Genomic DNA, 115,343 nt, shown 5'->3' on the forward strand with positions numbered 1-115,343 from the left:
ATTGGCAAACAGATATGCATGATGTGGCCGTGCGGACCCAAATACCTTCACCACGCGAGCAAGGATGGTATCAGCGCCGGCACGCATATCGAGGGGTTCGGTCGCAAGCCAAATGGCGTCGATGCGGATCATCGAAGCACCTCCCGAACCCAAGCTGCGCTGTCACTCAAACAAAGCAGCGGCCACAGCACTGACACGGTTGTGCCATTGCGCTGAATGTCGATACGCACGTTCGCTTGCGCCGCATCGGGCGCTTGTGGTGTCGGCACGGTCATTGGCAACGCGACGAAGGCAGGCTTTACGTCGACAACAACCGATTTGAGTGCAGGCGGCGCAGCGTCGCTGGAAATGGCAGCATCTTTAATCCAACGCCGCAGCACATTGGGGTTCAGGCCATGCGAGATCGCCACGGCGGAACATGAGACGCCAACCTGGCGACATTGTTCGATAAGCTCTGACTTGAACAAGGGGCTGTAGGTGCGCCGTGTGCGCCCGGTCGGAATGTCTTGGGAAATAGTGTGCACGTGTCCGCTTCCTGATCGTGGAAACGTATGCTCTTACGCCAAAGAATAGAAAACCAGATGAGATTGCCGGGTGCTTACAAAGCACGCGCTTCCAGGAACAAATTGTCGTCGGCTGAGAATGGATCCTCGGTGTGATGGGTCATCGCGCTCTCTGGTTTTTATGCTTGTATTTGGTTTTGCCGCTCTCGGCCGGAGGCGGTTAGTTATTTGAAGGTCTCGCATCCTTAATCTCGGCGGATGCTCCGAAAACTTGAGTGTCTCTGAGCTTTGCTTCAAGGATTTCACGGACATTTGCCCAAGCGGCCGATGTTCTTGAGCCAACTAACAGAAAGCCGATGCTCGGCGCTCTCACTCCCGAAATGCAGCCCATATGCACTTATAAAAGCGGCTTGATGCCCATGAGCACGCTGGAGGAGCGCTTACGGCGCGGAGAGGTTGCACCGTGAATCGATCCTGGGAAAATTAGGTGTGCCCGCATACGCGTAGCACGCTAATGAGTAGCGGTAGATTCCGTGAGGTGCAACCGGCTCTGAGAGGTGGCCCCGGGAAACTGGACAGTCGGATAGGTGGAATTGCTGGGTTCTGAGATAGGCATAATGCCTATAAAGGAAATCAGACGATGACGAAGAGAACCCGGCGCACGCACTCAGCGGCGTTTAAGGCGAAGGTGGCATTGGCAGCCGTACGCGGCGAGCGCACGCTGGCAGAGTTGGCGCAGCAGTTTGAGGTTCATCCGAACCAGATCACAGAATGGAAGCGGCAGTTGCAAGAACGAGCGGCCGATGTGTTTGGCGCGGCGGGCGTGCCCGTCAATGAGCCGCCGGTGGATCTGAAGACGCTTCACGCAAAGATCGGCCAATTGGCGCTGGAGAATGATTTTTTGTCCGGCGCGCTCGGCAAGGCAGGCCTGCTGAGCGCAAAAAAATGATTGATCGTGCCCACCCCCTACCGGTTTCCCGGCAGGTCAAGCTGGTCGGCATCAGTCGATCCAGTGCGTACTACGCGCCGAGCCCGGTCAGTGCCGCGGATCTGGCGCTCATGCGCCGCATCGACGAGTTGCATCTGGAGCATCCATTTGCCGGCGCGCGCATGTTGATGCGCCTGCTCAAGCGAGAGGGCATAGTGGTCGGACGCAAGCACATCGGCACGTTGATGCGCAAAATGGGCATCGAAGCGCTGTATCGCAAGCCGAACTTGAGCCGCAAACATTTGGCGCACAAGATCTGGCCGTACCTGCTGCGCGATCGGAAGATCGAGCGCAGCAACCAGGTGTTCGCACTGGACACGACCTACGTGCCTATGGCACAGGGTTTCGTCTATCTGACTGCTGTGATCGATTGGGCTAGCCGTCGTGTTTTAGCGCACCGGGTTGCGATCACGATGGAAGCCGAGCATGCGGTGGCAGCACTTGAAGAAGCATTCACGAAATATGGATTGCCTGAAATCGTCAACACAGATCAAGGCAGCCAATTTACCAGCACAGTCTTTACCGACGCAGTGCTCTCGCGCGGGGTCGCTCTGTCAATGGACGGAAAGGGAAGCTGGCGCGACAACGTTTTTATCGAACGACTGTGGCGTAGCGTGAAGTACGAAGAAGTGTATTTGAAGGCCTATGAGTCCGTCGGCCAGGCGCGGCAGTCGATCGCTAACTACCTGACGTGGTACAACCAGCAAAGGCCTCATTCAAGTCTGTCGGACAAGACCCCGGATGAAGCTTACTTCGCGATGCTGCCCGCGATGAAAACGGCAGCGTGACCGCCCAGCGTTCCACTTAAAAATCTAAAAAACTGTCCGACCGAACGGGGCCACCTCTCTGCGAGATTATTGGCGACACCGTTACCGCTAGATGTCGTCGTGAGTCTACTTCGCACGGGCGCTTGGGAAGATTATGGAACGCGTGCGACTGTAAGGCGTCGGAGAGAATGTTTTAGTCAAACGGGCATGAAAATAGCTCTCACAGTCACCAACCCAAGGAGGCTAAAAATGACGGACTTTCAACGACGGAGATTCGCCCTTAGCGGTGAATCAAACCGCAGCAATGATATATGGGTAGCCCTTAAGTTCGTTGTAGCTGGCATGGTGTTGCCTCTCGCAGCGATTGCGGCATTGGTTATCGGTCGCGTATCTTGAGAGCTATAGGCCAACCTTGCGAAGCTTTAGCGCTGTCAATTTTAGTTTTTAAGGGAGCTGCTTCGCGTATATCTACGAGCGCTGTATCTGGGTCATGAGCTGTTGGGTCTCGTTATGAGTTCGCGGTTAATAGACACCGCGTCACCTGTGCATTTTGCCTTGGCGTCAGACTGACGCAGCACCCGCCTTCAGGCTGGCCAATGCGTGTCTTCACCTTGTTCTCTATTAAGTAACTTGGTAAGTCGTTCAAGATCGGCTGGTTTTGTGAAATGATGATCAAAGCCGGCGGCTTGTGCTTCTCGGCGGTCCTTTTCCTGCCCCCATCCCGTCAGCGCGATCAGACCCACCTGCACTCCCCACGGTTCTTTGCGAATGCGTCGGGCGACCTCGTATCCGTTGGTATCAGGCAGCCCTATATCGAGAATGATGACCTCGGGCTTGTTGTTCTGCGCCGCCTCGAAGCCTGAGGTGCCATCAAATGCGACCAGAACTCGATGTCCTTCCATTTCGAGAACCATGGAAAGACTGATCGCAGCGTCTTCGTTGTCGTCGACTATCAACACGCTTCGCCCTTCGCCGCTGACGGGAGGCAAGCGTCGAGGCCTCAACGCAACGATCATTTCTTCCTCGGAGACGGGCAAACGGATCACGAACTCGCTGCCTTTTCCAATACCGTCGCTGCGCACCTCCACGCTGCCGCCATGAAGCCGTGCGAGCGCTCGCACCAACGCCAGCCCAATGCCGAGACCACCTTGGGTCCGGTCAATTGCATTTTCGAGTTGCGAGAACATCTCGAACACCGTATCCAGGCTGGCTTGCGGAATGCCGATGCCCGAGTCGCGAATCCTTATAGCGACGTCAGTCCCTTCCCGATTCGCGCTGAGCCAGATCTTTCCTCCGGGGGGAGTGAATTTGGCGGCATTGTCCAATAGGTTCTGGATCATCTGTGAAAGGCGCGTCGGGTCCGCATCCAGCATTACGGGCTCGCCCGGAATCGCGATGATGAGTTGATGCGAAGCAGCGAGCACGGAAGGTCTGGAATTCTCGATGGCTCCAGTAAGCACCGTGACCAGATCGATATTCTCCCTGCGTAACTCCAGCTTGCCCTGAGTGATACGGGACATTTCCAGCAGATCGTCGACCAAGCGGGTCATGTGGCGGACCTGGCGCTCGAACACTTCGCGACCCCAGATGATCTGTGGATCAACGAGTTCTTTCAGGCTGAGCATCTCCAGGACGTTACGCATGGGAGCAAGCGGATTTCGAAGCTCGTGCGCCAGCGTGGCAAGAAACTCGTCCTTGCGCCGATTGACCTCGCGAAGGGCAGTTTCCGCCTCACTGCGAGCCTCGAGCGCTTGCTCGGCGTTGCGCCGTGCGCTTAGCAATTCGAGCTCATATTGGTGACGCTCCGCAACGACAAGCACCGCGAACTCATCGAGCTCTTCGCCATCGAATTGCGTGCGCGACACATTGAAGAGAATCGGCACGACAGGACCGGCCCGGCTGACGATGTCCACCTTGACCTCGGCAACCGAATTGCGAAACTGCAGCAAGGGCGCCACGTGCGCCTCGAATAGAAGCCGGCCGCCGACCGTCAGCAGATCCTGAATACGGCGCAGTCCAACGAGTTCCTGTTCCTGATAGCCAATCCAACGGCAAAACGTTTCGTTCGCGCGGACTATGGTCCCGTCGTTGGTCGTCGTGAACAGACCGCACGGCGAGCGATCAAGCGTCTCGCTGATTGTCGGCAACAGTCTCTTTTGATTGGCCATCTGCGAGCGTTGAAAGGGTTTTTATAAAAGCCTCGATTGCATCAATGCATGCACGCGGCGCGCTGATATGAGGACAGTGTCCGGTGCTTTGGACGATGGCAAGGACGCTTTTCTGGATCATCCGATGCATATAATTGCTTACTTCCAACGGCACAAACGGATCGTCGCTTGACTGTACGATCAGGGTTGGCGTGGTGACGCGGGCCAGTTCCGCGCGATGATCCGACAGAAAGGTGACGCGCGCAAAATGTTTTCCAACCTCGGGGTCATTGCGGCAAAAGCTGCTGGCGAATTCGGCGCCAAGCCCGGATTGCGCTTGCATGCCCAAGACTGCCGGAGCGATTGAATTGGACCACCCAAGGTAATTACTCTCCAGCGATCCCAACAGCTCGTCGATATCGACCTGCTCGAAACCCCCGATATAATCACCTTCGTTAATAAGTGAAGGCGTCGGTCCGATCATCACCAGCCCGCTGAAACGCTCGGGCGCCTTGATCGTCGCCAGCATCCCAATTATCGCGCCCACGGAGTGACCCACCAAGACTACCGGCGCATTACCAGCTTGGACGATAATTTCGAGCAGGTCATCCGCGTGTGCGTAGAGCGTGCCGTACTTGGCAGGGTCATAGCTGAAAGTATCGGATTGACCGCTCCCGACTAGGTCCAGTGCAACTAGTCGATACTTAGACACAAGCTCTTTGGCGACATAATGCCAGATGGTCTGGTCAAATCCAAAACCGTGTGCAAAGACTACCGTCGACGGACCGTTTCCGACAACGTGGACGTTATTGCGTTTGTAGGCATCCATTATGCGCATTTGACCGCTTAAGTCCATTCAGGGCAATTTCGCAGCCGCACCCGTGGGCCGAAAAATCCGCTTTTGTGCAAGTGCATATTAATACCCTGAATACTATTTTCATAGTCTTCAGGACGGAGGCGTAATCGCTGGGCGCAATAGTTCGCTTGTTCATCGCCTGGTTAAAATTGACTCAACAGCATTCCCAAACGACAATCGCAATGGCAGACGACGCAACATTGAACCAAAAATCGCATGCCTCACGCTTTTTGGCAGCGCATTCCGGGGGTAATTTAGACACTCGAACTTGAAGTCGGCTAGGGAGACGTATGCAAGGCGCCGGTGCTTCGATAGATGACGTGCGCGTAGTGGTTCAGGCGCTCTATAACTGGTTCGGTCAGATTCGATCGAACGAGGTGCATTTGTTGAAGATTAAGCTCAACGCTGTACTTGATTACGCTACCAGAATGCCCGATAGCGACGAGCTGTTGCGAAACGAACTTTGTATCGCGCGCTCCTTGCTTGCGTTGAACCAGGTTGTTTTTGCACTGCAACGGCTAGAGAAGGCGGTACTTCCGGAAAAACAAATCTGATGCTGCACAGTGTATTCACGCAGAGCCCATGCTGAAATTTCAAACTTGATTGGGTCCACATTTGCCGCACGAAAAGCATGAGCGTACTAAAAAGTGATAAATAACCTTATGTCAAATATAAGAGACAAACTTTTGCGTGTGTGTCCGACGCAGCGCGCGACGCCATACTTTCGAGCCGATGTCTGCACGTATCAGTCAACATGGTCGCCGCATTCGCAGTACTAGAAGTCTCGGGTGGATCTACTTAGACGGCTTTCTAAGCTGGTATTCGCGATTGGGGGTCGCCTATATTTCGATGCAGTTTACCGGGTTAGCGACCTCCAACGTTGGCGCGGGTTTGCGTGGCGGCCCTATTTAAATATCTCAATAAATCAAAGAGTTGCTGTTTGGGTGTTTGCCTTGCTGCGCGCCGACGATTGTCGGTTGCCGCGCCGATTTTGTGCCGCTACGCTAGTCGGCCAATCTCACGCTCGCGGAGAAAACGCCATGGAGCACTGGCAATTAGCGTATCTCGGCATGCGGCAGATCCCGGATGAACTCAACGAGTTCGAGCTTGCCACGTTCTTCACGTTCTCCCGCAAAGAGCGGGGGTTGATCGACGCCCGGCGCACTGATCTTTATCGGCTCGGAGTTGGGCTGCATATCGGCTTTGTACGCATGACGGGCCGCACGCTCGACGCGTACAAACAGATTCCGAAGGCCCTGTGGAGTCACCTTGGCGAACAACTGGGTGTCGATCCGCCGGAGCTCGGTACGCTACGTTCCTTGTACGATGGGCGCACCGACACACTTGTTGACCATCAGATGCTGGCCTACCAGGTACTTGGCTTCCGTCCGATGGCCGAGCATCAACGCCGCTACGTCGTGCGCTGGCTCAAGGAGCGTCTGTCCGGGCGCCCTGAGCGCGGCCAACTGTTGCATGAGTTGAAGCGGTGGCTGTACGAGCACCGCATTCTGATTGCTCATGATCGATTGCTCAAGCGGTTGATCGTACAGGCCGTCCAGGGCGTCGAAGTCGCGCTGACCGATACGCTGGCACGCGCCTTTGGCGCGTCGATGCTGGATGGTTGGGGACACCTCCTTCCGCAGCTCGAAGGAGAGCACGGGAGCCTGCAACACTGGTTGTGGGCCGTTCCTCTACGCAACTCGACTCATCAGATTAGCGAGATCTTCACCAAGATCGATCGACTGTATTCAATCGGCGTTCATTCCCGCTGGCCGGCGAACTGCAATGACGCGTTGGTGCGCCATTACGCGAGACGCTGTGCGAACCGGCCGCCGTCGGTAAGCAACCGGATTGAAATGCAGTCGCGCCGACTGGAAGCCGCATGCTTCATGCGCTATGCGTTGTGTGCCGCATCCGACCAGTTGTTGGGAATGTTGCGCCACTGGATCCAGAAGGCGGTCAACGATGCTACTCGAGACATCGCCGGCGCGCGCCCGGATTTGAAGACACGTATCCATGATTTCGCGGCTGCGGTGAAGGCAGTTGCACTCGACGCAACGCTGTCTCGCGACGAACTCAGTAACAAGGTGTGTGCGCTTGCCGATCAAGCGCTCGATGTGCGCCCGCCGAGTCGCCGGAGCCTCGTCCGTGCGCACCTCATGGCGAAGCGCGGACAAGCGCGCGCGATGCTCGCCAAAATCGTCCGTCTGCCCTTTGAAGCGCAGACCGCTCATCCGGTGACCGAAGCGTTGCAGGTACTGCGTAACCTGTACGCTCGCAAGGCATACACGCTACCGGACCGCGTAACGATTCGACTCGGGCGCGCATGGCGGGAAGCGATCGACGGTTACGACCGGCACAAGGCCCTGTCAGCATTCGAATGGGCGACGCTGTTTGCCCTGAGGGTCGCGTTGCGTAACGGGTCCGTCTTTGTCGACCACAGCTTTGCATTTCGCAGTCAAGCTCGGATGCTGATCCCGCACGACGACTGGAGCGCGAAGCGCAACCACTACTATGGTCATCTGAAACTGCCACAAGACGCGAAGGAATTCCTCGAACCGCTAATCCGGCATCTCGATCATGGGCTTGCGGTGCTGCGCGACGCGACTGTGCGCGGCGACGTGCGAATCGACACCGCCGTGCATCTCGATGCTTTATCGGCACAAGGCAAGGAAGCCGCAGTGGAGCCCTTGCGCCGAGCCATCTTCGCCTCCCATCCCGGTGGCCAACTCCCGGAAATCATTCTCGAGATCGACAGCGTGACACGCTTCAGCTGGTTGCTGCTCGGACGGGAACCGCGTTCACGCAGTGAGCTGCTGCTGGTGTATGCAGCGGTCTTGGCCCATGGCACTTCGTTGTCCGCAGCGGACATCTCGCGGATGGTGCCGGAATTGTCGCCTGTCGCGATCCGACAAATGATGAACCGAATCGCCGATGAACGAAAACTACGTCAAGCTGCCGACGCAGTGCTGGAATTCATGCTTCGCCACCCAATCGCCGCGCACTGGGGTCGTGCCGATCTGGCGTCGTCCGACATGATGTCGCTAGAGACGACGCGCACCGTCTGGCAAGCTCGGGCTGACCCGCGTCGGCGCACGGCGTCCATCGGCATGTACACGCACGTGATGGACCGCTGGGGGATATTCTACGATCAACCCATCATCCTCAACGAGCGGCAAGCAGGCGCAGCGATCGAAGGCGTCATTCGACAAAGCGGCACGAGGGACGTGGCACAACTCGCCGTGGACACCCATGGGTATACGGATTTCGCAATGGGGCTTGCCCGGGCGCTTGGCTTCGACCTGTGCCCACGACTTGCTCATCTGCGCGACCGCCGTTTGCATGTGCCACGGCATCACGCCGTGCCAGCGGAGCTTGTGGCCGTGACCGACTGTGACGTGCGCCTGGACCTCATCGAAAGCATCTGGGACGAATTCGTTCGGGTGGCAGCGTCGATTCAAAGTGGTCGCTGCACTGCGGTCGAGGCGTTGACCCGGTTCGGCGCAGCGGCGCGTGGACAGTCCGTGTACGACGGTGGCGTTCATATCGGGCGACTGTTCCGTACGGTTTTTCTGATCGACTATTTCACCAATCCGATATTCCGCAGCGAGCTTCAGCATGTCCTCAATCGTGGTGAAGCCGTACACACTGTGCAGCGGGCGATACACATCGGCAAGATTCCGTCGGAACTAACGAAGCATCATGAATCACTCGCGGCCGTGTCGTCATCGTTGGCGTTGCTTACCAACGCCGTAATGGCTTGGAACACGATGCATATGCAACGTGCCGTTGGTCAGATCGAGGCGTTGAGTGGGGACGTCCTTCGGGCTGTGGACCTGCGGCGAATCGCGCCCACCTATTTGGAGGGCATTAACTTGCGCGGCACGTTCGATTTTCCGATCGCCCGCTATGCCGACCGTGTCCTGCCTAGCCTAGTGGATGGTCTGAGTGTAAATGAGCTTCGCTCTGCGTGACGCTGGCCGTAGTCCGAATTAAAACTATCACTGTTGCAAAGGTAAAACCGTCAATTCGCTAATGGGTGGCTTATCGGAGGCCCATATCCGATGACTGGCCGCGTTTAACCGGCGATGCGTGACAGCAGCAGTTGCTTTAACTGTGGAACACACACATTGTGCATCTCGTAGTCGTCAACGATACGCCGAAGTGAAACGTGCAAACAGCTCCGTGAAGCGTTCGCTGCCAGGTGAACTGCGCTGAAAAGCTTGAACGGATTTTGTGTTCCGTTACTCTCCATATCCCTAGTTTCGAGTCGTCGCATTAAGGCGTTCCCGCTGCCGGAAACAGACCAGACAGGAAGTACTCGATTTAATGAGATTTTTTAATAGGGCCGTTTCGCAAAGCCGCATGGCGCCTACTCGCTGCTATCCCCGCAAAATGCAACGAAATCAAAGGGACCCCTTTCAGCCTCGCAATGCCACGAAGGCCTTCTACGCAAGCTATTAATACGGAGCAACAGTTAGGGGGTTACGTGAAGGCCGCCGCATATTAACGGGGTGCGAGAAGATACGAACCGATGACCAACCGGACAACAGCGGTAACGAGGTCCGGCACAGCGGCAAGCGGCAGGGAAACATTGATTGATAGAGGACCGGTTGCTCAGTGGGCAAATGCGGGGCACTTGCGTGGCCCCGCCCGTTTCCATCACTCGCTCAAAGTTTCGACGTCGCAGCGACATACAAATCCGCGTAGAAACTCCCGCAAAATCCACTACGTTCGGACGTTAGTCTTGGGCATGTTTAGCTGCTTCTTCTATAACGGCCGCGACCTGTTTCGGACGCGATTCGTAGACCGAGTGGCTCGCGCCCGAAATCACGGTCGTGTGGCTATGCGCACGCGCGTAGTACCAGCGTTCGAGGTCCGGGTTGATGATCTTGTCTGCGCCCGCGACAATGCCCCAGCTCGGCTTGGAGGTCCACGCGGCGACTTTCATCGGCTCGGAGAATACCTTGGCGGCCGTCAGGATCTGCGAGTGCGATTCGAATTGGGCTTGCCTGAGCAGCAGGTCGGCGGCGAAGTCCTTGGGAAAGTCCGCAGGGTTTAGGTAAGTGTAGCCGTCGCCTGTCTTCTTGATGGCGCCCGACTGCTTCGACGTGTAGCTCGGCATGCCCTTGCCCAGATCGCTTTCGTCCTCGCCGACCGCAGGCGCATGCGCTGCGACATACACCAGGCCCACCACGTTCGGATGCACGCCCGCTTCCGTGATGATCGAGCCGCCATAGCTGTGCGCCACGAGGATGGTGGGGCCGTTCTGCAAATCAAGCACACGCTTGGCGGCGGCAACGTCATCGTCGAGGGAACTCAACGGTTCTTGCACCATGCTCACGTGATACCCGTCCTTCGTGAGAATGTCGTACACCGGCTTCCAGCCGGAGCCGTCCACCCAGGCGCCGTGAACAAGGACGATATTCTTGACTGGAACATCTTTTTGTTTTGCATCGTCCGCAAAGGCGCTCGTCGACATGAACAGGCAAGCGGATACTGACAACGCCGAGGTAACGAAGGGCAACAGTTTCATTTGAGACTCCTTGATTTTCGAAATAGAGAAAGAAATGCTTGGCATATGTTTAATACTACTGATCAACGCCCGTCGAGAAGATCGCGAAAAAAGCAGCGCGTTACCCAACTATGCGTTGGCGTTTACAACTTCGCGGCCATCGTTTTTCCTATCGTCAGGACACGCAGGCGTTCGCGTCCTCGCGAAAGACGGGACATCCGTGCCAACAGAAATTTCCAGCGCGAACGCGGCATCGGTGTAGCCCATTTCTTCGAGCCCGATCACCAGCACGACCTCCCGCTGTTCAATGGGAAGCATCTGCAGCGCAACATCGAGGTCGCGCACTTCAAGGCGTTAAGCCTGAAGCCGCCAACTGCCAACTCGGTCTCTGGCATGTCTCCGCCATCCAATTTCACATGGACCGCGTGCATGGATGCATGTCGACGCTGGTTCGCGAATAGGTTGTGCAAAATCGTGAAGAGCCAGGCGCGTAAGTCGGTATCGCGCTCAAACTGTTGAAGGCGTTGTAGCGCGCGTTGGAACGAGTCCTGCACGAGGTCATCGGCGAAGTCATGGTTTCTCACCCGCACGCGTGAGTAGCGGCACAATTTGGGCATATGGTCCTTAAGTTGGTCCCGTACTTCGATAGCAACGCTGTCATTCGCCGCACATCTGGTTCTCTGCGTAATCACGACCTTGGTGTGTAAGCTGAACGGAACCAAAAAAAGAAACGGTTGGGTTCAAGCGAGTGACCTCAATTTAAGGCATGCCCTCCTGTGACGCTAGCCCTACCAAAGGGTGCATCGATCACATAAACCGGTGGGCCTCTAACACCTTCGTATCAAGCTGGCAGGCACACTTGCGGCAACCCCGCTCTGTCATGGAGGTGCTCTTGATACATGATCCGCACGCGCTCATCCGCACGGTTGAGGCACAACCTGGTGCATCCGTGGTGTATTTCGTCGATGATGATGAATCCATGCGCTTTGCCGCTAGAGATCACTTGCGCTCCGTCAGTCTGCGGGTGGACGTTTGCGTCGGCCCAAAAGTTTCTTGAATGCCCGAAGGCAAACGTACCGACCGGCCTGATTCTCATTGTTCGCCGACGGTGAGAGATCGGTCTCGCGCCCCAGGATGATGACGCGAGACGGCCTGCGCATCCCTGTCTCGTTCATCTCGGGTCATGGCCACATCGAAGTGCCAGTGCGAGCGATGATAGCGGGCCCATTGGATTACCTGGCGAAGTGTGTCCGCGATCGGGACATGTTCGATGCCGTCAACAGCGCGCTTGCACGCGGCAGCGAACAGCTCGTGCACGAGCTGTTCAAAGCGGACGTGGCGCGCAGTGTACGTCGCTAAGCCCCGCGAGAAAGCGGTCATGAGACATGTCGTGGCTGAATTGATGAGCAAGCAGATTGCCACTGAAATGAACCTGAGCGTAATCACCATCGAAGCTCATAGCAGTCAACTTACAAACAAGATGAGGGCGATACGTTGCCGATCTAATCTGGAAAGCCGAGGCGCTGGACATCCGCCCGGATGTCGTTCATGAAACGAAACAACGTAGCATCATGCGGTCCGCATTTCCGGCTTAAAAAGCGGCAACACAAAGCGCAGCTCCGCCCCACCCCCTTCCGGCGAATGCGCCGAGATGCGACCGCCATGGTTTTCGATTATTGAGCGACAGATCGATAAACCCATTCCCATTCCATCGGTCTTCGTAGTAAAAAATGGACTGAACAAATGAGCTGAATGGTTATCCGCGATGCCCGTTCCCTGATCCTTCACCATTGTCATGACCTGATCGTCGTCGAGCCGCCGCGTAGTGATCGTAAGCTGCTTCGGGATGCAATTTTGGCTGGACATCGCCTGAACGCCATTCATTATCAGGTTGATCAGTACTTGTTGGATCTGCACCCGGTCCGCGCACACTTTCAGCGCTGCCGGGTCGAACTGCGTCACCAGCGTTGCGCGATGGTTCTGTAGCTCGCGACGCACAAGCTCTATTGATTCGCCGACCAACGCATTGAGGTCGAGCACGCTCTGGCTCGGGCCGCGCTTTTTCGCCATTTCGCGCGTCTGGCGGACGACGTCGCCTGCGCGTTTTGCGTCTCGAATCATTTGCCTGATCGACTGCGCCGCCTCTCCCAGATCCGGCTGCGGCCGGTTGAGCCAGCGCAACGCCGCGTCGCCGCACGTGACAATGGCGGCAATAGGCTGCGTCACCTCATGCGCAATAGATGACGCCAGTTCCCCGAGCGTCGTAACGCGGGACACGTGCGCAAGCTCGGACATGGAACGCGCCAGCGCTTCATGCGTGCGCCTGGCTTCCGTGACGTCGATCAGCGCGCCCACGTACTCCGGCCGTCCTTCGCGCGAGCCGGCTTTGCATGCGAGCGCATGCGCGACAAAATGCACGTGCTTGATGCTGCCGTCCGGCATGCAGAGCCTGTGCTCCACATCGATATTCGGCTCGCCGGCAAGCGCAAGCCGGGAGACGCTCTGCATGATCGGCAGATCTTCCGGCAACGTCCGCGCTTCGATCAATCCCACTGATGGCGTGCAGTCCAACGGGTAATCGTAGATCCGGTACGCCTCCTCCGACCAGCTCATTTCCCCGCGATCCACCCGCATCGCGATGCTGCCAGTTTTGCTTAGACGCTGCGCCTCGGACAGCAGCGCCTCGCTGCGTTCGAGCGCCTCTTCCGCGCGCTTGCGCTCTTCAACATCGGTGTTCACGCCGTACCAGCGCAGCACGTTGTCCTGCGCGTCGCGCATGGGCTCCGCGCCAATGTGCATCCAGCGGAATTCGCCGCTATTACGGCGCACGCGCGCCGAATATTCGAACGACGTACCCGACGCAATCGCGTTGTTCCACGCCCGTTCCATGCCTGACAGGTCGTTGGGATGAACGATCTCCGACCATATGTCGCTGCGTGGCGATGCGTCGGTGCTGCTGCCGCCGAGATCCGCCGCGAAGACACCGACCTCCTGCCATCGGCGATTCACGAATTCAAGTCGGCCATCGTGCGACGACGTCCAGACCATGCCCGGAATGGCATCGATAGCCGCGCGCAGTTCGTCCTGCTTGCGCTGCAGTTCGGCTTCCATGCGCTTTTGCGCGGTGATGTCGTTGTTCGTTGCGAGCACGGCGCGCGGCCGGCCCAGACGGTCACGCCATAAACGCAAGCGACTCGATACCACCACGTGCGTGCCGTCCTGACGCGTGCGTTCAACTTCGCCGTCCCACTGTCCGGTGCTCAATAGTTGCTCGCGAATATGCGGGAGAGGAACGTCCATTTGCGTGCGCGTGAGTTCATGCACGCGCTTGCCGACCGCTTCCGCCGATGTCCATCCGTACAGTTGTTCCGCGCCGTGATTCCAGAAACTGATGACGTCGTTCATGTCGTACACGACGATTGCGTCGTGCGTCATGTCGAGCAACTGCACCTGTTCGACCAGTCGCGCGGTGCTCGCCAGGTTGCGCAGCGCCAGTACCGAAACAATTCCGATTGCCAGCAAGCTGACCGCACAGCGCGCGATGGACGGGTCCGTGTAGTTTGTATCGTGGGAAGACAGGAACGCGCCGAGCGTCGCCAGCACGGAGCACCACGCGACAATCAAGGTAGCGCTTCTGTTGCCGGTGACCGCGACCAGCATCACAACGACCGCATACAGCACCGCGATGGCGATATCGAGCGGCGTGAACGTATCGATCAGGAACACGCTCAGCGCGACCAGCGCCGCGAGTCCCCACAACAGCCGTGAGTCGGGACGTTTCAAGCCAATGACAGGGACGCGAACATTCATGCTTGACTGGCTTCCCGTTAGCGGGTGTTCTGTTGGTTCTGTTGGGCGCTCGCACCATTGTTGCGAAGCTGGTCGAGGCAATGCGCCACCACCGAGCCATCTACCGGCTTGCTCAGGAAACACATGGCGCCTGCGGCCAGCGCTTGCCGGCTCGCGGCATCGGAGCGAAACGCGGAGATGAATATGAACGGAATCGTGTAGCCCTTCGCCGTAAGCCTCGATTGCAGTTCCAGCCCACTCATGCCGGGCATCTGGACGTCGGAGATGATGCATCGAGTCTCGCCGACAACACCGGATCCGAGAAACGACTCTGCCGATTCGTAGAGCCGCGCCTCCCAGCCAAGCGAACGCACCAGGCTGGAGGTTGCGGTCCTCACGGATTCGTCGTCATCGATAATGGAAACAATTAGGTTGGTTGGCAAAACAGTGAATCCTCTGGCCGGTTCGTCGGCTTTAGCAGTCGCCGCATCCTGCGAACCACCGTATGATTCCATCATATTTAGAAAGGCCACGGCGCACCATCATCTGTGTGTATAGGGTCGGCGGGGATCGCCTATCATGCGGCTTAGTCCGATCACTGTCAGTCGGATATCATCTTGTGGCGTGCCGAACCGCCCTAGTTCGCCAGCCGGCGTTCTCTCGCAGTACATCTTCGAATAGGTCGCCCTTCGTGTCGATATCCGCCCTGTCAAAGCGAAAGCCATTCACAAGGTTGTCACCTCGGCGAGCACGGCCGGATCGGCCAAGCACCTTCCATAAAGTCGTGCGCAGCGATTCCGCCCATTTCGGCGAAGAAAAGAATACCTCCTCCGTGGTCCACCTGATCCTCGCATTCCAGCCGCATGACATTCCGACCACCGCACGCATACGGCCTCTTCCGCTTTTACGCGATTTCTCCCACGATTCGGTCACGCTTCGAATCGAAGTACCGGGTGTGGCCATGGTGCAAACAGCGCGTGCGCCACTGTCGTCGCAGCTAGCAGCGCCATGGAGATTTTAGGTCGCACGATCTCCCAAACGCCGGTTTTCCTTTTCAGCTATCTAATGACAGCCTGCAGTGTCGAAACCCATTGCCAGGAAAGCCATCGCGAAATTTTATCCCCTCGCAATGGTCGGCTACGCGACAAGGCGTAGCGACTGACTATGCTGCAGGCATTGAAGATTGCCATGGTGGCAAAAACGAATCGGAATCGGAATCGGTCACAAGCGACGTTCCCGCGAGAGAGTCAGGCACGACGGGACCCGATGAAACCTTGTGCAAAGACCCTTACATGCGAACATCGCCGCTGGCGTTCTCAATAAGGACGCCAGCCAGAGTACGAAATACTGCGTGGTGTCGAGGGCATAATAAAAGCGCAAATAAGCGCCACGATCTCAAACCGTCGACACGATGCCGCGCACGTTGGCTGTACCGCGACTTGCGACAATGCCCCGCGTTGTCATCGAGAACGACTTTTAAGCGGTGTCCAAGCGGGTCTAACTGACGATGTGAGCCGCCAAGTCGGCTAAGGAGTAGATTGCCAAGGCGAAGACCCCGGTAACGGCGAAAGCTAGTACGGGTAAGGCTAATCGCCTCGTCGCGTTATCGATATCCGGATGTTCGGTATCGTCCAAGCCTAAAAACCTCTGAATTAACGATTTTTCTGACATAGTAACCTCTTTAAATGTATGTGGCGTTCGAGATAACTATGCGCTTGCTGGCATCCTCCATTTTTCAGCATTGCACGAAATTTGTTTTGAAAGCACGAACCTAGACATTCATTCTAAAGACGAGCAGTCCTCGTTATTGTTGTCACATATTTCACAGCACTATCAAATGAGTGTAAGCCTCGAATACGTCCAGATCAAACATTACAGTTAGGCGAATGTGCGCATACGACCTAAACATATGTATAGGTCGTATGCGCACATTCGCCCACATCAAACAGCAAGAGCTCCTGTGATGTGAATTACCGCGCTTCTATGCTACTTAGCCGTGCGGCGTACTGTTCACCACGAACCCGAACCAAACCTAAGTATTATGTGCGATCTCAAGCTTTGCATTTAGCATAGTCCCATACCCTTTCTACGTTGAAAAAAGCCTCTCCCAAGTTTGCAAGGTTACAGCCGGAATCGTGATAACGCGTTATGTAAGTGGATTTGGAGAAAAACGCAGATGTTGATCAACGATGCTAACGATCATTGAACGACACGGAGGTCGCAAGAGCAAATCATGGGTTATCGAGCGAAAACAATCTAGATAAGAGGCGGTTTCAAAAAGACCTCTCAGGACTGTTAACTTTATAAACATCCTGTTAACCTAGGCCATCGTGACGACGAGACCAAGGAATGGACAAGCCGATCATTGACGATGAGTTATGGAAACGGATCGAACGCTTACTGCCACAGCCGAAGGCTCGGCGCGAGAAGTATCCCGGTCGCAAGCCGGTACCGGATCGCGCAGCATTGAGCGGCATTGTGTTTGTGTTACGCACAGGGCTGCGGTGGCGAGATCTACCCGCCGAAATGGGTTGCGGCTCTGGCGTGACATGTTGGCGCCGCTTACGCGACTGGCAAGAAGCAGGCGTGTGGGATCGATTGCAGGAACTACTGCTCGCCGAGTTACGCGCAGCGGGCCAGATCGACTTGTCACGCGTGGTTGTCGATTCGTCTTCCGTGCGGGCTATCGGGGCGGGCCAAAAACTGGGCCGAACCCCGTAGACCGTGCGCGACCGGGCTCTAAGCACCATGTTGCGACCGACGCAAATGGGGTGCCGCTTTCGATCATCTTGACCGGTGCGAATCGCCATGACGTCACACAATTGTTGCCTCTCATCGATGCGATTCCAGCCATCCGTGGCATACGCGGTCGCCCCTTGCAAAAGCCTCAAGTGGTCTTCGCAGATCGCGGATACGACTCCGAAGCACATCGACAGAAATTGCGCGATCGAGGTATTAAGCCTGTTCTCGCCAGGCGCCGCACTGAACATGGCAGCGGACTTGGAAAGTATCGATGGGTAGTCGAACGTACTCACGCCTGGTTCCATAATTTTCACCGTCTACGAATCCGCTACGAGCGACTGGCCAAGATCCATGAAGCCTTCTTGAAGTTCGCTGCTTGCCTAATCTGCTGGAATACTCTTCAGCGATCTATTTCGGCTTTTTGAAACCGCCTCTAAGTAAGAACAGTCAATAAAATGAGAACGATATCAGTTACTCGTTTCTATATCAGCAGCTTAACAACGATTGCAGATAAATTTGCATCCGTGGCAATGGAGCCAGATGATGAATATGTTTTTGGTCTTTAGATTCACTTTGATATCGATTGCGACGGCTGCCTGCATGACTCTCGTTATTATTGGGAGTTTTAGCCACGTCAGCTCTGAAACCGCAATGAGGCAACTCGCCTTGGATGCACAATTGCCCATAGAAAAATTGTTGTTCGTGGATAAAGACAAGCAAAACAATGATTTCTTATAGCTGAGATCACATGTTAAGCCGGAACGTCGCGCCGTGTAAAAAACGGTATGCTATTCCAGCACCTGAACGAAATTGTATTATCGCCAAGTCATAATGACGGCCTATTCTGCCGCCAGAGATATGGGTAGTGTTGCTTCATTGAGGGCTGTTTTAGCCACGTTGCCATACGATACTCAACTGTTTTCTTTCAAACGACTATTGGTGCATTTGGGCAGCGCACGCTCCTTGGCATTTGCTTTGTCACGTTGTACGCAATATTTCATCGATCTAACGTTGATCTTATACTGCGGTGGCGTCTGCGCTGCGTTCCGAGACTTGTTGCCTTGCGGTGGGGCAGCCGGCTTGAACTTACTCTACGCGTGATCGCTTCGCGCTCTTCAGCCGTCAATGAACGTGGTGAGCGCATTTCCTGGTAGCCGTGCAATCCCGCCTCGCTTAGCAAGCATCCGATGAACCTCGCCGGCCTAGCGTGCCGTCGTTCACGCAATCTCGCTGGCAGATCCCGCCGATCGCCAGCGTTCGCAATCTCGTCCCTCTGGGCCGCGGTCAGCCATGGTATTGCTTGTCGTTGGATTTACCTTCTCCGCCATTCCCGTACTGGAACGGCGTGTTTGAACGAATGCCACAATCCGCCGCGCACATCGTGAACAGCTGGACGGCCCTTCGCCAATGTTCAGTTTTGGATTGTGTCGTTCGATGATGTCAAGCTCCGGATTGTTTCGCTTTCCTCATCGACGGTATAGCAAGAGTATTTGTTATCGCCCCGGAGACAACGCTGCGCTAGTCCAGGAACCAATGCCTAATCTCGATACTCCGTTGATAGGTGACCCACTCGATCTGCGTAATAAAAGATAGAGCACGTCCACATACCAGCTCGTTCGCTCGCGCTCAACCATCGGTACGATCATCCTAGCAGTTCCAAGCTTGGTTCCGCGTGCCATCTGGCACGCGTAATAGACCGTACAGATCTTGCGTCCTACGCTTATCCTCAGCAGCCATCCGTGCGCGCGGTTGCGTGTCTCGTCAGCGCCACCTGCGAAATCCGTCGGACAACATGGTAGCGAAGTGACGCCGCGTTTAGTCAACTGGCGTTTGAGAAATAAGAAAAAAACCTACAAGGCTGCCAATGCAGTTACGAGCACTTCATCGAGTATCATCGCGCTCGCATTCACTGGTGTAGGCTTGCTTGAGCGCGGCTTGTAGATCGAGTCGCCCGGCTGGATCGCGCGTCCGCTCATGGCGCACACGCCATTCACACGCGAGCGACTCGTGTGCCACACCTGGTCTCCATACGAGCCGGCCGTCGAATCATGCCAGGCAATGGTCGCGGTCGACTGCGACGGGCGGTCAAGAAGGCGAACTCGTGCGGCAAAGGGCTGCCCCAACGTCAGAAGTGCGCACTCCTTGCCGCCCTTGTTCGCGAGCGTTGCAATTAGTTCGGCAACGCCGGTTGCAGCTTCGCCAGATAGTGCCGATAAAAGGCCAAGGGTTTGTATCCAAGGATCAGGGAAAATCGCTTTTGCTAGCATAATCACACTCCTGTCGAAACATCAATTGGATCGTCGAAGCTGCTTTGCCAGATCGAGTTCGCTGCGACCATCAGGTTAGGTTTTGCTCATCAACCAACGACCGCTCTTGCCTTCCAGCAGAAGGGCGTCTCGCCAACTAGTCGCTTAAACACGGTCGTGAAGTGTGCCTGCGATTTAAAACCGCAACCTAGGGCCACGTCCAGCACGCTATGTCTTGACCTAATTAGTAGCTGTTGTGCATGTTCGATACGGCGGCGCAGCAGATATTCGTGCGGACGCAAGCCGGTCGCACGGCGAAACTGAGATGCGAAATGCATCCGCGTTAGACCGGCGCTTGATGCCATGTCTGCTAGGCAAATGGGCTCGGACAAGTGACCGTCGACGTATTCGATTGCCCGACTGAGCCGCCAATTCGGCAGCGCCGAGGGTCCTCGGACTTTTCTGTCGGCGAGCGTAAAGTGGCGCGAGACGATGCGTGAGACGATTGCTAGGCCCACGCTATCGGTGAAGACCTTGGAGAGATTAGCGTCCTCGGACTGCGAAACGGCGAGTGCCTGACCGAGACGCTCGAGCACAGGATCACGCAGGAGCTTTGGGTCATTTATACGTATATCGCCTGCCTGCGGACGGCCAAACAGATCCTTGAAGCACTCGCGTAACACCGACTGGGATACGAACAGGTGCAAAACGTCTGCTGGAGATTGAAACGTAACGCTGCACGGCACCGCAGGTGCGGTGATTTGGACCGTGCCCGCGGGCACTCTCCCTCGAACCAGCGTTGTGCCGCCATGCACGAAAGTCAGTGAGGCCCCTCTTAGAGTCATCGCTATGCAATGGTTCGCAGCGCTGCCTTGATGGACCGCCTCTAGCGGTTCGGTGATGTTGCGTGTCCATCGGGACACAACGATGGTATCCCGGTGCCCTACATCCGCAATCATATCGTTTGGAACTCTCCACTGCTGTTCCACGTTTATCGAAATGATGCGATCGGAAGGCACCGAATCAAGCGGCGCAGCTAGCAACAAACTGGGTCCGCTAGGCGAGATTGCCACGTTGGCCATAATCTAGTCGTCCAATAGAGAAGCGTAAGCTGTTCAGGTCGATGAGCGTCGCAGTGACTCCAAGGTATCGCATGAGAGGTTCTCAACCAATCCCTACGTTTGTTTGGTTTGACCGCCGATAGGTAGGCTAGCCTCATACAAAGGTATAGCGACGACGGGAGGTCCGCTGTCACACTTGACAAGGCCAAAAGTCCTTGGAGCCAAGGGGTGCGCGGAAAACCAGCGACCGTAGGAATGGTTCGCGGACAGAGCGATTTGACTGACTCTAATCGGAACTTGCTAGCAGCAATACGACGAACGTGACACTTATTCAGAGCCCCAAGGCAAGCCCGAGTCGTGACGAACTCGTTGTCCTGACGCGATGGAGGAAGCGCACGCGCGATATTTAGATCGACGTCAGCGATCGTTTGCCATCAATTGTCAAGCTGTATGGATTTGCGAGATACGGATTGGACGGGCGCAGCAATCGGCGGCATGAAAATTTTCGTAACGCCTGGCTGCGCCGGCCGGCGAAGGGTTCCCCAATCGTCGCATCCGTGCAGTTCGTCGAATCGGGTCGAACAACGAAGCGCCGGCGAGTCGTTTGAAGGGATAACGTCAAGCGTGCGGAGAAGTCACTTGAGCGCGACTTCTGTCGAACAGGGCCGAAACGAGAGCAGATTTTCGTTCGATTAGAATCATGAAATCCGCGCATGTGACTCAACCTCGCGTGCGGGTCGATCGCTGTGCTCTGCACCGTTATTCAGCCGAGCACAGCTTTAAGGAAGGCATGTTCCAGTTTCGCGATACGTAATCGCGGCGGTTTTATCGGGCCACACAAGGTTACAAGCCCGTGTTACGAATCAGTGACGTCATTTCGAGATCACAGTCGTCACGAACAGCGTATCTTACAGATCCCGCAGGTTATTCAATATGTCGCACTCGCACGCCCTACCACCATTGATGCGCTTCGGGCGGAAGCCGGGCCGACAGCTGCCGTCCGCGATATCTTCACCGGCACCGACTTATATGAAGGCGTACGGCTTTTCGGATCGAACGCATAAAGTGGAACAAGCGGATTTGCTTCCGGATAGTAAGCGCCACAGCATCCATCGGGCAACGAATATTCAATTACCATGTAGCTACGGATCACCCGTTCAATGCCGTCCGTCGACAATGCGAAGACATCGACGCGTTCGCCGGGATGTAGGTTGCGCCTTTGCAATTCCCTTGGATTCATGAAAATAACATCGCGTTGGCCAAACACCCCGCGGTAGCGGTCCGAATGCGAGTAAAGCGTGGTGTTGTATTGGTCATGGCTGCGCATCGTGGTGAGCCACAAGGCATCAGGATCGTCATGATAGGGATTTTCGTGCAGCCCATCGAACACGAGAAAATTTGCGCGGCCCGTTCGCGTGGCCCATATGCGTTCGCGCGCGCTCGATGCTAAATGAAAACCTCCCGGTTCTCTGATGCGTTTGTTGTAGTCCTGAAAAATTGGATAAACGATTTCGATGGCGTCACGAATTCTGTCATAGCTTGCAATGAGATACTCCCAGTGCACATGCGAGGAGGTTCCAAGCGTCGCACGTGCAATGCCGGCGACGATGGCAGGCTCGCTTTTTAAATATGGTGATGCTGGCGGATTGCGGCCGCCGGATGCATGAACCATCGACATGGAATCCTCAACGGTAATCGATTGAGGGCCATCTTTCTGTACATCGATCTCGGTTCGACCGAGGCAGGGCAAGATCAATGCGGCCTTGCCATGCACTAGATGGCTTCGGTTAAGTTTCGTTGCGATGTGCACGGTCAGATCAAGCTTGCGCATGGCAGCCTGAACGCGAACCCAGTCCGGGACGGCGGCGGCGAAATTGCCACCAAGTGCTACGAAGACGCGCGCGTCACCTCGCATCATCGATTCGATTGCAGCAATGACGTCGTGTCCATGTGATGTCGGAGGCCGGAAGCCGAAAGCGCGTTCAATGCCGTCAATAAGTTGCGGCGACGGCTTTTCCGTAATACCAACGGTACGATTGCCCTGCACGTTCGAATGACCGCGTACAGGGCAGATGCCAGCACCTGGCCGACCGATATTGGCGCGCAGCAGCGCAAGATTCGCGACCTGTTGAACGTTCTGCGTGCCGCGATGATGCTGCGTAAGCCCCATCCCATACACGATGATTGCGTTCTTCGCTTTTATGTAGACGCTAGCGGCGTTCTCAATATCACTACGTGTAAGGCCAGCTTGACGCTCGATCGCGTCCCAACTCGTGGAACGAAGATCCGTTAATAGCGCCTCGATACCATGTGTATGATCGCGAATAAATTCTATGTCCAAAACGCGCGGCGTGTTGGCGGACAGCGCCGCGTCATCGGCTGCAACGACTGCCTTCATTATGCCCTTGAGGACTGCGACATCACCGCCGACCCGAACTTGATAGAGGAAGGAACTGATCTGCGTAGAACCGAGCGTCGCCATTTCCACTGGATTCTGAGGCGACGCGAACCGTTCTAGCGCACGCTCGCGAAATGGGTTGAACGACACAATTTTCGCACCCCGCCGCGCGGCGCCATGCAAGTCGCTCATCATGCGCGGGCTGTTAGTGCCGGGGTTTTGCCCAAAGATGAAGATTGCATCTGCATGTTCGAAGTCTTCAAGCAATACCGTGCCTTTCCCCACCCCAATAGATTCCGGCAGCCCAACGCTTGTCGCCTCGTGGCACATATTCGAGCAATCAGGGAAGTTGTTTGTTCCAAACTCTCGTACGAAGATTTGATAAAGAAATGCGGCTTCATTAGATGCACGTCCGGACGTGTAAAAGTCAGCCTGATCGGGGGAATCGAGACCTCTTAGGTGCGTTGCGATCAGCTGAAACGCCTCCTCCCATTCGATTGCCTCGTATCGATCGGATGCTTCGTTATATACCATCGGGTGCGTCAGGCGTCCGGCCATTTCCAGATCGTAGTCGTCCCAGGCTTCCAATTCTGAGACGCTGTGCGCAGCGAAAAATTCGGGTGTACATCGATTGACTGTTGCTTCCCATGCCACCGCCTTCGCGCCATTTTCGCAAAACTCGAAAGATGACGTATGTTTCGGATCTGGCCACGCACATCCTGGGCAGTCGAAGCCTTCGGGTTGGTTCATTCGCAGTAGAGTCTTCGCACCTGAGACTGCGATACCTTGAAGCGCAAGCGCTTCCCCTGTTGCCTTCAACGCACCCCAACCGCCAGCAGGATCGCTGTAAATGCGAATTTCCTTTCTCTTAGCCATGACACCACCCTTTAAAAGAACTCTATGTGTTAAACCGTTGCCTTACCGTTTAGAGTGCAAAGCTGTTCCGGATTGCCAAGGATAGACGCCACCTTTTTCCGCACATGAAGCTCCGCTTGTCAAAATTTGGTATCCGAATAATCTGTTAAACCTAGCTCGATGCAGATTGGGCCAGCCGATCATCCGGCCGTGCACCCCATTGCATCGCAACAACTGGCGCATCGCCAAGTTAAGACGTTACGTTTTCCCCGACGCCTCGGAATACCAAACGAAAACATGCTTCCGTTGGAATGACACCAAAATCAGCAATTCGTGATTGGCTCGGATTTCCGTCCCGTTGTCTTGACAAGCGCTTTCGTCTTTCAGTACCTAGGCCATCTCGCCCGCTGGTCACCGCTGAAACATTGACGGGAACTGCTGCTGCGGTTCAAACTTCGAACAGCGATCTAACGATATCGCAAGGGGGGGGGTCGTCAAATACCTACCTCAGTTGCGTTTCATCATACGTTCGGCAGTTCGCTTTATACGAAGGTATAGCTAGTTCTGGCGTGGCACGGCATCGATCCGGGGTTTGCCTCGCTAAAGCGGCAATCTCTCACTCCGAAATGCATGCCAGTCCAAGCGTCGGCGTAGATCGAAATTCATACCTAGATATTAGCTGCCCACCGGTTCATGTGACTGTTTTACCCGTTGGTAGGGCTAGTGGAACAACCTCCGGCGCTTTAAATTTGAATCACTTCCGGTGATGTTGCTTTTCCCTACACAAGCGCTCCCGATTTAAGTCGACCGGCTACAACTTCGCAATCGGAGTTGGTTTGCAGCGACATCGTCCTTCAAGGCTCGCACGGGAAGCAAAGACACTGTCCTATCGTAAAAGAAGTCGCATATCGCTCTCACACTCAGGGGTATTGACAATGGCCTTTAAACGCGAAGACATGGGACATTGGAGAACCGTCACCGCCCGAATATTGTTATTCGCTGAATTGATCTGGTCGGTAGTCCTTTTGCCCGGTTGTACGTGGTCACCATCGGTGAATGTGTTAGGTGCGTATTACCCCGATTGGCTTCTCTGTATCGTCGCCGCAGCCACCGGGACAGTCCTGTTCCATTTGGTGTTGACACGTGCGTCGCTGAGCGATTGGCTCTACCCGCCAGCAATAGCTTACCCGGCGATATTTGCACTGCTGGCCCTTGCTGGTTGGTTGCTGTTTTTTTAAATGTCTTTCGAAGGTGAGAACACATGGCCGATACCGCTCAACGCCCGAGAAAAAAGCTTGCCACGGGCCTCTTATTGCTCGTTGTGATCGTATTGTGTATAGCAGTGATTTGGCGAGCGGATAATGAACCTCAAACGGATGATGCTTACGTGTACGCCGACACGATCAACGTTGTCCCAGAAGTGTCGGGGCGGATCGTAACGCTTGCCGTACGGGACAATCAACGGGTTAAAAAAGGTGACCTTCTTTTCGAACTGGATCAGCGTCCCTTCCAAGATGCGCTCGACAAGGCTCGTGCGTCGCTCATTCAACTTGATCAACAGATCATGCTGACGCAAAGATCCGTCAATGCACAAGTCCTAAACGCATCGGCTGCGCGCGCAAGTGTCGAACGGGCGCAATCCGCAGCCAAGCAGGCCAAGGACACTCTGCAACGCATGGAGCCGTTGGTTGACAAAGGGTATGTGTCAGCCGATGAGGTGGACCGAGCTCACACGTTGGCACAAAGCACCGCTGCCGAACTCACGTATGCTGGTTTGCAAGCGCGGGAGGCAACCGCAGCCGTCAGCGGAGTCGACGCTCTGCAAGCCCAGCGTGCAGTCGTGCAGGCGGAAATCGCTTCTGCCGAGTTAAACCTCGAATACGCAACTGTCCGAGCCCCATTCGACGGTGTGGTTGTGTCGCTTCGCACCACGCGTGGTCAATTCGCGTCTGCCTCGTCGCCCGTATTCACATTGATTGACACGGCTCATTGGTACGTCGTCGCGAACCTGCGCGAGACCGAACTTGCAAATATCGAGCCCGGCACGGATGCCACCATTTACCTAATGAGCAACACCTCAAAGCGTTTCCAGGGGAAAGTCGATTCGGTCGGCTTTGGTGTATCACCCGAAGACGGGGGAGGTCTTGCTCAAGGGCTGCCGCAGGTGCAGCGCAGTATTAATTGGGTCCATGTATCGCAACGGTTCCCCGTGAAAATCCTCGTCACCGACGCTGACATCAACCTCTTTCGGCTCGGAACGTCTGCGGTCGCAACGTTTCATCCGGCGACGAACGTCATCACCAAAGACGCGAATTGACTGATGAACCAACTACTCCTATTCCTTCGCGATGAGCTGACCCCGTTTCCTGGCCGGTTAAACGTCGCTTTGCGTTGTATAGCCAGCGCCGTCGTCGTTATCGTTGCGTCAATGACGCTTCAAGTTCCGTACCTCGCCGTATCACTGATTGTGGTTTTCTACGTAACCCAGTCGAATGTTGTGATAACGCGAATGATCGGCATGCTGTTTCTCGCGGGTACGACGCTCGCGATCGGTTGCACGGTGTTGCTACTCAAATGGACGTTTGACTATCCGCTGCTGCGCATAGTGTTTGCCAGCATCATATTTTTTTGTTGTGTTTACGCGATGCGTGTTTTTCAGTTTGGCGTCGTTTTCTTCATCGCAGCCCTCGTCGTCATCTACGCTCAAAGTTTCGTCGATGTGACGTCTAACGCTGAGGGAATCGTACGCGCGACGCTGTGGGTCTGGGTCGCAGTGTGTTACCCAATTGCCCTGACGCTGGTAGTCAATTCGCTAGTGCTGCCATTGGAGCCTCGTCAGCAACTTCGGAGAATGATGGTCTCTCAACTCGTTACGGTACGGAAAAGGCTAAGCGCGCTACACGAAGGCGCATCCGAGGTTTTCTCTGCGGGAATGTTCGACGTGCAAGCCTCCGTCACTTCGCTGCAAAAGCTACTGAGATTTACCGCAATGCGCGGCAAGCAAAACCCGCTCGCCGAAGCGCGAGATCTTGCGACAGTCACGGCGGTATCGAATCTTTACTTGGCTGCATCGAACCTGCACCCGATATCGGACAGAGCTGGGCAGATTGCGATGGACGCGAAGTCATTGGGTGACGGCTGTGCGACGTTGGCCGATTCAATTGAAAAAGACGTGCCGTTCTCGCTTTCGCCTGCCGCATGCGAAACATCCGTCGCCGACATGCCCTGGCCGTTGGTCGCCATACGAGGCTCGCTACGTGAGCTCGATGCGTTTGCGGTTGCGCAAGCCGACGCAATGCATGTGCCGCCAAATCAGCCTGTCCTCGCCGCCGACGCGTTCAGCAACCCCGTTTACGTACAGTTCTCGCTCAAGACCTTGCTGGCCGTGCTTGTCTGCTATGTCTTCTACAACGCGGCCGGATGGCAGGGTGTTCATACAGTGATGCTAACGTGTCTCATTGTTGCGCAACCCAGTCTCGGTGCGTCCGGTCGTCGGTCCATCCTTCGTTTCTGGGGCGCCGTGGTCGGAAGCCTGCTGGCGCTTCTCGTGGTCGTTTTCGTTCTTCCTAGAATTGACGGCATCGCCGCCTTGCTCATTGTCGTTGCGCCCATATTATTTGCTGGCGCCTGGATAGCCGCAGGCTCCGAACGAATCAGCTACGCAGGCGCGCAGTTGATGTTCACATTTTCACTGGCATTTCTCGACCAGTTTGCTCCGACGTATGATCTGACCGGAATCCGGGACCGTATGGTTGGCATCTTTCTCGGTGTTGCCGTCGCGACTTTCGTGCAGATGAACATCTGGCCGGAGGGCGAAGCCGCCCTACTCAGGCGCAAGCTGTCTGCCAGTCTCGCGGCCACAGCGAAGCTCCTCGCGATGGGACAATCGACGCAAAATCAAACAGTCATTGGCAAACAACGAATGGCTGCCTGGGCCGCACTTAGCGACTGCGAAGGGATGCTTTTGCGCGTTGCACTGGAGCCGACTTGGCGCGAAGGCGAAGAAGAGCGTGTCACGCTTTTCGCGAACTCGGTGTTTGTCGCTGCTCGGGAGCTTTTGCTCGCCGCCGACTCACTTCGGATCGCATTCGATGCTACCGAAACCCGTCTTTCCGCACATGTCGAAGAACACATTCGGATTTTTGCCTCCGGTGCTGTCTCGGCTATCGAAGCATATTCGACTGGACTGTCGACACTGCAGCCATCTGCCAGGACGCCTGACCTAGTCGGGCGTGAAGTTACGCTCGACGGTTTGGCTGGACACGATGCAAGGCTAATTGGCCAAATCAATCGGGTCCTGTTAGCTGTATCCAGCTTGCCAGAGTGGTTGGCAAAAGATACTTCCCTTCCATTAACGCTTCCAGCCGACACACGCCATGAATGATGCTATGTTCACCGTAATGCGTAGTCGTTGTGCCTTGTTCTCGGCCGCTATCGCGAGTGCGGTATTGCTCGGCGGTTGCGCGTTCATTCGTAACGATACCGCTCCAGTTGTGCAGGTCGCGGAAGATCGTGTCAAAGTCTCAGCGAAACTCGATTTGCCCGCTGCTGACTGGCCGTCCGAACAGTGGTGGCTTCGGTACGACGACGCGCAACTGTCCGCTCTTATCGATCAGGGCTTGGCAGCATCTCCGACGATGGCGCTCGCGCGTCAACGGGTGGCACAGGCTCGTGCGCAGGCAGAACTGACGGTAGCTTCAGCCGGGCCGCAGCTTTCCGCAAGTGGAACGATCGACCGCGAGCGTGTCTCGTCAAATGGGTTCCTGAGTGCGTACACCGGGACCGACCCGTCTATCGGCGCGAACGGACCGTGGTACACAACGGGACTAGTTGGTTTCGATGGCGCGTGGGACCTGGACATTTGGGGCCGGCACCGCGCACAGATTGCAGCGGCCGTGGGCGTGGACAATGCCAAAAAGGCGGAGGAAGCGGAAACTGCGCTCGAACTATCCACAGACATTGCGCGAACATACTATGCCGTGCAAACGGCCTATGCCGAAATTGATTTGCTGAAACAGCAGAAAGATGCGCTCCTGATCCAGGCCGATGCGCACCGTTCGCGATTCACAAGTGGGCTTGAGCCCGATACCGCGGCAAAACAGGCCGAAGCGAACCTTTTAACCGTAGATCAGCAGATCGCACAGGCATCGGAGCAAGTGACGAACGGACGCGAGTCGATTCGCGCGCTGATCGGTGCCGATTCTCGCGGGCTTGGCAACATGACGCCACAACCCCTGCCCGCGGTTACGACAGGCGTCCCGGATAGTCTCGGCTTTCAACTGCTTGCACGACGTCCTGATTTGCAAGCGCTGCATTGGTATGTTGTTTCGTCATTGAAGCAGGTGGACGCAGCAAAGGCAGCGTTTTATCCCGACTTTGATATCAAAGCGTTTTTCGGATTCAACGCATTGGATGTGTCTCAGTTGTTTCTTCATGCAAGCCAGCAAATCAACATCGGACCGGGCCTTTACCTCCCTGTATTTGACAGCGGCCGTCTCAACGCTTCGCTCCGCGGGGAGCGCGCGTCAAGTAATGCCACAATTCTGCAGTACAACCAAGCCGTATTAAACGCAGTTCGTGACGTGGCGCAAAACGGAAGCGCGTTGAAGGACTTAAACGTGCGGACAGCGATGCAGCAGAGAAAAATTCAGGACGTGCAGTTTATTCTTAACAGTGCAGCCGCTCGATATGGGCGGGGACTCATCGACAGGGTACAGGTGGAGCAGGCGCAGGAAATGGCGATACAGGAACAACTCGCGATGCTTAAACTGACGGGCCAGAGCCTCCAGACGTCCATTGCGCTCACGAAGACGTTGGGCGGCGGCTATCAGTCAGACGTTGGCGCACGGTGATTTTGCGTCAGGCTCGGCAGAGGTTGGAACCAAGTTTCGTCTATCGCAATATACGCACAAAACATGGCGCCTTCGGCAAGTGTGCCATCAGCGTTTTCGCGAGAGGGAGCAAAGCACTATCTCCGCGGGTCTTTGCGTGACTTAGCGCTGATCCAACTTTCACGCTGGGCGCGATCGCATGGCAAACAAAGCAATACATCGCTATGCGCCCTTGTCCAAACTGATTTCCTTTTAGAAGGATGAGCCTGATCTACCGCGTGCAGTAAATTACGCGTCCGTTTGGACAGGTACCCGCTCTTGCGTCGTTGAATGATCCTCCAGAGGCCAAAGAACAATATACCTTGTCGTTATTCGGCCAATGAGGCCTGTTTCAAACTGAATCGTCGCAATGGATCGCGGTCTGAAGCGCTTGGATTCAAAGAAACATCAATGCATCTTCGGCCAGCGCAGGTGTAACTCGGGCCTTAAGCAAATCGAGCCAAGCTTTGGTCTTCGCATCGAGGAAGTGTCGGGAAGGATAGAGCGCATACGCACCTACTTCAGGCGAGCGCCATGACGGAAGAATGCGAACCAGCCGCCCGCTCCGGATCGATTCCTTGACGGTAAAGCAAGGCAGCAAAATGATGCCGCTCGCTTGCTCTGCAGCGTGCAGAAGCACATCTGGGTTGTCCGAAACAATTGGTCCATTGGGCTCAACTTGGAAAGAGCGCCTTGCCGATTTCAGTTCCCACTGCGCGGAAGCGGACGAATTGACCAGGCGGATGCACGTGTGTTCCTGCAGGTCGCGCGGATGCTTTGGGGCTCCCCGGCGCGCCAAATATGCGGGCGCCGCACACATTATGCCGAATACCGTACCGAGTGGCAGCGCGACCATTCCCGAATCGGCGAGCTGCTGTGCCAAATAGATGCTTACATCGATCCCCTCGGCAAGTAGCGCTGGCATGTACTGCGAAGTCCCGTATTCGATGCTCACCTTCGGAAACGCCGCGCAAAATTCGGCAATAAGCGGCGCTACATAATGGCGGCCAAAGCTGCTCATGCATTGAATTCGAAGCCTTCCCGCCGGCTCAACGGTTGCGCCAGATGCGAACGCTTCGGCCACTTCCACCCGCTCCAAGATGTCACGACATTGACTGACATAGGTCAGACCTGTGCTGGTCAACGCGATCCTACGGGTAGTTCGTTGCAGCAACTTGGTACTCAGCCTCTTTTCCAGCCCCGAGACTAATCGCGATATTTGCGCGGTAGTTAGATCCATTTGTTCGGCGGCGGCCGTAAATGTTCCCGAGTCTACGACCCTGACGAACGCTGTCATGGCGTGTAGAAGTCCGTAGTCGAGATCTTTGCGCATGACGTAATTAACTTTCCAATTTGAGCCGATTGTTACCCACAATACGATTGCCCAGAATGATCGTCAAGCCGGTGCTGCGTCGAAGTTGTCACGAGACGGTAGTCCTCATTTTCGATCTTGGGAGTAAAACTCATGAATGGTGCAGAAAGCCTGTTGAAATCATTGGTCGCCAGTAACGTTGACGTGTGTTTTGGTAATCCTGGTACGTCCGAGATGCATTTTGTGGCAGCCCTCGACGCGGTTAAGGAAATGCGTCCGGTACTCGGCCTTCAGGAAAATGTGGTCACCGGCGCGGCTGACGGCTACGCACGGATGGCGGGCAAGCCCGCAGCCACTTTATTGCACCTAGGGCCGGGCCTAGCGAACGGTTTGAGCAATCTTCACAATGCGCGCCGTGCCTCCAGTCCGATAGTCAATATTGTGGGGGACCATGCGTCGTCGCATGCGCGCTACGACGCGCCACTAGCTTCCGATATCGCCGGATTTGCGCGCCCGGTTTCGGACTGGGTGCATTCGTCCACTAGCGCCCGCACCGTCGGTGCGGACGCGGCACGGGCGGTGCGCGCTGCGCGCGAAGCGCCTGGACAGATCGCTACACTAATTCTTCCAGCCGATACGGCTTGGGACGCCGCCGAAAGCGTAGCGGCTCCGCTGCCGCTGGCACCGCGTGCGCAAGCGGCTCCTTCGACCATCGACCGTATTGCCGACAAGCTGCGTGCAGATCTGCGCACAGTGCTCCTTGTCAGGGGCGAGGCGCTTCTTGGCGATGCCTTGATTGCGGCGGGGAAAATCGCGGCTAAGACCGGTGCGCGGCTAGTCTGCGACACGTTCGCGCCTCGAATTGAGCGCGGAGCATCCCGTGTCCATGTCGATCGGCTCCCATATTTCGGCGAAGTCGCCACAGAGTTCCTGGCCGGCACTCAAATGTTAATTTTGGTTGGCGCGCGCCCGCCGGTCAGCTTCTTTGCCTATCCTGACAAGCCTAGCTGGCTCACGCCTGATGGCTGCGAGGTCAACGTCTTGACGCATCCGCACGAAGACAGCGTAGCGGCGCTAACTGCCCTGTTGGACGCCGTGGATGGACACCACGCCGAGGAGTCGGTCATCAAGCGTGAAACGACATCCTTCTCCCTCAATGGCGGTTTGGACGCAGAAAGCATTGCGCAGATTGTGACGATGCACTTGCCTCTGAACGCGATCGTCGCCGATGAGGGCATCTCCTCGACCCTCCCCTACTACGACTTGCTAGGTACGGCCGCGCCGCATGACTTTCTCAATCTCACAGGCGGCGCTATCGGCAGCATGATGCCCGTATCGACAGGCGCCGGCATCGCATGCCCAGAGCGCAAGATCGTGACGTTAATTGGAGACGGCAGCGCGATGTATACCGTCCAGTCTCTCTGGACCCAGGCACGCGAGAATCTCGACATCGTCACCGTCGTGTATGCCAATCGAGGTTACAAAGTCCTCAATAACGAGTTGCGACGCGTCGGCGCTCCAACCGACGGAGCCGGCGCCATGGCAATGCTCGAACTAAATACGCCATCGTTGGACTGGGTGTCGATCGGACAGGGTCTCGGCGTAGCGTCGGTCCGAGCGAATTCAAAACGTGCGTTCGAGGCAGCTTTTGTCTCGGCGATGGCCCAACGAGGCCCGCGTCTGATCGAAGCAATCCTGGAATAAGCATTCAACACAACTATGCACGCAGCGAGACCGCGAAGGGAACTCATCGCGGCCCGGCTTCACACGATCAAGCACCACCACATAAACGCAACAACCTGAGGCTACGGCGGGTCGGTCAGGGGAGCCTTGTTTTCGGCGTCCTCCAATGCTGCAAGCCTAACCACTGTGCGATCAAAATTTAACCAGATAAAGGTAAAAATTATGTCCAGTCTGAAGCTTCCCTTCGCTCCCTCTGCAGAGCAGATCCGAGCTCGCCTCGAAACGATGAAAATTGCGCAACTTCGTGCCGGCGCGCCGTCGCTCGAACTACGAAAAGATCGAATCGACCGTGCAATCGATTTGCTGGACACGCATCGCGACGCGCTGATTGATGCGGTCCGCGCCGACTATGGCAGCCGCAGCCGCCAGCAAACTCTGCTCGCCGACATTCTGACTCCCATTGAAGGACTGCGATTTAATCGCGATCATCTTGATGAATGGATGCGAGCCCAATCGTCATTTGAGCCTTTCCCTGGAACTCGGGCGTGGGTCGAACACCAGCCGCTCGGCGTTGTTGGGATCATCAGTCCTTGGAACTTCCCAATTGTGCTCGCTTTTGGCCCACTGGCAAGTGCATTTGCCGCCGGCAACCGCGCCATGCTCAAGCCGTCGGAGCTGACCCCCGGCACCTCGGAACTGATCTGCGAACTGATTGCACGTTATTTCGACGCGGATGAGTTCACGACTGTGCTGGGTGGCCCGGAGACAGGGGCCACATTTAGCGCGCAAGCGTTCGACCATCTGATCTTTACGGGCAGTACCCAAGTAGCGCACCACATCATGCGCGCCGCATCGGACAACTTGGTGCCGGTCACGCTCGAGCTGGGCGGCAAGTCGCCCGTCATCGTTGCCCCAGATGCCGACCTGCGCCGCGCCGCTGAACGTGTGCTGACGGTGAAAACCTTTAACGCTGGACAAATCTGCCTTTCTCCGGATTACGTGCTTCTCCAAGCGGGGCGCGAAGATGAGTTTGTTGAATACGCCAGGGCTTCCGTCGCCCGGATGTATTCAACCATGCGCGACAATGCCGATTACACTTCGATGGTCAACGTGGCCGGGTTTGAGCGGCAGCACGCGCTGATCGCCGATGCGCTTGATAAAGGCGCCCGCGTTGTAAACCTCGCCCCGCCCGGTGAAGATCTGTCTGATCCGGCGATTCGCAAGGTCGCACCAAGCCTGATCGTCGATGCGACGGATTCCATGCGGGTGATGCAGGAGGAGATATTCGGACCATTGCTGCCGGTGGTGACCTACGAGACACTCGGGGACGCGATCGCCTATGTGAACGCCCATCCCCGGCCGCTTGCGCTTTATCTTTTCAGCGACAAGCAGGACGTACGCGAACAGGTAGCAGCGCATACCACGTCAGGGGCGATGGTCGTGAACGACGCAATGACTCACGTCTTCGTAGATGCACTACCGTTCGGCGGCGTCGGTGCCTCGGGCATGGGCCACTACCATGGCGAATATGGATTCCGGAGCCTGAGTCACGCCAAGCCGGTGCTGCTTCAAAGTGAAGGCGCGGAAACAAATCTTTTGATGCGAGCTCCGTACCCGAAAGGTGTAGAGCCGGCCATTGAAGAGCGGATCTCAGCCTGACTCGGAAGTGACGCATCCGTTCCGGCCTTGCATGAGAGCGAAGCCATGGTGTCAGCGCTCGCATGGCGTACGTTGACGGACATTATATTCACGCCCGTTAATCCGCAGGCTTACCGTACAAGTTGACTGCTGCCCACACCTTCCGGCTGCAGGTCATGGAGAAATCATGTGCACATGATAGTCGTGGTTGGAGGCGGTGCTGGCGGCCTTGAATTGGTCACCCGGCTCGGACGCTCATTGGGTAAGTCGCGACGTGCCGAGGTGACGCTGGTCGACAGCCAGATGACCCACCTCTGGAAACCGCTTCTGCATGAGGTGGCGGCTGGATCGCTCGATGCATCGGGAAACGAACTAGATTTTGTCGCCCAGGCGAAATGGAATCATTTTCTGTTTCTTGGAACCCTCTGCAACGTGGATCGTTCGAATCGACGGATTCGCCTTGCGGCCGTGATCGACGATCGGGGTGCCGAACTCATACCCCAACGAACAATCGACTACGACACTTTGGTGCTGGCGGTTGGAAGCACAACCAACGACTTCAAGACACCGGGTGTCGCGGAGCATTGCGTGTTTCTCGATACACCGCGCGATGCGGAGCGTTTCCGCAAGCGATTGTTGCAGCATTATTTAGCGGCTCATTCGCGTCGCAGTGAAAGCAAAATTCGCAATGAGGCCGTGAATATTGCGATCGTTGGAGCGGGAGCGACTGGTGTAGAGCTTGCGGCGGAACTACGCCATGCGGCTGGACAGTTTGCCCAGTACGGGCTTGACAGTATCGCCCCCGACGACATGCGGATCGCGCTTATCGATGCAGGGCCGCGCGTTCTTCCCGGCCTTTCCGCAAAGATCAGCGCCTCGGCTCAGGCTGCGCTCACGCGGATCGGCGTAACAGTCCTTACTTCCACCATGATCAATGAGAAAACGTCCGAAGGGCTTGTGACGCGTGAAGGAATTTGCATCCAGGCAAGTATGAAGGTCTGGGCGGCCGGCATTCGAGCCCCGCGGTTTCTTGGCAAAATCGATGGTCTCGAAGTTAATCACCTCGGCCAGTTACGGGTGAAGACGACGCTACAGACCACGCACGATGAGGATATCTTTGCTTTTGGGGACTGTGCTGCGTGTCCGATGAACGAAGACAACGAAAAAAATGGTGCCGCCACGCGCGCAAGCCGCGCATCAACAGGCTGAAATGCTAGCGAAGTCGATCGCATCGCGTGTCGAAGGGCGACCTTTGCTGACATACCAGTATCGCGACCTCGGTTCAATCATTTCATTGTCGAGGTTTAGCGCGATCGGACTTATAAAGGGCAATATTCCGGGAAGCTTCCTCGTACACGGGTGTTTAGCAAAGCTGATTTATGCCGCCCTTTATCGGATGCATCAGATCTGCGTCTATGGCCATGTCCGTGCGATTTTTCATATACTTGGAGGTCGCGTCGGGCGCCGAGCTTCACCGAGACTGAAACTCCACTGAGCGGGTCGGCTTTTGTGTGCGCGGGACGTTGCCCTAAGCCAAATTTCCCAGCGAAATCGAAGTGACCAGCTTTAAATAATATCGAATTATTATTTGATTCGGATATGACATCTGCGCTCGAGTGTGGTCAGGGAATGACCATCCAGGCGGTACATAGAAGTGTCGTTCCCTCCGGATACGGACTAAGCATATTTGATCAACACCAAACGCAGAAGGCACGCAGTGTCGGCCGAACTCAAAACGGCATCGCGGTATCTTAACTCCGATTGATACCAGCGATGCATCGAAAAGATGACGAACCTACCTTCCGGGGAAAATGCAGACTTCCTCGAACATGCTTCGTCGTAGTCAGCTACCGAAAAAGAGGTTACAGAAACTGACCGGACCCACGCACGCCACGCGCATGGCTGTGTGCACCTGCGCGCCTGAAGATGACGTGCCATTCATCGCAACACCGCCGTAACTTGGCTGTGTATGATCGCTGCTTGCGGCAATCTTCGCCTCGGCGGCCTGGATGTCGGCTGGGTAATGAATGTCGTTGCCGAGCGACGGGTTGTAACCCGCTTGCTCGACGCGTACCAGATCGGCACGTACTTCAGCGCGAGTTACGGGGCCATTGGTTTGCGCGAAGCTGAGAACAGGAACTGTCAACGTACCTGCTGCGAGAGCAATGCATACAAGAAATTTCTTCATGATAAATTCTCCAGATAATAAGTAATAAAAAGGGACGTCATCGGCTGACTTATAGCGAGCGGATACGCCTTACTTGGCTAAATATCCGCGTTGATACCGACAAAAATAGAATTCATTCTCTCTCCGCGAATGAGTTCAATGTAAGTCAACGGAAGTCTCACTACCAGCCCTACGAACGGCTATGGAGATCACACGAACCGATGTACATCCAAGACCTTTGTATGAGCAGTGGCGTAGAAGTAAGGAATAACCAAACGATGCGCTAAACTGCAAAGCGTTCCTGCTCGACGATTTCAAGGATTAGAATATCGACACATCGCAATACGTCTTTATTTTTCTAAAGCCTTGGGATGCCTATGACACGCAGCCCTTGCTGCCGCTAATCAGGAGGTGATGTGACACATGATCCGCGCGCGCTGAACAGCGCGTCTGAAGACCGGCAAACGGGGTCAACGGTCTATGTTGTAGACGACGATGACTCGATGCGCGCAGCCGTGAGCAATCTTCTACGGTCGGTTGACCTGCGAGTCGAGGCGTTTGCGTCAGCCCAGGAGTTTCTTGACTGCCGGAAAACGCACCTTCCAAGCTGCCTGATTCTTGATGTACGCCTGCGACAGGAAAGTGGCCTTGCCCTTCAGCAAGACATGGTGCGAGGCGGAGTACGCATTCCAATTTTATTCATGACGGGCCACGGCGATATCGAAATGTCGGTGCGCGCAATGAAAGCGGGCGCGTTGGATTTCCTAACGAAGCCGTTCCGGGATCAGGACCTGCTTGATGCCGTGACTCACGCGCTTGCAAGGGACGCCGAGCGGCTCGCGGGAGAGCAAGGCGCGGCGGATATTGTGCGCAGCTATGCCTCGCTGACTCCGCGTGAAAAACAGGTCATGACGCTCGTGGTCGCCGGGTTGATGAACAAACAAATAGCCGCCGAAATGAATCTGAGCGAGATTACCGTCAAAATTCATCGTGGACAACTCACAAAGAAAATGGGATCACGATCGGTCGCCGATCTGGTGCGAAAAGCTGAAGCCCTCGGGATTCGTCCCGATGTCTCGCAAAAAGCAAAATCGCAGTAGCATCCTTCGCCGGACGGCAATGGCAGACGTCCGGTGAATGCTGAAAGTTACACCACGCCGTTAGCAACATAATTGCCATCCAGGTTAATCCGCGTTATGCAACGGTGTGCTCATGCCTCGGCTGATGCTGGTTTTCGAGCGTATCCGCCCAAGACCAGCAATGAAGGCGCACCGTTCGACTCAACCTTGCGCAGCTCCATTTTGGGAGACCATCACTTCAATTCATTGCGCACCAGCGATATTGGAGCGGCTAAGAGTCTGGCGTTTCCCTTGGAATATTGGCGCTGCCTAGCATCGCTCCCGCCGAGAAAGTGAGGAAAATAGCTCAATTCAACTCTGAACTTTCGCACCGGCGTCAAGATTCGTCCAGCCGCCGCCGAGCGCCTTGAGCAGTAACACGCTGGCGCTCATCCGGCGCGCATTGATCTGTTCCTGCGTGCGCTGGTTGGTCAGCGCGATGGTCTGCGCAGTCACCACGTCGAGATAACTGACCGCGCCCGCCTGGTAGCGGTTGGTGGTCAGCGTCAACGCGAGCGTGGCGGCCGAGGTCGCGCGTTCCTGGCTCGCGGCTTCATCGGCAAGTGAATGCAGTGCCGACAAGTTGTCCTCGACCTGCTGGAACGAAACCAGCACCGTCTGCCGATAGTCCGCCACCGATCCTTGATATTGCGCCGTCGCGTTCTTGAGCGTGGCGTCGCGTCGGCCGCCATCGAAAATCGTGCCCGCAACTTGCGATCCCAAGGCCCAGAAGAGGCTCGGCGCGCTCAGCCACGGCGCGAAGAACGTGCTTTCAAGTCCTGCGCTTGCGGACAACGTCAGGTCAGGATAGAAGGCCGCGTGCGCCTCGCCGATCTGCGCGTTCGCCGCCGCCACGCGCCGCTCGGCGGCAGCAATATCGGGGCGGCGTTCGAGCAGTAGCGAGGGGAGGCCTGCCGGGATCTGCGGCACCGCATAGGCCAGCGCGGCGGGCGTGATTACAAACGTCGAAGCAGGCTCGCCGATCAACGTTGCGATGGCATGCTGCAACTGTGCGCGCTGGATATCGATGTCAGTGTCCTGGGTGCGCGTGCTTTCCAATTGCGTCTGCGCTTGCGCGACGGCAGAGGCATCGATCGCGCCATCCTTCAGTTGCTGTTGCAGCAGCGAGAGCGCGCGAGCGTAGGCAGTGACGGTATCGTCTAGCAGCTTCTTCTGTGTGTCGAGCGAGCGCAGATCGAAATAATCAACGGCGAGGTCGCTCGTCATCGAAAGCCGGACGGCTTCCAGATCCGCTTCGCTTGCCTGCGCGCTTGCTTGCGCGTTGACCGTTGCGTCCTTCAGGCGGCCGAACAGATCGGGTTCCCACGACGCAGCAAGACCCCCCGAATAGTCCGGGATCGTCTGGCCGGCCAGCGACTTGCCGACCAGGTTTTGCGAGGTCCTGTAACGCTGCTGCGACGCGTTCGCCGTGACGGTCGGGAAGAATCCCCCGCGCCGGTAATCGACAAAAGACCGCGCCGCCTGCAACTGCGAGACTGCCTTTTTTACCGTTTGGTTCGAGACATCGATACGCGCTTCCAATTGGTCCAGATTTACGTCATCGAACACGGTCCACCATGGGCCGCGCGTTTGCGTATCGGCGGGTTTTGCCATGGCCCAGCCGGGTGCCGCGGCACCCGCGTAATGCGTTGGGACGGCAACACCGGGCTTGGTGTAGGCAGGCAAGGTCATGCATGCCGCGAGCAAGCTGGCTGCACACAGCGTGAGGATCGTCTTTAAAAATGAGCGGTTTCGCATGATCATGGTCCTCACGAAGCCGCCGCTACGATCTGCACGGATTCTCCGGCGCTGATGGCGTCGCCGGGATTGTCGATCACACGATCGCCTGCAGCCAGCCCCGTGGTGACCTCCATGCGCGTGCCAAAATCGCGGCCAATCGTGACCGTCTTGAGCGCCGTCTTGCCGCTGCCGTCCACCACGGCGATAGTCACGCCGCCGGGGCGGAACAGCATCGCGCTGACAGGCAGTTCAAGCGCCGGCGCGGGAGTCTGCAACGCCAAATGGACTTGCACATAGGCGCCGGGCAACAACGCGCCGTCGTGGTTATCGACATCGACCTCCACGCGCAGCGTGCGGCTCACCGGATCAATTGCGCCCGAGTTCCGCGCGACCACCGCCTCGAACTTGCGCCCTGGAAACTGCTGGACGCTCAGATATGCCACTGTGCCCGCGTTCATATGAGACGCATCGGTTTGCGGGACATCGACGAACACACGCAGCCGGTCGATCTGCGAGACATGGAACAGTTCGCCTGGGTTTGCCGTGAGACCCGGGGTGCCGCCCGCTGTCACCAGCGCGCCGACATCCACGTTCCGTGCGGTTACCACGCCATCGAACGGCGCCGTAAGCTTTTCATATGAGACCAGTTCCGCCAGCCTTTTCACGTTTGCCTGCGCGGACTGCAACATCGCGCGCTTCGCCTGCATGTCGCTTTGCTTCGTATCGGCGTCCTGTTGCGAGACCGATTGCGTCTTCAGCATGTCTTGCCAACGTTGCGAGGTGCCTGCCGCATAGTTGTAGTTCGCGATAGCGGTCGCTTCATCAGCGCGAGCCTGTGCGAGCTCTGCATCGAGCTCCGGCGTCTGGATGACCGCAAGCATCTGACCTGCCTTCACCTTTGTACCGATGTCGGTGTACCAGTGCTGTAGATATCCGCTTGTGCGCGCGTAAATGGAGGCATCGGCGAAAGGCGTGACCGAACCCGGCAGGAGCAACTCTTGCACAGCAGGCGCGCTCGTGGGCTTGACGACCGAGACCGTGAGCGCACGTTGCGCGGCGACTTGTTGAGTGAGCGCGCTGCCTGCGTGCAGCCGTGGCACGATGCCCATGCTCAGCAAGGCGGCAGCAACGGCAGCCAGGGCAAGCGGCCCCAGGTAGCGGCGCTTGCTCGAAGGTGTCGTCGTGGTGGCGACGGGTTGATCGTTGTCAGGCTGGTTCATTTTGGGTCCTTCGGCATCGGCGTTCGTTAGATGGGAAGAGGCGTCGAGATTCGCGCCTTCGTGTCGCGGCGATTTGCAAGCCAGGCGTGCACCATGCCGAATACAACGGGTACGAACAGCAGCGTGGAGACGGTACCGAGCGCAAGACCGCCGATCACCGCACGGCCGAGCGGCGCGTTCTGTTCGCCACCGTCGCCCAAGCCGAGCGCCATCGGCAACATGCCGATCAGCATTGCCAATGCGGTCATGATTACGGGGCGGAATCGGTTGAAGCCCGCTTCGAGCCCGGCCCAGAGCGGCGCGGTGCCAGCCTGCAGCGACTCACGCGCGGTGTTTATCACGAGAATGCTGTTCGCGGTCGCAATGCCGATACACAAGATGGTTCCCGTCAGCGCGGGCACGCTCAGCGTGGTGTCCGTCGCGAACAACATCCACGCGATACCCGCAAGCGACGCCGGCAAGCCGCTGATAATGATGAGCGGGTCGAGCCACGACTGGAAGTTCACGACCATCAGCAGGTAGACCAGCACGATTGCAAACGCAAGACCTTCGCCCAGGCCGATAAAGGAGCTGTTCATCGATTGCACCTGACCGCGCATCACAATGGACGATCCTGGCGGCAACTGGACCTCTGCCTGATCGATGAGTTTTTGCACGTCGGTGGCGACGCCGCCGAGATCGCGTCCTTGCGTCGATGCAAAGATGTCCAGCACCGGTTGCACGTTGTAGTGCGAAACCACCGCCTGTTGTGAGCCGCGCGACACGGTGGCGAGCGCGCCGAGCTGGTTTTGCGGATTGGTGGACACGGCGCTTGTTGCAAGCGGCAGGTTGGCGAGTGTCTGCAACGAATGAATGTCGTATTGGGGCACTTCGGCCATCAACGGATAACTGACGCCGTTCTTGGGATCGAGCCAGAAGTTGGGCGTGGTCTGTGAGCTGCCCGACAAAGCGATCAGCAGGTTCTGCGCAACGTCCTTTTGCGTGAGGCGCGCCTGCATCGCCTTCGTACGGTCCACGTCGAGGTTCAGCGCGGGTTCGTCGCCCGGCTGCTGGATGCGCGCATCGACGAGACCACGCACGCTGCGCAGCTTCGCCAGCATCGCGTTCGCGACCTTGCGGTTGTCATCGAGCTTGTTGCCGACGATCTGGATATCGATAGGCGCGGGCAAGCCGAAGTTGAGAATCTGGCTCACGATATCCGCCGGCAGGAACGCGAACGTCGTGCCGGGAAACGACTGGTTCAGCACGTTGCGCAGTGTGGCCACGTACGAGGCGGTCGGCTTGTGTCCGGGCGCGAGCGTGATCATGATGTCGGCGTCTTCGGGGCCAATAGGATCGGACGAATCGTAGGTCAGGTTGATGCCGCTGACCGGCACGCCGATGTTGTCCAGCACCGCAGCCTGATCTTTCTTCGGAATCACGCTGCGGATCTTCGCTTCGACTTGATCGGTCAGACGCGCCGTTTGTTCAATGCGTGTGCCCGTCGGGGCGCGCATGTGCAGGCGGATTTCGCCTGCATCGACCGCGGGGAAGAAGTCGCGTCCCGCGAACGGCACCAGCGCGAGCGAACCTACACAGGCGAGCATGAAGACAGGCAGGAACCTGCGGCGGTTGTCGATTGCACGCAAGAGGATGCCCTTGTATTGCGTGCGCAGCTTTTCAAAGCGATGTTCGAACGCGGCCTGAAAACGGATCAGCACGGCGAATCGGCCGGCGGCCGCTTTGCCGTCCTTGGCGCGTGCGCGCAGCAACACCATTGCAAGCGTGGGAATCAGCGTGCGCGAGAAAAAGTATGAAGCGATCATGGCGAATACCACGGCTTCGGCCATCGGCACGAAGAGGTAACGCGCGACGCCGGAGAGCAGGAACATCGGGAGGAATACGATGCAGATGGCAAGCGTCGAGACGAACGTCGGCACTGCGATTTCGCCGGAGCCGTTAAGAATGGCATCGTGCAGCGGCTCGCCGTTCTCCAGATGATGCGTGATGTTTTCGATGGCGACCGTTGCATCGTCGACCAGGATACCGACCGCGAGCGCGAGGCCGCCGAGCGTCATGATGTTGATGGTCTGCCCGAGCACGGACAGCGCGATCAGCGAAGTCAGCACCGCAAGAGGAATAGTCACCGCAATGATCAATGTCGCGCGCCAGCTTCCAAGGAACAGCAGGATCATCAGCGCCGTGAGGCACGCGGCAATTACCGCCTCGCGGACCACGCCTGTGATCGCGGACTTCACGAACACAGACTGATCGCCAAGCGGCGTGATTTGGAGCGCCTTCGGCAAGCCTGCGGCGATCTTCGGCAGCATCGACTTCACCTGGCTGATGATGGTCAGCGTTGACGTGCTGCCGGTCTTCTCCACTTCGAGCAACGCAGCGCGCTTGCCGTCGCTGCGCACGATGTTGGTCTGCGGCGCGTAACCGTCGCGGACTTGCGCGACATCGCGCACGTACACCACGCCGCCCTTGACGGTCTTGATCGGCAGGTTGTTCAGCGCCGCGACACTGTCCGTGCTGCCGTTCATTTGCACGTTGTATTCACGCGTGCCGATCTTGGCCGTGCCGCCCGGCAGGATCAGGTTCTGCGCGTTCACGGCGTTGACCACGTCGATGGGTGCCAACCCTTTTGCCTGCAATGCACGCGGGTTGATATCGACCATGATCTGGCGGATCTTGCCGCCGAATGGCAGCGGCACTGCCGCGCCCTGGATGGTCGCGAGTTGCGTGCGGATGAAGCTGTTGCCGAGGTCGTAGAGCGTCTGCTCGGGCAGCGTGGTGCTGGAAAGGCCGAGCTGAAGGATCGGCACCGTCGAGGCGTTGTAGGTAATGATGTTCGGCGGCAGCGTGCCCGGCGGCAACACGCGGAGGATGGACGCGGAGTTCGATGCGGCTTCTGCGATCGCACGGTTGATATCGGCGCCGGGATGAAAGAACACCTTGATTACCGATACGCCGTTAAGCGATTGCGATTCAATATGTTCAATGTCTTCGACGTCTGATGTCAACGCCCGTTCGTAGTTGGACGTGATCCGGTGCGCCATGTCTTCGGCTGAAAAACCGTTATACGACCACACGATGCTGACCACCGGAATATCGATGTTCGGAAAAATATCGGTGGGCGTGCGCATGATCGCAAGCGGTCCGAGAATGAACAGCAGGATCGCAAGAACGATGAAGGTGTAGGGCCGGTGCAATGCCAGTCTGACGATCCACATGACGAATTCCAGGACGAGTTGGCCAAACAAATTTTGGATGAGGCTGCAAGTGATACGGCAATACGTTGCGATGGTCGGATTCTCTGCCGCTATATGGCGCGGCAAGAAATTGGAGAGCAAGGATGAAGGCATCGACTACGGTCGGAATGGTGGTTAACATCAACCACCAGCGCGATTGACTTGAATTTAGTTCATTGGTTATCCCGCCACTAGCCCTACCATCGGCTCCCGAGATCACATGAACCGGTATGTCTCTAATACATACGTATGAACGCTGAAGCCGGCCAGGCCGAATTGTTACTTCGCAACGGCTTATCTAATTAGATCTCGATTCGTCGCAAGTTGGCGTCGTTGCCTCTAGGCGACGATTTTGTCCACAGATGAAGACAGAGGCACGATCGCTTTGTAAGCGGCTCGGCTGGGCCGTGTCCTCACGCGCGCGCGGGTGAGGCATGATGGTGATGGCGTGTTGGAGTCCGTATAGATCAAGGGAGATCGTGTCCACGATCGGCGATCATGGGCACGATCCATCCAAATCTATCCAGATCTACCCGATTGAGATTGTGGCGGGGTGAGGGGTTTTAGTTTGTCAGCCACATTCCAAGGCAGCAATTCGTCGATGCGAGAGATCTTGTGATCAGCGATGTGGGTCAGGACGTATTCTAGGTAGGCACGCGGGTTGATTCCGTTGAGCTTGCACGTCCCGATCAAGCTATACATCGCGGCGGCCCGCTCGCCTCCGCTGTCGGAGCCGACGAACAGATAATTTTTGCGTCAATGCAAATATGTGCATTGACGCAATAATGCGCAGCCGCAAATTATGCGGAGTTTGCATCGTACGACTCGTCACGAGCGCCAGTGCGACGCGCCTTGCAGGGATCTGTGGCTTGCAGCAAACTGCACATAAAAAAGATGCTTTCCTGTTTGGGTTGTTACCCATTCAGGAGAATCATCATGATCGGCTTGATTCCTCTTCGACCGCAGCCTCAGGCGTGGTTGTGGCGCAGCGTCCTTTCTCCTTTCGCAGAGCGCTACTGCGAATATCTCGTTGATACCGGCTACGCGGCTCGCACCATCAACATCTACGTGAGGTGCGTCGCGCACTTTGCGTATTGGCTTACAACGCACCGTATAGCCGTAGCAAGTGTCGAAGATCGACTTGTCTGCAGCTTCGTGAACGACCATTTGCGGCGATGTACCTGCCCCGATCCGATTCCGAGGGGTCGGGCAGACGTGAATGCTGCACTTCGGCATTTGCTGGTCGTCATGGGCGCGTGCGCTGTCCCTCGGTTTCTGCGGGCGGAATCGGACTCGGTGCAACAGGAGGTGTGTCGCTTTACTGACCATCTCAAGGACGTTTGCGGCCTAGCCGAATGCACGCGATATCAGCGTGGTCGAATCATTCGCGATTTCTTGCATCAGAGCTTTGGTCGCAAACACATAGACATGGAGCTGCTAACGATTCGGGATATCCGTCGTTTCGTTACGCACTACCCCGACGGGTGCAAGGCTGGAGCCGCTCACGTAGCGGGCGTGACATTGCGCAGTTACCTGCGATTCAGGACCATGCAATATAACGACGAGGTCGAAGAGCTGATCGCGGCAGTACCGAACGTGGCTGGATGGAGATTGGCGGCGCTGCCTGAAACGCTTTCGGATGCAGCGATCGGGCAGTTCCTGAACTCCTTCGATCGCGCGACTGCGTCCAGCTTGCGTGATTACGCAATGGCGCGCTGTCTGGCTGATCTTGGGTTGCGGGCTGCGGAAGTCGTGCAAATCCAACTCGACGACTTAAACTGGCGCGAAGGCACGCTGCAAATCCGTCGCACCAAATCGCGACGGGGCTACATCATTCCGCTGCCGGAGCCGACAGGTCATGCGCTCGCCGACTATATTCGGTTAGGCCGACGAGCAACGACGACCTCCCGCGCCGTCTTTGTGCGGCATTACGCTCCTGCTGACCTTCCATTAGGAACGGGCCGCGTCCACAAGGCTGTGCATGACGCATATGTCCGTTGCGGGTGGACCGACCGATCTGGAACCCATCTTCTGAGGCACAGCATTGCCCGACGGCTGCTTCGTTCTGGCTCGTCGTTGAAGGAAGTGGCTGACGTATTACGCCATCAGAGCATCGACACCACCGCGATCTACACGAAGATCGACCTGCGAAGCCTGGAGGCCGTGGCGCTTCCCTGGCCGGGGTGCAAATCATGAAGCTTCCCGTCAAATCGGCACACACAATGGTATCGCTAGTGGAAACGTATCTTGCAGAGCGACGCTGTCTCGGCTTCGACCTTGCGATCTCCGGGCAGGTGCTGATGAACTTCGCCCGCTTCGCGGATACGGCAAACCATCGTGGTTCGATCACCGAAGATCTGGCGCTCGCCTGGGCACACTCGACGCCGAGCCAAAGGCCCATTACCTGGGCGCGTCGAATCGAGGTAATCCGTCCCTTCGCGAAGCATCTCAAACAGTTCTATCCTGACACAGTTGTTCCACGATGCGACCTGTGCGGGCGAGCTCATCGTCGTCTGACACCACATATCTACACAAAGCAGGAACTCAACGAACTTCTCGCTGCGTCGGCGGCGATGCTACCCGCGGGTTCGATCAGACCGCTCACCTATGAAGCGTTATTCGGTTTGATTGCGGCAACCGGTCTGCGAATCTCGGAAGCCATCAATCTGTCCAGAGATGACGTGAATCTTGCTGCTGGGACGCTAACTGTCCGCGAGACGAAGTTCCACAAGTCGAGGCTTATTCCGTTGCATCCTACGGTAACTCGGGCCATGAAGCGTTACGCTGCCCGCCGTACGCTGGTCGTCGCTACCGAGCCGTGCAACTCATTCTTTGTGAACCTTGAAGGCAAGAAGCTGCATCCCAGTACAGTGCACTGGGCGTTTGGTCGGCTTCGCGAGCAACTCGGATGGATTGCGCGAGGCGACCATGCATTGCCTCGTATCCATGATCTTCGCCACACGTTCGTGTGCTGGCGAATCCTGAAGTGGTATCAGGATGGCGAGAACGTCGACAACCGGATGATCGCGCTGTCAACATATCTGGGACATGTGAAGCCGAGCGATACCTACTGGTATCTGACTGCGGTTCCCGATCTCATGGAAATCGTGAGCCAGAAATTTGCGGGCTTTGCCGAAGGGGTGGGTCATGACTAAAGGCCGCCTGGTTCCTTCCTTCGCGACGCTCCTGCAGGACTTCTTCGTCGAACGGTTGATGCAGCAACGCGCGGTGAGTCCGGAGACGATATCGAGCTATCGCGATGCGTTTCGTCTGTTTCTCCAGTTCGCATCGAATCGCCTTGGCAGGTGCCCAACTGATCTGACGCTGTCGGACATGGATGCGCCGCTGATCCTGGCCTTTCTGCGGCATCTAGAGGTTGAGCGGCATAACAGTACGCGGACCCGTAACGTTCGACTCGCAGCGTTGCGCTCGTTCCTGAAGTACGCGGCACACCGTGACGTCGCGTCGTTGGCCGTTATACAGCGTGCACTCTCGGTGCCGATGAAGCGTTGCGATAAACCTATGGTTGGATTCCTGTCTCGCGATGAGATTCAGCACCTGTTGATCGCGCCCGACCCAGACACCTGGTCGGGCCAACGCGACAGGGTCCTCCTGGCAACCATGTATAACACCGGAGCACGGGTCTCGGAAATCCTTGCACTGCGCGTCGGCGATGTAATCCTGGGCCCGTCGCCCTGTGTCCATATTGTCGGTAAAGGACGAAAGGAGCGGACGGTGCCTTTATGGCGATCTACGGCCAGGCTCATCAAAGGGTGGTTGCCTCAGATCCAGGATGCATCAAGTCAGAGGCTCTTTCCAAATCGGTCGGGAAATGCCATGACTCGCTCCAATGTCGCCGACCGGCTGAGAATTGCCGTAACCCGCGCGAAAGACCAATGTCCGCAGCTCGCCAAACGACGTGTTTCTCCTCATCTGGTTCGACACGCGACCGCCATGCACCTACTTCAATCAGGCGTCGATCTGTCAGTCATCGCGTTGTGGCTAGGACACGAAAGCCCATCGACAACGCACGGCTACATGGAAGCTGATCTGACAATGAAGGAGCGGGCACTGAACAGGATTCAACCGCCTCAAGTAAAGAATCGTCGATATCGGCCACCGGACCGCATCCTGCAGTTCCTGGAGTCGCTGTAATTATGCGTAGTTCGCCGGACCGCGAATCCTTGCGGATCGCTTCGGCGACTCGCCCGGCACCCTTAGAAAGTGACGGACTCCGCATAATTTGCGGCTGCGCATTATTGCGTCCGAGCGCGACACAGCGCAAGGCGTTTTCGGCAAGCACATTGCTTATCTCGGCCCGACCGTCTTCACAGTAGAACGTGAGGGCTGCCCAGTGGTTCAGCGAGTAGTTGATCGCCTTGGCGAGCGCGGACTTCGTCGACAGCGTCGTGAGTTTTGCCCTGATCGTCGTTTCGAACTTAACGAGCAATGGCTTGCTCTTCTCTCGCCTCACGCGCAGACGCTCGTCTGGTTCCTTGCCACGGATGTCGGCTTCTATGCTGTAGAGCTCGCCGATCATCTCGAGCAGCTGCTGGGTATCCGCAGTCGGCGTGCGCGCGTGAACATCATAGACGTACCTCCTTGCGTGATCCCAGCATGCCGCTTCGTGGATCTCGCCGCTTGCGTACAGTTGATCGAACCCCGAGTAAGCATCGGCCTGCACGATGCCGTGGAATGCGGCGAGCCGGGTTTGAGGGTGGATGCCTTTGCGATCCGAGGAGAAGTCGAACCATACCGCAGCAGGCTCAGCCGAACCCGAGCGACGATCGTCGCGCACGTAGACCCAGAATCGGCCGGTCACCGTCTTACCGTTGCCTGGCGCGAGCACCGCGACCGGCGTGTCGTCAACGTGTACCTTTTCGGAAACCAACACGTAGCGCTGGATCGCTTCAACGAGCGGCACACAGAGCTGGGCAATCTGCCCGAGCCAGCGGCCCATGCTGCCGCGATCCAACGTCACTCCATCGCGTGCCGTAATCTCCGATTGGCGATACAGCGGCTGATGATCAGCGAACTTCGACACCGCAATATCGGCCAGCAAGCTCGGATGCGCGATGCTGTGCTCGATCGGCAGGCTAGGCATCGCGGGCTGTTCGATGTGGCCGCAATCGGGGCAACACAGCTTGTGGCGGATCGTGCGGATCACTTTGAACGCGGCCGCCACGCGGGCGAGTTGCTCGGAGACATCCTCGCCGAGCCACTGCATTGCAGTCGCGCATATGGGGCAAGCCGAATCAGGTGTGAGTTCGATCTCGTCGCGCGGCAAGTGCGGCGGCAGGGGTTCTCGCGTGGGCCCTCGATTGGATGGTCCCTTCGATGCTTTGTCTCGTTGTCCTCGCGCCTCTGCCGCCCCTTGGCCGGCCGTCAGGTCTTCCAACTGCGCTTCGAGCTTATCGATCTGCCGGGCCAGTTTCTCGGACTTGCTCCCGAAGTACATCCGCCTGAGCTTGTCGATCTGCGCCTTCAGTCGGTCGATCTCGTCGTCGCGGACGGCGATCTCCCGCACCATGTTCGCGAGCGATGCTTGCTGCTCGAGCACCAGAGCCTGGAGCTCAGCGACGGTGGCGGGAAGCGGCGCATGTTGGGACATGCGTCGCAGTTTACGAGTCTTCTTCGCGGTTTACAACATCGACAGCGCGGCAGTGCGTCGCGGCTGCCGCCAGTCGATGCCCTCGAGCAGCATCGACAGCTGGGCGCTCGTCAGATGGATCTTTCCGCCATCGGCCTGGGGCCAGATAAAACGGCCTTGCTCCAATCGTTTTGCGAGCAACCAGAGTCCGTCATCAGTCGCCCAAAGCAGCTTCACGAGATCGCCGCGACGCCCGCGGAAGATGAACAGGTGGCCGCCCAGCGGATTCTCTTCGAGTGCTGTCTGCACCTTCGCGGCCAGCCCCTGGAACCCGCAGCGCATGTCGGTCACGCCGGCCGCTAGCCAGATACGCGTACCTGCCGGCAGCGCGATCACTTCAGACATTCCTGCAGGAATGCTTCGGTGCGCTCGGCAGACAGGCCGCGAATCTTCACGCGCCGCTTGCCGATCTCCACCTCGATCTCGCACACGGGCGTCGGCATCGGTACGCTGCTCATCGCTTCTGACATCACTGTCGGCTCCGGCGCCCGAAGTACCAATGCCGAGTCGATCACGTCGACGCTCAGCAGTTCCGTGCATGGCATGCTCGGCGCGACGTCGAGTGCAGGGACGGCCAGCTTGCCTTCACGATATTGCTTGCGCCATCCGAACACTACATTGGCGTTGATGTCGTGCCGGCGCGCAACAATCGACACCGACATGCCGGGCACCAACGAATGAAAGGGACTTCCCAGTCCCGAGGCTGCCGCGGAAGCCGCAATCGGCAGCAACGTGCCATGATGAAGTTTCGAACGTTCATCAACACCCACAAGAGGGGAAATCCATGCCTATTGTCACTGTCGGAATCGATCTTGCCAAGAACGTCTTCGCGGTTCACGGAGTGGATGAAGCCGCCAAGGCGGTATTGATCAAACCGCGTGTCTCACGCGATCAATTGGTCGCGCTGATCGCCCAGCTACCGCCCTGTTGCGTATTTCACACCAAGCTGGACAAGGATTTCGCGGCAAGCTGGACAGGCTTTTCACACGAAGCTGGACACGGATTTCACGGCAAGCTGGACAGCGATTTCGCGCCAAGCTGGACAGTAAGTTCGTAAAGTAGCGACGCAGGTCAACCGTGGCACCCTCGATGATTTCGTCGGGGCGTCTACATGGCATTTCCAAAGTTGACCATGCGTAAAATTCGAAAAGCGCTGCGCCTACATTTCGATTGCGGCTTCAATCATCGGGAAGTTGCTCGCGCGCTGGGCACTTCGCCCACGACCGTTGGGCAATATGTTCGCCGTCTGGAGCGTGCCGGCTTAAGCTACCCGCTGCCGTCAGCGCTCGGTGACGTCGAACTCGAGGCACGCCTGTTTCCGCCACCGCCGCGCGTGGAAGGAGAGCGTCCTGCGCCGCACTGGCCGACTGTGAGGCGCGAGCTCGCCCGCAAAGGCGTGACGCTCGATCTGCTCTGGAACGAGTACAAGGCCGAGCACCCCGACGGTTACGCGTACACTTGGTTTTGCACGCGATACAGCGAATGGGCGAATTCGCTCCCGCTAACCTTGCGGCAAACACATGCTCCGGGCGAGAAGCTGTTCGTCGACTACTCGGGCGACAAGGTTGCGATCATCAATGCGGAAACGGGTGAGATCCGGGAGGCCGAGTTGTTCGTGGCCGTATTGGGGGCGTCGAACTACACCTATGCGGAAGCAACTTGGACCCAGCAGAGTTCTGATTGGATCGGCTCTCACATTCGAACCTTCGAATTTATGGGCGGTTGTCCTGAGATCGTCACGCCCGACAACCTTAAATCGGGCGTGCACAAGCCGAGCTTCTACGATCCCATTATCAATCGGACATACGGAGAAATGGCCTCGCATTATTCTGTGGCAGTCATCCCAGCCCGCAGTAAAAAGCCCCGTGATAAAGCTAAGGTTGAGCAAGGCGTGCTCCTTGTCCAGCGCTACATTCTCGCTCGACTTCGCAAACACCGCTTCTTCAGCCTGACCGAGGCAAACTCCGCGATCGCGACACTCCTGGTCGACTTGAACAACAAAGCCTTCAAGAAGCTGCCGGGATCTCGCCGCAGCACTTTCGATAAATTCGAGCGCTCATCGCTGAAAGCGCTTCCGTCACAGCGCTATCAATATGCTGATTGGAAGGTAGCGCGCGTGGGGCCTGATTACCACGTCGACATTGACGTTCACTACTACTCTGTACCGCACCGCTTCGCGCGTCAACAGGTCGACGTTCGATATACGAACGGGACAGTCGAGATCTTCCACCAAGGCACGCGTATCGCCGCTCACGTGCGAAGCAGTCGGCGCGGTCACCATAGTACGGTTAATGCGCACATGCCGCCTCATCATCAAGAGGTCAGTGGGTGGGGGCCGCAGCGTCTGTACGACTGGGCCATACGCATCGGGCCGCACACCGCCGCCGTGATCCAGCACCTGCTTGGCGGCCGGCAGCATCCCCAACAAGCCTATCGCGCTTGCCTTGGCGTCCTTCGCCTGGGCAAAGACCACGGCAATGCACGGCTGGAGGCCGCGTGCTGCCGTGCCATCGATCTGAAGGCGCCAAGCTACCGCTTCATTAGCTCGACGCTCAAGAACGGCCTGGACCAGTCGCCTCAGACAAAAACGGATCAGGCCAGCTTACCGCTCACACATCCCAATGTGCGCGGACCGGACTACTATCATTGAAGAGGCCATATGCTCAAACATCCAACGATCGACAAGCTTCACGCGCTGAGGCTGAGCGGCATGGCATCCGCCTTGACGCAACAGCAGAACAATCCTGATATCGAAGCGCTGGGCTTCGAGGAGCGTTTAGGCTTGCTTGTTGAGCGCGAAGCAAGCGAACGCGAATCCAGGCAGACATCATCGCGCCTGCGCCGTGCCAAACTGAAGTTCTCCGAAGCCGTGGCCGAAGACATCGACTACCGCACCCCACGCGGGCTTGATCGCGCACTCATGAGCCGCTTGCTCACTGGCGATTGGATCCGGGAGAAGCACAACACGCTAATTATTGGCGCGACCGGCCTGGGTAAGACCTGGCTTGGATGCGCGCTCGCCAATCAGGCCTGCCGTCTGGGCTACACGGTGGCCTATCTCAAGATGCCCAGGCTCGCCGAGGAGCTCGCTATCGCGCACGGCAGCGGTCGATATGCGCGAGCACTCGCGCAGTGGGCCAAGACGGATGTGCTGCTGATGGATGACTTCGCAATGGCGCCAATGCCCGACAGCGCTCGGCGTGATCTGCTCGAAATACTCGATGATCGCCACGGCCGTCGCTCAACCATTGCAACAAGCCAGATTCCGGTCGACAACTGGCACGGTGCGCTCGGCGATCCAACGCTTGCCGACGCCATCCTGGACCGGCTTGTTCACAACACTTATCGAATCAACATGAACGGTGAATCGATGCGAAAACTAAAAATTAGTTTGACCGAAAACCAGCAGTCAGAGTAAAAACAGAAACCCCTGCGTTGCTGCGCTCCGACTGTCCAGCTTCGCGCGAAACACCTGTCCGGCTTCATGCGAAACTCGTGTCCAGCTTCCGCGAAATACGCAGCCCTGTCTCATCGGTATGGAAGCTTGCTCGGGTGCGCACCACTGGTCGCGGGTGTTCCAGCAGTACGGCCACACGGTGAAGCTGATGGCGCCGAAACTCGTGGCGCCGTACCGGATGTCAGGCAAGCGTGGCAAGAACGACGCCGCCGATGCGGCAGCCATCTGCGAAGCGGTGACTCGCCCGAGCATGCGTTTCGTGCCACTGAAGGACGAACACCAGCAAGCCACGCTCTGCCTGCATCGGACGCGGCAGGGTTTTATCGAGGAACGGACCGCGATATACAACCGGATACGTGGCCTGCTGTCCGAATTCGGCGTAGTGTTGCCGCAAAGTCCGGAACGCTTGCGAAGAGAGATCCCAACCCATCTGGATGCCTTACCCGGCTGGGCCAGACGATGCATCAGCGATCTGCTCGAGCACGCCGGTAGCATCGAGGACCGACTGACCGAATACGACCGCGCGATTAGGGAGATCGCGCGTGAGGACGAACGCAGCAAGCGACTCATGCTACTGCGCGGCATCGGCCCGACCACCGCAAGCGCATTGCTTGCGAGCATCGGTGCCGGACACGATTTCAGGAACGGTCGCCAGGTGGCTGCATGGCTTGGACTGACGCCTGGCCAGCACAGCAGCGGCGGCAAGGCGCGGCTGGGTAGCATCACAAAGGCCGGTGACGCCTACCTGCGCAGCCTGCTAGTGCTCGGGGCGCGCGCCGTGATCGCCAGTCTGGGCGAGAAGCAGGATCGGTTCAGCCGCTGGGTACGCAGCCTTATGGAACGCCGCGGCTACTGGCGTGCGGCAGTTGCGATTGCGGCCAAGAATGCGAGAATGGCTTGGGCAATGCTAAGTTACGGCGACGATTTCAAGCACGAACCGGCCGCAGCGTGAAGTCGTCGGGCCTGACCAAACACCGACAATCAATGATAGTCATCATGAGCGGATAAACGATCACTTTGCACTGCCAGCGGTGATGTGAAGCGGGTTGGACCCGCGCAAGGCATACCTGCCAGAGAGACGGGGATTTCTATCCCGTCCAACGAATGAGGTCCTTGCGCGCGTCTTTCATCAGGGTCCGGGCCACGGCTCAACATGACCGGTTGTAGTACAGCAGTCCTTCACCTTCTCACGCGCGCCGACGTGGCATTGCAGCATGTATTAACGCGGACTTCGATTGAGCTTGCGCTTAACGGGGAAGCCCTTGTAGTCTCTCTGATCACCTGCTGCTTGAATTTTCGCGCGTACGTGCGACGGGGATGGGCTGCGCCCCCTGCGTTCGACATGGCTGACTGGCTCCGTTGATCTGAACGCCCTCATCATGCTTTGGAAAAGTCAGCATGGCGAAACGGTCGGGCCGAGCCGCTTACATCGCTTTCAGCTCAGCAACCAGGCTCGGACAGTATCGACCGCCTTAAACGGGATGATTCTTATGGAACCGTAATTTTTGGCGAACATCGATTGACCATGAAGGCGCGGATCACATGCGAGAACGGTAGATCACCAAAACAAGCATATCGACGCTTCGTCGGAATAAAGATGGCGGGTCTCACTCCGCGGACGGTTCGACTGTAGGTGCCGCGCATGCAAACAGGCCGCGACCTCGGTGCTTGGCCGCACATGGCGCTGCATTTGCGACAGTCATCGGGCTTTGTATAAAGCCGCTCAACTACCCGCAACGTGTATGCCTTCACGAACGTGATGGTGAACGGGGATCCGAATAATAAGCAGATGTTCGATCGACCGTCTCACAAAGTCACGAGCTTATATTCCATGTCGTTGCTCGCCTAACGTCTATCGACAAAAACGAACGGATACATTCAAATAGCGCCGCAGAACGGTACTCTCATGCTCTGACCGGAACCCTGACGTCACGACGATCTTGCTCCCGCTTACGGGTTCACCGGAAGTACGACCCTTACATAGGCGCCTTTGTCGGCGTTATTGCCCGCCGTGATTCGGCCTCCGTGGGACTCGACAATCGACCTGCAAATCGAAAGCCCCATTCCCATGCCTTCTTTCTTTGTCGTATAAAACGGTTCAAATATCCGATTTAGAGTATCCCCGATCAAACCTGGGCCTGTGTCACGCACAGTCACCGCTAGTTCCCCTTCCGCAGATCGGCTCGACTGGATATGTATGGACCCCGATTCGATTCCTGTGTTCTGCGCGACGGCCTGCACCGCGTTGCCTACGAGATTCATTAGGACCTGCTGAAGTTGCACGCGGTCGGCTAATATTTCCGGCAAATTGTCACCCAAATCGAGCCGTTGATCAATGCGCTTGGTTTGACGTTGTAGATTAACGAGGGGCAGCGTTTCCATAATCACGTCGTTGATCTTAACTAATGCGCGCGCCGAAGATTCCTTCTTGGCGAAGGCGTGAAGACGCCGGACCACTTCACCGGCACGTTTCGCTTCAGCCATCATGTGCTCTATGCTAGTGGTCGCCTCCAGCAAATTTGGTTCCGATCGATTGAGCCAACGGAGGCAAGCACCTCCGTGAGTCACGATTGCCGAGAGGGGTTGGTTGACTTCGTGAACGATTGAAGCAGACATCTCCCCCATCGCTGTGACGCGACTGACGTGAGCGAGTTCCAAGTGGGTCTGCATCAGCTTGTCTTCTGCAACTCGGGCAGCGGTTATGTCAATAACTGCGCCGACAAGCTCGCGAGTCTCACCGCGTCCCTTGACCGGCTTCGCCAAAACTCGGACGAATTTAATGCCCCCATTACGGGTCACGAGTCGGCAGCTAAAATCAATTTCATCGTCATGCACAGCGGAGTGATCGAGTGCTCGTTGGACAAGACCGATATCGTCCCGATGCACGCGTGCCATCGCCTTTTCCAGCGAGGGATGTTCCGAGCGAGCTTGTTCGAAAATTCGGTATGTTTCATCGGACCAATAAAGCGCGCCATTTGAGAAATTGAGGCCGAAGCTTCCCGTCTGGCTTACACGCTGAGCGTTTGCCAAATACGCTTCACTTACTCGTAACGCGTTTTCTGCACGCTTCCGATCGCTGATATCGAAGAGCGCGCCATACCATCGAACGATCGTTCCGTTATCGTCCCGTGACGGGAAGGCGCGAGACAGATACCAGCGCCACCCAATATCGTCTGACCCCATACGAGCCTCGGCGTACCCTTCGATTTGTTTTTCGACCAGCATCCGCCAAATTTCTGTCATTCCCTCACGATCGTCAGGATGTACGCCATCGGCCCATCCCCAACCCATTGCTTGCTGGAAGCTTAAACCCGCACACTTGAGCCACAAATCGTTCGCATAGTCGAGATACCCATCGGCGCGCGTGCTCCATATCGGAATCTGGTCCCAAAGTCCAAGCGTCCCGATGCGCGGTCGCCCATACTCATCGCTGTCTTCGTTAGTCGAGCGACTCTCTACGGCTAACAGCACAAAATTCTGCTCAGCATCTACTGACTCGATCGGCTCTGCTTTAATGAGGTACCAAGCATAGTTCCCATGTCGACCCTTGATACGAGCTTCCGTCTTTGCACCGCTAAAGACCCTTGCTGGAGTGTTTAGCAAGAGAACTCCTGCAAGGTCGTTCGGGTGGATGGCCGCTTGCCAGCTATCACCGCTGGATTCAGTCCACGATAGCCCTGTAAAATCTAACCAACGGCTATTGAAGTGACACCCTCCTCCCTTTTGGTTAACTTGCCATACCAAAGCGGGTAACCGGTCAATTACGTTAGCATCCATACCAATAGGACTCATAGAAGGGTCGTGTCTCGCACATTGATTTTTTTATCCCGCGTTCACTGAACTCGACAGCCCCGCACGCAGCCAACTCTCACGTTCAGTCTGATCAAGATCGCCAACGCGGGCATGATCAATTCCCTCTCAATAGTATCGCTGCTCGTGGTGCTTGACGCTAAGAGATTAATCGATCGCGGAGCTGCTTAAATCCAAAAAACACTGACGATCGCATTTTATCTTTGCTTATGGCGGTGCCAGCGCTTATTTGCGACTATAACCTCAAATATTGAATCGGACCCCCTCTCTCCCGCCGTGACGCCGCGCGGTCCTTGGTCACGCAAGCCTTTCGCCAGAAGCTGAGATTACCCATGCCAAATGCGTTGACCATTCACCCTTCGACTCCGTTGGCACGCATGCAAGGCGTCAAGCAAACATGGTGTTTTGGTCAGCCGCGGTGGAAATTGAACGGGAAGTTTATTCCCTGCTTTGGGACGTAGAGAACTGGCAGCCATGCCGCACAAGGTGTCGGCCGAAGAGCCGTTGAGATCGAAATCATTTTTTGCTGTGACCAGTGCCACGGCCGAGGCATAAGCCATCGGATAACTAAGCTCAAGCGTGAATGGAACAACCCTTCCCCTTCATTATTGCATTTGGATGCGAAACTCGGGCTGCGCTCGGCCGAGGCGGGAACGTGAATTCTGGCCACTCAACACCAACCACCGCCATTATCTTGGACGGTGGTGCCGATCGAACACGGCATTCCATTCGAGGAGGTGCGCGCGAATTTCGGCCAGGACGAGACGGGGCGCTGTGCGAGCCGCAAGTAATTGTTAAATATCTGGCGAGAGCTCACCCGGCGAACCCTATTTTTTCCGCCAATCCGTTCAAGGCCGTCAAGAAGCACGAGATGATCGAAGTCTATAGCTGGGCCACGCCGAATGAGCAATGTGGTCAGCATCAATAGCGAGCCCGTCAGCGCGTACAAGAAAACCTTGAACAAAGCATAGGCCGGTTCGCGCCACCCCACACGCCGATAATGATGTACATCGGAATCAGCGTGGCTTCGAAGAACACGTAGAAAAACATGCAGTCGGCGGTCGAGAACGCGCCGATCATCAGGCCCAGTGTTGAGACAAGAATGCGCACCATAGCTAAACAGAAGAGACTTGTGGATAGAGCCGACACCAGTAGTTTTTCGCTGACTGGTCATACACAGTTAAGAGTGAGCTCTTAGCTGCTGGTCTAGTTCTCTGTATAACTATTAATTGCACACCAGGTGGAACGCCCCCACTCGGATACGTGGGGAGCATCCCATGTTCTACGTCAGGGTTGGAAGACTAGATGTTCTGCTTGATCATATCAAATACGTCCGCCGACTGACCGTTTAATATGGCCTTAGCCGAATATAGAGCCATCCCGTACATGGGGCGCAATTCGATTTTCGGCGGCATAACAAGCGTCATCGGATCGACTTTGACATTCAACAGCGCCGGACCTGGCTCGTTCAGCCATTGAACGACCGCCTGCTCCAGGCCATCCGCTTTTGTTACCGTCCGTCCCCAAAACCCCATTGCCTCTGCGACTTTCCCAAAGTCAGGATTTTGCAGGTCAGTGAACAAAGGGATCATCCCTTCAGACTTCTGCTCAATATCGATAAAGCCTAGCTTGCCATTGTCGAAAACGACTATCTTAATAGGCAGTTTTTCTTGCACTGCCGTCATTAGTTCGCCGAACATCATGGCGATACCGCCATCGCCCGACATCGAAATCACCTGCCTCCCCGGCTGGCATTTTTGAAGTCCTAGCGCCATTGGCATCGCCGCCGCCATGGTTCCATGAAGAAGGCTTGAAAACACCCGACGTTTTCCATTCGTTTCGACATGTCGATAAAGCCAAACTGTAGGCGTGCCATCGTCCGCGCAAAAGAGTGCGTCGCTGGCAGCATGCCGATTGATCAATTCCGTGAGATATGTCGGCGGGATAGTCCCACTGGCAGATGGAACAGCCTTCTCCCTATGTGACTGTATGGCCTTCTCATGTCGCGATACAAGCTTGTCAAGATAGTCGGTTGCAGTCCTCCGTTTAAGGCGCGGGAGCAACGCCTCCATCGTTGGCTGAATATCGCCAACAAGCCCTAAGGTAACCGGGTGACGTCGTCCGATGTGATCCGACGCAATATCAATTTGAACAATTTTTGCGTTCGCGGGATAAAACTGCTTCCATGCGAAGTCCGCGCCCAACAGGAGCAGTGTTTCACATTCAGCGACTGCCTGATAGCCAGCTACGCCTCCGATGATTCCCGTCATTCCGACGTTGTAAGGGTTGTTGTGCTCAAGGGCATCTTTACCACGCGACGTGTGTGCGATAGGAGCCTTCAGCAATTCGGCCGCCGCGAGAATTTCAGCGTGCGCACCACGACACCCTGCACCGCCATATATAACAATCTTTTCGCCCGAATTAAGAATTTCTGCAGCGCGGTCGAGATCCGCGTCGCTCGGCCGGACGATCGGTGCGTTCGTATGGACCGTGTACGGGGTATCGTCACTGGCGGTCATGTGGGCAATGTCAACCGGCACAATAAGCACCGCCACGCCGCCTTTTGTGATTGCGGTTTGACAAGCGATAACCGTCTTTCGTCTAGCCTGCTCGGGCGTGATGATGGTGTCGCAAAAAACCGTGCATGATCCGTAGATTGCCTTGAAGTCCAGCTCTTGCGGAAAGTTGAATCCGATTTCCTCGCTGGCCACCTGTGTTGCGATCAAAATGACTGGAGCTCGATTCCGATTTGCGTCTACGAGTCCGTTTATGAAATGAAGACTTCCCGGACCGCAACTGCCGGCAACTGCGGTTAAATTTCCGGTCAGCATTGCCTCCGCTTCGGCGGCAAACGCACCGGCTTCTTCATGCCGCATGTGCACCCACTCAATTTCGCTTTCGCTGATGTGCTGGGCGATTAAATTCAGCGTATCACCGACGATGCCATAACAGTGTTTTACCCCTGCCGCAGCAAGCGTTTCTACGATGATTTCAGCGACCTTCTTGCTCATGATAACTCTCCTTTCGGTGCACTAAGCACGATATGAACCAATGGGAAAACAACCTTCTTTCTCTGGCTCTAAAACGTAAGCCTAAGAGCCGCTAACTTTGCCGCGGAAAATGTAATACTGGTATAGGTTGTACCCGATCATTACGGGAAAAATCAGTCCGACTCCGATCAGCATGAATACTAATGTCGACGGATCCGATGCGGTATTAACGATGGGAAGTTTCCCCGGGATGAAGTCCGGGAAAAGGCTGATTGCCAAGCCTGCAAACGACAAAATAAACAGCGCAACTGATGCGCGAAACGGCGCTTTTGAACTACCCAGATACAGTGACGCGATCACGGTTGCGAATGCAAACGCGGCACCAACGGCCAATGTGATAAGAAGGTGAAAAATCCCTGCCTGGCTCCATCGCTCATGACCAATGTCACTGGCAAACCACGTTGCAGCGGTTAGCACCATTGCGCACACGACCGTAACGAACGCGGACAGGAGAGCGAGCCGGCGAGACCATTGTTCAAGCGAGCCAACGGTTTTATTCACAAGGAAAGTTGCACCAAGTAGCGAATAGCCCGCTACAACACCGATTGCTGTCACGACAACGAACGCCGTGCTGACTGCGCCAGGGGTCAACCCCGTGATGACTTCGCCAAGGATCACGCCTTGAGCAATTGCAGCAACCAGGCTCCCAGTCCCAAATACCTTGTCCCAAAGGGGACCGTGATCGACGCTGTGGCGGAATTCGATAGCGGCTCCTCGCATGATCAAGCCTGCAATGAGCACCATCACGGGCAGATACAGGTCTTGGAGAATCAGCGCATACGCTTCAGGAAAAGCGCCGAATAAGGCACCACCGAGCACCACTAGCCACGTTTCGTTTGCGTCCCAGACATGACCGATGGTTTGCACCATCACATCGTGATCCTCGCGACGTTTGCGCAGCAAGCTTAAGATACCGACGCCAAGATCGAAGCCGTCAGTGATGACATAGAACACCAGCATCAGCCCGATCAAACCGAACCAGGTGATGGCAAGCATGGTATGAGTCGAGCTGTCCATGTGGATTTCTCATCGATAAGTAAGTGGACTAGTATTCGCTCGCTGACGCTGTTTGCGCCTTGACGAGCGGTGGTGGATTCAGCGTAAGGTCCGGGCCGGCGCGTAGCCAAATGCGCGCAAGGACAGCGAACGTGACTAGCAGTACTACATAGAAAATAAGAAACATCACCATGCTCATCGTGACGGACGACGCCGGTACGGCCGAAACAGCGTCCTTTGTTCGCAGCAGACCGTAGACGACCCACGGCTGGCGACCAACTTCACGCACGATCCATCCGGCCTCAACCGCGACGTAAGGTAGCGGGATGCATAAAACCCAAGCGAGCAGCAACTTGCGTTGTTCAAGCAGTCGCTCTACGTTGCCACGCGTCTTTCGTAGAACATACGCAGTCCAAAACGCCAACGCCATAAATGCGACTCCGATACCCGCCATCACCCGGAAGGCATAATAAAGCAGAGGAATCATCGGCGGCTGGTCGGCAGGCGGGAAATCGGTCAACCCCTTAACCTGGCCATGCGTCGTATGCGTGGCGAGAACGCTCAACATACCGGGCACTTCAATCGACCAGTCGTTGCGCTGCGTCTCCTTGTTTGGCCACGCAAGCAGCGACCATGATGCACCTGTGCCCGGTGCATTAGTGACCCAATGGCCTTCGATCGCAGCGCCCTTGGCTGGTTGCATCTTGAACACGCTGCCGCCGCTTGAATCGCCAAGCCAAATTTGGACCGGGGCGACGAACACCAGCACCATCAGCGCAATTTTGAACGACCGCGCGAAAAATTCCGGATGACGCCGTTTATACAGATTCCACGCTGAGATGCCAGCGATCACAAACATCCCGGTCTCGATTGCCGCAACCCACATATGCGTCACACCCCAGACCATGTCTGGATTGAAGATGGCCGCCACATAGTCAGTGACGATGATCTTTCCGTCTGTGACTGTGACCCCTGCTGGCGTCTGCATCCATGAATTCGCGACCATGATCCAGAATGCTGAGATGCTCGAGCCGAGCGCAACCATTGATGTGGCAAATAAATGCACGCCCCGCGGCACCCGGCTCCATCCGAGAAGCATCACGCCGATGAATCCTGCCTCAAGCATGAACGCCATGGCGCCTTCGAACCCAAGAATATTGCCGAAGAACTGGCCACTATATCGTGAGAATCCTGCCCAATTGGTGCCAAACTGAAACTCCATCGGAATGCCGCTGACGACTCCCACTGCAAAGTTCAGCGCCAGCAACTTGCTCCAAAATCGCGCATGTCGGTAGTAGCTCACGTTCGCGGTACGAAGCCACAGCACTTCGATCAAAACAAGAAAGGCCGACAAGCTAATAGTCAGTATCGGCCACATAATATGGAAGATCGCAGTCATGGCAAACTGCGCACGTGAAAGATCCAGCACGTTATTCAACATGTCACACCACCACGCTTTGCCATTGTCGGACTCCAGTTGATGTGCGGCATAAAAGGGACCTCAGTCAACAGATTAGAAAGTGGTTCGCTGGCAAAGTTACCCACTTGAAAGTGCGGTCCGCATCACCACAACCGCGAATGCCTTAAATTTAATGTGGCAACGGTTCCGTTGATAGAGCTACCATCGGCTACTGTGCTCACATGAACCGGTGTGGTTCTAACACCTATGTATAAGCGGGAAATGGGACCCACTACGGACAGATCTAACTGAATAGACTCGCTGTCGCTCTTGAAGCACGCAGCGCTGTTTGATCGAGGGCTTCAATTCAGCCGAGACTTTCCTTAATAATGTCGCGCGACGTGGCGACCTTCACCACATCATCTGAATTAGCGGCGAGAGCGTGGCTTCGGCGTTTTCGGCGTGCCCGCCTTAACTCCCGCGTGACCTTTCGACTAATTTAGGATAGAGCCTCGCCAGTACTGATGCCGAGAATTGCAGCGGGTTGTCGTCATCGAGCCCGATGTCTCGTGCATTTGTGGCCCTCCAAAAATCGGTACGACGTCGATAGCATGCTTGACAACTTCCTTGGCCTCTTTATGGACCTGTCCCCTGGTCGTCACCACCATTTCTCCGGGCCAATCGACAAGGAAGCGGGTAAAACCTTCTTAGTTTGAATGTAGTTCCAGTATTGAACACGCGATGTAGCAAATCGAATAACTCGAATTAGTCAAGAACTCGGTAACTCAGAGGCGCCGTTCGCCCATCCTTATTGACATCCGATCCGAAGTGAGATCCGACGCGCGGCCCGGTGGCTGTCCGCCTTAAGTATGAGCATGCGCAATCCGAGCCGCTTTTAGTCCGTCGCCTTTCGCTCAATGGTTTCTCGCATTTCGACTTTATGCGTGGAGCGTTGCTCATCGAGGGGCGGCGCGCACCAACTCCGGGTGTGCGGCAACGCGCTAATAAGGCTTCGGTTATTTAAAATGAGAACCTTCCGGTTTTCCCCATACAAAAAGTTTCTGCGTTTGCAACGCTGATGTACTAGCGGCAAAATGAACTCATGGAGCCAACTGATCGCCGCCGTAAACACGCGGTTAATTCGCGTTGCCCAAATTTCCATCACCGCTGTAATACCAATTGTCGACCGCCGCGTGCTGGCATGTGCATACGAACCGGACAATTCAGCCAATACGGCCCAAACAGCCGGATTAATAGCAATCGCATTAGGCAATCTTGTTTCCGTCATACGAGCGATATCTGCGTTGTACGTAATAATCGGGACGAACAGTTAAGCCGAGACTCAGCGGCTATCGCCTCGACACCGTAAGCGGTCCTTTCTCATTGCGCGCCCCGGATGCCAAGACCAGATTTGCCACCGGCGTGCCGTCGAGCACAAAAAAGCCGGGCTTTGACCGATGCGCACATGCAATCGCTGCCACAAAGTGTATGAATGCGTCCCGCAGCCTAACCATCGGTAGCAAATAAAAAAGCGCGCGAATGAAGTCTCCTTATGAATCGCGCCACAGAGCAGTTAAAAGAGCGACCGGTTCCTTGGCTGCCCGTTCAGGTCCGAAAATGCTATCTCGACGTCAGCGGGCGGGGCAATCCGCATAGTGTCATCGATGCTTCGGACGCTTGCATGAACGACATGCACATAAATTCAACGTCGCTTCCGTCCCCTTTTCTCTTAGAATAGCCGTGCTCGCGGCAGGTCGCGGCAGGTCGCGGCGCTTGTATGCGTTTTACTGAAGCACTTGGACAACATGCTCAATGTAACTGCTTGAGCATAAAAAGAACTAAGGTATTTTTTCATGGAATCCATGCATTCAAGTCATGCGTTTGGGGGTGCTGGTTTCCATCGGCATTTGCCGCCGCTACATTCGCTCGAAGTGTTCGCAAGCGCCGCGCGCTGTGGGACATTCAGCCGCGCGGCCGCCGAACTTTTCGTGACGCAAAGCGCGATCAGCCGTCAGGTCCAACAGCTTGAGGAGCATCTCGGTGTCGTTCTCTTCATTCGCCACAAGCGCGGCCTGCGATTGACGCCCGATGGAGAGGCATTACTTCCCGTGGTTGAGAATGCGCTAGCGCGTCTCGCCACTGTTTGTGAAAGTCTTCGCAACGCAGGGCAGATATTGACGTTGAGAATGCCGCCGACTTTCGCTACGCGGTGGTTTTTGCCACTGCTGCCATCGCTGCGCTTGGACATGCCCGAAGTCGACGTGCGCGTGACGACTTATGATGCGTGGGAGCCGCGTTTTGAGGATAGCGATATCGATGCGGCAATAATCCAAGGCCGCGGGGACTGGAAGGACATGGAGGCGGTACATCTGATGTCGGAGCAGCTAACGCCCGTGTGCTCCCCTAACTTGGCCAAAGGCCTTACCGGACCCGCCGACGTCAAGCAGCTACCGCTGCTGCATTGCTTTCCGGTGCAAGGCTGGGCACGCTGGCTAGAGGCCGCTGGCCTTGGCAGTGGCGTACCTCACCGGGGCCAGACCTTCGATACACTAGAGTTGGCGCTTTCAGCGGCGACTCGCGGGCACGGTGTCGCGATGGGAGATTTGAAAATGGTGCGCGAGAGCTTGCAAGATGGGGTCCTTGTCGCACCCTTCGATTTTGTCCTTGAACGAGGCGTGTCGTATTACCTCATATATCCCGCTCAGCGCGCTCAATGGCCGAAGATAAAAGCGCTGAGGGAATGGCTACTGGGGAAAATCGATGTGTAGATTTTCCTATGAGCCCAATAGCGGGCGAGCTTTTAGCTCGCGTGATGTTCGCGTTTGGACCGGTCGGCGAACTGTGTTCGCAGCGACTAGTTTCGGATGGAAATTAACAGCCGCCACGCAGCAGACGTTTAGCCCGCCGCGAGGACGTAATTTTTCAAAGCAAATACGTTAAAGAGGCTCTAACCATCATCCCCTTCATTTCGATCCCAGCGCTTCGGAAGAAGCCAGCTACCAAAAGTCGCCAACTCGCGACCCCAAGTGACGGGTTTACTCCATTTACGGCTTAGCCGGGTCGAAGCGCACTTATGCGTCCAACAGCTGTTGAAAAGCTGCGCTCGTCCGGATAACGCAAAACGCAACGTTTGCAACGGGGAAGACGCGTCGTTCCCGCGCAAACTAATGACTCCTCGACCGAAGTCCGCGGAAAACTCGATTCTCATCCGACGCCAAGCTGCAACGCCTCGCGCAGCGCGGCTGTCTGAAAGGGTTTCCGAGAATTAGCGAGTAGTGACGTTACGCAACACGGGAGCCGTGCTGCCGCCGCAGCGGCCCTTGATGGACGCAGCGACGATGGCGATCGCGATCGGCACGGTCAAGGCAAGGAACAACTCCCCAAAATTCCACTTGAAGCTGATTAGCACCGCACCAATCGATGCGCCAGAGATCGCGCCGAAGCGACCGATGCCTGTCATCCAGCTTGTACCGGTGGCCCGCATCTCCGTCGGATAGTAGCCGGCTGCCATTGCGGTCCAACCGGTGTTCGTCGAGTTGATGCAATAGCCCAACAGGAAAACCAGGGTCATGAGGCCGAAGAGGCCGGGACTCAATTTTGCCAGCGCAACGGTGAAGATTCCTGCTGCGAGGGGCGTACCAATCATCACCTTCTGCGGGTTGAAGCGGTCCATTTCCCAGCCGATGATGATGTTGCCAAGCGTTCCGCCCACTTGAAGCATCGCACCCACCAGCGCGGCATCAGCCAGCGAAAAACTGTTGTCCTTAACGATGATCGGCAGCCAGCTATTTAGGAAGTATACCGTCATCAGGTTCATGAAAAGACCGACCCAAAGAGCCAGCGTCACAGTCGTGTGCGGCTTGGCAACGATAAGCCTGATCGCGGCTTTACCGGAGTGCTCCCGTTCGGCAGTGAGGAACTCCGTCGAGACATCGGCCGAATTCGGCTCGATCTGATTGACGATACGTTCGAGCGCACTTCGGCCGCCATGTTTGACTGCGAGAAATTTCACCGATTCCGGCAAAATGAAACACAGGGCGAACGCAAACAGGATCGGTACGACGCCGCCGATGACCAATATCGATGCCCAACCGTGAGTCGGGATCAGATAGCTCGAGAGGAAGCCGCCACCGGCTGCGCCCAATGTAAATCCGCAATAGATCACCGTCACCATCAGCGAACGATACCTCTTGGGCGCGTACTCCGAGGCGAGCGTCGCGGCATTGGGCTGAGAGGCGCCGAGCCCTAGCCCCGTCAGAAAGCGCATGACCGACAGCACCGCGATGTTCGGCGACCAGGCGGAAGCGAGGCTCATGAGCCCGAAAAAGAGAATCGCACCGATGATGACCTTGCGCCGCCCGAATCGGTCCGCCAGCGGGCCGCCGGTCAAGGCACCAATTGCGAGCCCGAATAGGCCCATGCTTAGCACCGGCCCGATGGCGGCGCGTGTGAGCCTCCAGTCGGCGACGACTGCGGGCGCGACGAAGCCCATCACTACGACGTCGAAGCCGTCGAGAATGAGGACCACGAGGCCGAGAAGTAATATCCTCCAGTGAAATGACCCGAAGGGCCGGGAATCCAAGAAATCCTGGATGTTGAGTTGTTTATTGAGTGGCATGGTTGTCTCCTGTGGATTCTGACTAGCGACGTGCCGTGCCCAGAGCCGGCTGCGCATGTAGTGGATGCTTTCGGCGATGGCTTGCTCATCGCTCTCGTAAGCGGGATGCAGATAGTCGATTTCCAGCGCGAGCAGACCTGTGTAACTGTGCTTGCGCAGTTCGGCGAATGCGTGCGGCATATCGATGATTCCCCGCCCGCCCGGCACGCTCGGCCAGAACGCGAAATCGCGCGGATTGCCACCCTTGGCAGAGATATCCTTGACATGCGTCGCCCCGGCGTAAAGCGCTAGCTTTTCAATCGCAACGGCCGGGTCTTCGAGCATGCGCAGGTTATTCGCGAATCCGAACAGACGCCAAGCCACGGCGAATCGATCGTATCGACCAACTCCACCAGTTCGTCTGCGAGCAGATCGATGTGGTGCTCGATCGTGAGTACGACCCCGTGCTGTTTCGCATGCGCGGCGGCGTTAGTCAGCAGTGGGACGAGCTTTTCCTTGCGGTAACTCCAGTTATCAGGTCGCGTGCGGCGACCGCCGGAACAGATCCCCGTGACCTTCGCGCCCACGGCCGCGGCGATTTCGGCATGGCGCTTCAAGTCGGCAACTTCTCCGGGCGCGCAGCCCGAGCGGAGCCCGGCCGGATGGCCCCACGCCCACACGGGCTCAAGACTTCGCTCTTCGAGCTCAGCGCGCAACGTGGCGATTTCGTCTGGTGACGGGTACGGTATGAAGCACGACTCCAAAGAAACGCCCGCAACGCCGAGTGCTTTCGCCCGGTCGAGAAAACCCCGCATGGTGATGCGCGTCCCCGGGTCCTGTTCCAATCCGGCATAGACCTCGCCGAAGTAGCGGTGATAGCTGTACGAATCGATGGCGAGTTTCACAGGTTGGCCTTCGTAATTCCAATGTGGATTACGCTCTACTTTACATAGTTATCCTAAGCGGAATGCTTCAGTGCAAGGAGCACCGTGTGACCGCAGCAGGTAAGCGTCAGCAGAGTTAAAAAACCTTAGTCAAAGACCAGGTGTACGCACCAGGCGAAGTCAGGCGAAGTCCACGTCAAATATCTCTCGATCGGTCCGACGCTTATCAGGGCGTTGCCTACAACCTCTTGCTTATAGGAAAGGCCGATATAATCAGTCAGCAGGCTATGAATGCTTCACAGGACCTCGCCATTCCAGTCGAACGAATCGGGCAAGCCAAAAGACGACGCCGCTATAGGCATGGCGTGGTTCATCATGTTCCTTCCATGATGAATCCTGAGTCCGCGCGCGTGTGCCGATTCGAGCAGCGGGGTCATGCGCGGCCCATGATGACATCGGCCACGACGGCATGAAGCGGCAGTTCACCGACGGTAAATGGCAGGTCGTCGCTGGCGTTCAGTCCGACCGGTGATGCGTTGATGGCAATGTCAATGTCCCTCATTGAAGGCCTGCCCGTTGCCAAGCGCGCGCTTGACACGCTTGCAATCGAGCGCGCCGGTTCACGTGCACGTCCTTCATCAACGTCATAGACTGTGAGGCTCGCGATCTTATCCACTCCGAGCGTCCACCCTATGCTTCGCCCCACGCCGCCGCAGCCATGCAGATAAACTTTTGCACCGTCGAGGCTCACGCCATCCGCACGTAAGCCTGCGATAAAGCCGGCGCCATCGACGTTGTCGCCTTCCCATGTCCCATCCGCCTGTCGCCGCAGCAGATTGATGGATCCAATGCGCTGCGCACGTTGCGTCAACGAGTCAGCGTGATCCATTGCTGCGAACTTGTGCGGCATCGTAAAAAATGCACCATCGAAGTTCTTAATCGCCTTCAGCCCCTTCATCGCGGTATCAAAGTTCGAAGTAGTGACGTCGGCTGGAAGCATCAAGGTGTTGACGCCGTAGCGTTTGAAGAGCGCGCTCCAGACGATCGGCGCGCGAACATGCGCGATAGGCGAACCCAGGATATAAAAGAGACGCGTCTGCGTATCGACGGGTGAATCGCGCGAGTTTCTTTCATCTTTCATCATTATCTTGTCCATGTTGGCTCCGGATCCCTCGACCCGACGCAAGCCAATCAGTGAGAAGTGGCATTTATTAGCCTCGTATTGCGCCGGCAACTGCAGACAAATCCCTCAAAAATCGCAGCACCGATCGAAAACACGGACAACTTAAAGATCTGATCGAAACTCCGCTCATAAGATTATGCGATTGAATTGGTCGAGTTAAATCTCAACGAATTCGATGTGGTTTTATGGGACTTCAACGCGTCGGCGATCAACGAAGACTGGAATTCGGCGATGTCCAGTGGAAAAGCTCACACATTGAAGAAATCCCGAACATCGAGGGCCCACACGCACATCTGCGTCTCCTTTTTGTTTTCGTTATGTCTTCAACGCTTCATGCAATGGTGTCGGACGCCCTAAATCGGGCATCCAAGGTGATATCGACCTTTCGACGCGTCCGTGCTGCCTCCACAACAGCGAGAGTTGTCGCAAGCGTCCGGGCGGCATCGTCCGCGCTGATGAGCGGTTCAGCCGCTCCGCTTATGACATCAACGAAGTGGCGCAATTGATTTGCATAGACGTTTTCTTCTTCCATTGGAATGAGTTGGTCACGAATCGGGCGATGACGGCCTTTCTCACCGTCGTATGACCAGAGGGTTCGATCCGGCAACGAAAGAGAGCCGTCCGTGCCCGCGAAAAAATGCGTTGGCACCGGACGGTAGTCGAAGAGCTGGCGGTCTTCTCCCGCCGCGGTATCCCAACTCCATGGTGTTGCCGCGGTATCGGACAGACTGATGTTCGCGACCGTTCCATTATCGAGTTCAAGCGTGCAAGCAGCCGAATCCTCGACTTCATTCGCCCGGGTCTTGTTCGACGCTACCGCCTGAACCGAAACGATGTCTCCACAAAGGTGCCGAATAAGATCGATCTCATGGATCATGTTGATAAGAATCGGCCCACCTCCGGTATGCCGACGCCAAGGCACTGCGAAGTAAGCATCCGGCTTGTACACAAGACACATGATGTTCACGGCCACCAGCTTGCCGATGCGTCCCTCGTCGATCGCATTCTTTGCAGCCCGCACCATCGGGTTGTGCCTACGATGGTGCCCAACAAGCACCGGCACACGCGCGGTGCGTGAAGCTTCGGCAAGTGTTCGCGCGGATGCAAGATCATCGGAAATCGGCTTTTCGACTAGCACCGGAATTCCGCGCTCGATACACGCCATGCCGACTTCCACATGCGTGCTGTTTGGCGTACACACAATGACCGCGTCGACATGCTGCGTATCCAGAAGCTTGCGATAGTCCTTGTAAAGCGGCACTCCCAGCGTAGCGGCTTGGTGTTCGGCCTCCGGGGACGGATCGGCGATTCCTACAAGCTTGCATTGATCACTATTCGCGATCTCCTGCATATGACGCTTGCCGATGACTCCCGCCCCGATTACCGCGATGCTGATTTCCGACATTTGCCTGATGCCTCCCAAATAATATCTTGTATGTGAACGTGTTCTCGTACATGCATGTTACAAGTGTAGAAACTAGATAAACAGGATGTCAACGCATTTTCCACTTGAGTTCACATAGAGAAACAAACGAGGGTTTATCCCGAAATGGCCAAAACATGCTTGACTCCACACGCTATAGAAATCACCATGTGAACGTATTCACCCATATGAACTAAAGGACATTCATGAACGATGTGATGCTTGACCGCCACGCCATTCGCGAAGCAATCGACAACTGGGCCGTGTGGCGGGATGCCGGAGACTGGGAACGCTTCGCGAAATTGTGGCATCCCGAGGGCGTGATGATGGCTACATGGTTTCAGGGCAGCGGACCTGAATTCATTCGCGTGACACGAGAGGGTTGGGCACGCGGCGTCAGCATCCTGCATTTTCTCGGCGGTACGTCAATCGATCTCGCGGGGACGCGTGCGATCGCACAGACCAAGATGACCATCTCGCAACGCGGCGACGTTGAGGGGCATCGATGCGACGTCGTGTGTACCGGGCGCTTCTATGACTTCTATGAAAAACTGGATGGCGAGTGGCTGCTGCGCCTGCGTCAGCCGATTTATGAGAAAGACCGCCTTGATCCCGTCGAAACTGGTGTAAAGCTGGATCTCGACCCCGAGATACTCGGTCGCTTCCCCGAGGGTTATCGTCATCTCGCGTATATTCAGACGAAGATCGGTTATGCCGTCAAACGCGACATGCCAGGTCTCACCGGCCCCGCCGTCGAGTCGCTCTACGCACGCGGCCCGGCGTGGCTCGACACGGGAACATTGTGATGAGAGGACAGGTCGACGCTTTCACCTATGACGCATTGCCAGCCCGCATCGTCATGGGTGCGGGAAAGCGCAAGGACGTCGCAGCGGAAGTCGAAAGACTCGGATGCAAATGTCCTTTGATTGTCACGACGCACGAACAGGCGGCGCTCGGCGACGACATCGCGCGACAGTTCGATGTCGGATCGACCACCCTCTTCGCCGCTGCCGCCATGCATACGCCCTGGGATGTGACCCAACGGGCGCTCGAGGCCGCTCAAAGCGCGCGCGCGGATTGCGTGATAGCAATCGGTGGCGGCTCGTCCATCGGTCTCTCGAAAGCCATTGCGTTGCGCACGAAGCTGCCGCAGATCGTGCTGCCAACTACGTACGCGGGCTCCGAGGTGACGCCCATTATAGGAGAGACGCGCGACGGACAGAAGCACACGCAGCGCACGTTAGAGGTGCTGCCCGAGGTCGTCATCTACGACATCGAGTTCACGCTGACTTTGCCCGTCTCGCTGAGTGTTGCGAGCGGCCTCAATGCGATTGCGCACGGAGTCGAAGCGCTCTACGCAGCAGACGCCAATCCGGTGACCTCGATGATGGCGGAGGATGGCATCGCGGCGCTTGCGGAGTCGCTGCCGAACATCGTCCAGTCACCGGATTCGATCGAGGCGCGGCGTCTCGCCCAATACGGCGCCTGGCTGTGCGGAACGTGTCTTGGAACGGTCGGCATGGGTCTGCATCACAAGATTTGCCACGTGCTCGGCGGAACGTTTAACCTCGCGCACGCGCAAACCCATGCGGTCATGATTCCGCATGTCGTCGCTTACAACGCGCATGCCGCCTCAGATGCGATGTTACGCATTGCTCGCGCGCTAAATGCACGGCACGCGTGGACCGGGTTACACGAGCTCGCGGTCAAACTCGATGCGCCGCGCTCGCTCGAGACGCTCGGCATGCCTGAATCGGGCATCGAGCGCGCCGTGGAACTGACCATGCAGAACTTCTACTCGAATCCCCGTGCGCCTGATGCAGACGCGCTTCTTCACATGCTCCGGCAGGCATGGAGAGGCGTGCCGCCCGAGCCGATGGAATGAGGATGCCCATGAGAAACTTTGATGAAGACAACATCACGCAGGCCGTACTAGACCGGCTGAGCGGCTGCACGGACCCGCGTATGCGCCGGATCAGCGAGGCGCTCGTGCGCCATCTGCATGCTTTCGTTAAAGAGATAGAACCGAGCGAAGAAGAATGGGCGGGAGCCATTACGTTTCTCACGAGGACCGGGCAGATGTGCTCGGATACGCGGCAGGAGTTCATCCTGCTGTCGGATACACTTGGAGTCTCCATGCTCGTGGATGCAATCAATCATCGTTTCGATGAAGGCGCCACGCAAACCACCGTGCTCGGTCCGTTCTATGTAGAGGAAGCACGCGATTTCCCGCTCGGTGCGCATATCGCGCACGAGTCTGATGGGCCGGGACTCATCGTCGAAGGCACGATCGAAGACTCCCGGGGCAACCCCATAGCGGGTGCGTTGATTGAAACCTGGCACGCCGACGATCGTGGCTTCTACGATGTTCAGCGCGACACCGGCAAATCCGCGCTCGACATGCGCGCACGCTTTCATACCGACCAAGAGGGACGCTTCTGGTATCGATCCGTCGTGCCTGCTGCCTACCCTATCCCAAACGATGGTCCTGTGGGCGCGATGCTGGACGCTCAAGGGCGGCACCCGTTTCGTCCCGCGCATGTACATTTCAAACTAAGCGCGCCGGGGTTCGAGACCATCGTGACGCATGTCTTCATCGATGGCGATCCGTATCTGGACTCGGATGTCGTCTTTGGCGTGAAGGATGCCCTGATCACGAACCTCTCAAGGATAGAGGGACGTGTGAGCCCCGGTGGACACGAAGTCGAATCGCGCACGTCGTTGATCGCATACCGGTTCGTGCTCCCAGACAAAACCATAAGCTAGCGGAAGGACCCAAATGCATAAGCTTTCCTTGCACCACCTGACTATGCTCGACGCGCACCCACTGCAGCTCGTCGACGCCGCGCATGCCGGCGGATTCGACTACTACGGATTACGCGTCGTGGCGCCGACCGCGGCCGATACCATCATCGACGTGGCACATGATCCCGTTCTCATGCGGGAACTGTCGGCACGAATGAAAGCGACTGGCGTGCGTCTGCTCGACATCGAAGCAATCTGGCTACAGGCCAAGACGAGTATTGAAGACTTAATTCCGGCTCTCGAGGCAGGGCATCGCCTGGGAGCGAAGCATGCGCTGGCCGTAGGCTTCGACGATGACCGTGCGCGCCTCACCGACAACTTCAGCGCACTGTGCGAAGCCGCCGCACGCTTCGAGATGACCGTCGGCCTCGAACTGATCACTTATTGTCCTGTCGGCACGTTAGACGATGCGCTCTCGCTGATCCGTGCAAGCCGTCAGCCGAATGCGCGTGTCCTGATTGACACCCTGCAGGTGTTTCGGTCCGGTGCCAGCGTGGAGGACATCGGTAAAGTAGAAGCACGCCTCATCGAATACATTCAGATATGCGACGGCCCGCGCGCTTCGCCTGTTTCGGTCGACGAGCGGCGCACGGAAGCGCGCACCGCGCGCCTGCTGCCCGGTGAAGGCGAGCTCCCATTGTACGAACTATTGACGACGCTGCCGGCCAACCTGACGCTTGCTGTCGAAGCGCCGACGCGAGAATTACGTGGCCGTCCGTTCAATGAACAAGCGCGAACGATCATGGAAAGGATGCAGCGCTTTCTCGCCTGAGGCGCGTCACTCCGTCAAGTATTGACGCTGTATTCGTGCGGCCGAAGTCGTGAGAATGGCGATTGCCCGCTCGCCAATCTCTTTCGAATAACGCACGGCCGGAATTGCAAGATTCAAAGAACCAAGCGGAAAGCCGCTCTCCGACAAGATGGGCGCGCCAAGCCCCACGATGCCCGGCGTGTACTCTTCCAAGGACTGCGCAAAGCCTTTCTTGCGCACGTCCTCGAGCGTCGCAAGCAAAGCTTTCTTCGAGGAAATCGTATTCTTTGTGAAGCGCTGGAACGTGACCGCGCGCATATATTCCTCACGCATCACGTCAGGAAGATATGCAAGAATCGCCTTGCCTCCGGACACGGCATAAAGCGGTGCGAGATCGCCAAGCCGCATGTGCGATTGCAGGCGCTGCTGACTAATGACCGTGGCGACGACTTCGACCTGCTCGCCCTTTAATTGATTCAGCGCGCACGATTCCGCGGTCTGTTGCGTGATGTCGCGCAAAACCGGTTCCGCGCAGGCGATCAAGCTGCGCCTCTGATTTGACTGCTGCGCAAGCTTAAGGATTGCATCGCCGAGCCGGTAGCCTTTGGTTTCGGCCACGAAGCGCAAGTAGCCACGGTCCGTGAGATTGCGAATGAGCTTGGTCAAACTGCTCTTCGGGATATCGAGTGCCTCGGCTATTTCCGCGTGCGACATTTCGCGACCCCACTGAGCCAGAAGCTCAAGCAGGTCGAGGGTACGATCAGCCGACTTCACGGTACTCGCCGTCTCGACATCGTTCGCGCGCATGATCTTCGGGTCCTTGTTCATATGGGGGAACATGGTATATCGCGTCCGGTAAATGTCAAGCGGGCCGGGCTGCGGACGAGCGAGTCCGGTATAGAACGGAATCGTCAGATAACGCTTGTTCCTTTAGTAGAACACGTTCACAATTAGATTATTAGCTATTCTTCAATGAACTAACATTTACACGCGAGGAGCACATGGAAAAAATCGCGCAAGGCTACGGAGGCAGTACCTTCTCATTCATGTGGCAAGACACAGCGCTCGCCGCGTTGCGGAAGATGCAGAATCTGGATTTGAACAACTTCGACGTGCTGGTCGTCCCCGGGCATCTGTGGCCCGATGAGCTTTCCGCAGCGGAGAGATCTGGGTTGGCAGGCACTTTGAGAAACGAAGGCATTCGCATCGAGTCACTCAATCTCCCGGCGCTCGATCTCAACCTTGTCAGTCGCGTCGAAGAATTCCGGCGCTATTCCGTCGACCTGTACATTCGCACCATGCAACTCGCCTCCGACCTCGGCGCGGGCGCAGCGGTCGTAGTCCCCGGGAGGGTTTCATCGCTATTCCCGCCGCCCCGCAAAGATACGGAGTTGTTGCTTCTGGACAGCCTGGAGCAACTTCTGCGGGTTGCCGAACGCCTCGATCAGAAAATCTTCGTCGAGCTTCATCCCCAGACGCCTATTCCGACCACTGACGCAATGCTTGCCTTTCTGGACAGGCTTGCTCATGACAGGATTCTGATTGCGTACGACGTCTCGAACGCCGAATTCGTCGGAGAAGACCAGCCTGACGCGATCAGGCGGTCTGGCAATCGCATCGGGCAATTCCATCTTTCCGACGGTACACGCAGCCAGTGGCGCCATGACCGGATTGGTCTTGGAACTGTGCGCTTCGACGAAATCCTGGACGCAATGAAGGAAACTGGTTTTTCCGGAACCTCAATTCTCGAGATCATTTCTTCGTCGGCATTGGAAGACTTAAGCGCCTCTGCCAATGCGCTCAAGCGCAGCGTGATCGATTAACCGAATTGAAGGACCTTCCATGCGTTTTTCTTCATGTGCTGCTCAATTGCCCTCGTCGTTCGAGCATCGGCCCGCAATCGTGAACGATGTCAATCTGCACTATGTGATCGGTGGTAAGGCGCCGGGTTCAGCGCCGCTGATGCTCCTCATCCACGGCTTCCCGCAAAACTGGTGGAGCTGGAACAGCGTCCTCACCGAGCTGGGAGAGCGATATACCGTCGTCGCGCCGGACCTCAAGGGCGTCGGTTTGTCCGACAAGCCCGCGTGCGGTTATACGAAGCTCGAGATGGCCGACGATCTAAACGCTCTCGTTGAGAGCCTGGGTGGTGCGCCCGCGCATATTGTCGGTCACGATATCGGCGGGATGATTGCCGACGCTTACGCAACCAGCTATCCGGCGCGCTCGCTCACGATCGTCGATGTGACGATTCCAGGCATCGGCGATTGGGATCAGGTAATTGCGGATCCACGTGTCTGGCATTTTGCCTTTCACCAAAAGCGCGATCTTCCTGAAGCCTTGGTCGTAGGCGGCCGAGAGCACGTGTACATCAGCTCGTTTATCAATCGGCAAACTTTCCGCCGGGGCTCGATCTCTGCCTCGGACATCGACGAGTATGTCGAGGCGTACAGGCATTCGGGTGCGTTCCGTTCGACGATGGAGATGTACCGACAGTTCCCACAGGATGCAATCGACAACCGCAGTGCTGGACGACTTCCCGACCCCCCCCGGTGCTCACCATTGGCGGCCAAAAGCGCTGGGCTGGCCGCGTCGGCGAACGCCTCGGCACCGTGTCATCGAACGTGACGAGCGTCTCGATTCCAGACGCCGGTCATTTCGTCGCCGAAGAGCAGCCCGGGCGCTTCATCGACGCGATGTTTCACTTTTGCGGGTGAGGAAACAAAAATTAAAGGAGACATAACGTGGAAGCCGAATCGAAAATCGACATCAAGACATTCCTGGACGGACGGTCGTTGTGTGCCTTCCAGATTCGCGTCGTTCTGTTGGGTTTGCTGGTGCTGATCCTTGATGGAATGGATACCACTGCCATGGGGTTCGTTGCGCCGGCCCTCGTCGCCGACTGGAAGCTCGCGCGCGTTGCGCTGTCTCCGGTCTTTATGAGCGGGCTTCTTGGTCTCGCCGTCGGGGCTCTCACAGCAGGCCCGATCGGCGACCGGCTCGGTAGAAAAGCGGTCATCGTCTCGTCCGTTTTTTTGTTCGGATTCTTCAGTCTTACCTCGTCCTTCGCGAATGATCTGTGGACCCTGGCGCTGCTGCGGTTTCTGACGGGACTCGGTCTGGGGGCTTCCATGCCCAATACCGCGACGCTGGTGTCCGAGTACGCGCCGGCGAGGCATCGCAATCTCATGATCACGCTCGTGTATGCAGGCTTCGCGATCGGCGGCGCAATCGGCGGCGTTGCGAGCAACGTCCTCATCGAACTATCCGGTTGGCGCGCCGTTCTCTTCGCTGGCGGCGTCCTGCCAATCGCAGTCGGCTTGCTGATGGTTTTCGCGCTGCCGGAGTCCATTCGATTTCTTGCGACACGTCACGACAAAAGACTGGCTGTTCAACGCATCATGCAGAACCTGGCGCCTGGTCTCCTGCATGCAGGCACAGTCATCTGCACCTCGGACGACGACATTGCGGGGAGCGGTAGAGGCAAGGTGGCGATCATCGTCGGGCGCGGGTATATCGTCGGAACCGTGAGTCTCTGGATCGGCGTGTTCGCGACGCTCTTTACACTCTACCTCATCAACAGCTGGCTGCCACTGATGATTAAAGACGCAGGCATGAGCCTGAGCGACGCGTCGTTGATTGCGACGCTTAGCCAGGCTGGGGGAGCACTGGGTTCGCTGGCGGTCGGCTGGTGCATGGACCGTTATTCGCCTCACAAGGTGCTCTGTGCGACGCATGTCGCCGCCGGACTTTGCGCGCTTTGCATCGCGGCCACCGAGCGCACGTTGATCACCACGAGTCTACTCGTATGCGCGATGGGCTATTGCATGAACAGCCTGAACGTGGGTTATGTTGCCTTGGCCGCGCGCTTTTATCCTACCCCCGTCCGCGCAACGGGTACGAGCTGGGAACAGGGTATCGGCCGGTTCGGCGCCATCAGCGGTGCTGCTATGGGTGGTGTACTGCTTGCGACGGGTTGGAGCTTCAATGCCGTATTTGGCGCGCTTTGCGTGCCGATGGCGATCGGCATGGTCGCCGTTTTAATCAAGAGCATCTTCGCGCCCGACGTCGCGTCTGCCGACATGCCGACGTTGAGTCTCGAAGAGGTCGCCACTTTCGCAAGGGAATGAAGATGACTCGAGAAAACATTTCGTTTCGCTCTCATCGTCTGCATGAAGGACGATTGGCCTATCGTTGCAGCATGGCGGCCGGCGCGAAACAAACCGTGCTGCTCCTGCATGGTTGGCCGCAGACATCCTGGGCGTGGCGGCGAGTCATACCTCTGCTAAGTGAGCAGTTCGATGTAATCGAGCCCGATCTCCCCGGCTTCGGCGATTCCTCGAAGCCCGAGTCCGGCTTCGACAAGACCATCGCGCGCAAGCTTCATGAGCTGGTAGAAGCGCTGGGTATAGCAAAGGTAGCATTCGTCGGTCACGATCTGGGCGGTCACGCTGCGTACGCGTACGCCGCTCAGTGGCCAGAAGCGGTCAGCCATTTCGTCTTTGTTGAAAGCAGTCTTCCTGCGTTCGGACAGGAAGAAGCGATGGACGTATCCCGCGGCGGAAGCTGGCACTTCGGCTTCAACATGGCCGGCGACATATCAGAATCGCTAGTTGAAGGTCGCGAGTTTCTCTTCGTAAACCACTTCGTGCACCGGGAGACTGTTGGCGCGTTCGATCCCGATTCGATCACCAGCGACGACGTCAACGTCTATGCTCAGGCGCTCGCGCGTCCCGGCGCCTTGCGTTGGTCCTCTAGTTATTACAGGGCTTTGCCGCTCAACCGGCAAGACAACGTTATCTGGGGCAAGACGCCGCTTCCGATGTCCGCGTTGAGTATCGGCGCACAATGGGGTTATGGACCGGCATCCGCTAAAACGCTTACGCGTGTCGTGGTGAACGTGTCGGAGATCATCATTGACGAATGCGGTCATTACGTTCCTGAAAAGCGGCCTGTCGAATTCGCGAAAACGGTGAGCGATTTCATATCGAACGAAGCTACCTAATCAACACTGCAAGGATGAGATATGGACACCGCGCAATTTCGACACGAGGTCGTTCAAGTACAAGACATCAAGTTGCATGTCGTGGTGGGTGGAAATGGTCCGCCCGTTGTGCTTCTGCATGGATTCCCTCAGACCTGGTTTGCGTGGCACAAGGTCCTTCCCCTGTTTGCATCAAGCTACACGGTCATTGTGCCTGACCTGCGGGGTGCGGGACTTTCCGACTGTCCTCAAGGCGGTTACGACAAGGCGACCATGGCCGCCGACATCCACGAGTTGATGCATGTGCTGGGTTTCGAGCGTTACGCGGTATGCGGACACGATATCGGTGCAATGGTCGCGCTCGCGATTGCTTGCAACTATCGTCAGGCGGTCACGCATCTTGCCATCCTCGATTCGGCAATGGCGGGCTGGAGCAAGTGGGAAGCCATCTTCTCGGATCCGCGCGTCTGGCACTTTTCGTTTCACATGAAAGAGAACCTTCCGGAGAGGCTTCTTCACGGACGTGAGTATGACTATGTCTCCACCTTTCTTTTCGAGCGTACCTACGATCATTCGGCGCATTCGTTCGAGGACATAGACACTTATGCAAGGGCCTTTGCGCAGCCGGGACGAACGCGCGCTGCACTCGAATGGTACAGAGCCTTCCCCAAGGACCATGCCGATGCATTGCGCTGGAAGGAAACGCCTCTTCAAGTACCCGTACTCGCTTTGGGCGGACAGCATCGATGGGGACTTGGAATGGCTGAGATTGCCAGAGAATTCGCAACTGACGTGACGGGGCGAAGTGTCGCCAATTCAAATCACTGGCTGGCGGAGGAACGTCCGGTCGAGACGGCGCATGCCATCCTGGAGTTCCTAGGATGAAGGTCGAGGCCAACTAGCGTGTGATGAGGCTATATGAAAACAGGTCATATCGAAGGATTCGAATCGCGCCGGTGTCCCGGTCATGGTGTCACGATCGATTCGCTCGTTGGCGGTTCAGGTCCACCACTTCTTTTGTTGCATGGCGCGCCACAGACACGGGTCTGCTGGAGTGCGGTCGCCCCGGTGCTCGCGGAACATTTCACGGTGGTCGTACCCGACCTTCGCGGATATGGCCGAAGTGACAAACCGCGCGGCGGCGGCGATCACTCGGCCTACTCGAAGCGCGAGTTGGCATTAGACCAGATAGCGACAATGGACGCCCTTGGATTCGGGCGCTTAAGCGTGGCCGGACACGATCGCGGAGGACGGGTCGCTTATCGTCTCGCGTTGGACCACCCAGACCGTATCGATCGGCTTGCGGTGCTGGATATCGTACCGACGAGCGATGCCATGGCCGCATTCGATCAACATTCGGCACTGCGCTTTTGGCACTGGGCATTTCAGGCACTCGACGAGCCATTTCCGGAGCGCATGATCGGCAACGATCCTGCTTACTACGTCGAGACCATGTTGAGCGCACATGCATCCAAAGGCTTTCAATTCGACCCGTCGAACGTGGCAGACTATCTGATGAGTATCAGCGACCCTGCCGCGGTTCACGCCATGTGCGAAGACTATCGGGCAGCATGGACCATTGACCGCGAGGTGGATGAATCAGAATTGGGCGTTCGAACCATTGAGGCGCCTGTCCTCGTTCTTTGGGGACAAGAGACGCCAGCGGCGAATTCACCATTGGAAAAGTGGCGCCGATGGGCGAAGGTAGTAGATGGCCACGCCATCAAATGCGGGCATTTCGTTCCTGAAGAGGCACCCATGGAAACTGCGACAAGCCTTCTACGATTTTTCTCCTGACGACCCGTTACCATCCGACCAACTCGCGGCGGTGTGACAGCTGGCGTCCACTTCTCCCGGCCGAACTCAGTCTACTTGCAGGCATATCTCGATGGGCTCGCTTGTATTTAACGACTGTTCGGTCTATATTCTAGACATGAAACAGCAATCCTCACTGCGGATGCCGCGTGGCCGCCCCCGAGAGTTCGATACGGAGGCGGCTGTCGAGCGCGCCATGGCCGTCTTCTGGTCCTCCGGTTATCACGGTACATCACTTCCTGATCTGCTTGAGGCGACGAACCTCTCGCGCGGAAGCCTTTATGCAGCCTTTGGCGACAAACATGGGCTGTTCCTGCGCGCGCTCGATCGTTATATTGACGATGCTCTTACGCGGCTCGATACCGAACTCGATCCAACAAAAAATGCCTTAGCTGGTCTACGAGCCTGTTTGGCTGGTTATGTCGATCGCACGAGCGGCGTTGCAGGCAAGCGCGGCTGCTTGGTGGCTGCGACGGCCATGGAATTGGCCGCTCACGACACCGAGGTAGAGCAGCGCATCCGACGGTTCTTCAGGACGATGGAGACGCGCCTGACCGAGGCGCTGACGCGTGCGCAGGCAGCCGGCGAGCTGGCCGACGGTGTGGTGCCCGCGACCGGCGCCCGCTTGTTGCTCTGCCTGCTTGAGGGCATGCGGGTTGTTGGCAAGACGGCCCCTGACCGCACCGTGTCGCAAGCTGCGGTCAAAACCCTCATCGACCGAATTGCCAAGTAAAACATAAGTTGATCAGACCATCAATCAAGAACGTCCATTTATGGACTGTTTGGTCGCGAAAGGAACTCTGATGTCCCAGCTTCAAATCGCCTGCGCAGTGCTCGTCTCACTATTTTGGGGGCTACAGTTCGTCGTCGTCAAAATTGGCCTAACGGCGTTTCCCCCACTGTTCTTCGTTGGTCTGCGCTTCGCCGCGGTCGCGGCGATTCTGCTGCCGTTTGTCGGTCGGCCAACCCGGCGCGAAATCGGACCGATGATCGCCATCTCGGTCTTTTTCGGCGGCCTGAACTTCGCGCTCTTTTTCGTCGGGCTCGGGCAAGGACTCGCGAGCGTATCGTCTGTCGCCAACCAGCTTTCGACACCCTTTACCATTCTCCTCGCTTGGCCATTTCTCGGTGAACGGCCTTCAACGTGCGTGGTCGTTGGCGTGGCTCTGGCATTCGCGGGCGTGGCGCTGACCGTGGCGGAACCAAGTGCCTCGGTGGAGATCGTGCCGACCCTGCTGGTGATCGGCGCCGGCTTCGCCTTGGCGGTTGGGAGCGTCCTCACTAAACGATATGGTCCGTTCGAACCGCTAAAACTCATGGCCTGGATGTCGCTATTTACGGTTCCGCAGGTTATGGCGACTTCCTACTTTATCGAGCACGGTCAACTTGCGTCGCTCCATGCGGCCAGCCTGTCGGCTTGGTTGGCCTTCGCCTACACCGTCTTGTTCGGCGCGGTCGCCGGTTGGGGCCTGTGGTTCTGGTTAATTGCCTGGTGCTCGATGACGCGGGTGGCGCCCTTCGCGCTGTTGCAAATCGTCTTCGCAGTCGCCGCCGGGGTAGCCTTCCTGCACGAACCTCTGACGCTAACGCTCATTGCAGGAGCCGTCATTTGCATCGTTGGTGTAGTCATCACCCAAAGCCGATCTTTCGCCCGGCATAGCGCGCCGACGGCACCTCGCGTACCGGTCGAGCCAATCCAAGGAGAATGCCTGTGAACCCAGAAACGATTGTTTACGAGTCGCTGCGTATAGGCGATATGCGATTTGCTTATCACCGCGCAGGCCACGGGGGCGTGCCAATTGTCCTGCTGCACGGCTGGCCACAAACATCATGGGCTTGGCGCCACGTGACACCGCTCCTCAGCCCGATGTGCGATGTCATTGTCCCCGACCTGCCGGGCTTCGGCTATTCGTCGAAGCCAGAGGGAGGGTTCGACAAGAAGACGATCGCCCGCCGTCTCAGGGATTTCGTGCAGGCGCTCGGCCTGTCCCGCATTGCGCTCGTCGGCCATGATCTGGGTGGACACGTAGCCTATGCCTATGCTGCCCAATGGCCCGAAGAAGTCAGCCACCTCGTCTTCATCGAAAGCAGTCTGCCCAGTTTCGGTCAGGAAGAAGCAATGGACGTCTCGAAGGGCGGAAGCTGGCACTTTGGCTTCAACATGGCCGGCGATATATCTGAAGCGCTGGTGCGGGGCCGGGAATACCTCTTCGTTGACCATTTCATGCGGCGCGAAACGGTCGGTCTCTTCGATCCCAATTCGGTGAGTCCAGCCGACATCGAACACTATGCCTCTTCGCTCGCACGACCTGGCGCGTTGCGGTCTTCTTTCAGCTACTACCGCACCTTGCCGATCGACCGAAATGACAACCACGCATGGGGGCAAACTCCGCTTGCCATGCCAGTTCTCGCGGTCGGCGCTGCGGGGGGATACGACGGGGCATCGGCGCACACAATTCGCCGCGTGGCGAGCGATGTCCAAGATGTGCGGATTGAGCGCTGCGGACATTATCCGGCCGAAGAACGCCCGGCGGAACTGGTGACCGCGATCCGAGAATTTCTCGCTAAGCCGGACGCCGCAGCGTCTGCATAACGCGCGGAAAAAACAATCAAGGAAAAATTGAAAGGGAACACTATGAACTTAAATCTCGATGGATTTCGACACCGCATGGTGCGCGTGGGTGATGTCAACATTCATGCGGTAATCGGCGGCGAAGGCCTACCGCTCGTTCTCTTGCATGGATTTCCGCAGACTTGGTGGGAATGGCGGAAGATGATGCCATTACTCGCCGAGCGGCACACCGTGGTCGCTGTGGATCTGCGTGGCGCTGGTCACTCGGACAGCCCTCAAGGTGGTTATGACAAGGCGAGCCTTGCCGTGGACGTTCACGGCGTGATGGAAGCCCTCGGCTTCAAACGCTATGCCGTCTGCGGTCACGACATTGGGGCTATGACTGCCCTCGCGCTTGCCTGTACGCATCGCGAAGCTGTCACCCATCTCGCGATCTTGGACGCGTCTATGCCGGGTTGGAGTCAGTTTGAAGCCAACTTCGCCGACCCGAGAGTGTGGCATTTCGGGTTCCACATGAAGCGAGACCTGCCGGAGCGCCTGCTCTTCGGCCGCGAGTACGACTACGTCTCCACCTTTATCTTTGATAGGGCTTTCGACCATGGCGCGCACACGGTCGAGGATTCGGAGGTGTTCGCCCTAGCCCTTGCGCAGCCGGGGAACACCCGCGGCGGCCTCGAGTGGTATCGCGCTTTCCCAACCGATCATGCAAACGGTCTCGCGTGGAAAAGGCAACCCTTGACGATGCCAGTCCTTGCTTTGGGAGGAGAACACAATTACGGGTCGAGAATGGTCTGGATGCTTGAAGAGTTCGCCACAGACGTTTCCGGCGGAAGCATCGCCGATTGCGCCCACTGGCTGCCCGAAGAACGTCCGACGGAGACGGCGGAGGCGGTGTTGGCGTTTCTAGCCGACTGATGCGTCAAAACAGACATCCGCGGCTGATGCCGCGCATTCTTTTAAAAGAAAGGACAACACATCATGGCAAAGTTCGTTTTAGTACACGGGGCGTTTCAGGGCGGCTGGGTCTATGCTCGGGTCGCGCGCTTGCTTCGCGAAGCAGGGCATGAGGTCTACACGCCAACTTTGACTGGGCTCGGTGAGCGCTCCCATCTGGAGGATCGTGCGATCAATTTGGATACGCACATTCAGGACATCGCAAGTGTCTTCAAGCACGAAGATATCTCCGATGCCATCCTCTGCGGCCATTCCTACGGAGGTATGGTCATCACAGGCGTCGCCGGCGAAATCGGCGAGCGCATTCGTACGCTCGTCTATATCGACGCTTATGCACCCGCTGACGGGCAGTCGCTGCTGGATATCACAGGGGGGGAGACGGCCCTGGCTTTTCTGGAACAAGCGAGAAGCAGCAACGGCATGATTCCCCCTATTCCCGCCGCCATATTCAACGTGAACGAGGATGATGCCGCCTGGGTCGACACGATGTCGGTGGCACAGCCACTGGCGACCTTTGTTCAAGGCGTGCGGACCGGCGTGGAATCGAACTCCGTGGCAAACCGCACATACATCTTCGCGAGCGCGAACGGGGGCGATTGGTTCGTCTCGACTCATGCACGACTAAAAGACCATCCGCAGTGGAAAGTGCATAACATCGCGTGTGGGCACAGCATCATGCTCGACCGTCCACAGGAATTAGCCTCGCTACTGCTGGAAGAAGCCGCTAGTTGAGAACAAGAACCGCTGGTTGGACTTTACAACCTGAAATGAGCGCAGTGCTCGTCTTAGCAACCAAGCCGTCACCCGGCGGCGGTAACGTCTGTTACCGATCTAGCCTAAGCCGGTGGACCGCGCGATTCGGAATATCGGCTTGGGTACGTCTAATCCATACGCCCAAGGCGTTCGCTTGAGCCGTCAAGACGGGTTTTATGATTGCCATTTCGGCTGAAACATTCCTAACCAGCCCGGTCAGACGATAGGGCCATGTCTTGATGCGAGTCCGATAACGGAAGATTTGGATGCGGGCGAAATGATCACCGGACAGCGCTCTAATTGCACCTAAGGCGCGGGGGGAACGTCCAATGCTCCGCCTCTGGAGGTGACGCTGTCATGTCTCACTACGAAAGCCCCGGAGCCATGGGCGAGGTCCGACCTCCACGATAGATGTGATCGCTGGCAGCAATTCCGTCCTTGCGACGTCAAGCCGTATTCCACAGACGGCGGCGATTTCGACGTCACACTGTGCCTGATCAAAGCGCCACTCCTCATGTTCCCGCAATCTGCGGATTTGAACCTGCGTGGTGCTAGTGCTAATCGAAGTAACGCGGCGCACATCCGAGAACCCACACGGACCATCACTTGCAGATGCGCTGCGACGGCCTCTTATGTTGAGTAGACGCGCGCGTCGCGCGCACGACAAACACTGCACTAAAAAGGCCAGTAATAGCAATTTCCCCCCCTTCGAAGGGCCTGCGTTGAAGGTTGACGCCAACGCAGCACTGACAAGCCGCACATCATCGGCACCTCAGCCGCTCCTATTATCAAAAATATAGATAACACTCATCGATCGGACTTCATGGACGTTGCTCGAAAATTCTCGAATACTTAAATAACCCGGTGAATATCAAGCCGGCTAAAAACAAGAGGGAGACATATCGTGCAGACCGATTCACCGGTAAGCGTCGAAAGGTTCATCGATTCTCAACCGCTTTCGAGGTTTCAGAAGCGCATTCTGGTTCTTTGTTTTCTTATTGTGGCTGTCGACGGCTTTGACACCTCGGGAATCGGTTTCATCGCCCCCGCTATACGTGCCGATTGGCATCTAGCAGCCGCGGCGCTAGCGCCTCTCTTTGGCGCGGGGCTATTTGGCTTGACCACCGGCGCGCTGTTGTTCGGACCGTTGGCAGATCGCTACGGCCGAAAAAAAATCCTGATCGCGGCCATTTCTGTGTTTGGACTCGCGAGTCTTGCAGCTGCCGCCTCGCCGAGCCTTGGGATACTGATCGCGTTGCGCTTCCTGACCGGAGTCGGTCTCGGCGGTGCAATGCCAAACGCCATCACCTTGTCGCGGGAATATTCGCCAGCTTCACGTGGCTCTAGCCTCGTAACGCTGATGTTTTGCGGCTTCACCATCGGCGGTGCGCTGGGCGGTCTCGTCAGCGCACAATTTGTGAGCACGATTGGCTGGCGGGGCGTACTTGCCGTAGGCGGCATCGCGCCGCTCGCGTTGGTCCCGCTGCTGGCCTTCGCGTTGCCGGAGTCGCTGGGGTTTCTTCTCCTTCGCGGAACGCCGCAAGACACCGTGGTCGCCGAGGCGATATCGACGCGCATTTTGCCCAAAGGCGCACCGCGCGTGTCACTTCGCTCAGAAGAAAAAGGACTTCGCCAAAAGTCCTCTGCTCAAGCCTTGTTTGCGCCTCGAATGGCGCCCATTACCTTACTTCTGTGGACAACGTTTTTTATGATTCTTCTGATCGTGTACCTGCTGACGAGCTGGATGCCCCTGCTACTTGCGGCTGCGGGAGTGTCGCTCAAGCAGGCGTCATTGATGACGATGATGTATCAGGTCGGTGCCACGATCGGTGGAGTCTGGTTGGGTCGACGCATGGATCGTTCAAATCCGCAACGCGTGCTCGCGCTCGCTTTCCTGGTGGCCACGGGCCTGTTCGTTATCTGCGCGTTCTCGGTAAGCTCGAAGGCCATCATTGTAACGACCATCCTCGGAATCGGCTTCTGCATCGGTGGCGGCACGATCGGCGGCTACGTGCTATCCGGAAGCTATTATCCGACCAGCAGCCGAGCCACCGGAGTGGCTTGGGCAAATGCGGCGGGCCGCGTGGGCGCTGTGCTCGGCTCAATGCTCGGCGGCGCACTGATCGGTTACGGTGTCACTTTCGAAACGTTTCTTCTTTCGCTCGCCGTTCCTGGTGTGATCGCCACGCTGTCCATGCTTGGTCTCGAACGACTGCGCCGCGAGCAAACATCGTTGGAGCCGCTCACTGTTCAACCAGCCGGAACGAATAATGCGCACTCGCCGCGCAATGGCGTTTAAAGGGCCGGCGGTGTTTCCACGAAGACGTCCGTGACGACCGAGCGCAACCAACAATGCCCTGCGTCGTGATGATTCCGCGGGTGCCAGTGTTGCTTTACCGCATACGCGGCCAGATCGAAGGGCAATGCGAACGAACGAATCGACTTTTCCGCAAGCATGAGCGCCGCAAGTCGCGACGGAATCATGGCGATGAGATCCGTGCGCGCGACGATCTCGGCGACACCAAGATAACTCGGTACTTCCAGCATAACATTTCGGTTGAGCTGTTTTTCACGCAATACCCGATTGAGATTCGAGTGTCCCGTTCCGGACGGCGTAACGGAAACATGTCCTTCGGCAAGAAAATCCTGAACACTCGGTTGATCGCTAAGTCTCGGGTGATCCACCGCCACGATGCCGACGTAGTTTTCATCCATGATTTTCTGTTGATAAAAGCCGTCGTGGAGCTGGGGCATGAAACCGATCGCGAGTTCAACGGCTCCTGTTTGCAGCATGCGGACTGTTTCATCGGCAATGTGGCTGATCGCAAGTCGAACTCCGGGCGCGACGGACCGTAATCGATTGAGCAACCGGGGGAGCATCACGTTTTGAGCAATGTCAGTAAGCGCCACTCTGAAATTGCGGTCGGCATCGACGGGGCTAAAAAGCGCCTGGTATCTGGATACGGCGTCGAAGGACGCGAGCAAATCTAAAACCTGTTCATACAGGTCTACTGCAAACGGAGTGGGTTCCATTCCATGGGAGTATCGAACGAAGAGCGGGTCGCGGTAATGCTCGCGCAATTTAGCTAGATTGAAGGAAATGGTCGGCTGAGATAGCCCGAGATTCACCGCAGTTTGCGAGACGCTGCTGGTTCTATAGGTCTCCGCAAATATCGCAAGCAGTTTGAAGTCAATTTCTGCCATTTTCTGTCCGATGAAAGTATGGATCCCCTGCATACCACAATTATTAATCTTGAAACTAAGGAAACGCTATGAATACGAACCCGCCAATTGCGATGGTCACAGGCGGTCGGCGTGGCATTGGGCGAGCAATCGTCTGGCATCTTGCAGACCAGGGCTTCGACATCGTCATCAACGACCTTAGCGACGATGACAATCTACGGGAGACCATCGGCGGGGTCGAGCGTCGAGGGCGTAGATGGGCGCTCGCCTTGGGGGATATCGCTGACCTGAACGGGCAGGACGACCTTGTTGAGAGAGCGTGGTCTGCTTTTGGGCGCATCGATACCCTGGTCAACAACGCTGGTGTGTCGGTATTGTCGCGTGGCGATCTGCTCGACGTTTCCGTCGAAAGCTACGACCGAAACTTGGACATCAACCTTCGCGGGCCGTTCTTCCTTACACAACGGATTGCACGCCGCATGCTGGATGCGGGCGACTCCTCCTACTATCGCTCCATCATCTGCGTGTCCTCCGTAAATGCCGAAACGGTTAGCCTCAACCGCGGCGAGTATTGCATTTCCAAAACCGGCGTCTCGATGATGGTCAAGCTATTTGCGACGCGTCTCGGCGCGCACAGTATCGGCGTTCACGAGATTCGGCCCGGCATCATCCGGACCGATATGACGACAGTGTCGGCAGCCAACTTCGATGAGCGCATTCGCGAAGGCCTGACGCCGATCTGCCGTTGGGGTGAACCCGATGATATAGGTTGCGCAGTCGCCACACTCGCCGTTGGGACGTTCTCCTTCTCTACCGGAAGCGCCTTCGAACTAGACGCCGGCATGCACCTCAACCGCTTTTAATGAGCCTTGATAGTTCGCCTGGGCGTGAAATTAAAAGGAGGAATGTACCAATGAAGTCACCCCAAAAATCAACCATCATCTTCGTGCACGGTGCCTGGCACTGGGGCGGTTGCTTTCAAAAAGTGTCGACCCTGCTTTCGGCGCAAGGCCACCCCACCTTGCTCCCGGACCTCAAGTCCCACGGCTTCGATCCCGCGACCTACGACCAGGTCGCCGACATCGCTGACTACACCGCATCCATTGCGACGCTGCTCGGGAACGCGACAGAACCCGTCGTGCTCGTGGGACACAGCATGGGTGGTGTGGCGCTGACCTATCTCGGCGAGAAGTATCCGGAAAAGATCAGCAAGCTCATTTATCTGACGGCGTTCATGACGCCGAGCGAAAAGTCCGTGAACAACTACCTCTTCTCGGACGGCTACAAGAATGATCCAGACGCAAAGGATCTCTTCGATATCGTGGCTGGTTCACCGGACAAAAAGGGAGTCACACTGAACACCCACGATGCCGCGAAAGTACGATCCTCGTTTTATGGCGATTGCAGCGAGCACGATGCCGCTGTCGCCGCGCGCAACGTCATCCCTACAAACACCACAGCGCCCTATGTCGCCCTGACGGTCACAACGCCAAGCAGGTTCGGGGCGATTCCGAGGGTCTATATCGAGTGCACGAAAGACCGCGCACTTCCCCTTAGTCAGCAGCGGCAGATGCAGGCCGACGTGCCAGGTGCAAAAATTGTCACCCTGGAAAGCGGTCATTCGCCCTTCTTCTCACATCCCGACCATCTCGCGGAGATCATCATTCAAGAAGCTAGATAACGATTCCCGATTCAACGGATTCTCAATCATTTCTCACCCGAATTTTGGAGAACACAAATGTCATGGGACGGCCCCTTTTCCCCGGATCTCTTGCCCGAAGGGTTTAGACACGATTCAGCATTCGTCGCAGATATAAGACTGCATTATGTAACTGGTGGCAGGCCGGTCGGAACCGCGCCACTTATGCTTTTAATTCACGGCTTTCCGCAGAACTGGTGGGAGTGGAATCGTGTCCTCCGTCCACTCGGTGAACACTTCACCTTGATTGTCCCGGACCTACGCGGCGTGGGGCATTCGGACAAGCCAGAGTTCGGGTACACGAAAAAACAACTTGCCGCCGACCTCTTCGGCCTTGTGGACAGCTTCCCCAACGGCCCGCCGCATGTAGTCGGGCACGATATCGGCGCCATGGTGGCTTTCGCTTACGCGTGGCAGTTCCCTGTCCGATCGCTGACGGTCCTCGACGCGTCGATTCCCGGCATCGGCGATTGGGACCAGATTGCATCCAATCCGCTCCTTTTTCATTTTTCCTTTCATCAGAAGCCACATCTTCCTGAGGCCTTAATTTGCGGCGGACGAGAGCATCTTTACATCAGCACATTCATCAACGACCGCGCGGATAATCCAGCGGCGATTTCGGCGCACGATATGGACGAGTATGTTCGCGCCTATACACACCCGGGCGCCTTTCGAGCCGCGATGGAGATGTATCGGCAATTTCCTCAGGACGTCATCGACAACCGGAGCGCTGGAAAGCTTCCGCAGTCGATTCCGGTTCTCGCACTGGGCGGCGACCGCCGATGGGGACCGCATATCGTTGCCCGTTTGAGCTCTGTTTCAGACAACGTGCGAGGCGGTTCATTGCCTAAGTGCGGGCATTTCGTTGCAGAGGAACAGCCCGGTCTTCTGGTGCAGGAGTTACTTGACCTCTGCAAGCTGTAACCTCTTCAAGTCGAATTCGTCGACTCCTCCGGGCTAGGCGCCCGAAGCCGATCAAGTGGAAGTATGACGCCCCTTTGCGCCGCATTCGTCCAGCGCCAACTCTGACGCAGTGGACTAGCAACCGTTCCAAATGGACCCCAAAACGCACGCACATATTGATTGGGGTGGATAGCAACAGCGCCGCCACCCCACCCCCACCAGATGAACCGGGTCGGAGGCAACTGCGGCGCCCTGCGAGGTGCTGGTCTCGTATGCATCGTGTGCGGCAGGTCGCGACCAATGGCCGAATCTAGGCTGTCGGTCCGAACCTGATGCATCGAATGCGTAGGGGTGGCGAATATCTCATTCGTCTTCTCGCTAGTGTTCTGTCCCAGAAATAACTTTAGATAGTTTCGCCACTTTCGTGAGAATGGAATCGGCTGTTGCAGTCCACACAAACGCTCGCTTGTGCTGGTTGTACTGCTGTACATAGCGCTCGATACTGATAATCAGTTGGCGCACGTTTCTGAATGACCCGCGCCGGATCGCCTTTTGTGTAACCAGTCCAAACCAGCGCTCCACCTGATTGAGCCAGCTCGAATAGGTGGGTGTGAAATGCATGTGGTACCGATGTTTGGCTAACCAGGCCTTGACCTTCGGATGCTTGTGCGTCGCATAGTTGTCGACCACCAGATGAATCTCGAGATCAGTCGGCACAGCCTGGTCGACGTGATTCAGAAAGGCCAGAAACTCCTGATGCCTATGGCGTGACTTGCATTGGGTGATGACTTCGTCCGTTGCCGTGTCGAGCGCAGCGAACAGGGTCGTCGTCGCGTGCCGGATGTAGTCATGCGTTACCCCTTCGAGATAGCCTAACCCCATCGGCAGCACGGGCTGCGTACGCTCCAGTGCCTGACACTGGGTCTTCTCATCGACGCACAGCACGAGTGCATGGGTCGGAGGGCTTAGGTATAGCCCGACAATGTCGCGCACCTTCTCAACAAAGTACGGATCGGTAGACAGCTTGAAGCACTTTGAACGATGGGGCTGTACGCCGAATAGCGACAGATACCGGGCCACCGAACTCTTAGAAATCCCTGTCTGCGTAGCGGCAGAGCGCACGCTCCAGTGTGTCGCCCCGTCCGGCTTCTCGTGCAGCACCCTGGCCAACAGTTCTGCCACCACTTCGTCGTCATGTGTGCGCGGACGACCCGGGCGGGCTTCATCATGCAGACCGGCAAGCCGCTGTGCGACAAATCGCTTCTTCCAATTCGTGATCGCCGGTGGGGTCACCTCGCACCGCAAAGCGATTTCCTGGCTCGTATGACCGTCAGCGGCCATCACAATAATCTTTGCTCGACGGACCAAAGAATGAGGCAGAGAGCGCGAGCGACTCATTGATAGCAATTGCTCCCGCTCCAGCGTCGACACCGAAATCTCCATTCCCTTGCGTCCCATGATCGCCTCCCTGTCGGTTAGTTTAGGGAAGCACTGATTAATTTCACTGAGTGGTCATCGACGGCATAGCCGTGGACGTTGTAGAAGGAACTTCACGGAATGGACCCACGACGATGAAGCGGCAAATCGGTTTTGCAGAAGCGGAAAGCGCGGGCAAGAAACGCGTGACCAAGCGCCAACGCTTTCTGGGCGAGATGGAAAAGGTGGTGCCGTGGTCGCGACTGCTGTCGGTCATTGAGCCGTACTATCCGAAGGGCGAGCGAGGCCGCCCACCAATTGGCCTTGAGCGGATGCTTCGAATCTATTTCCTTCAGCAGTGGTACGGGTTGTCGGACGAAGCTCTCGAAGACGCGCTGTACGACAGCATTGCAATGCGCGCGTTCGCCGGCATTGATCTGGCTGTCGAGAACGCGCCCGACGCGACTACGCTGCTGAAATTCCGGCGTCTGCTGATCGCGCATGAGCTTACGCGCAAGTTGTTCGACGAGATCGGCATCTCGCTGTGTGAGCGCTCACTGATGATGAAGGAAGGCACGCTGGTCGACGCGACGATCATCGAAGCGCCGCCGTCGACCAAGAACGCTCAGAAGAGCCGTGACCCGGAGATGCACCAGACAAAGAAGGGAAACGAATGGCACTTTGGCATGAAGGTGCATTTGGGAGTCGACGCCGATTCTGGACTGGTGCATAGCGTAGTGGGCACAGCGGCGAACGTGTCGGATGTATCGCAGGCCCACGCGCTGCTTCACGGGCATGAAGAAGATGCGTTCGGCGACGCGGGCTACCTTGGCGTAGACAAACGCGACGAGATGATGGGCGCGACGGTGAAGTGGCACGTGGCGGCCAAACGCGGAAAGATCAAAGCGATGCAAGAAGGTCCGCTGAAGGACCTGGTGGTCGCACTCGAACGAACTAAGGCACAGATCCGCGCGCGGGTTGAGCATCCGTTTCATGTCGTGAAGAACCTGTTTCGTCATCGCAAGGTCCGCTACAAAGGTCTGGCCAAGAACACCGCGCAACTGTTCAGTCTGTTTGCGCTCGCGAATTTGGTGATCGCAAAAAAACGGCTGCTGTCGACGCACGGGAGCAATCCGTCAAGTGTGTGAAAAATGGAGGAAATAAGGCCCAAATACGGGCGCAGTTCTCTTCTTACCTTCGAATTTGTTCGTCAATTAACAATTGCAGCATGCGTCGTCCTTAATGCGGACCGCAGACGCATTGATCAGCGTTTCCTTAGTCTTACTGTGTCATAAATTAAAAAATTGCGATATTGCTGCGTTTGCCTGACAATAATAAGGATACCTAGTCATCAGGCGAGAAGCAATGAACGCACGAACGCGGTTTGAGCAGTACATTGAGCATCTGGCTGGCGGCCTGGGTCATGCGGATCGTCACTCTGGATTGAAGGCCTATTGCACAGGCCTGATGCTGCCGTTGACCCGCAAGAGCGTCGAGCCGATGGCCGCCAGTGTGGATCCGCTTCACGCCAGCGCACGGCATCAGGCACTGCACCACTTTGTTGCCAAGGCCGACTGGTCGGACGACGAGTTACTTCGCCGGGTCAGCCAGTGGGTCGTGCCCCGGATGGATTTTTCCGGCGGCGGCTTCTGGATCGTTGACGACACGGGATTTCCAAAGAAGGGCCGCCATTCGGTAGGCGTTGCGCGTCAGTACTGCGGGGTGCTGGGCAAGCAGGATAATTGCCAGATTGCGGTCAGTGTGTCACTGGCTTGTGAGCAGGCCAGCATTCCGGTTGCGTGGCAGCTCTACGTGCCGCGTGAATGGGCAGAGGATGATGAGCGGCGCGAGAAAGCCGGCATTCCCGCACAGATCGGGTTTGAGACGAAGGTGCAGATTGCATTGCGACAGATTGAGGCTCTGCTGGCTGCCGGTGCGCCCCGGCATTGCGTACTGGCCGATGCAGGCTATGGAATAGATAACGCCTTCCGGCAACATCTGGACGATCTGGGGTTGTCTTATGTGGTCGGCATCACATCGGCTCTCGTGGTCTGGCCACCGGGCGTCAAACCATTGCCGCCCAAACCGTATGGCGGCATGGGCCGCCCGCCTGTGGTACCGCGCCGTACACGCGCCCGACAGCCGGTGAACGTGAAGGACCTGGCGCATTCACTGCCTGCTACTGCCTTCACCACGCTCAGCTGGCGGGAGGGTTCGAACGAAACACTCAGCGGGCGTTTCGCTGCGGTGCGTGTGCGTCACGCGGGCGGCAATACCGGCAAGGCGCGGCTGCGGCCCGAGCAGTGGCTGCTCATTGAGTGGCCCGCCAGCGATGCTGACCCACTGAAATACTATCTTTCCAACCTGCCGGCCGATACTGCGCTCGAGCAGCTCGTGGCGCACGCGCACATGCGCTGGCGCATCGAGCGTGATTACCAAGATCTGAAGCAGGAGTTGGGGCTTGGACACTACGAAGGTCGAGGATGGCGTGGGTTTCATCACCACGCAGCGCTGGCCATCGCGGCCTACGGGTTTCTGCTCTCAGAGCGCCTCGCCATCGGAACCCCGGTCAGCGCCAAAAAAAACTTCGCAGCACGCCAGACACCTGCAGTTCCCGACGATTACATTGCGCGGGGAAGTCCGGCGCGCACAGCGCCACACCCCTGACTCGATTGCTACCATTCGCTACGAACTTACGGTCCGGCTGGTCGCCGAACTCGATGTGTGTCCATGCTGTCGGAACCTGGGAAGACGCTTTGATTTAATGACACAGTAAGATTAGGGCTTTATCGTAGAACAACAAATATTCATGTAAAGTTATTTCTGGGACAGAACACTAGGGCCCTTTCCGACAACTCGACGTTTGACAAGAATCGCGACCGGTTGCTCTAAGAGTCGAAAGCCTTAAATTTTCTTGGCCCCATTCGCTTGTTGAAAGCCACTCAAGCGGTCTCCTTCGCCTCGCAACATCGACGCTCATTCCGACGCATCGTCTAATGCGCCGTTAGAGATTACTTTTCCCGCTTCTCGGGTCTATTTTGGCCGATGATAGGATCGAGGAACGGTAGCGGCGATATGACAGATCGCAGTCATCCAATCTGCACGCTTGCACCGCCGTCCACCATAACGATTGAGCCTACTACGAAGCTTGCCCTGTCCGAGGCCAAGAACGCAACAATTTCAGCAATCTCCTCTGGCTTCGCCGCTCGGCCTATCGGTGCAGTCTTGCCGTGCTCGGCCAAGAACTCACGCCCATCTTCGCGAAAGTGGTTAAGCAAGTTCGTAACGACGTCACCAACGCCAATGGCGTTCACTCGAATACCATAACCAATGGCTTCCAATGCTTGTGTTCGGGTTAATTGGGCCAATGCTCCCTTTGACGCGGTGTAAGCCGCAATACCTGGGAACGCGAAGTAGGAAGCATACGATGCGATATTGACTATGGCACCTGATTTCTTAACCATCATCGCTTTCATGGCCTCCCGAGAATGCAAAAAGGCGCCCGTTACGTTTGTTTCCATCTGCCACTCCCAGTCCTTGCGGGTCATCTCGACGATGTTCTTATACAAGATGCGCCCGGCGTTATTGACTAGGACGTCCAGCTTGCCGAATCGGGAAATTGCCAATTCAACTGCGCTTTCTGCAACGCCATCTTGCGTAATATCTGCTACAAAAGGCACCATTCCTTCGCGAGTCAGGTCTTTAACCGCTGGGTTGATATCTTCAGCAATTACTAAGGCTCCGCGTGCGTGGAGGAGCCGCTTGCACAACTAAAGTCGGTCCCAAAGGCGCGATGTCTAGTATCGCCTAGAAGCCACGATTCGTAAGGCGCGAAGCCTGATTCTCATTTCAACTAAAGTTGGTCCTATCGCCGCCAAGCCGTTAACTAAAGTTGTTGCTCTCTGTGCGATTTCAACTAATCTTGATTCGTAATGGTCGACGCGCTCGCGGAGGCTTCGATGACACGACGTTCGCGCCTTCGGGCAAGTAATCCCTTCAATAACGACGGCGATTTACCGGGCGTTTTCGATTTACAGGCATGGCCAGCCGTTGACGAACTCGCTCTTTCGGATGAGCGGCGCGCTCTGTTTCATCAGCGCAAGCGCGCAATTCATCTCTACCTTGAGGGCGCGACGGACGTTCAGCTGAGAACGTCGTGTGGGCTATGCCGTGCGCATACCTATCGGCTGTTGACTAAACGGTGCCTCAAACAACACCCGGACGGATACGTGTACGGATGGCGCGGTCTACTGCCGCACATCCGTGTCAAGACGTACGAGCGAACAACGCCGCTGAAACTTAATGCATGGAGCGGGGGCGCGGTCGGTGCTTTGCAGTGGGTGTTTGAATCGCCCGCAGGACGTGGAGTCGAAAATCGTTTGCGGGAGCGGATCCTTGGCAAGCGTGGTGAGCTTGAGGCCTCGCGCCGGCCGCGTCTGTCCATCTTTCGCTGGTTCCTTACCGAGCTTCGTGAACGGGGCTTTGAGCGCCGCGGCGAATGGCCATTTACCGTGGAGAAACGGGGCTACGTGACCCTCGCCCGCTACATCGACCGCGTACTTGCCGAGCACCCCGTTCGCGCTCGCGAACTGATCGGCGGCCTAGATGCAGCACGCAAGGCTCGTGGTGGCGACGGAACTCTCCGTCCGCCTATAGCCCCGTTCGAGCGCGTCGAATGCGACGCGCACAAGCTTGACGCTCGCATGATGGTCCTGGTGCCCTCACCTCATGGGGGCACGGAACCTCGAATGATCCATCGGCTTTGGGTAGTCGTCGTCATTGATGTCGCATCGCGCGCAGTGCTTGGCTACCATTTAAGCTTGCGCCGCGAATGCTCTGCTGAGGATGTCCTGCGCGCAGTTCGCTGTGCGCTAACACCGTGGAAACCGCGAGACCTTCAGTTCAGCAGCCAAGCCTATGTGCCGGGCGCCGGCCTGCCCTCGTACCTCCTTCCACAGCTTTCGGGGGCGTGCTGGAATGAATTCAGCGTTGATGGGGCACTCGCGAACGTCTGCGCGCGCGTCGAAGGCGTATTGCACGATCTCGTCGGGGCAACGATCATCAAACCGCAGGACCCGACTAGTTACAGTTGCCGGCGCAGCAAGGACGATCGCCCCTTCGTTGAATCATTCTTCGGACACTTGGCTGCCGGAGGCTTTCACAGGCTGTCGACGACCACCGGCAGCTCACCGACGGCCAAACGCGGTGCCGATCCTGATGCGGCCGCGCTCGCCACTCAATTCCAGCTCGAATATGCGCACGAACTCCTCGATACGCTGATCGCCAATTACAACGCGACGCCGCACTCAGGGCTAGGCTACCGTAGTCCGCTAGAACAGCTTGAGCGATGGATGGCTGAGAACCGATCAGCCATCCGCACGGTTGATCCGGAGGCAGTTCGCCGTATGGTCGGCGTACGCAAGCTTTGCACACTGCTTGGCGGCGTCAACAACGGACGTCGGCCGCATTTCAATTTCGCCAACGCACGCTACTCAGCCGAGTGGTTGTGCTTGCGCACCGATCTCTTAGGGAAGAATTTCTGGTTACATCTGGACGACGAAGACGACGCCCGCTATGCCGCCGTCTCCACGCAACACGGAATTTTTATCGGCGTGGTGCGCGCCGCGCCTCCGTGGCATCGGACACCACATTCGCTCTATGTGCGCCAAGCAATCCGCGCGCTCGAGAAGCGTCGTCTTCTGCACCTGGCGAATCACGGCGACGCGGTTGAAGCGTTGCTACGTTACGCAGAGGATTCTCCTGAGCGCAAACTCCCTCTCCATCCGGCCTATCTTGAAGCGCGCCGGATTTTGGAGCAACATGCGCAACGGCTCGCCGGTCAATCTATGGTGAGTATCGTCAAACACGCTGAGCCGCCCGCGGCGAACGCTAAATCGACGGCCGCTGCCGCGACACCTAGCAGCCCCACGTCGTCGCCGCCAATGCGCCGGGCGCAGCAATGGTGACGTCGCCCAGACGCGCTACGGAGCCCCTCGTAGCCGCTCACGTGCCCCGTGACCACCCCGTGGTTACGAGAGATTATTCGCTGTTCACAATCGCAATCAATGACATGGTCGATCGCATCGCGGGTTGGCTAGACGATCAGATCGACGGCGCAACCATCTTCGGGCCGTCGAGGTTCGGCAAATCAAGCGCTGTTGATCACTGGCTCCAGCGTCTGCTATCAGAACGCCACGGCGGATACGTGCCATTGGTTATCTGGAGTCACACTGATTCGGGCAGCAGTCAGGCCGTTGGCCGCTTCTACGCGCACTTGCTCGAGGCGAGCGGTCACCGGCTCGCCTCGGCACGACGCAATCCGCTCGAAAGACAAATCATGCTCGTCGAACGCTGGATTGAACTTGCGGCGCAAGGCGGAGGCCGCTTTCTTGTTCTCGTCATCGACGAAGCGCAGGGTATGAGTCAGCGCGAGTGGTTATGGCTCGTCGAGCTTCACAGTCTTCTTGAGAAGCAGCGTGTGCGTTTGTGTGTATTTTCGATTGCTTCGTTGCAATTCTTCGATGAACCACTTGGCATGGCACTCGCAGGCGGCGCTCACGTGGCCGCACGCTTCATGCTCGCATCGGAATGCTTTCACGGTGTGCGAAGTACTGACGAGCTTGCCTATGTCATGCGTGGCTATGACGACGGTAGTGAATGGCCTGCGGGCTCAGGCCGCTCATTCACGGCAGGCTTGGCGCCGCGCCCTTGGGCCGGAGGATTTCGGATGGAGCATCAGGCCGACAGGCTCATGCACGCGATGAACGAAACACTTCCTTCGCATTATGCCGGTCCGATGGATTTTCCGATGAAGACGGTAGCGCAAGCGTGTCGCCATGTTCTTCTTCACGTCGCCAGTGGAGGAGATGTCGAGATAGGGACCTCCCCCGAAGCGTGGCGCTTGGCCGTTGAGAACTGTGGGCACCGCACACTGATGGCCCTCGTGTCAGCGACTGCGGCTCTTCGCGGCGCAAGTCGCCGGGAGGCGAGTCATGCCTGAAGGCCGTCTTACCTGGCATCGTGGCAGTATTTTGCCGTACGCATCGTTGTGGCACACAGTTCTGCGAGCATGCGCGCTTAACGCGCTCCACCCTGCTGACCTGCCAACCACCAGCGCGCGTCCAACTCGAACGGTGGATTTACTCGATATCCAGGCCAGCAAGATCGATGTCGCGGCGCTCGCTCGCGCACTGGGCGAGCCGCCAAGTGCCTTTGACTGGTCGACACTTGATGCACTGCCGGCTGCGCTGCGGGTAGCGCTCGCCGTACCGCAACCACGCGTGTGCCTTGCCTGTATGGCGTCAGGCTACCATTCAGCGCTGTTTTCCGTCGCACTGCTCGACGCGTGCCCGATTCATCACATCCCGCTTGTCGGTCGCTGCCACTGCGGTGCGCCGTTTAACGCCACGCTCCGCTCCGTTGCAGACTTCGGAACGGCAGGAAGTTGTCAGTGTGGACGGTTACACTTTTTTACGCACGAGACCTGTCGTCAACCAACGATAACAGCTGATATGACGCAGGCGCTCATTCCTATCGTGGCATGGCTACACTCTTTATCGCGACTTATCCGACCGTCGCGACTGGACGAAGCCCTGTCCCAACATCTTACTGGCAGTCTCGAGTGGCTGGTCACCACCGCGCAATCCCTTGGAGTCGCATATCCCACATGCCTGAGACATACCTTGTCTACGGCCGCTAATACTGAGACCGTTGTGTATGGCGGTCCGTCTAAGGCGGTACCGCGCCGGGGTCGTCCACCGCCAGTTGACGTTGAACCGAACAGCAGATCGTCACTTCGGCAAACGGAGCCTGCCTTTGACGTGTACCGCGCGCTCACGCGTCATATACGACGGCACGTCGCACCCGACGGCGATTTATGGGTATCCCGCTTCATGCGCTCGTGCGACCCAATTGAGATCGGCGAACTCATTTGCAATAGTGGCGACGCACAGAAAGCATTTGTCGCCATGCTTTGGGCTCGCTCGATTGAACCGGGCGTTGAACGACGTCGCTGGCCGTACCGACTTCCCTCAACCGGATTGACCATCTCGCTCGCTCAGACGGTGGCAACCGATTGTCAACTCCACGGCGCCGACAACGTCGGCAACAGGACACGGTATTGGTTGGCATGTCATGCAGCGCACGTGAGCCTCGCTGCGCGCTGGCGCGACGCTCAAGCGCGTACTAATGCTGCTGCCTACTTAAGACTTGCAAGATGGGGCAACGGATCGCCCGAGACGTCATGGTCTGACAGTGTATGGCTCGCTCGCGTCACACCTCTCACCGTGCGATTTGCAGCGCCAAACTTTGCTACTTGGTCCGCGGCGCCACGAGCCAGCAAAGCAACGCGGACGGCCTTGCATGCCGCTCATGAACTGACGCGACGTGTTGCGATGCTCACTGGCAATCGTGGCGCTTGCCTGACTTGGTCAGATGGTAAAGGTTGGCACGTCACGGAATCAATTGCGCCAGCGAACGCTGATGTACGTAGGCGACGTCTGCTAGGTTGGAAAGATGGGCGCCCGTGGTTCTGGATTTATCAGTCGACCGATAACCGCTTCGTTGCCAAATGGGACCGTGCACCGCTGCAGGCGCTCGGCGCCACTCAGCGCGATGCAATCGCTGCTCTGCGGCGTAGCGCAATCGACTATCAACGCATATGTCACATTACCTTGCCAATTGCCTCACAGGTATCGATTGTCTCGCCAGAGCCGATAGAGATGCGGTCAACCGCGCACTACCGCTTTTCGATAAGCGCCGCCGGGTGTACCGAAGGCTTCTGGACGCAAGCGAGAATCCTCGCTGAAGCGGCCCAAAAGTTCCGGCGTGAAAGAGCATCTTGGCAGCTCAACGAAAAGGAGCAAAATGACAAGTAGATCGGTTCGGGGGCTTAAAAAAATAATGGAGCGGTCGCTACGAACCGCTGAATAAAGCGATCCGCCCGTTTGCAAGCGAGTAGAACCAACTTTAGTTGAAATTTAGGACCAACTTTAGTTGTGTGAACGGCGAAAAATACGAAGAAAAATGATCAAGTTCAGTGATATTAAGATAACTATCCTTATCCTCATAGCCGTTTCTTTGCGCTAAACTCGTGCTTATGGAAACGAATGAACCATTGATATGCCCCCAATTATCGGGACAAATTATCGATTTGCCCGGTGACGACGCACTTGCCGCCTTGCGATGCTGGTATGAAGGTGTGCCCACACGTGAGGCCGTCGTTCGTTACCTTCCTCATCGGCTCACCCACGGCACATCCGCACGAGATGTCCTCAGTGAGATCCGGCGCCAGCTCGTACGCTGTGCCCTCGCCCGCCACCGCGACGACCTTGTCAAACTCTTCGATCACCGCACGGCCGAATGCGTCAAACACGCACGGCTTGTTGCCAAGGGCATCGAGGCCCTCCGGGTCGCAACTGTGGCGACACCTTCGATCACTGACGACATTGCCCGCTGGTTGCCGCCTCGCGCTGTCCACGCGCTTCACGCTCACGGCATCACGACGCTCGCCGAACTCACGCTTCGCATTCCACGCCGCAAGCAATGGTGGACAGCCATCCCCAAGCTCGGGCAAGCCAGCGCCAAACAGATTGAAGCATTCTTCGCCGCTCACCCGGCGCTCACCGATCGCGCCCGCGCATTAATCGAGTCCACGGCGTCGCCCATCGTGGTTCCGTGGGAGAACGTGCGACTCCCGCACGAAATCGACGGATCATGTGGCGTCTTCAGAGCGCCGCGAGGAAGCTGCGCGCTCGACGCGAACAACGACTACGACGCGGTGCAAACGTGGTTGTCGCTGCACGAGTCGCCCTCGACGCAACGAGCGTACCGGAAAGAAGCCGAGCGCCTCATCCTCTGGGCGATCGTCGAACGAGGCCGGGCGCTCTCTTCCCTGACCACCGAAGATGCGATTGCGTATCGCGCATTCTTGCGCCGGCCCACACCTCGTGATCGATGGGTCGGTCCAACGCGCGCGCGTACGTCATCAGAGTGGCGGCCCTTCACGGGCAACCTCGCGCCGCGCTCGGTGGCCTATTCGCTGATGGTGCTGGGCGCGCTGTACCGATGGCTGATCGAGCAACGGTATGTGTTGGCGAACCCGTTTTCCGGCGTCAAGGTGAAGGGTACAGAGCGCGCCGCGCTCGATGCGTCGCACGCATTCACCGAAGGTGAATGGCAATTGTTGCGGACCATTGCCGACGGGCTCGAATGGTCGTATGGCTGGAAAACTGCAGCGGCCCAGCGACTGCGCTTTGTGCTGGATTTTGGATATGCCACGGGGTTGCGCGCAAGCGAGCTCGTGAACGTGACGCTAAAAGACATCCGCACCGATGCACAGGGAGATCATTGGGTCGAACTCGTCGGCAAGGGCCAGAAAGCGGGGAAAGTCGCTCTGCCACCCCTTGCTCGCAGGGCGCTCGAACGCTACTTGGTGGAACGCGGCTTGCCCGTCTCGCCAGAGCGCTGGACGCCTGGAACTGCGTTGATTGCTGGTCTGAATGAAAGCGATCGTCAAGGGCTGAGCACCGTGCGGCTGTGGGCGATTACGAAACGGTTTTTTGAGAAGACAGCAACCCTGATCGAGGCGGAGAAACCAGCGTTTGCGGTGAAGCTGCGGCTGGCCGGCCCCCACTGGATGCGACACACGCACGCGACCCATGCGCTCACACGCGGCGCGCAACTGACCTCCGTTCGGGATAATCTGCGTCATGCGTCGATAACGACGACGTCGACCTATTTGCACAGCGACGAGGTTGAACGAGCTCGACAGTTTCGGGATGCATTTAAGGCGGCCTAGTCCGCTTCACTCCACTTCGACGCCTACCCAATTTATGCCGCTCAACCCACAGTCTTCACTCGTCCGGCTCTTTAATGCGCCCGTCAAGTCAGGTGTGCTCATTTGGATCGGCGTGCGGCCCGAGCGGCGTTTGGCCATTTGCCCGGTCGACGAAGCCGTCTTGGACACGCACGTCGGGCTGGAAGGCGATCACTACAGTCGCGATTCGGGAAAACGGCAAGTCACGCTCATCCAGGCTGAGAGTCTCGTGGCCATCGCAAGTCACCTTGGGCTTGAGACGGTCGCGCCAGAAATGCTCCGTCGCAATCTGGTGACGCGCGGCATTAATCTGTTCGCGTTGAAAGGCCGCAAGTTCCGCATCGGTGATGCGGTGCTGGGGATGACATGCGAGTGTCATCCCTGCTCGCGCCTTGAGGAAACGCTTGGCGTTGGAGGATATAACGCCACGCGAGGTTTTGGGGGTATAACGGCAAAGGTGCTTGCGCGGGGCCGCATCGGTGTAGACGACGCCATTGTGCGCATCGACGAGTGATCCCCCAACCGCTCGCTCGGAGTGGCGTACTCGCGCTCATCGAGCTGTTTGCAAGCAACGTCGAAGGGAAAAGACAATTTTCGATTTGCTCTCGGGCTCAGCACTCCGAGACGTGAGAGCCCTTCTCCGGCTCTTGTTTAGCCCGACCGCATTGCCAGCTCTTTGATGACAAATCGCCGCTGCCGGCACGTCCAATGTTCTCTGATGCAGATGCCATTCGACGAGACCGTTAGTAGAGTTTTTAGCCCGGCTTGTGCAACCCGTTTCTATGATTGGCCGTGAACGACCCCTATGCAGACCATTAGAGGTAACGTGGAGCTAAGCTGCGCGGCAGTTTGCGCAACACCGCTTGAACGCCGGTTAAAATTTTTCGCACGCGCTGAATGGTGACTCCCGACCGAGGAATGCTCGTATTTCACGTAGTCCCATGTGCCAAGATTGGTTCTAGCTTGAAACAAACTTCGAAAGTGCACTTCGAAATCACGCTTAAATGTCTTTGGACTAACTTGTGAACTAAGCCAAGCCGCTTTGCGGCGTCGGCTTGAATATTCTGTTAGACGTCACGATTTAGGAAGTCCTGGACGCGTGCTGTTGGCGTCGAATTAGCACTAAGGCCTTTTTCGAATTCAAAGATGGCGCTCATCCACTTTGAATAAGCTGCATCATCAAATCGGTCTGCGGTCATGCTCTCAGCACCTTCTATGGCAAAGAATAGTTCTTTCGTTTTGGCCATAACTACCTCGTCAGGAAGACTTGAGTCCGCTTCGATGAAAGGATTCTTAGAGTAATCCTTGAAAATCTTTGCTTGTTTTAACTTTCGAGATAAGTAATAGCAAACCGATCTAGCTTTGGTGGAAGAAAGACCGAGTAGATAATTTTCGATGATATTCATTGCTAGTCAATCCTAATAATGTCGAACGCAGATTGAGGGAGATCACTAACTATGCATTCATAAGACATTGGGTTTGCTTTATCCTTGACTTCCACCTTCTTGTAGGACGCGATGGCATTTTGTCGTGGAATAACGCACAGCAGTGGGCGAAACTGCTGGGGCAGCGCAAGATCGCTAATTTGGATAATGTCTTGCAAATCTTCGTCCGTGATGAGACCTCTAGCTCTCATTGATTCAGCCCCTTTCTTTACTCCTAGACGAATGAGGGGAATCTTATTCGCGTGACGATCTGAGCCAACAATCTCATTCTTCAACGTATTGTAGATTTCAAGAGGAGATGAACTTGGGGGAACCGTGAAATGCGGCGATTGATAGTTAGAGCCAAAGTATGGCGTGCACCATAGATAATGCCTGCCACCATAAAATTGTGCGTTAATATTGAAAGCAAGCTCTGACATCGTCGAGTAAAGGACGGGATTGGTAATTTTGTTTAGATCCATTGCTCAGTCCTCTCCCGGATGTTTTTCGTATGAAGATAAATAGACACCCTAATTGGTGGAAAACCATCATGCAAATGATGTCATTGTTCATGAAATTTAGACGCCTTTTTTATTGAAATCAGACACTTGTGCGACTTTAGCACGCCATAACAGAAAACTACAAACATGCCTTCGCGCATGGCTGAGCCCGTATCATCAGACGTCCGCTTCTGGCCGAACCCGGGCCGACGGCGAGCGCATCAAATCAACCCTCAATAGACAGTCGCTTGCGGATCTCGAGTGTCCAAACCAAATCCCGAAACAGCCCCTCCAAGAGAAGCAGAATTTGCCATTTGACGGTCGTACAGCTTAGCAAACGCGATTGATTGAGTCTCTTTTGCCGAGCTGTTCCGCAGTCGAAACGAATATCTCTTCTTATTCATAGTTTAGTATGCTAGTTGATTCTTTTAGTTGAAGCTCAACAATGTTGAGGTCTGGGCGAGTTGATTCATCGCAAGTCAATTTATTGATTACCAATGCGCGAAACTGACGTATATACTGACGAGTCTTTGCCGTATAAAAGGTAGTGTAGAGATCTACATATACGAGTGACTTATCGTGGGCCAGATATCCAGATTAGTCGAGTATTGTCTCATCCAGGGCGCGGTCGTAGGCTTGAAAAAGTAAGAAATTTCCGAGAGAAAGCTTTTTATGATGAAACCGTCATGCGCAATTCTGCTTCTTAGTGTGTTGATGGGTTCATACCATTCAGACGCAATCTCGTTTCCGGTTATCAGGCGGTAGCTCTCGAATTTGATCTTGAAATGATAACGCCTTGATTGCTTTGCTGCTCGTTTTAGATCACAAAGTTTTAAATATCTGATAGCCAGTTTAAAATATTAAATTTATTAAATAAAAAAATATTTAACAGAATTTGTGCAGAGGGTAGTAAGGTCCAAAAATTATTTGTTGCTTAATATGTAAATATGAAGTTTGAGCTTGTATAACATTTATTGTGCACCTGTAAAGTTTACGAAAATTTGCCGACAGATTTTTAATCATCCAGTCTAATTCTTTGTCGTTTCATTTTTAGATTGGTAGCGACCAGACGAAATCATTCACGGGATCTATCAACGATTTTTCTTAAACATCGCATCGCTTCGGCCATGACAGCCAGTCTGCAGTTGCACTGGATGACCGAAGTGAAACGCACAGCAGCCGTCGCCTGCGGGCCGACCTACTGCCTCGATACACCGGAGTACGGTAAGGTCCTTGCGCAAAGGATAGCGGCATCAAAGGCGGATGCCTCCCCGAATCGCCTGATTGCGCTTTACGACTAGCTAGACCACTGCGAAGCGTCGCTGACGACTAGTCTCACTGGGTTCAGCATCCTGTGCAGAACAAAGGACGGCGCGCCGATGGTCGATGCGTGGAGCGCCGAGAACGAAAGCAATGACGCCAAGCTCGTCAAGGCCGGCGATCTGACCGCATGCTATGTCATTCTTTCGCGGCGGGCATTTGGCTGCTGCGGAAGCCGTCGCTTCGATCAGCGGCCCGATTACGATCGGCAACTCGACCTCAACAAGAACGGCGCGCTGCCGTGTTCGGAGTGATGCGAGTTTTACCTCGCTGTGCATTGAACGCCTTTCTTGGTCATGCTTCTTTGACAAAGACGAACATGTCCGCCTCAAGGACAAGCGGGATACGTCGACGCTTCTATATGTGAGAATGTCCTTTATCACTTATAGAAGAGGGGGCGAGCCGATGATCGAACCACCAACTCAGATTCCTGATGTCGAGGTGTTGCTCGCGCTCGAGCCCGAAGAACTGGACGGCAAGATGCTGCTTTTGTTGCGCGCTCGGGACGAACACTGGACGTTCAACGTCGGGGCGCTGCGCAGGGAGCTGTGGGACCAACACGCAGCGTTGGTCGGTCGCCCGCAATATCCTCAAAACCGCCGTCAGGAAGTGGACCTGCCGATCGCGGAGGCGCTGGCCTGGCTTGAGGCGCAGGCGCTGATCGTCCCGGCGGAAGGTTTCAACGGCCAGAACGGATTCCGTCACCGGAGCCGCTGCGGGCGGCGCTTCGAAAATGAAGCTGCATTTATCGACTACCGGACCGCGCGCCTGCTCCCGAAAGACCTGCTGCATCCGGTGATAGCCACGGAGGCTTGGCTGTCCTTCATGCGCGGCGCGTATCCGACCAAGGTGTTCGAAGCGATGCGGGCGGTTGAGATTGCGGTGAGGGACGCTGCTGGTTTTCCGGCAGCAGATCACGGGATCCCGATGATCCGGAGAGCTTTTGCCACGAATACTGGCCCCCTGACAGATGGAACCAAGGATGCAGGCGAACAGGAAGCACTGTCGGCCCTCTTTGCAGGGGCGATTGGCTCGTACAAAAATACGCACTCACATCGCAACGTGCCGATCGATACGCCGCGCGAAGCGGTCGAAATGATCGTGCTGGGGAGTCAACTACTTGGCATCGTCGACGCACGGGCTGCGGCGAGGCAAGCCGCATGAACCAACTCGCCACGTTCAATAGCATCACGACGCTAGCAGTGGGTGCCGCCGCTGGCGAGCAAGCCAGTGTCCGCTTCCTCGAGTTCTTCGCCTCCAACATTCGCAACCCGAACACACGCCGCGCGTATGCGCACGCGGTGGGAAAGTTTCTCGCCTGGTGCGCGCAGGCGGGCGTTGGATCCATCACAGCCGTGCAACCGCTGCACGTTGGCACCTGGATTGAGTGGCAAACGCAGACCTTGTCGACACCCACAGTCAAGCAGCACCTGGCCGCCATCCTGCACCTCTTTGACTGGCTCGTCACTGGCCAGGTCGTACCGCATAATCCAGCCGCGTCCGTGCGCGGGCCGAGTCACACGACCCGCAAGGGCAAGACCCCCGTGCTCGATGCAACGGAAGCATTGCCGTCAGGGATCGGGCGTTGATTGGGTTAATGGTGTTTTCGTTTGCGCGGGTGGGCGCTGCGCTAGTAATGCGGGTCGAGGACGTGTACGTGCAGAACAAGAGGCTGTGGGTGCGGCTGCGCGAGAAAGGCGGAAAGCAGCACGAAATGCCCTGTCACCACACGCTTGACGCGTATCTGCACGAGAACCTGGGTCGCACCGGGATTGCTGGCGATCCGAAAGGGCCACTCTTCCGCACGATTTAACGCGGCACCGGACTCCTGAGCACCACCGCCCTGCCCCAGGCCAATGCGTATGCGATGGTGCGATGCCGAGCGCTCGAGGCCGGCATCGACACCAAGATTGGCAACCACACGTTTCGCGCGACCGGAATCACCGCCTACCTGAAAAACGGCGGTACGCTCGAAAACACGGCGGCGATGGCCAATCACGCATCGACCCGCGCGACCGAGCTCTACGGCCGGCGTCGCGACGACATTACTCTCGACGAAGTTGAGCGGATTCGCGTGTAAATTGCAGGGTGTCATATTGCGATGCGGAGCGCGGATATGGGTACCGGTCATCTCTTTACACGTCGCGAACTTTACGAGCGGGTCTGGGCTGAACCGATCAGCGCACTCGCTAAGACCCTGCAGGTGTCCGACGTCTGGCTCGCCAAGACCTGCCGTTTAAGCAATATTCCGCTGCCACCGCGTGGCTATTGGGCCAGGTTATATGCCGGTCAGGTCGTCGGCAAAACGCCCTTACCGCTTCGCGCGCCCGGTGAAAGCGATCAGGTAACCGTGGGCGGAGGACGCTACCCTCACCACCGCGGTGCCGACTCGAAACCACCGACAGTGCCCGAGCCCCCTGCTTACGAAGAAACCGAAGATCAGATCGCCGCGCGCATCGAAAAGATGGTGCCTAAAGGCTGGCGCCCTGCTCGCTCGCTGGACTTGCCGTATCCTGCCATCGCCCGACTGCTGAGTGAGGACCAGGAACGTCAAACGGCACGCGATCGCTCCCCCCGCTCAACCTACGACGCCCCTCGTTTTGAAAGCCGCGTAGAGCAACGTCGCCTGCTGCTCATCAGCAATCTGTTCGGGTTGCTGTTTCAGATGGAAGCACAGCCATCTATTCGCGGCAATGACGCTCGGGAGACCCAAGCGCACGTGGGGAATCAATGGGTACGCTTTACGGTCGATACGACCGCGAAACTTCGTCTGCGACGGCAGCAATCCAAGGCACCGGGTCGGCTCGCTGAGCCGCTCGCGATCGAAATCAAAGTAAGTCGATGGGAGGACAATGATGCGGACGAGGTGCTGTTTTGGAGCGATGACGACGCGGGAAAACTCGAAGCAAAGATACGAGAAATAGCCATCGCGATCGTCTTGACCGGCGAGCGGCAACACCGAAAGTCACGGCAACACAGCTATGAATGGGCCCTGTCTTCCTACGAGGAAGCGTGTGAGGTCGTGCGCAAACGGCGCGAAGACGCAGAGCGGCGCGAGCGTGAAAGGATCGAACAGGCAGAAGCAGATCGAGTAAGCCGGCTTTTTGCACAAGTGGCAGCCCGGCAGCAAGCGCAGCAGATCCGTGCGTATGTGCAGGAAGTCATCACGTCGCCGCATGCCGCTGAACGTCGGGCCTTTGACGGTGAGCGCGACGCATGGGCATGCTGGGCGCTGACTGTCGCTGACCGGCTCGATCCGCTTGCGCCGGACAGCACACCGGATAGCGTCAGTGTGCCGCCACTGCCTGCAGGTTTTGCCGGTCGTACTGACTCGCGGGCCCCGGACATACCGGATCACCGACCGCAGGCGTCATAATGGCGACCGTATGCAATACGTCGGGCAGAAACATGAAGTATCTGCAGGACGCGACGAGCCCCAGTGCAAGCGGTTCACCGTGTTTTTGTCACTATCCCCGCCATGGCGAGGACCTGGTGATCTTCGGGCGCCTCTACGCCGTAGGCCAAGATCGCCCGCGGCGCTTACCGGAGGCTCGGTCGCTGCTGATCGATTTGGACAAGCAGGGTTTGCTGATACAGCCAGCAAGCGTAGGCGAAGTCGACCCGGACGCGCTAGGAGCTCGTCGGAGTTGAGGTGAAGCGTCATTCAAAAGATAAGGCTGTGAGTGGGTTCGCGCCGGTTTGCGGGCTCACCTCAGTCGTCAACACGCGATGAAGGGCATTTGAAAGTGGATGAGGAAGGCAATCGGGGCGATGGGGCCACGCAACGTCCCCCTTCTCGTACTACGCGCCCCGTAACACGCTCATCCGCTTGATGTTCCACGCGAGCGCGACCGGCGACCATTCCGTCGTGACGTTGGACAGTCCGCGCAGCGAGAACTGCCGGAATCTCATCACATGATTGATGATGCCGAACACCGGTTCAACCGAGTTCTTGCGTAACCCGTAAAGCGCGCGACCTGCCTCCGTCTTGAGTCGGTGTGTCATTCTGACGATCGGGTCGGTGCTAGCAGGTGGCGCCGGATCATCGCCGAAGCGTTCCATTAGCGGTCGATGATGAGCGTCGCGCTGGATCGCAATCAGCGGCTCGATACCCGCCGCCGCGCAGAGGGCGCCGTTGGCCGCACTGAAGTAGCTCGTATCGGTCAGCAACACCTCCCTAACGCGCAACCTTATCCTTCGGATGACCACCACGCCCGAACATCCGAAAGTCTCTTAAATGACGAGAATTTACTCCCGGAACTGGGCGTCAACGCGTCGGTTGAGGACGACTGTTGATTTGCACCGAAAACCGACCCACTTTGGGACTGAACCCCTGATGCTGGAGCAGGGTTTGGCAAGAACTAAGCCGGCTGCCGGGCGAGATGATCCTCAAACAAGAAGTGAATGACGGTTAGCCTCAAGAAATTGCAAAAAGTGCCGTCATGCAATCAAACTGAAGATCACTAACAAAACTCAACTGCGCACTCGGATGTCGAAGCGGTACTGGTTATGTAATCCGCGCTACTCGTGACCTTCCGTTGTCTTTGACTAAATTTCAGCGTACCAACCATAAAACTACGGAGAAATATGAGCAGCAAGACGGACCAGTTAATCGACTATTTCTTCGGCGATGCAAATGTCCAGCGCCTCGTGTCATCCACGGCGTCCTGGGAGCCATTGCGTATCTGCTATCCGAAGGAGGTGAACGTCTCCCGGTTCATCGCATGGCTCCTTGACCCGTCCGAAGGACATGGCTTGGGAGACCTTGCCATACAGTCGCTACTAGTGCGTGCGTGGTGGCAAAGTGACGGCGTTGATATAGACGTTGCGACCCGCCGCTTCCTCTCGCCTGCCAATGTGCACACTGAGGGGTTCTCCGCATCGGTTGTGACCACGGAAATCAACGTCGGCGGCCGTTCTCTCGACGTCCTTGTGTTGGACGCGAGTCGCCGTCGCTACATCGCGATCGAGAACAAGTTCGGGGCCTCGCAATCGACGGCACAACTTTCGCATTATCGGAAGCAGCTTGAAAAACTGCTCCCAGACTTTCTCGGCATTCACATCTTTCTTGACTCAAACGAAGCTGAGCCAGCGGATCCGTCATGGATTCCTGTTGGCTATGACTGGCTCTCAGACTTTCTACGGGAGGCAGATAAGCGTGAAGCGACCGCCCGTCACGTCCGGGACGCATTGGCGCAGTTCAGGGGCGTCATTGAGGATGAGGCTGAGGATTCCATGGGTAAAAGCACATATGGGCGGTTGGTGACCGAAGTGGCCGGGGGCCACCCTGAGACTTTCGCCTTTATGGCAGAGTGGTCAAATAACTCCTCGAAGGGCACACGAGCGCAGGTGCTTGCAGACCTGATGGAGCAAGCGACGACGCTGGAAGGCAAGGCCATGCTGCGTCTATTTCAGTTGTACTGGCGTCGGACCGCAGTTTGGGAGGACTGTATCCGACAAGTACAGTTCGCACCGTTCGTCTCGTCGCTGCGCGAGCGATTTGATGATTTGCTCGTTGACCCTAAGCGGGTTCGCACGGGATTTTCACTACAGCAATGGGCATCTCTCGTCGATCACGATCAATTCTCACATTGGTATTACCCTGCTGGCGTGAACGTTTGGCAGACGGGGGAGACCTTCAAGGTCACGACGTTCGTCCAGTTGAACGACGTGCGTGCCGAACGCCGCGATGCGCTGATAGAGATCGCGGAAGACATGCGCAGAAGCAATGGCACAAAGCGCTCCATGACCGACGAGCAGTCGTTCGTTACTCTACGGCGTCGTAAGGACCTTAGCCGGGAGCGAGCGATCGAAGAGACGTTGAGCCAGATGGCAGAGCTTCAGATGCGTTTAAACGCGATCCGGTAACCGTAGTTGTCGTCGATTGCGTTGACCACTGCAAGATTCATCGGAGCAAGGATGCCTGAGGGTCATCACCTGCTTCGACTGGCTCGTTCGCAACTTTAGCGTGTGATTTTCCGAAGCGAGTTGTGGGCCCAGTTCGGACGGCAAGCAATAATAATTTGGTTTTGCGCCGAGAAAATTTGGGAAACACTTTCCACAGATCAGATGACGTGCGCGACGACAGTGAATCTTTCCCATAGCCGCTTGTAGCCGATTGACGCATTTAACTTGATACTGCCGAACACCGAGGCCAACATACAAAAAGTACTGGGTAAAACGATTCGAAAATTCACGAAAACTCGACGAAAGATGCACGATAAGCAACGAATCGTCCCTTCGAACGAAGTCTTGTAGGAGAGAGCCGTGGTGCAATCTAACGTTTCGGCCGCAAAAATTATTCGATCGTCGGCTAAATTTTCGATAACTTATCGTAATATTGCTACCGAAAACAGGGCATTTCCGAAGCGATAGGGATCCTCAACAACAAGTGCTCGGTCGACAACGACCATACTAACAACGGTACATCTGATTTGAAAACAGACTTTTACCGCCTTAATTTCGCTGTTCGGACCTGTACCCGGAATGTCCCCCACGGCTATGAACCATGGCTGAAACGACGGCCGAGGATATGTTCGGCCGAGCAAATTTAGCTTGCGTTGAACGGCGAAACCCAAGCACACCTAAAACGACGATTGGTGGTGCGTTTCTCTGCTCAGCATTAAATGCTCAACAAGCTATGCCCCGCTAATGCGTGTGAAGCGAATTGCGCTTTAAACGTTGGTTGCGGTAACGGAGTTGTCCCAGTGATACAAGATTTCAGCCATTGTTTGCACGACACCGAACGGAAAGTCTTTGAATTCCTTACTGCAGCCCTGCCCGACACTAGCGATATTGTCGTTTACCCCAATATCGAGCTGTTCGATGCTTCGAAAGCGTCATATGTGGAGTGCGACGCAATTGTGCTCACCAAGTCTTTTATCGCGGTAATCGAACTGAAAGACTGGTTTGGCGCCATTGCGGTTAAAGAACCGAAATGGCGGCGCGGCAACGGCATGATCGATAGTCCGCATATCGTCAACAACAGAAAGTGCAAAGTTTTTAAAAGTTATATGCAACACGCACTAAGCGGCGTCGCGGGGAACAAATTGCCATTCGTTCAATCTGTGGTCGCGCTCACTAATGCGGACGCCCAGGTTGAGGGAGCCTCGTCAGCCCGTCACGGGAACCTTACCGACGGTCTCATAACTCTCGATGGGATGGAAGAGCTAGCGGATTATCTTAAGCGAAGAATCCATCATCATGAGAAATCCGAACGTGTTTTGGGTGATTACCATTTCCGCAAGCTGGCCGAGCAACTCAACAAGGATAAGCAATCCGCCACGGTCAGCTACGAAGACCAAATCCCAGGATATCGGATTCATGAAGACAGAGGTTCGGCACCCACCTATATTAGTTATATCGCCGAGCGTAACCCTAATATTGATCACCGCCTTTATCGACTGCGCGTCTTCGGCGAGCTTAGCAACGATCCAGCAGTTTCAGAAACTCAACTTAGGAGTCTACGGACTGCGGCGGCCTTGCCTTACTATCCGGGAATTCGCTCGGTAAGTGCGCACCCTAACGACCGTAATCTTATCGTTGAGGTTTCAGACTGGACGGATACGCGCTCGCTTGATGACCTACTCGCCGAGCACAACCGTCTTGAGTGGCGTCGTGCGGCGTCGATCATACGCCATATCGCTCTCGCGTTAGATTTCGTTCACGAGTCAGCCGCAAGCCTAGTACACCGTAATGTGCAGCCCAGAAGCATTCTCATCGGCGCTGATGGTAATGCGCAATTAACGGACTTCGATTTAACGTTCGATCCCGGTGCAGCCATGACGGTGCTTGGAAACAACTATGAGGACCATTTATCTCCGGGGTACACGGCGCCCGAATTGTATCTAGGACAAGCCGATTTTAAATCCGATGTGTACTCGCTTGGAGCAGTTTTTTTTCGTGCGTTAGTTGGTAAAGTCCCCTCTCACACAACGAATATAGCTGTCGAACTGACTTCGGCTCTGCTGGCAGGCTCGTGCGAAGAGCCCAAACGTGCAGCCTTATGCGCTCTTATCGGCAGCATGCTTGCCCAACGGCCTTCGCCACGCCCTACTGCAAGCGAGATCGCAGCATCAGTCGCCGCGCTAACCGAGGCAACCTCGGAGAATGAAGCAAACTCAGTCCGCGAGATGGTGGAAACACCCTCATACACGAGCATCGAAATAATGGCGGAAGGTGCGACAGCGCAAGTGTATAAGGTTGACAACCACGGCGAACAATTTGTTCATAAAGTGTTCAGACCCGACGTCGCGCGCGAACAGGCTTTGCACGAGCGCGACATCCTGCGTGCGGTCGACCAGCTTGATCTGCCCGTTCTCTTCCCGCGAGTGCGGCATTTCTCTGAGGTCATTGGGCAGCGTTGGTGTTTGGCGACTGATCTAGTGCCCGGAGAATCGCTAGGTGCGCTAATCGCCTCTGGAACGCGACCGTCTATGGCGCAGTTCCTCAATATTTCACGTGTAATTCTATCCACCCTGACCCGTTTGCATGCTGGTCGTGAACCAGACATTTTTGGAATTATTCATAACGATCTCACGCCCCACAATATCTTAGTGGATACGTCTAGGAACGCTGTCGGGATTATCGATTTTGGATGCGCGTCGGCCCCGGGTGTCATTAGTCTACGTGGAACGCCCGGGTATGTGCATCCCGCGCTCGTCTCGCGTGGAGACATGAACGCGTGCCCGCAGAACGATCTGTATGCGTTAGGTAAAACACTTGGGCAATGGCTATTCGCTAGCCACAACGCCGACGAAGGGGGCATCTCTGCGGAGGTTCCGCACGACTTTGAGCAGACACGCATCGTCACCTGGCTGGATGCCGCAACGAACGTCGACGGCTGTGCATACGCAAGTGCTGGCGATATGCGCGCGGCGCTCGATAAAGCTCTGGCAACCATCGACGGCCCGGATTCCGCCGTCGACATGAAGATTGACAACGAAGTCGCGGAATCGCTGGAAGTCACAAATCAATCTTTTCAAGACCAAGATGGATTGTATTTGCAGGGCGATGCTCCTACGCCCTCTAATCCATTTGTTCGTTATCTCAACACCCTGCACAATGTGAGCGCGGGCAATGCCAACGCGCTTGCCGAATATCAATCCACCAATCAATATTTTGCGAGTATCTACGAGCCTACGCGGATGGC

The 115,343-nt window shown here is 56.6% G+C and carries 85 protein-coding genes and 7 pseudogenes (1 of these 92 running past the window's edge); 55 read left to right on the forward strand and 37 right to left on the reverse strand.

Features of this window, described 5'->3' with window-relative positions; genetic code table 11:
• Positions 1-128: 128 nt before the first annotated feature.
• The gene (locus HB633_RS24330; RefSeq protein WP_213780679.1) at positions 129-524 is read right to left on the reverse strand and encodes a transposase; all 396 of its coding nucleotides are present in this window, start codon (positions 522-524) and stop codon (positions 129-131) included.
• Between the two features lie 619 nt (positions 525-1,143).
• Between HB633_RS24330 and HB633_RS24335 the strand changes: the two genes are divergently transcribed.
• A protein-coding gene (locus tag HB633_RS24335; RefSeq protein ID WP_213780680.1) for an IS3 family transposase occupies positions 1,144-2,279 on the forward strand; the annotation gives its coding sequence in 2 pieces (ribosomal slippage) (positions 1,144-1,399 and positions 1,399-2,279; 1,137 coding nt in all).
• A gap of 563 nt (positions 2,280-2,842) precedes the next feature.
• On the opposite strand, the gene HB633_RS24340 is transcribed toward HB633_RS24335, so the two are convergent.
• Positions 2,843-4,426, reverse strand: a complete 1,584-nt coding sequence (locus tag HB633_RS24340; protein WP_213780681.1) for an ATP-binding protein — start codon at positions 4,424-4,426, stop codon at positions 2,843-2,845.
• Positions 4,380-5,234: an alpha/beta hydrolase gene (locus tag HB633_RS24345; RefSeq protein ID WP_213780682.1), complete on the reverse strand. Its 855-nt coding sequence runs from the start codon at positions 5,232-5,234 to the stop codon at positions 4,380-4,382. Before HB633_RS24345 ends, HB633_RS24340 begins: the two co-directional genes overlap by 47 nt.
• A 317-nt stretch (positions 5,235-5,551) precedes the next feature.
• Between HB633_RS24345 and HB633_RS24350 the strand changes: the two genes are divergently transcribed.
• Positions 5,552-5,815: a hypothetical protein gene (locus HB633_RS24350; protein ID WP_213780683.1), complete on the forward strand. Its 264-nt coding sequence runs from the start codon at positions 5,552-5,554 to the stop codon at positions 5,813-5,815.
• 486 nt (positions 5,816-6,301) lie between these two features.
• Entirely contained in the window at positions 6,302-9,235 is a 2,934-nt protein-coding gene (locus HB633_RS24355) for a Tn3 family transposase (protein WP_213780684.1), read from the forward strand.
• A 767-nt stretch (positions 9,236-10,002) separates the two neighbouring features.
• Here the strand turns inward: HB633_RS24355 and HB633_RS24360 are convergent.
• Both HB633_RS24360 and HB633_RS24365 read right to left on the reverse strand, forming a co-directional pair.
• Positions 10,003-10,797, reverse strand: coding sequence for an alpha/beta hydrolase (locus HB633_RS24360; RefSeq protein WP_213780685.1), 795 nt, complete (start codon positions 10,795-10,797; stop codon positions 10,003-10,005).
• 122 nt (positions 10,798-10,919) lie between these two features.
• Positions 10,920-11,423 (reverse strand): annotated as a pseudogene (locus HB633_RS24365) (sigma-70 family RNA polymerase sigma factor).
• A 487-nt stretch (positions 11,424-11,910) separates the two neighbouring features.
• Between HB633_RS24365 and HB633_RS31160 the strand changes: the two are divergent.
• Both HB633_RS31160 and HB633_RS31165 read left to right on the forward strand, forming a co-directional pair.
• A complete protein-coding gene (locus HB633_RS31160) occupies positions 11,911-12,135 on the forward strand; it encodes a hypothetical protein (RefSeq protein WP_346730358.1) in 225 nt (74 codons plus the stop codon).
• Positions 12,136-12,178: 43 nt separating this feature from the next.
• Positions 12,179-12,328: a LuxR C-terminal-related transcriptional regulator gene (locus HB633_RS31165; RefSeq protein ID WP_346730363.1), complete on the forward strand. Its 150-nt coding sequence runs from the start codon at positions 12,179-12,181 to the stop codon at positions 12,326-12,328.
• 17 nt (positions 12,329-12,345) lie between these two features.
• Here HB633_RS31165 and HB633_RS24375 read toward each other — a convergent pair whose 3' ends face one another.
• Positions 12,346-14,586 carry a PAS domain-containing sensor histidine kinase gene (locus tag HB633_RS24375; RefSeq protein ID WP_213780686.1) on the reverse strand — a complete coding sequence of 747 codons (2,241 nt, stop codon included), beginning with the start codon at positions 14,584-14,586 and terminating at the stop codon, positions 12,346-12,348.
• Positions 14,587-14,603: 17 nt separating this feature from the next.
• On the reverse strand, positions 14,604-15,008 hold the full coding sequence (locus tag HB633_RS24380) for a response regulator (protein ID WP_213780687.1): 405 nt from the start codon (positions 15,006-15,008) through the stop codon (positions 14,604-14,606).
• A 1,906-nt stretch (positions 15,009-16,914) separates the two neighbouring features.
• Between HB633_RS24380 and HB633_RS24385 the strand changes: the two genes are divergently transcribed.
• A protein-coding gene (locus HB633_RS24385) for an IS5 family transposase (protein WP_255581119.1) occupies positions 16,915-17,732 on the forward strand; the annotation gives its coding sequence in 2 pieces (ribosomal slippage) (positions 16,915-17,263 and positions 17,263-17,732; 819 coding nt in all).
• A 1,425-nt stretch (positions 17,733-19,157) separates the two neighbouring features.
• Here HB633_RS24385 and HB633_RS24390 read toward each other — a convergent pair.
• The 3 genes from HB633_RS24390 to HB633_RS24400 form a co-directional block, all read right to left on the reverse strand.
• Positions 19,158-19,574: a DUF3331 domain-containing protein gene (locus tag HB633_RS24390; RefSeq protein WP_213780688.1), complete on the reverse strand. Its 417-nt coding sequence runs from the start codon at positions 19,572-19,574 to the stop codon at positions 19,158-19,160.
• Positions 19,575-19,663: 89 nt separating this feature from the next.
• Positions 19,664-20,635, reverse strand: coding sequence for an AraC family transcriptional regulator (locus HB633_RS24395; RefSeq protein ID WP_213780689.1), 972 nt, complete (start codon positions 20,633-20,635; stop codon positions 19,664-19,666).
• A 907-nt stretch (positions 20,636-21,542) separates the two neighbouring features.
• The gene (locus HB633_RS24400; protein ID WP_213780690.1) at positions 21,543-23,888 is read right to left on the reverse strand and encodes an FdhF/YdeP family oxidoreductase; all 2,346 of its coding nucleotides are present in this window, start codon (positions 23,886-23,888) and stop codon (positions 21,543-21,545) included.
• Between the two features lie 935 nt (positions 23,889-24,823).
• Between HB633_RS24400 and HB633_RS24405 the strand changes: the two genes are divergently transcribed.
• From HB633_RS24405 to HB633_RS24420, 4 genes are read left to right on the forward strand one after another with little or no spacing between them, the layout of a single operon-like run.
• Positions 24,824-25,105, forward strand: a complete 282-nt coding sequence (locus tag HB633_RS24405) for a YtcA family lipoprotein (RefSeq protein ID WP_213780813.1) — start codon at positions 24,824-24,826, stop codon at positions 25,103-25,105.
• Positions 25,106-25,128: 23 nt separating this feature from the next.
• The gene (mdtN, locus tag HB633_RS24410) at positions 25,129-26,184 is read left to right on the forward strand and encodes a multidrug transporter subunit MdtN (protein WP_213780691.1); all 1,056 of its coding nucleotides are present in this window, start codon (positions 25,129-25,131) and stop codon (positions 26,182-26,184) included.
• 3 nt (positions 26,185-26,187) lie between these two features.
• Positions 26,188-28,251 (forward strand): FUSC family protein, encoded by a 2,064-nt coding sequence (locus HB633_RS24415; RefSeq protein WP_213780692.1) that lies wholly within the window; start codon positions 26,188-26,190, stop codon positions 28,249-28,251.
• Positions 28,244-29,719: an efflux transporter outer membrane subunit gene (locus HB633_RS24420; protein WP_213780693.1), complete on the forward strand. Its 1,476-nt coding sequence runs from the start codon at positions 28,244-28,246 to the stop codon at positions 29,717-29,719. Before HB633_RS24415 ends, HB633_RS24420 begins: the two co-directional genes overlap by 8 nt.
• 415 nt (positions 29,720-30,134) lie before the next feature.
• On the opposite strand, the gene HB633_RS24425 is transcribed toward HB633_RS24420, so the two are convergent.
• Positions 30,135-31,070, reverse strand: coding sequence for a LysR family transcriptional regulator (locus HB633_RS24425; RefSeq protein WP_213780694.1), 936 nt, complete (start codon positions 31,068-31,070; stop codon positions 30,135-30,137).
• A 132-nt stretch (positions 31,071-31,202) separates the two neighbouring features.
• On the opposite strand from HB633_RS24425, the gene HB633_RS24430 reads away from it, so the two are divergent.
• From HB633_RS24430 to HB633_RS24440, 3 genes are all read left to right on the forward strand, one after another.
• Positions 31,203-32,753, forward strand: coding sequence for an acetolactate synthase large subunit (locus HB633_RS24430; RefSeq protein WP_213780695.1), 1,551 nt, complete (start codon positions 31,203-31,205; stop codon positions 32,751-32,753).
• A 201-nt stretch (positions 32,754-32,954) separates the two neighbouring features.
• A complete protein-coding gene (locus HB633_RS24435) occupies positions 32,955-34,391 on the forward strand; it encodes a coniferyl aldehyde dehydrogenase (protein WP_213780696.1) in 1,437 nt (478 codons plus the stop codon).
• A 174-nt stretch (positions 34,392-34,565) separates the two neighbouring features.
• On the forward strand, positions 34,566-35,579 hold the full coding sequence (locus tag HB633_RS24440) for an FAD-dependent oxidoreductase (protein ID WP_255581145.1): 1,014 nt from the start codon (positions 34,566-34,568) through the stop codon (positions 35,577-35,579).
• A 634-nt stretch (positions 35,580-36,213) separates the two neighbouring features.
• Here the strand turns inward: HB633_RS24440 and HB633_RS24445 are convergent.
• Positions 36,214-36,558: a DUF4148 domain-containing protein gene (locus HB633_RS24445; RefSeq protein ID WP_213780697.1), complete on the reverse strand. Its 345-nt coding sequence runs from the start codon at positions 36,556-36,558 to the stop codon at positions 36,214-36,216.
• Between the two features lie 416 nt (positions 36,559-36,974).
• Here HB633_RS24445 and HB633_RS24450 point away from each other — a divergent pair, with 416 nt between their 5' ends.
• Complete coding sequence (locus tag HB633_RS24450) at positions 36,975-37,637, forward strand: response regulator (RefSeq protein WP_255581146.1); 663 nt, start codon at positions 36,975-36,977, stop codon at positions 37,635-37,637.
• 330 nt (positions 37,638-37,967) lie between these two features.
• On the opposite strand, the gene HB633_RS24455 is transcribed toward HB633_RS24450, so the two are convergent.
• From HB633_RS24455 to HB633_RS24470, 4 genes and pseudogenes are all read right to left on the reverse strand, one after another.
• Entirely contained in the window at positions 37,968-39,419 is a 1,452-nt protein-coding gene (locus HB633_RS24455) for an efflux transporter outer membrane subunit (protein WP_213780699.1), read from the reverse strand.
• A 5-nt stretch (positions 39,420-39,424) separates the two neighbouring features.
• The gene (locus tag HB633_RS24460) at positions 39,425-40,615 is read right to left on the reverse strand and encodes an efflux RND transporter periplasmic adaptor subunit (protein WP_213780700.1); all 1,191 of its coding nucleotides are present in this window, start codon (positions 40,613-40,615) and stop codon (positions 39,425-39,427) included.
• A 26-nt stretch (positions 40,616-40,641) separates the two neighbouring features.
• Positions 40,642-43,830 (reverse strand): efflux RND transporter permease subunit, encoded by a 3,189-nt coding sequence (locus tag HB633_RS24465; RefSeq protein WP_213780701.1) that lies wholly within the window; start codon positions 43,828-43,830, stop codon positions 40,642-40,644.
• A 537-nt stretch (positions 43,831-44,367) separates the two neighbouring features.
• Positions 44,368-44,604: pseudogene (locus tag HB633_RS24470) on the reverse strand (transposase domain-containing protein); the annotation flags it as partial.
• Between the two features lie 180 nt (positions 44,605-44,784).
• On the opposite strand from HB633_RS24470, the gene HB633_RS24475 reads away from it, so the two are divergent.
• The 3 genes and pseudogenes from HB633_RS24475 to HB633_RS24485 all read left to right on the forward strand — a co-directional run.
• Complete coding sequence (locus tag HB633_RS24475) at positions 44,785-46,044, forward strand: tyrosine-type recombinase/integrase (protein WP_213780702.1); 1,260 nt, start codon at positions 44,785-44,787, stop codon at positions 46,042-46,044.
• Complete coding sequence (locus HB633_RS24480) at positions 46,041-47,003, forward strand: tyrosine-type recombinase/integrase (protein ID WP_213780703.1); 963 nt, start codon at positions 46,041-46,043, stop codon at positions 47,001-47,003. Before HB633_RS24475 ends, HB633_RS24480 begins: the two co-directional genes overlap by 4 nt.
• Positions 46,996-47,835: pseudogene (locus HB633_RS24485) on the forward strand (tyrosine-type recombinase/integrase); the annotation flags it as partial. The gene HB633_RS24480 and the pseudogene HB633_RS24485, both read left to right, overlap by 8 nt.
• A 1-nt stretch (position 47,836) precedes the next feature.
• On the opposite strand, the gene HB633_RS24490 reads toward HB633_RS24485, so the two are convergent.
• The 3 genes and pseudogenes from HB633_RS24490 to HB633_RS31005 all read right to left on the reverse strand — a co-directional run.
• Positions 47,837-49,459 (reverse strand): IS66 family transposase, encoded by a 1,623-nt coding sequence (locus tag HB633_RS24490; protein WP_346730359.1) that lies wholly within the window; start codon positions 49,457-49,459, stop codon positions 47,837-47,839.
• 30 nt (positions 49,460-49,489) lie between these two features.
• Entirely contained in the window at positions 49,490-49,843 is a 354-nt protein-coding gene (gene tnpB, locus HB633_RS24495; RefSeq protein ID WP_218626851.1) for an IS66 family insertion sequence element accessory protein TnpB, read from the reverse strand.
• Positions 49,844-50,046: 203 nt separating this feature from the next.
• A pseudogene (locus HB633_RS31005) lies at positions 50,047-50,166 on the reverse strand (transposase); the annotation flags it as partial.
• A 116-nt stretch (positions 50,167-50,282) separates the two neighbouring features.
• Here HB633_RS31005 and HB633_RS24505 point away from each other — a divergent pair.
• The 4 genes and pseudogenes from HB633_RS24505 to HB633_RS24520 all read left to right on the forward strand — a co-directional run.
• A pseudogene (locus HB633_RS24505) lies at positions 50,283-50,432 on the forward strand (IS110 family transposase); the annotation flags it as partial.
• A gap of 177 nt (positions 50,433-50,609) precedes the next feature.
• Positions 50,610-52,148 (forward strand): IS21 family transposase, encoded by a 1,539-nt coding sequence (gene istA, locus HB633_RS24510; RefSeq protein WP_213780706.1) that lies wholly within the window; start codon positions 50,610-50,612, stop codon positions 52,146-52,148.
• 9 nt (positions 52,149-52,157) lie between these two features.
• Complete coding sequence (gene istB, locus HB633_RS24515) at positions 52,158-52,916, forward strand: IS21-like element helper ATPase IstB (RefSeq protein ID WP_213780707.1); 759 nt, start codon at positions 52,158-52,160, stop codon at positions 52,914-52,916.
• A gap of 31 nt (positions 52,917-52,947) precedes the next feature.
• A complete protein-coding gene (locus HB633_RS24520; RefSeq protein WP_255581147.1) occupies positions 52,948-53,907 on the forward strand; it encodes an IS110 family transposase in 960 nt (319 codons plus the stop codon).
• 998 nt (positions 53,908-54,905) lie between these two features.
• Here the strand turns inward: HB633_RS24520 and HB633_RS24525 are convergent.
• The 6 genes and pseudogenes from HB633_RS24525 to HB633_RS24550 form a co-directional block, all read right to left on the reverse strand.
• Positions 54,906-56,747: a PAS domain-containing sensor histidine kinase gene (locus HB633_RS24525; protein WP_213780708.1), complete on the reverse strand. Its 1,842-nt coding sequence runs from the start codon at positions 56,745-56,747 to the stop codon at positions 54,906-54,908.
• Positions 56,748-57,669: 922 nt separating this feature from the next.
• Positions 57,670-57,866, reverse strand: a pseudogene (locus tag HB633_RS24530) (proton-conducting transporter membrane subunit); the annotation flags it as partial.
• Positions 57,867-58,066: 200 nt separating this feature from the next.
• Positions 58,067-59,776 (reverse strand): thiamine pyrophosphate-dependent enzyme, encoded by a 1,710-nt coding sequence (locus HB633_RS24535; protein WP_213780709.1) that lies wholly within the window; start codon positions 59,774-59,776, stop codon positions 58,067-58,069.
• A gap of 81 nt (positions 59,777-59,857) precedes the next feature.
• Entirely contained in the window at positions 59,858-60,832 is a 975-nt protein-coding gene (locus HB633_RS24540) for a cytochrome d ubiquinol oxidase subunit II (protein ID WP_213780710.1), read from the reverse strand.
• Between the two features lie 28 nt (positions 60,833-60,860).
• A complete protein-coding gene (locus HB633_RS24545) occupies positions 60,861-62,252 on the reverse strand; it encodes a cytochrome ubiquinol oxidase subunit I (RefSeq protein ID WP_213780711.1) in 1,392 nt (463 codons plus the stop codon).
• Between the two features lie 853 nt (positions 62,253-63,105).
• Complete coding sequence (locus HB633_RS24550) at positions 63,106-63,483, reverse strand: hypothetical protein (RefSeq protein ID WP_213780712.1); 378 nt, start codon at positions 63,481-63,483, stop codon at positions 63,106-63,108.
• A 580-nt stretch (positions 63,484-64,063) separates the two neighbouring features.
• On the opposite strand from HB633_RS24550, the gene HB633_RS24555 reads away from it, so the two are divergent.
• A complete protein-coding gene (locus HB633_RS24555; protein ID WP_213780713.1) occupies positions 64,064-64,978 on the forward strand; it encodes a LysR substrate-binding domain-containing protein in 915 nt (304 codons plus the stop codon).
• 497 nt (positions 64,979-65,475) lie between these two features.
• Here the strand turns inward: HB633_RS24555 and HB633_RS24560 are convergent, their stop codons facing one another.
• The 5 genes from HB633_RS24560 to HB633_RS24575 form a co-directional block, all read right to left on the reverse strand.
• The gene (locus HB633_RS24560) at positions 65,476-67,152 is read right to left on the reverse strand and encodes an MFS transporter (protein WP_255581121.1); all 1,677 of its coding nucleotides are present in this window, start codon (positions 67,150-67,152) and stop codon (positions 65,476-65,478) included.
• Positions 67,116-67,712, reverse strand: a complete 597-nt coding sequence (locus tag HB633_RS24565; RefSeq protein ID WP_213780714.1) for a TIM barrel protein — start codon at positions 67,710-67,712, stop codon at positions 67,116-67,118. Before HB633_RS24565 ends, HB633_RS24560 begins: the two co-directional genes overlap by 37 nt.
• 275 nt (positions 67,713-67,987) lie before the next feature.
• Entirely contained in the window at positions 67,988-68,128 is a 141-nt protein-coding gene (locus HB633_RS31010) for a hypothetical protein (RefSeq protein WP_255581122.1), read from the reverse strand.
• Entirely contained in the window at positions 68,125-68,925 is an 801-nt protein-coding gene (locus HB633_RS24570) for a shikimate dehydrogenase (RefSeq protein WP_255581123.1), read from the reverse strand. Before HB633_RS24570 ends, HB633_RS31010 begins: the two co-directional genes overlap by 4 nt.
• A 280-nt stretch (positions 68,926-69,205) precedes the next feature.
• Positions 69,206-70,279, reverse strand: a complete 1,074-nt coding sequence (locus tag HB633_RS24575) for a Gfo/Idh/MocA family oxidoreductase (protein ID WP_213780715.1) — start codon at positions 70,277-70,279, stop codon at positions 69,206-69,208.
• A gap of 224 nt (positions 70,280-70,503) precedes the next feature.
• On the opposite strand from HB633_RS24575, the gene HB633_RS24580 reads away from it, so the two are divergent.
• From HB633_RS24580 to HB633_RS24595, 4 genes are read left to right on the forward strand one after another with little or no spacing between them, the layout of a single operon-like run.
• A complete protein-coding gene (locus HB633_RS24580) occupies positions 70,504-71,103 on the forward strand; it encodes a nuclear transport factor 2 family protein (protein WP_213780716.1) in 600 nt (199 codons plus the stop codon).
• The gene (locus HB633_RS24585; protein WP_213780717.1) at positions 71,103-72,182 is read left to right on the forward strand and encodes a maleylacetate reductase; all 1,080 of its coding nucleotides are present in this window, start codon (positions 71,103-71,105) and stop codon (positions 72,180-72,182) included. Before HB633_RS24580 ends, HB633_RS24585 begins: the two co-directional genes overlap by 1 nt.
• Before the next feature lie 8 nt (positions 72,183-72,190).
• Complete coding sequence (locus HB633_RS24590) at positions 72,191-73,063, forward strand: intradiol ring-cleavage dioxygenase (RefSeq protein WP_213780718.1); 873 nt, start codon at positions 72,191-72,193, stop codon at positions 73,061-73,063.
• 13 nt (positions 73,064-73,076) lie between these two features.
• On the forward strand, positions 73,077-73,874 hold the full coding sequence (locus tag HB633_RS24595; protein WP_213780719.1) for a TIM barrel protein: 798 nt from the start codon (positions 73,077-73,079) through the stop codon (positions 73,872-73,874).
• Positions 73,875-73,880: 6 nt separating this feature from the next.
• Here HB633_RS24595 and HB633_RS24600 read toward each other — a convergent pair whose 3' ends face one another.
• The gene (locus HB633_RS24600; protein WP_255581124.1) at positions 73,881-74,693 is read right to left on the reverse strand and encodes an IclR family transcriptional regulator; all 813 of its coding nucleotides are present in this window, start codon (positions 74,691-74,693) and stop codon (positions 73,881-73,883) included.
• A 161-nt stretch (positions 74,694-74,854) separates the two neighbouring features.
• On the opposite strand from HB633_RS24600, the gene HB633_RS24605 reads away from it, so the two are divergent.
• The 12 genes from HB633_RS24605 (at position 74,855) to HB633_RS24660 (ending at position 87,230) form a co-directional block, all read left to right on the forward strand.
• Positions 74,855-75,676: a sugar phosphate isomerase/epimerase family protein gene (locus HB633_RS24605; protein ID WP_213780720.1), complete on the forward strand. Its 822-nt coding sequence runs from the start codon at positions 74,855-74,857 to the stop codon at positions 75,674-75,676.
• Positions 75,677-75,695: 19 nt separating this feature from the next.
• Positions 75,696-76,481: an alpha/beta hydrolase gene (locus HB633_RS24610; RefSeq protein ID WP_255581125.1), complete on the forward strand. Its 786-nt coding sequence runs from the start codon at positions 75,696-75,698 to the stop codon at positions 76,479-76,481.
• Between the two features lie 116 nt (positions 76,482-76,597).
• Positions 76,598-77,983: an MFS transporter gene (locus HB633_RS24615; protein ID WP_213780721.1), complete on the forward strand. Its 1,386-nt coding sequence runs from the start codon at positions 76,598-76,600 to the stop codon at positions 77,981-77,983.
• 71 nt (positions 77,984-78,054) lie between these two features.
• A complete protein-coding gene (locus HB633_RS24620; RefSeq protein WP_255581150.1) occupies positions 78,055-78,858 on the forward strand; it encodes an alpha/beta hydrolase in 804 nt (267 codons plus the stop codon).
• 21 nt (positions 78,859-78,879) lie between these two features.
• Positions 78,880-79,722 carry an alpha/beta hydrolase gene (locus tag HB633_RS24625; protein WP_213780723.1) on the forward strand — a complete coding sequence of 281 codons (843 nt, stop codon included), beginning with the start codon at positions 78,880-78,882 and terminating at the stop codon, positions 79,720-79,722.
• Positions 79,723-79,755: 33 nt separating this feature from the next.
• Entirely contained in the window at positions 79,756-80,634 is an 879-nt protein-coding gene (locus HB633_RS24630; protein ID WP_213780724.1) for an alpha/beta hydrolase, read from the forward strand.
• A 91-nt stretch (positions 80,635-80,725) separates the two neighbouring features.
• Positions 80,726-81,385, forward strand: a complete 660-nt coding sequence (locus tag HB633_RS24635) for a TetR/AcrR family transcriptional regulator (protein WP_255581126.1) — start codon at positions 80,726-80,728, stop codon at positions 81,383-81,385.
• A gap of 70 nt (positions 81,386-81,455) precedes the next feature.
• The gene (locus HB633_RS24640; RefSeq protein ID WP_213780725.1) at positions 81,456-82,367 is read left to right on the forward strand and encodes an EamA family transporter; all 912 of its coding nucleotides are present in this window, start codon (positions 81,456-81,458) and stop codon (positions 82,365-82,367) included.
• Entirely contained in the window at positions 82,358-83,245 is an 888-nt protein-coding gene (locus tag HB633_RS24645; protein ID WP_213780726.1) for an alpha/beta hydrolase, read from the forward strand. Before HB633_RS24640 ends, HB633_RS24645 begins: the two co-directional genes overlap by 10 nt.
• 42 nt (positions 83,246-83,287) lie before the next feature.
• On the forward strand, positions 83,288-84,139 hold the full coding sequence (locus tag HB633_RS24650) for an alpha/beta hydrolase (protein WP_213780727.1): 852 nt from the start codon (positions 83,288-83,290) through the stop codon (positions 84,137-84,139).
• Between the two features lie 63 nt (positions 84,140-84,202).
• Positions 84,203-84,910, forward strand: a complete 708-nt coding sequence (locus HB633_RS24655) for an alpha/beta hydrolase (protein WP_213780728.1) — start codon at positions 84,203-84,205, stop codon at positions 84,908-84,910.
• A 925-nt stretch (positions 84,911-85,835) separates the two neighbouring features.
• Positions 85,836-87,230, forward strand: a complete 1,395-nt coding sequence (locus HB633_RS24660; RefSeq protein WP_213780729.1) for an MFS transporter — start codon at positions 85,836-85,838, stop codon at positions 87,228-87,230.
• Here HB633_RS24660 and HB633_RS24665 read toward each other — a convergent pair.
• Positions 87,227-88,135 (reverse strand): LysR family transcriptional regulator, encoded by a 909-nt coding sequence (locus HB633_RS24665; RefSeq protein WP_213780730.1) that lies wholly within the window; start codon positions 88,133-88,135, stop codon positions 87,227-87,229. The two genes, HB633_RS24660 and HB633_RS24665, sit on opposite strands and share 4 nt — an antisense overlap.
• A 68-nt stretch (positions 88,136-88,203) precedes the next feature.
• Here HB633_RS24665 and HB633_RS24670 point away from each other — a divergent pair, with 68 nt between their 5' ends.
• The 3 genes from HB633_RS24670 (at position 88,204) to HB633_RS24680 (ending at position 90,737) form a co-directional block, all read left to right on the forward strand.
• On the forward strand, positions 88,204-88,977 hold the full coding sequence (locus HB633_RS24670; RefSeq protein ID WP_213780731.1) for a 3-ketoacyl-ACP reductase: 774 nt from the start codon (positions 88,204-88,206) through the stop codon (positions 88,975-88,977).
• 50 nt (positions 88,978-89,027) lie between these two features.
• Positions 89,028-89,795, forward strand: coding sequence for an alpha/beta fold hydrolase (locus tag HB633_RS24675; RefSeq protein WP_213780732.1), 768 nt, complete (start codon positions 89,028-89,030; stop codon positions 89,793-89,795).
• Between the two features lie 183 nt (positions 89,796-89,978).
• Positions 89,979-90,737, forward strand: coding sequence for an alpha/beta hydrolase (locus HB633_RS24680; RefSeq protein ID WP_255581127.1), 759 nt, complete (start codon positions 89,979-89,981; stop codon positions 90,735-90,737).
• Positions 90,738-91,094: 357 nt separating this feature from the next.
• Here HB633_RS24680 and HB633_RS24685 read toward each other — a convergent pair whose 3' ends face one another.
• The gene (locus HB633_RS24685) at positions 91,095-92,174 is read right to left on the reverse strand and encodes an IS630 family transposase (RefSeq protein ID WP_213780734.1); all 1,080 of its coding nucleotides are present in this window, start codon (positions 92,172-92,174) and stop codon (positions 91,095-91,097) included.
• A gap of 113 nt (positions 92,175-92,287) precedes the next feature.
• Between HB633_RS24685 and HB633_RS24690 the strand changes: the two genes are divergently transcribed.
• Together HB633_RS24690 and HB633_RS24695 are read left to right on the forward strand one after the other, a co-directional pair.
• Entirely contained in the window at positions 92,288-93,280 is a 993-nt protein-coding gene (locus HB633_RS24690; RefSeq protein WP_213780735.1) for an IS5 family transposase, read from the forward strand.
• A 217-nt stretch (positions 93,281-93,497) separates the two neighbouring features.
• Positions 93,498-94,799: an IS701 family transposase gene (locus tag HB633_RS24695; protein WP_213780736.1), complete on the forward strand. Its 1,302-nt coding sequence runs from the start codon at positions 93,498-93,500 to the stop codon at positions 94,797-94,799.
• A gap of 422 nt (positions 94,800-95,221) precedes the next feature.
• Here HB633_RS24695 and HB633_RS24700 read toward each other — a convergent pair whose 3' ends face one another.
• Entirely contained in the window at positions 95,222-95,902 is a 681-nt protein-coding gene (locus HB633_RS24700) for an SDR family oxidoreductase (protein ID WP_213780737.1), read from the reverse strand.
• 162 nt (positions 95,903-96,064) lie between these two features.
• Here HB633_RS24700 and HB633_RS24705 point away from each other — a divergent pair, with 162 nt between their 5' ends.
• From HB633_RS24705 to HB633_RS24725, 5 genes are all read left to right on the forward strand, one after another.
• Positions 96,065-98,098, forward strand: coding sequence for a hypothetical protein (locus HB633_RS24705; protein ID WP_255581128.1), 2,034 nt, complete (start codon positions 96,065-96,067; stop codon positions 98,096-98,098).
• 104 nt (positions 98,099-98,202) lie between these two features.
• Positions 98,203-99,132 carry an ATP-binding protein gene (locus tag HB633_RS24710; protein ID WP_213780738.1) on the forward strand — a complete coding sequence of 310 codons (930 nt, stop codon included), beginning with the start codon at positions 98,203-98,205 and terminating at the stop codon, positions 99,130-99,132.
• Positions 99,133-100,489: 1,357 nt separating this feature from the next.
• Entirely contained in the window at positions 100,490-101,008 is a 519-nt protein-coding gene (locus HB633_RS24715; RefSeq protein ID WP_213780739.1) for a hypothetical protein, read from the forward strand.
• A 221-nt stretch (positions 101,009-101,229) separates the two neighbouring features.
• Positions 101,230-102,930: a site-specific integrase gene (locus tag HB633_RS24720; RefSeq protein ID WP_213780740.1), complete on the forward strand. Its 1,701-nt coding sequence runs from the start codon at positions 101,230-101,232 to the stop codon at positions 102,928-102,930.
• Positions 102,887-103,462, forward strand: a complete 576-nt coding sequence (locus HB633_RS24725) for an MOSC domain-containing protein (protein WP_255581129.1) — start codon at positions 102,887-102,889, stop codon at positions 103,460-103,462. Before HB633_RS24720 ends, HB633_RS24725 begins: the two co-directional genes overlap by 44 nt.
• A gap of 553 nt (positions 103,463-104,015) precedes the next feature.
• On the opposite strand, the gene HB633_RS24730 is transcribed toward HB633_RS24725, so the two are convergent.
• Together HB633_RS24730 and HB633_RS24735 are read right to left on the reverse strand one after the other, a co-directional pair.
• Positions 104,016-104,354 carry a hypothetical protein gene (locus HB633_RS24730; RefSeq protein ID WP_213780741.1) on the reverse strand — a complete coding sequence of 113 codons (339 nt, stop codon included), beginning with the start codon at positions 104,352-104,354 and terminating at the stop codon, positions 104,016-104,018.
• Positions 104,355-104,356: 2 nt separating this feature from the next.
• Positions 104,357-104,854 (reverse strand): hypothetical protein, encoded by a 498-nt coding sequence (locus HB633_RS24735; protein WP_213780742.1) that lies wholly within the window; start codon positions 104,852-104,854, stop codon positions 104,357-104,359.
• Between the two features lie 1,145 nt (positions 104,855-105,999).
• On the opposite strand from HB633_RS24735, the gene HB633_RS24740 reads away from it, so the two are divergent.
• The 5 genes and pseudogenes from HB633_RS24740 (at position 106,000) to HB633_RS24760 (ending at position 109,568) form a co-directional block, all read left to right on the forward strand.
• A complete protein-coding gene (locus HB633_RS24740) occupies positions 106,000-106,173 on the forward strand; it encodes a hypothetical protein (RefSeq protein WP_213780743.1) in 174 nt (57 codons plus the stop codon).
• 78 nt (positions 106,174-106,251) lie between these two features.
• A complete protein-coding gene (locus tag HB633_RS24745) occupies positions 106,252-106,446 on the forward strand; it encodes a hypothetical protein (protein ID WP_213780744.1) in 195 nt (64 codons plus the stop codon).
• A 151-nt stretch (positions 106,447-106,597) separates the two neighbouring features.
• Entirely contained in the window at positions 106,598-107,356 is a 759-nt protein-coding gene (locus HB633_RS24750) for a TIGR02391 family protein (RefSeq protein WP_213780745.1), read from the forward strand.
• A pseudogene (locus HB633_RS31170) lies at positions 107,353-108,272 on the forward strand (tyrosine-type recombinase/integrase). Before HB633_RS24750 ends, HB633_RS31170 begins: the two are co-directional and overlap by 4 nt.
• 36 nt (positions 108,273-108,308) lie before the next feature.
• A complete protein-coding gene (locus HB633_RS24760) occupies positions 108,309-109,568 on the forward strand; it encodes a hypothetical protein (protein WP_213780746.1) in 1,260 nt (419 codons plus the stop codon).
• Positions 109,569-109,993: 425 nt separating this feature from the next.
• On the opposite strand, the gene HB633_RS24765 is transcribed toward HB633_RS24760, so the two are convergent.
• Complete coding sequence (locus tag HB633_RS24765) at positions 109,994-110,404, reverse strand: transposase (protein WP_346730360.1); 411 nt, start codon at positions 110,402-110,404, stop codon at positions 109,994-109,996.
• 375 nt (positions 110,405-110,779) lie between these two features.
• Here HB633_RS24765 and HB633_RS24770 point away from each other — a divergent pair, with 375 nt between their 5' ends.
• Together HB633_RS24770 and HB633_RS24775 are read left to right on the forward strand one after the other, a co-directional pair.
• Positions 110,780-112,060, forward strand: coding sequence for a PD-(D/E)XK nuclease family protein (locus HB633_RS24770; protein WP_213780748.1), 1,281 nt, complete (start codon positions 110,780-110,782; stop codon positions 112,058-112,060).
• 839 nt (positions 112,061-112,899) lie between these two features.
• Positions 112,900-115,343: the 5' portion of an NERD domain-containing protein kinase family protein gene (locus tag HB633_RS24775; RefSeq protein ID WP_213780749.1), read on the forward strand. The gene runs 1,609 nt beyond the window's last position; 2,444 of the gene's 4,053 nt are visible here — the first part of the coding sequence; its start codon is at positions 112,900-112,902; its stop codon lies off the right edge, out of view.

It is taken from the genome of Caballeronia sp. dw_276, from assembly GCF_018449635.1.
Classification (GTDB): Bacteria; Pseudomonadota; Gammaproteobacteria; order Burkholderiales; family Burkholderiaceae; genus Caballeronia.

What these genes read in the sequence shown, in the direction of transcription:
- HB633_RS24340 (WP_213780681.1), bottom strand. Translation starts at nt 4,426, where the DNA reads ATGGCCAATCAAAAGAGACTGTTGCCGACAATCAGCGAGACGCTTGAT.
- HB633_RS24345 (WP_213780682.1), bottom strand. Translation starts at nt 5,234, where the DNA reads ATGGATGCCTACAAACGCAATAACGTCCACGTTGTCGGAAACGGTCCG.
- HB633_RS24350 (WP_213780683.1), top strand. Translation starts at nt 5,552, where the DNA reads ATGCAAGGCGCCGGTGCTTCGATAGATGACGTGCGCGTAGTGGTTCAG.
- HB633_RS24355 (WP_213780684.1), top strand. Translation starts at nt 6,302, where the DNA reads ATGGAGCACTGGCAATTAGCGTATCTCGGCATGCGGCAGATCCCGGAT.
- HB633_RS24360 (WP_213780685.1), bottom strand. Translation starts at nt 10,797, where the DNA reads ATGAAACTGTTGCCCTTCGTTACCTCGGCGTTGTCAGTATCCGCTTGC.
- HB633_RS31160 (WP_346730358.1), top strand. Translation starts at nt 11,911, where the DNA reads ATGATGACGCGAGACGGCCTGCGCATCCCTGTCTCGTTCATCTCGGGT.
- HB633_RS31165 (WP_346730363.1), top strand. Translation starts at nt 12,179, where the DNA reads ATGAGCAAGCAGATTGCCACTGAAATGAACCTGAGCGTAATCACCATC.
- HB633_RS24375 (WP_213780686.1), bottom strand. Translation starts at nt 14,586, where the DNA reads ATGAATGTTCGCGTCCCTGTCATTGGCTTGAAACGTCCCGACTCACGG.
- HB633_RS24390 (WP_213780688.1), bottom strand. Translation starts at nt 19,574, where the DNA reads ATGCTAGCAAAAGCGATTTTCCCTGATCCTTGGATACAAACCCTTGGC.
- HB633_RS24395 (WP_213780689.1), bottom strand. Translation starts at nt 20,635, where the DNA reads ATGGCCAACGTGGCAATCTCGCCTAGCGGACCCAGTTTGTTGCTAGCT.
- HB633_RS24400 (WP_213780690.1), bottom strand. Translation starts at nt 23,888, where the DNA reads ATGGCTAAGAGAAAGGAAATTCGCATTTACAGCGATCCTGCTGGCGGT.
- HB633_RS24405 (WP_213780813.1), top strand. Translation starts at nt 24,824, where the DNA reads ATGGGACATTGGAGAACCGTCACCGCCCGAATATTGTTATTCGCTGAA.
- mdtN (WP_213780691.1), top strand. Translation starts at nt 25,129, where the DNA reads ATGGCCGATACCGCTCAACGCCCGAGAAAAAAGCTTGCCACGGGCCTC.
- HB633_RS24415 (WP_213780692.1), top strand. Translation starts at nt 26,188, where the DNA reads ATGAACCAACTACTCCTATTCCTTCGCGATGAGCTGACCCCGTTTCCT.
- HB633_RS24420 (WP_213780693.1), top strand. Translation starts at nt 28,244, where the DNA reads ATGAATGATGCTATGTTCACCGTAATGCGTAGTCGTTGTGCCTTGTTC.
- HB633_RS24425 (WP_213780694.1), bottom strand. Translation starts at nt 31,070, where the DNA reads ATGCGCAAAGATCTCGACTACGGACTTCTACACGCCATGACAGCGTTC.
- HB633_RS24430 (WP_213780695.1), top strand. Translation starts at nt 31,203, where the DNA reads ATGAATGGTGCAGAAAGCCTGTTGAAATCATTGGTCGCCAGTAACGTT.
- HB633_RS24435 (WP_213780696.1), top strand. Translation starts at nt 32,955, where the DNA reads ATGTCCAGTCTGAAGCTTCCCTTCGCTCCCTCTGCAGAGCAGATCCGA.
- HB633_RS24440 (WP_255581145.1), top strand. Translation starts at nt 34,566, where the DNA reads ATGATAGTCGTGGTTGGAGGCGGTGCTGGCGGCCTTGAATTGGTCACC.
- HB633_RS24445 (WP_213780697.1), bottom strand. Translation starts at nt 36,558, where the DNA reads ATGAAGAAATTTCTTGTATGCATTGCTCTCGCAGCAGGTACGTTGACA.
- HB633_RS24455 (WP_213780699.1), bottom strand. Translation starts at nt 39,419, where the DNA reads ATGATCATGCGAAACCGCTCATTTTTAAAGACGATCCTCACGCTGTGT.
- HB633_RS24460 (WP_213780700.1), bottom strand. Translation starts at nt 40,615, where the DNA reads ATGAACCAGCCTGACAACGATCAACCCGTCGCCACCACGACGACACCT.
- HB633_RS24465 (WP_213780701.1), bottom strand. Translation starts at nt 43,830, where the DNA reads ATGTGGATCGTCAGACTGGCATTGCACCGGCCCTACACCTTCATCGTT.
- HB633_RS24475 (WP_213780702.1), top strand. Translation starts at nt 44,785, where the DNA reads ATGATCGGCTTGATTCCTCTTCGACCGCAGCCTCAGGCGTGGTTGTGG.
- HB633_RS24480 (WP_213780703.1), top strand. Translation starts at nt 46,041, where the DNA reads ATGAAGCTTCCCGTCAAATCGGCACACACAATGGTATCGCTAGTGGAA.
- HB633_RS24490 (WP_346730359.1), bottom strand. Translation starts at nt 49,459, where the DNA reads ATGTCCCAACATGCGCCGCTTCCCGCCACCGTCGCTGAGCTCCAGGCT.
- tnpB (WP_218626851.1), bottom strand. Translation starts at nt 49,843, where the DNA reads ATGTCTGAAGTGATCGCGCTGCCGGCAGGTACGCGTATCTGGCTAGCG.
- istA (WP_213780706.1), top strand. Translation starts at nt 50,610, where the DNA reads ATGGCATTTCCAAAGTTGACCATGCGTAAAATTCGAAAAGCGCTGCGC.
- istB (WP_213780707.1), top strand. Translation starts at nt 52,158, where the DNA reads ATGCTCAAACATCCAACGATCGACAAGCTTCACGCGCTGAGGCTGAGC.
- HB633_RS24525 (WP_213780708.1), bottom strand. Translation starts at nt 56,747, where the DNA reads ATGAGTCCTATTGGTATGGATGCTAACGTAATTGACCGGTTACCCGCT.
- HB633_RS24535 (WP_213780709.1), bottom strand. Translation starts at nt 59,776, where the DNA reads ATGAGCAAGAAGGTCGCTGAAATCATCGTAGAAACGCTTGCTGCGGCA.
- HB633_RS24540 (WP_213780710.1), bottom strand. Translation starts at nt 60,832, where the DNA reads ATGGACAGCTCGACTCATACCATGCTTGCCATCACCTGGTTCGGTTTG.
- HB633_RS24545 (WP_213780711.1), bottom strand. Translation starts at nt 62,252, where the DNA reads ATGTTGAATAACGTGCTGGATCTTTCACGTGCGCAGTTTGCCATGACT.
- HB633_RS24555 (WP_213780713.1), top strand. Translation starts at nt 64,064, where the DNA reads ATGGAATCCATGCATTCAAGTCATGCGTTTGGGGGTGCTGGTTTCCAT.
- HB633_RS24560 (WP_255581121.1), bottom strand. Translation starts at nt 67,152, where the DNA reads ATGCTCGAAGACCCGGCCGTTGCGATTGAAAAGCTAGCGCTTTACGCC.
- HB633_RS31010 (WP_255581122.1), bottom strand. Translation starts at nt 68,128, where the DNA reads ATGACCCCGCTGCTCGAATCGGCACACGCGCGCGGACTCAGGATTCAT.
- HB633_RS24575 (WP_213780715.1), bottom strand. Translation starts at nt 70,279, where the DNA reads ATGTCGGAAATCAGCATCGCGGTAATCGGGGCGGGAGTCATCGGCAAG.
- HB633_RS24580 (WP_213780716.1), top strand. Translation starts at nt 70,504, where the DNA reads ATGAACGATGTGATGCTTGACCGCCACGCCATTCGCGAAGCAATCGAC.
- HB633_RS24585 (WP_213780717.1), top strand. Translation starts at nt 71,103, where the DNA reads ATGAGAGGACAGGTCGACGCTTTCACCTATGACGCATTGCCAGCCCGC.
- HB633_RS24590 (WP_213780718.1), top strand. Translation starts at nt 72,191, where the DNA reads ATGAGAAACTTTGATGAAGACAACATCACGCAGGCCGTACTAGACCGG.
- HB633_RS24595 (WP_213780719.1), top strand. Translation starts at nt 73,077, where the DNA reads ATGCATAAGCTTTCCTTGCACCACCTGACTATGCTCGACGCGCACCCA.
- HB633_RS24600 (WP_255581124.1), bottom strand. Translation starts at nt 74,693, where the DNA reads ATGTTCCCCCATATGAACAAGGACCCGAAGATCATGCGCGCGAACGAT.
- HB633_RS24605 (WP_213780720.1), top strand. Translation starts at nt 74,855, where the DNA reads ATGGAAAAAATCGCGCAAGGCTACGGAGGCAGTACCTTCTCATTCATG.
- HB633_RS24610 (WP_255581125.1), top strand. Translation starts at nt 75,696, where the DNA reads ATGCGTTTTTCTTCATGTGCTGCTCAATTGCCCTCGTCGTTCGAGCAT.
- HB633_RS24620 (WP_255581150.1), top strand. Translation starts at nt 78,055, where the DNA reads ATGGCGGCCGGCGCGAAACAAACCGTGCTGCTCCTGCATGGTTGGCCG.
- HB633_RS24625 (WP_213780723.1), top strand. Translation starts at nt 78,880, where the DNA reads ATGGACACCGCGCAATTTCGACACGAGGTCGTTCAAGTACAAGACATC.
- HB633_RS24630 (WP_213780724.1), top strand. Translation starts at nt 79,756, where the DNA reads ATGAAAACAGGTCATATCGAAGGATTCGAATCGCGCCGGTGTCCCGGT.
- HB633_RS24635 (WP_255581126.1), top strand. Translation starts at nt 80,726, where the DNA reads ATGGGCTCGCTTGTATTTAACGACTGTTCGGTCTATATTCTAGACATG.
- HB633_RS24640 (WP_213780725.1), top strand. Translation starts at nt 81,456, where the DNA reads ATGTCCCAGCTTCAAATCGCCTGCGCAGTGCTCGTCTCACTATTTTGG.
- HB633_RS24645 (WP_213780726.1), top strand. Translation starts at nt 82,358, where the DNA reads ATGCCTGTGAACCCAGAAACGATTGTTTACGAGTCGCTGCGTATAGGC.
- HB633_RS24650 (WP_213780727.1), top strand. Translation starts at nt 83,288, where the DNA reads ATGAACTTAAATCTCGATGGATTTCGACACCGCATGGTGCGCGTGGGT.
- HB633_RS24655 (WP_213780728.1), top strand. Translation starts at nt 84,203, where the DNA reads ATGGCAAAGTTCGTTTTAGTACACGGGGCGTTTCAGGGCGGCTGGGTC.
- HB633_RS24665 (WP_213780730.1), bottom strand. Translation starts at nt 88,135, where the DNA reads ATGGCAGAAATTGACTTCAAACTGCTTGCGATATTTGCGGAGACCTAT.
- HB633_RS24670 (WP_213780731.1), top strand. Translation starts at nt 88,204, where the DNA reads ATGAATACGAACCCGCCAATTGCGATGGTCACAGGCGGTCGGCGTGGC.
- HB633_RS24675 (WP_213780732.1), top strand. Translation starts at nt 89,028, where the DNA reads ATGAAGTCACCCCAAAAATCAACCATCATCTTCGTGCACGGTGCCTGG.
- HB633_RS24680 (WP_255581127.1), top strand. Translation starts at nt 89,979, where the DNA reads ATGCTTTTAATTCACGGCTTTCCGCAGAACTGGTGGGAGTGGAATCGT.
- HB633_RS24685 (WP_213780734.1), bottom strand. Translation starts at nt 92,174, where the DNA reads ATGGGACGCAAGGGAATGGAGATTTCGGTGTCGACGCTGGAGCGGGAG.
- HB633_RS24690 (WP_213780735.1), top strand. Translation starts at nt 92,288, where the DNA reads ATGAAGCGGCAAATCGGTTTTGCAGAAGCGGAAAGCGCGGGCAAGAAA.
- HB633_RS24695 (WP_213780736.1), top strand. Translation starts at nt 93,498, where the DNA reads ATGAACGCACGAACGCGGTTTGAGCAGTACATTGAGCATCTGGCTGGC.
- HB633_RS24705 (WP_255581128.1), top strand. Translation starts at nt 96,065, where the DNA reads ATGGTCGACGCGCTCGCGGAGGCTTCGATGACACGACGTTCGCGCCTT.
- HB633_RS24710 (WP_213780738.1), top strand. Translation starts at nt 98,203, where the DNA reads ATGGTCGATCGCATCGCGGGTTGGCTAGACGATCAGATCGACGGCGCA.
- HB633_RS24720 (WP_213780740.1), top strand. Translation starts at nt 101,230, where the DNA reads ATGGAAACGAATGAACCATTGATATGCCCCCAATTATCGGGACAAATT.
- HB633_RS24730 (WP_213780741.1), bottom strand. Translation starts at nt 104,354, where the DNA reads ATGAATATCATCGAAAATTATCTACTCGGTCTTTCTTCCACCAAAGCT.
- HB633_RS24735 (WP_213780742.1), bottom strand. Translation starts at nt 104,854, where the DNA reads ATGGATCTAAACAAAATTACCAATCCCGTCCTTTACTCGACGATGTCA.
- HB633_RS24740 (WP_213780743.1), top strand. Translation starts at nt 106,000, where the DNA reads ATGACAGCCAGTCTGCAGTTGCACTGGATGACCGAAGTGAAACGCACA.
- HB633_RS24745 (WP_213780744.1), top strand. Translation starts at nt 106,252, where the DNA reads ATGGTCGATGCGTGGAGCGCCGAGAACGAAAGCAATGACGCCAAGCTC.
- HB633_RS24750 (WP_213780745.1), top strand. Translation starts at nt 106,598, where the DNA reads ATGATCGAACCACCAACTCAGATTCCTGATGTCGAGGTGTTGCTCGCG.
- HB633_RS24760 (WP_213780746.1), top strand. Translation starts at nt 108,309, where the DNA reads ATGGGTACCGGTCATCTCTTTACACGTCGCGAACTTTACGAGCGGGTC.
- HB633_RS24770 (WP_213780748.1), top strand. Translation starts at nt 110,780, where the DNA reads ATGAGCAGCAAGACGGACCAGTTAATCGACTATTTCTTCGGCGATGCA.